This window comes from Pantoea sp. MBD-2R (assembly GCF_039134845.1).
In the GTDB taxonomy this organism is placed as follows: domain Bacteria; phylum Pseudomonadota; class Gammaproteobacteria; order Enterobacterales; family Enterobacteriaceae; genus Erwinia.
Map to the genome: position 1 here is coordinate 3215268 of NZ_CP152417.1, position 115343 is coordinate 3330610.

Consider the following 115343-nt stretch of genomic DNA (forward strand, 5'->3'; position numbering starts at 1 on the left):
AGTTCATTGGGCTGGACGTTGTGACAACCAGATCCACTTCACCCTGATTCAGCATTTCCATCATAAATGGATTGCGTTTCACCCTGACATCAATCGCTAACTTTGGATAAACCGAGGTCACGCGGTTGAGCAGGAAAGGGAGAATGGTATCTGACGTATCGTCAGAAGCGCCGATAGTGAGTACGCCCTGAATGTTGCTGTACATCAGAGAAGTACAGGCTTCATCATTGAAACGCAGGATTTTTCTGGCGTAGCCCAGCAGTTGAATGCCGTGCTCTGTCAGCAGTTTGTTACGACCGTGTCTGGCAAACAACTCTTTACCTACCAGTTGTTCCAGGCGCTGCATTTGCTGACTGACCGCAGATTGTGTTCTGCATACTGCTGCGGCAGCCGCAGCAAAGGTATTCAGATCGGCGACAGCTACAAAAGTTCTCAGCAGATCGAGATCGAGATTGAGAATTGGACGATTTGCACTAGTCATGTTTTCTTCACTTTATAAGATTTTTAAGAACTACTACCCTGGTGTTATTACCTGCTATATCAAAAGGATACAGCGATAATAAGAATGTGATGAAGCGCTTCGCTCCCTCACCTTACTACGCAGACGCCTATCCCAGCAGCTCAAATATACCCTGCTCACGCTAAGGGCTAAGCCGCTGACGGATTCATACGTCTGATACATCATTAATGCGCGCCACGCTGAACAACAGGTAAGCGGCAGTACAGAACTGATAACAGCGCATGCAGGCCTTAAAGGTGCCGTGCTGTTGTTAGTGTATGACACTGAAAAAATCGGGACGGCCAGAACGCTGTAGTTACAGCGGAATAATAATTAACACAACTTAACATTAACAGCAGTAAAACAGGGTGGATACTGCCTGAAAAACCCGCACTGGCAGTGCGAAATTTCATGAATATTATCCTGACACACTGTCGATTACTTTTTAAGCCCTAATCTGATTATTCTTATCAGTAAAATAAGATTTTATTGGCTGAGACCGTTTCAACGCCTGTCATAGTACAAAAATTTATCAATCAGATACAATCTGACAAGCTCTGACAAAAGCATGGTGGCTTTTGCCGCGCCAGCGTTTCAAGTTGAGCACCTTATCATCATGCCTGGTTTTCAGGCAACCAATTAAGCTTATCTTGACAGTTTCGCTGCGCATCAATCCACCAGATTTTACCTAATTATTACAAAAATCTTCCCCAGAACCCTTTTTCAGGTTCCACAAACGGTCTCCGCACACCAAATCATCCAGTGTTAAATTTTGCTAAACCAATTTAGGTCGACATATTAAACCAGATGTATCCTGTCTCTCCTGTAGCCCTGACGGTAACAGAAACAAAAACTCCACTATCCCACCAAAGCCAGCGGACGGACTTCAAAAGCGCGGGAGAGAGGAGTACATTGTGCGGGTTTACTATTCCACGGCAGGAATACAGCTCAGCCAAAGGCGAATGAAATGACCCCGATTGATAAATCCAGCAAGCTCGATAACGTCTGTTACGACATCCGCGGCCCGGTTTTAAAAGAAGCCCGCCGCCTCGAAGAAGAAGGCAATAAAGTCCTCAAGCTCAACATCGGCAATCCCGCGCCTTTCGGTTTTGAAGCGCCTGACGAAATCCTGGTTGATGTGATCCGCAACCTGCCCAGCGCACAGGGCTACTGTGATTCCAAAGGACTGTATTCCGCCCGTAAAGCTATCGTTCAACATTATCAGGCTCGCGGCTTACGTGAAATGACCGTTGAAGATGTCTATATCGGTAATGGCGTTTCCGAACTGATCGTCCAGTCAATGCAGGCTTTACTCAACAGCGGTGATGAGATGCTGGTTCCGGCCCCGGATTATCCTTTATGGACGGCGGCGGTCTCTCTTTCTGGCGGTAACGCGGTGCACTATCTGTGTGACGAATCGGCTGGCTGGTTCCCGGACCTGGACGACATCCGTAGCAAAATTACGCCACGCACCCGGGGCATCGTCATCATTAACCCAAATAACCCAACGGGCGCAGTCTACAGTAAGGAACTGCTGTTGGAAGTGGTTGAGCTGGCCAGACAGCATAATTTGATCATCTTTGCAGATGAGATCTACGACAAGATCCTCTACGATGCGGCACAGCATCACTCCATCGCCGCTCTGGCTCCCGACCTGCTGACGATTACCTTTAACGGCCTGTCTAAAACCTATCGTGTGGCCGGTTTCCGCCAGGGCTGGATGGTGTTAAACGGTCCGAAGAAACATGCGAAAGGCTACATCGAAGGGCTGGAAATGCTGGCCTCAATGCGCCTGTGTGCCAACGTTCCTGCACAGCATGCCATCCAGACGGCATTGGGCGGCTATCAAAGCATCAGTGAATTCATTGTGCCAGGCGGCAGACTGTATGAACAGCGCCAGCGTGCGTGGGAACTGATCAATGACATTCCAGGCGTTAGCTGCGTGAAGCCGCAGGGCGCGCTTTATATGTTCCCTCGTATTGACGCGAAAAAATTCAATCTGCACGATGACCAGAAAATGGTGCTGGATTTCCTGCTACAGGAAAAAGTTTTGCTGGTACAAGGCAGTGCCTTTAACTGGCCCTGGCCTGACCATGTGCGCATCGTTACGCTGCCTCACGTCAACGATCTGGAAATGGCGATTGGCAAATTTGGTCGTTTCCTGGAAGGATATCGCCAGTAATTTTGTTCGAAAACGCCTGCCGACAGAGCACGGCGTTATCTGATATCGCTGCATTCAGCAGGTTGAAGCGTATATAATAATCCCGAAGTCGCCCGGCTTCGGGATTATTACAGGAAACCGCATCGATGAATCAGAGCCATTTCTTCGCCCACCTCTCCCGTCTTAAGCTGATCAACCGCTGGCCGCTGATGCGTAACGTGCGTACGGAAAACGTTTCTGAGCACAGTTTGCAGGTGGCGATGGTGGCGCATGCGCTGGCGGTCATTAAAAATCAGAAATTCAACGGGAATCTTAACGTTGAGCGTATCGCCCTGATGGCAATGTACCATGATGCCAGTGAAGTTCTGACCGGCGATCTGCCTACCCCTGTAAAGTATTACAACGCGCAAATTGCCTTTGAATACAAGAAGATTGAGAAAATTGCCCAGCTGAAGCTTATTGAGATGCTGCCTGAAGAGCTCAGAGACGCTTACCGGCCACTGCTTGATGAGCACCAACGAAGCGAAGAAGAGACGGCCATTGTGAAACAGGCGGATGCGCTTTGTGCTTATCTGAAATGCCTGGAAGAACTTTCAGCGGGAAATCACGAATTTCAACTGGCCAAAGCCCGACTGGAAAAAACCCTGAGCCAGCGCCACAGCCCGGAAATGGACTATTTCGTCGAGGTTTTTGTCCCCAGTTTCAACCTGTCGCTGGATGAAATCAGCCAGGAGCTTTAGCGCTTGACCCGCCTTATTCAGAACGGGAACAGCAGCGGCACCATCACCACGCTTACCGCCATTATCAGCACGGTAAAAGGGACGCCAATTTTGACAAAGTCGCTGAAGCGATAACCGCCGGGCCCAAGGATCAGCGTGTTCACCGGGCTTGATACCGGCGTCATAAACGCGCTTGACGCGGCCAGCGCCACAATCATGGTAAAAGGATACGGTGAAAGCCCCATTTGGTGAGCGGCTGCCACCCCTACCGGTGCCATCAACACCGCCGTGGCGGTATTCGAAATAAACAGCCCGATGACGGCGCACAAGATAAATAAACAGAGCAGCATAACGTGCGGACTCTGTCCGCCAGCCAAATCCATTAATCCTTCGACAATTAGCGTGATCCCCCCTGTTTTTTGCAAAGCCAGTGCAAAAGGCATCATGCCGACGATCAGAATAATGCCTGGCCAGTGAATGGCACGCCAGGCGCTTTCCATATCAATGCAGCGAAACTGCCCCATCAACAGGCAGGCAATGATAGCCGCTATCGGATTAGGGATTTCATTGGTCAGCATCATGGCAACCATCAGAGCCAGACAGAAAATCGCATGGGGAGCCTGGCTGCTGGCAGGTGCGACGTCGTTGACCTCGGCAGGCAGATTTAACAGGATGACATCACGTTTTTGCTGCTGTAACTGCGTGATTTTTTTCCAGTCGCCGATCACCAGCAGACTGTCACCCAGCTCTAACGGCAGATTGTGTAGCGCGCCTTCAAGCACCTCTCCGCGGCGACGGATACCAATAACACTGAGGCCATAGCGGGAGCGAAAGGCGGACTCGCGCAGCGTTTTATTTTGCAGTTCGGAATCGGGCACGATCAGAATTTCTGCCATCCCCACATCCTGGGCGCGATCGGAAAAATATTCGCCCCGCAGGATCATTGGCTCCAGCCTATGCTCAGCGCAGAATTCACGCAGATCGATACCCGCAGCACTCATGTCTATTAGCAGCACATCGTGGGCGCGGAATTCAGTTGTGCCGGTTACCGGCACCATAACCCGGCGGAATTTACGCCAGCGCTCGAGGCCAACAACATTGACGCCGAAACGTTCGCGCAGCTGCAAATCGTCCAATGTCTGACCGATCAGCGTTGACCCCGGACGCACCGCCAGCCGTCGCGCTCGCCCGCTTAGTTTGTAATCCCGGATAAGATCGCGAAAGGTTCTCTGCTGCTTGTGGCTAACATCCTGAGGCGTGTTGCCCAGCCAGAAGCGGACAAGCAGCATATAACCTATTCCCAGTACCAGTGCTACCAAACCAATCGGCGTCACGGCAAAAAAACCAAAGCCGGTCAACCCTTCCCGCACCAGCTCGCTGTTAACCACCAGGTTAGGTGGCGTGGCGACCAGCGTCATCATGCCGCTAATCAGCCCCGCAAAGCTAAGCGGCATCATTAGCCGCCCCGGGGAGCTGTTAATTTTAGCCGCCACGCTTATCACGATGGGAATAAAAATAGCTACCACCCCTGTGGAGCTCATAAAAGCGCCCAGTCCGGCAACCGTAAGCATGAGCAGCACCAGCATGCGTGTCTCGCTGCTGCCCGCCATTCTGACCAGCCATTCCCCCATTCTTAACGCCACGCCGGTGCGCACGAGGCCTTCACCGATAACAAACAGCGCGGCAATAAGAATAACATTGGGATCGCTGAAGCCCTGGGTGGCTTCTTGCAGGGAGAGTGTGCCGCTAAGGACAAAGGCGGTGATGACCAGTAATGCCACCACGTCCATCCGCAGTTTTCCGCTGACAAACAGCACGATGGCGATGGCTAACAGACTGAGAACCCAAAAAAGCTCTTTATTCACAATTGATCTCTGCAACGGGGGAAGCTGCAAAGAGAATGCCATAAAATAAACCCCGCTAATGCGGGGTCAAATCATAACTTAATGCTTTCGATGCACATCAATAGTGCCATCAGGATTCTTGTTAACAATCAGCTCTTCCAGTGAGAAAAGCTGCATATCAACATCTTCCAGCCTTGGCGAGCCCGCAGGCGCGTTTACGGCGATAACGTGACAGCCAGCGGCCAGTCCGGAGAGAATACCTGCGGCGGCATCTTCCACCACCACACACTCTTCCGGCTCCAGCTCCAGCAGTTGAGCGCCCAGCAGATAAGCGTCAGGCTCTGGCTTGCCATTTTGTACCCGTTCAGCCGTAACAAACTCTTCGGGTTCAGGTAAACCGGCCGCCTGACGACGGGCCGTGGCGACGGGTACCGAACCCGAGGTTACAATCGCCCAGGGGATCGCCAGCTCGTCCAGCGTCGCCAGCAGCTGTAAGGCACCAGGCAAGGCGACGATGCCATCGGTATCCTCCGCTTCCGCCTGTTCCAGCGCGAAGAACTCCTGCTGAATAGCCTCTTCAGAAGCCCCTTTCATAAAGTGGCGCAGTGAGGTGATAGCCTGCTTACCGTGGATGAAGTTCAGTACTTCATCGGCAGCGATGCCGTGTCGTGTTGCCCAGTTTACCCAGGCGCGTTCGACCGCCGGTAAAGAGTCCACCAGCGTGCCGTCCAGATCAAACAGAAAACCTTTACACTTCACTACTTATTCCTTATCAGGCGTTGATAATTTGCGCGATCTCATTCGCACTCAAATGGTACTGCCTCGGACAAGTGTGCCACACAGCCAGCATTCGTTGATACTTTTCCCACATCGGCGTCTGTGCGTTAAAACCGTGCGTTCCCGAGTCGAAATGCGTATAGCGTCCCTCGACGTTGACCATAAACCGCACATAGCCAAGGAAGCGCGCTTCCGTAGCCGCATCGAAACCCAGAAACATTAGCCGCCGCTCTTCGATTGCGCCAGGCTCTTTCAGATTTGTCCAGGACACGTGCAGCGCATGATGCAGCTCCATAATATCAATTATCGTGCGGCAGACTGCCTCACTCAGCTCGCCGAATTCCCGGTCAAGCTCGCGCATTTGCAGGCTGTAGCCTCGCTCGATAATGGTTTGCAGACGGCGATAGCGCTCGAGGTTATCCGGATCGAGCATGCTCATCATTTTATATTGATTAGAGAGGATCAAACGCTGGGCGTGGGTCATTTCCATCATTAACTCCTGTGTCACTGGGACAAATTGAAATTTGAAGGGATGACTAAGGATTGCACAACGCGTACGACTCCGGCACAGCAAACAGCGTGTTTTTTGATATCACACGGGTTTTCGCCGCCAGAGCCGCTAAACCCGGTTTTTTTACAGATCGTCGAGGAAGGTTTTATCCAGCTGCCGGAAAGCTCGCTTCAGCACATCGGCCAGCGACTGATAGGTCGGTTTGCCTTCAACCGGCGCAATGGCCTGACCCGCCGCCTGGAGTTTTTCGCGGACCTCATGGAACCAGCCCAGCAGCGTCGGCGGCAGCGGCGTCACAGAGCGTTTGCCCAGCCACCATAATCCCTGCATCGGCAGGCTACAGGCGAATAGCGCTGTCGCCACGGCCGGACCGAGCTGACCACCCAACGCAAGCTGCCATGTCATCGCAAAGACGGCCAGCGGCGGCATAAAGCGGATACCGAAACGCGTTGCGGTGGTGATCCGGTTTTCTGGAAACATGGGGGCAAGGCGTTTATCGACAGGCCATGTCTTCATATAATGCTGTCCATGCCGGAACAGTTTAAACCAACCGACAGTGCCGGATTCATTAGCCATGGCTGACCTCAACTTTGGAGCTAAAAATTAAACAAATAAGCGTAATACAACAACTTTACATGACATCTTTCAAAATATTTTGTCTTTAAACGGCGCTCTGGTTATCCTGTGCGCGATTGTTGACTGGCTGTTACAGCCATGCTGCATGTCTGATGTAGTTAACGACACCAGCAGGGCAAAATTCAAAAAAATTTGTGATCTTTATGAATTTTTTTTGCTTTCGGACAAAATAATCCGACAGCATGATGTTCATCATTAATGTACCAGCTTTCATGCGCTACGCTGATAGTCTGATTGAGTTTTTTTTCGCCACCTTTAATCAATAGGACCTACCATGTCGAGTAAGTTAGTACTGGTTCTGAATTGCGGTAGCTCATCCCTCAAATTTGCCATTATTGACCCGGCAAACGGTGAAGAATACCTTTCTGGTTTAGCCGAATGTTTTCACCTGCCTGAAGCGCGCATCAAATGGAAAATGGCAGGCGCTAAACAGGAAGCAGACTTAGGCGCAGGCGCTGCCCACAGTGAAGCGCTTAACTTTATCGTTAAAACTATCCTGGCACAAAAACCTGAACTGTCAGCACAAATTACTGCAATAGGCCATCGTATTGTTCATGGCGGCGAAGCGCTGACCCAATCAGTGGTCATTGATGCAAGCGTTATTCAGGGTATTAAAGACGCCTCCTCTTTTGCCCCGCTGCATAACCCTGCACACCTGATCGGCATCGACGAAGCGATGAAAAACTTCCCGCATCTGTCTGATAAGAATGTCGCCGTATTCGACACCGCTTTCCATCAGACAATGCCGGAAGAGTCTTATCTCTACGCCCTGCCTTACAATTTATATAAAGAACACGGCGTTCGTCGCTACGGCGCACACGGCACCAGCCATTACTATGTGACTCACGAAGCGGCAAAAGTTTTGAACAAGCCGCTGGCGGAACTGAATATCATTACCTGTCACCTGGGCAATGGCGGCTCGGTTGCCGCTATTCGTAACGGTGAATGCGTCGACACCTCAATGGGGCTGACGCCGCTGGAAGGTCTGGTGATGGGCACCCGTTCCGGTGATATCGATCCGGCCATTGTTTTCTTCCTGCATGACACGCTCGGCATGAGCGTCGACGCTATCAATAAACTGCTGACCAAAGAGTCCGGCCTGCTGGGTCTGACCGGCGTCACCAGCGATTGTCGCTACGTGGAAGATAACTATACCTCAAAAGAAGATGCTAAGCGGGCAATGAACGTATACTGCCATCGCCTTGCGAAATACATTGGCTCCTATACCGCGATGATGGATGGTCGCCTGGATGCCGTCATCTTTACGGGCGGTATTGGCGAAAACGCCGCGATGGTGCGTGAGCTGACGCTTGGAAGACTGGCTTTGCTGGGCTTCGAGGTCGATCATGAACGCAACCTGGCTGCTCGTTTCGGCCATGCAGGCTATATAAATAAAGAAGGCTCGCGGCCAGCCCTGGTCATTCCAACTAACGAAGAGTTAGTGATTGCCCAGGACGCCAGCCGCCTGACCGCATAAGACATGAACACCGTCAGCCAAGGCTGACGGTGTTGTTTTCAGACACCAGATCGAGAGGTTTACCGTGTCCCGTACCATTATGTTAATTCCTACCGGCACCAGCGTCGGCCTGACCAGCGTCAGTCTTGGCGTGATCCGTGCTATGGAACGCAAAGGCGTGCGCCTGAGCGTATTTAAGCCGATTGCCCAGCCCCGTTCCGGCAGAGATTCCCTTGATCAAACCACGCTGATTATTCGTAAAAACTCCGCCATTCCCGCCGCTGAACCGCTGCAAATGAGCCGGGTAGAATCGCTGCTGGGGTCGAATCAGCAGGACGTGCTGATGGAAGAGATCATTGCGCGTTACCACGCCAATACCAAAGATGCCGAAGTGGTGCTGGTAGAAGGCCTGGTGCCGACCCGCAAACATCAGTTTGCCTCTGCACTGAACTTTGAGATTGCTAAAACGCTGAATGCTGAAATTGTGTTTGTCATGTCATTAGGCAATGACTCACCTGCCCAGCTGAAAGAGCGTATTGAGCTAACGCAGAGCAGCTTCGGCGGCAGTAAAAACAAGAACATTACTGGCGTTATCATCAACAAACTGAACGCGCCGGTTGATGAACAGGGCCGCACGCGTCCCGATCTTTCCGAAATTTTCGATGATTCCACCAAAGCCAGCGTGGCGAATATCGATCCAAAACAGCTGTTTGCTAACAGCCCACTGCCGGTTTTAGGCTGCGTGCCGTGGAGTTTCGATCTGATCGCCACTCGCGCTATCGATATGTGTCATCATCTGAGTGCCGAGGTGATCAACGAAGGCGATATTCAGTCCCGCCGTATAAAATCGGTGACTTTCTGCGCTCGCAGCCTGCCGCATATGCTGGAACATTTCCGTCCGGGTTCGCTGCTGGTCACCTCTGCTGACCGCCCTGACGTGCTGGTTGCGGCCTGCCTGGCGGCAATGAACGGCGTAGAAATTGGTGCCATTTTGCTGACCGGCGGTTATCAGATTGACGAACCAATACGCAAGCTTTGCGAACGCGCCTTTGCAACAGGCCTGCCGGTATTTATGGTGAAAACCAATACCTGGCAGACCTCGCTCAGCCTGCAAAGCTTTAACCTGGAAGTGCCAGCCGATGATACCGAACGTGTTGAACGCGTTCAGGAATACGTTGCCAGCCACATTGATTCTGAATGGGTTGAGTCGCTGACCGCCGCTTCAGAACGTAGCCGCCGCCTCTCTCCGCCAGCCTTCCGCTATCAGCTGACCGAACTGGCTCGCGAGGCCGGTAAACGTATTGTGCTGCCTGAAGGCGATGAGCCACGCACCGTGAAAGCCGCCGCGATTTGTGCTGCCCGCGGCATTGCTACCTGTATTCTGCTGGGTAATCCGGAAGAGATTCAGCGCGTCGCTGCCGTACAGGGCGTTGAGCTGGGTAAAGGCATTGAGATTGTCGATCCGGAGGTGGTCCGTGAAAATTACGTCGCTCGCCTGGTTGAGCTGCGTAAGAGTAAAGGCATGACCGAAGTGGTCGCGCAGGAACAGCTGGAAGACAACGTGATGCTTGGCACCATGATGCTGGAACGTGGTGAAGTAGACGGCCTGGTTTCTGGTGCGGTGCATACCACGGCGAATACCATCCGTCCTCCGCTACAGCTGATTAAAACCGCGCCAGGCAGTTCGCTGGTTTCCTCGGTCTTCTTTATGCTGCTGCCAGAGCAGGTGCTGGTTTATGGCGACTGCGCCATTAACCCGGATCCTAACCCAGAGCAGCTGGCCGAAATCGCCATTCAGTCGGCAGATTCTGCTACCGCCTTTGGGATTGAGCCTCGCGTAGCGATGATCTCCTACTCAACCGGTGATTCAGGTGCGGGCAGTGACGTGGAAAAAGTGCGTGAAGCGACCCGTATCGCCCAGGAAAAACGTCCTGATTTGGTGATTGACGGGCCGTTGCAGTACGACGCGGCTATCATGGCGGATGTGGCAAAATCCAAAGCACCAAACTCTCCGGTTGCCGGACGTGCCACGGTGTTTATCTTCCCTGATTTGAACACCGGCAACACCACGTATAAGGCCGTGCAGCGTTCAGCGGATCTGATTTCAATCGGGCCGATGCTGCAAGGCATGCGTAAACCGGTCAACGATCTGTCCCGCGGTGCACTGGTGGATGATATTGTCTACACTATCGCTCTGACGGCTATTCAGTCAAAGCAGGCTGACAGCTAACAGCCACTTTAAAAAAAGGCGGATCGAAAGCTCCGCCTTTTTTATCCTTAATGCAATAAAAGTATTTATTTCTTACTGCTAAAAATTTAAAACCATAAAATAATGGCGCCCTGCCATAAGCCTGACGCAATATATTGAAAATAACCTAAAGCACCCTTTTCAACTCCCTGATAAACATGCAAAACATACTGTGGTAAATATTTCCTGGTCGAAAGCCGGTTCCGGGACTAACCTTATGATGGCAACGCGTTAAGCCGTAATCCGATAATAAGGTCCAGACAGGAAACTCACTAATATCAGGCAAGGGAGACTCACCATGAGTGACACTCAAATCCATCCGGTCCACAGTGAAATAAATAGCGGCATTCCGCTAAAGCGCATTTCATGGAGCGCTGTATTTGCAGGCGTAATATTATCCGTGGTTATTTATTTGCTATTAACCATATTGGGTACGGCGATCGGTGCTACCACTATCGATCCGCTAAAAGAAAGAAACCCGCTTGAGGGTCTTGGGACAGGCGCCACCATCTGGACCGGACTGAGCATGCTGATTTCGATTGCAGCAGGAGCGTTTATTACTGGTCGACTGGCACAGCGAGAAGGCGCTTTGCACGGGCTGCTGATGTGGGCCGTCAATACTCTGGTTTGCGTCTGGCTGGTTGTGGCAGTATTAAGCAGTGCAGTCAGCGGTACGGCCAGCGTAATTGGTTCAGGTTTCAGTATGTTGGGTAACGGTATTTCCGCTATTGCCCCTTCTGTTACGCAAAGTGCCAAAGAGACGCTACAGGAAAATAATATTGATTTAAACAATCTGCAAAATGAACTGGAAACAACGCTGCGCCAGACCGGGAAACCGGAATTGCAGCCTGAGAAACTTCAGCAAGATGCTAATAAAGAAGCAGATAATGCGAAGGGCCAGGCAGAAAGTACCGCTAATAATCAACAAAATGCAGACACTGATTTAGCTAACTGGTTTAAAGGCGTACTGGGCCGTAACCAGGCCACGCTACAGGCTGCTGATGTTGATGCACTGAAAAATATTATTAAGGCGCGTACCGGTAAAAGCGATCAGGAAGTCGATCAGATTGTTGCCCAGACTCAGCAGAGTTATGAGCAGGCTTACAAAAAATATCAGGAGTTAAAAGCGCAGGCCGAACAGAAAGCGCGTGAAGCAGGTGAAAAAGCGGCATCAGCGACGGCGAAAGCCAGCTGGGTAACGCTGATTGTCCTGCTGGTCGAAGCTGCGCTGGCTGGCTGGTTAGGTAGCGTTGGTCGTAAAACGCAGCCGCGTCTGGCGGTTCGCGAAACGCATCGCTAAGGGAATAAGGCCGCAGCCGCGGCCTTGATTTCAGACAACACAGAAGTTTAAAGCACGAGAGGCATGGGCCGGTAATAAAGCGTCACGGGCCATGGACGGCCCGTGTCGAGCTGGCATGGATGCCGCTTTTTGCGTCTTTATGGACGGCCCATGCCCCTTGTGCAGACACGACATTATCAGCCAACAAGGCCGCAGCCGCGGCCTTTTTATCGTCTTTATCGTCTGTCAATCACTGAATCATCACATCCAGCGCGCGCAGGTGCTCCGACTGCCAGGAAAGCGTGACTTCGCTGCCTGCCTTCCAGCGGCTGTCCACCTTCGCCGGACTTAGCTTGATCATAAAATTGCCCTGCCCACCCACTTCCGTCAGCATACGGACATGATCGCCAAGATAGATAAACTGCTGAATTTTCGCACGAACCTGCTGATCGCCTGCTTCAGGCGCATTCACGTTAACGCGTTCCGGACGAATACTGAGCTGGATTTTTTTACCGGGCGAGCTTGGACGTACTTTTAATGCCTTTAGCTGCGTGCCGTCATCCAGCTGCACATGATAATAATCCCCTTCAGAGGCGAGCTGCGTGGCCAGCAAGCTATTGTTTTCACCGATAAACTGCGCGACAAATGCGTTAGAAGGTTGTTCATAGAGTCGGTCAGGACTGTCCATCTGCTGGATCATGCCGTCGTTGAAAACCGCGACGCGATCGGACATCGTCATCGCCTCGCTTTGGTCGTGCGTCACATAAACGATGGTCAGGCCAAGCATTTCGTGCAGCTGCTTGATCTCCATCTGCATATGCTCACGCAACTGCTTGTCCAGCGCGCCCAGCGGCTCATCCATCAGCACCAGTTTAGGTTCAAAAACCAGCGCGCGTGCTAACGCAACCCGCTGCTGCTGCCCCCCGGACATTTGGGCAGGATAACGATCTGCCAGCGACGTCAGTTTGATCATATCCAGCACGCGATGGACGCGCTCTTTCACATCCGCTTTGCTGAGACGACGGATCGACAGAGGAAACGCCAGGTTTTCCGCTACCGTCATGTGAGGAAACAACGCATAGTTCTGAAAAACCATGCCGATATCCCGCTGATGCGGCGGCAGCGTGTGCAGCGGTTTATCACGCAAGAAAATTTCGCCATCGGTGGGCGTTTCAAACCCGGCCAGCATCATCAGACTGGTGGTTTTACCGGAACCTGATGGGCCAAGCAGGGTTAAAAACTCCCCTTCCTGCACGTCAAGATTGAGATTACGCACCACCAGCTTGTCGCCGTCGTAACTTTTTTTAATGTTTTTAAAACTGACCAGTGATTTCATCGCGTTCTCTCGTCCAGGCAGGATAATTGACCCACGGCCAGGCGTACCGGGTTGTGGGTGGCTTCTTTTAGCTCTATCACAACCCATTTCCTGCCGACAAGCAGAATTTGAATAGCCCATCAAAAATCACAATCAAAAACACAAGTTAAATTATTGATATTAAATCATATTTATTATGGTTATTTTTTACACCCATTATTAAAAGCAGAATCAGGCAAGGTTTTGCACCATAAATATGCACTTGCCCTTATTTGGCGCCCCGTTATCAGGCAGGAGAAAGACGCCGTTGCAGACAGTGAAGTACCGGCGCGAAGGTCTCGGCCATATTCTGTTCCTCCACGCAGGCATAGCCCAGCAGCAGACCACGGCGTTGCGTGCCCTGAATGTAATAGGCCGAAAGCGGCCGGGTCAGCACGCCCTTTTGTTCCAGCTCGGCGGCCAGCGCCACATCGTCGATACGCTCCGGCAGGGAAAGGATCAGGTGCAGCCCGGCATTTCCCTGCTGTGACAGAAACGCCGGCCCGAGGCTGTCGCTGATTACCTTCACCAGCGCGGCGCGGCGGCGGCTGTAGAGTTGCCGCATGCGTCTTACGTGAGCAGCGTAATGCCCCTCCCGGATAAATTCAGCCAGCGTCAGCTGCGCCAAACCATTTCCGCCACGATACAGCTCCGAATGCGCCATTTTCATCCTGGCGGCCAGCGGTTTTGGCATCACCATATAGCTCAGCCGCAGACCCGGATACAGCGTTTTGCTAAAGGTACCGAGATAGATCACCGGCGCGTCTGCCGACAATCCCTGTAGCGCGGGAACCGGGCTTTCGCCAAAGCGAAACTCACCGTCGTAATCATCTTCAATCACCCAGCTACCTGCCGATTTCGCCAGCGCCAGGAGCTGCTGTCGGCGCTGCAAACTCATTACCGAACCCAACGGATACTGGTGTGAAGGCGTTACGCAAATCAAGACTGGCGGACGTTGCAGCTGGCTAAAGGAGGCCAAATCGGGCAGCAGCATCCCTTCGTCATCGACCGGCGTTGGCAAGAGCTCGACGCCGTTCACCGCCAGCACGTTACGAAATCCCCAATAGCCCGGCTCTTCAATCCAGGCCCCCTCGCCCGGGTCACAAAGCATTTTCGCAACCAAATCTAACGCCTGATGGGTCCCCGCCGTAATTAAAATTTGCTCGGGAGCACAGTTCAGCGAACGACTAACCCGCAAATATTCCGCCAGCGCCTGCTGAAGCTGTAGGCAACCGCCGTGATTGGAATAGCTCAATGCCTCAACCGGCATCCGTCGGCTAAGCCGCAGCTGGATCTTCCGCCAGATATCATGCGGCATATGGCTGACGTCCGGTACGCCAGGCATAAACGCACCCCATTGATAAGCTCCGGCACCGCTGCGTGCCAACACCCTTGTTCCCCGGCGAGAAAGGCGAATGTGGTTGAACGGCGCGCTGGAGGTCGATGGCGACAGGCTGGCCTGCGGAGCCGTTTCCGGTAGCTGTTCGCAAACGTAGGTTCCGCTGCCGGTTCGGGTTTGCAAATACCCTTCCGACTGGAGCTGCTCGTAGGCCGCCAGCACGGTATTGCGTGAAACGCAGAGCTCCTGAGCCAGATCGCGTGAGGCGGGCAATCGACTCCCCGTTGCAATAGCTCCCTGCTGGATCGCAGTCTGCAAAACATCGTACAAGCGCTTGCTGAGAGCGCCTGCCGGAGCCTGACTTAAACGATGTGCGATCAGGTCGCCAGATAACGTTCGCAAAATTGGTACCTCAAATAAAAAAAAACTGGCTCTGGATTATAAATCTCATAAAAAGTTACAAATCAGATAGCCCAATTCTGCGTGGAACAAGCCGCGCAATGACATCTGATGAGGTAGAGCATGAACAGTGAAGTGCAACAGCGTCGTTTAGCTGCCACGCCGCGTGGCGTTGGCGTCATGTGTGATTTCTACGCCGTCCGCGCGGAAAATGCCACGCTGTGGGATCATCAGGGACGAGAGTATACCGATTTTACCGCCGGGATCGCCGTTCTCAACACGGGCCACCGCCATCCCAAAGTGGTCGAGGCGGTGAAAAATCAGCTGGACTGCTTCACCCACACCGCTTTTCAGGTTATCCCTTATGAAAATTATTTGCAGCTGGCAGAGCGCCTGAATCAGTGTGTCCCGGTAGAAGGCCCGGCAAAAACGACCTTTTTCTCCACCGGCGCTGAAGCCGTTGAAAACGCCGTTAAAATTGCTCGTGCCGCAACCGGCCGCGCTGGCGTCATCGCTTTTACCGGCGCGTTCCATGGTCGCACCATGATGACGATGGCGCTGACCGGCAAAGTGGTACCTTATAAAACCGGCTTCGGCCCGTTTCCGGGTTCAGTATTCCATGCCCGTTATCCTAACGCACTACAGGGTTACAGCGTTGACGATGCGATGGAGAGCCTGGCCACAATTTTCCGCTGTGATATCAGCCCGCAGGACGTTGCCGCGATTATTTATGAACCGATTCAGGGCGAAGGCGGCTTCAATATCGCGCCGGCTGAATTTGTCAGCAAGCTGCGTGAACTGTGTGATGAGCACGGCATTCTGCTGATTGCCGACGAAATCCAGACCGGCTTTGCCCGCACCGGCAAAATGTTCGCCAGCGACTACTACGATGCAAAACCGGATCTGATGACCATGGCGAAAAGCCTGGGCGGCGGTTTACCGATTTCCGCCGTGGCGGGACGCGCTGAGATCATGGATGCACCCTTGCCTGGCGGTCTGGGCGGTACCTATGCCGGCAATCCTCTGGCAATTGCCTCTTCACTGGCGGTGCTTGAAATCATTGATGAGGAACAGCTGTGCGAGCGCGCGCTCAGGCTGGGCGCTGAACTGGTGGAAACGCTGAACGCCAGCGGTCATCCGGCGCTGGCAGAAGTTCGTGCCAGAGGCTCAATGGTAGCGGCGGAGTTTAACGATCCTGCTACCGGCAAGCCTTCCGCTGAGATTGCACGAGACATTCAGCAAAAAGCGCTGGCGCAGGGTTTGATTTTGTTGACCTGCGGCGTACACGGCAACGTTATCCGCTTCCTCTATCCGCTGACGATCCCCGACGCGCAGTTTAAAGCCGCGCTCAGCCTGCTTTCTACCCTTTTAGCGCACTAAGCCTGCGGGCCTCTGGCAACACGCTGTATGACATCCGGCAGGTTCGCCTGCCGATAATAACAATGACGGGAGTTCAGGCATGGTAAAGAAGTTAGCAGCACTGATATTGGCCACCTTCGCGCTACATGCGCAGGCTGAAACGCTGACCGTGGTCTCTTTTGGCGGCACCAATAAAGACGCGCAGGACAAAGCGTTTTACAAACCTTTTACCGCCGCCGGGAAAGGTACGATTGAGGCCGGGGAATATAACGGCGAGATGGCTCGCATTCGCGCAATGGTGGAAACCGGCCAGATTGGTTGGGATGTGGTTGAACTGGAAACGCCAGAACTACAGCGCGGCTGTGAAGAAGGCCTGTTGGAGACCATGGACTGGAGCAAGCTGGGTAAAAAAACCGACTTCATTCCTGCTGCCGTAACCGAATGCGGTGCCGGGATTTTCGTCTGGTCGACGGTGCTGACTTATGATGCCAATAAATTGAAAAAAGGCCCCACCAGCTGGGCTGATTTTTGGGACATCAAAGATTTCCCGGGCAAACGGGCCCTGCGTAAAAGCGCTAAATATACGCTGGAAATTGCCCTGATGGCCGACGGCGTGAAGCGTGAAGATGTCTATAAAGTGCTGGCAACCCCAGCAGGCGTCGATCGCGCCTTTAAAAAACTGGATGAGATCAAACCCAATATTCAGTGGTGGGAATCGGGCGCGCAGCCGCTGCAATGGCTGGTATCCGGCGACGTGGTGATGAGTTCTGCCTATAACGGCCGTATCGGTGCTGCCCAGGACGAGGGCCATAACTTCAGGATCGTTTGGGATAACGGACTGTACGATCTGGATAACTGGGCCATTGTAAAAGGCTCAAAGCATAAAGCGCTGGCGGAACAGTTTATCGCCTTTGCCAATCAGCCTGAAAACCAGAAAGTGTTTGCGGAAAACATTCCTTACGGGCCGACCAATATCAATACCGCTAAGCTTCTCGATCCCGCGCGTCTGAGCAAGCTGCCGACCGCGCCAGAAAACCTGGCGAAATCGTTGCAGGTCAGCAGTGATTTCTGGCTGGAACACGGCGAAGAACTCGAACAGCGTTTTAACGCCTGGGCCTCCAGGTAAGCCAAACCGGTCGGGCTGCTCTCAGGTCCGGCCGCCGCTCAATCAAGGAACCAGCGATGAGTCAAAACCCGGTTTTAGAGTCCACTGTTGCCGCGAAGCCCCGCGAACTGACGCTCAGTCAACGTCTGCGCCAGGTGGATCGGGTCAAAACCCGCCGCTCGCTGCTGCTGATCGCGCCATTGCTGATTTTTGTCGTGGTCTGCTTCCTCTTCCCCATTTTTTCGATTCTTACTAAGAGCGTCGATAACCCGGAATTCAGCACGACGCTGCCGGAAACCACGACGGCTTTACAACACTGGTCAGGCAAAACGCTGCCAGATGAAGCGCTGTATGCAACCCTGGGCAAAGAGTTAATCAACGCCCGCGATCGCGGACAGATTGCCCTTGTCGCTAAACGGATGAGTTATGAAGATGCCAGCTTTCGCCGCCTGATCACCGCCGCCCCTCGCATGGTCCCGGCTTCAGGTGAAAACGTTAAAGAAGCGATGATAGCCAAACAGCCGTTATGGGGCGAACTCAGCACCTGGCAAACGCTCCAGCGCGCGGCGAAACCGATGACCAGTTACTATCTGCTTTCGGTTTTTGATCGCAAGGTGGATGTCAAAACGGGCGAAATCAAGGCGCTGTCGTCCGATCAGGCGCTCTATGTCAACGTCCTGCTGCGCACGTTGTGGATGGCGCTGGTCGTCACCTTACTGTGTGTTGGCATTGGTTATCCTCTGGCGTACTGGCTGGCGAAACAGCCTTCCAATCGCGCAAATCTGCTGATGATTTTGGTGCTGTTGCCGTTCTGGACGTCACTGATTGTCAGAACCGCCAGCTGGATTGTGCTGCTACAGTCCGGTGGACTGATTAACCGCGCATTAATGGCGGTTGGTTTAATCGATCATCCGCTGACGCTGGTATTTAACCGTGTCGGGGTCTTTATTTCGATGACCCACATTTTGCTGCCTTTTATCGTGCTGCCGCTCTACGCGGTGATGAAAGGGATCTCGCCGAGCTATGTTCGGGCTGCGGTCTCTCTTGGTGCGCATCCGTTCCTCGCCTTCTGGCGGGTGTATGTCCCGCAGACTTACGCGGGCGTGGCGGCGGGCGCGCTGCTGGTGTTTATGATGGCCATTGGCTATTACGTTACGCCTGCTCTGCTGGGCGGACCGGACGATCAGATGGTCAGCTACTTCGTTGCCTTCTTTACCAACAGCACCATGAACTGGGGAATGGCCGCAGCGCTGGGCAGTCAGCTGCTGATTATCGTACTGCTGCTGTATATCGTTTATGTTCGAGTAACCCGCACTTCTGCCGAAGCGGCAGCCCATTAAGGAGACGATGATGAGACAAAATGGCAGCCAGCTTCTTCGTTTGTGGAACGCCTTTTTTAACTTTTACGGGGCGGCGGTTCTGCTGTTCTTAATCGTGCCGATTTTGGTGATCGTGCCGCTCTCCTTTAATTCCAGCTCGTTTCTGAGCTATCCGCTCAGCGGCTTCTCGCTGCGCTGGTATCAAACCTTTTTTCATTCGCAGGAGTGGCTAAATGCGCTGGGCAATAGCCTGACGATCGCGCCTCTGGCCACGCTGCTGGCGACGGTTCTGGGCGTGCTTGCCTCGATGGGGCTAACGCGTGGAGAATTTCGCGGCAAGGGCGTCGTGATGGCCATTCTGATCTCGCCAATGGTTGCGCCTGTCGTCATCATTGCGGTTGGGATGTTTTTCTTCTTCGCCAAACTGTCGCTGCTGAACAGCTATCTGGGATTGGTACTGGCACATGCGCTGCTCGGCGTGCCGTTTGTGGTGATTACCGTTATTGCAGTGCTGAAAAATTACGACACCAACTTGTCACGCGCGGCGGCAAGCCTCGGTGCCTCCCCTTTTCTCACCTTCCGCAAAGTCACGCTGCCGCTGATTGCACCTGGTGTATTTTCCGGCGCGCTGTTTGCCTTTGCCGCCTCGTTTGACGAAGTGGTGGTCACGCTGTTTTTAGCCAGCCCCCGCCAGCGGACGTTGCCGATCCAGATGTTTGCCGGGATCAGAGAAAACCTCGATCCCACTATCGCGGCGGCGGCATCGCTAATGATCGGCGCATCGCTGATTCTGCTGATTGTGATGGAGCTGCTGCGACGCCGTGGAGAGAGGATGCGGGTGGCATAGCGTCACCCACCATGTTGAGTGATGATGAAAAACGTTGGCTTGCAAATGGCGCTATTGCCAGCGGAAGGCGATGTGCCTGATTTACTTAATGTAAATAACGTTAAAAGCGCCCGGTTTGGGCGCTTTTTTATTGATTCCGCTACGCCTGAGCGCCTGCTACCGCCCGGCCCTGCTCGTTGTTACGGCTCAGCCACAGCGAGAGCGCCTTCAGCGAATCGTCAGTGAACTCATCGCAACGCGCAGTGATCTCTTCCGGCGTCAGCCAGAAAATTTCATCCACTTCCTCTTCCTGCATGGCAAAAGGCCCGTGCGAAACGCAGCTGAACAGTCCACCCCAGACGCGGCAGTGTTGATCTTCATAATAGAACAGGCCATGTTCAGCAAAGGGGACAGCGGCAATACCCAGCTCTTCTTCAGCTTCACGACGCGCCGATTCCAGCATCTCTTCACCGCTTTGGACGACGCCGCCCGCCGTGGCATCCAGCATCCCCGGCATGAAGTCTTTCGTTTCAGTGCGACGCTGCACCAGGATTTTACCCATACCATCGTGTACCACGATATAGGTTGCGCGATGACGCAAACATTGTGCCCGCATTTGCGCACGGCTGGACTGCGCAATGACTTCGTTATCTTCACTAACGATATCGACCCATTCCGTGCCGCGATCTTGCTCCACCATCCCTAACCCTTATTTGTTTTTGCGCCGCAGCGCTGATTTGACCTGTGCCCGCACAGTGTGCCACGGGCTGCCAAAAAATTATAATCCCGCTGTGTCATTCACGGCGGATTTGGAAGATTCCGACAGCCACAGCTGCACCGAGGCACGCTGCCACTGGAAATGGGCGTAATCGGCGACCGCGTCAGGAACCGCATCACCATGCAAGACCAGCCGGTTAAGCATAACGGCCAAATCGGTATCCGCGATTGACCACTCGCCAAACAGGTTGTGCTGACCAGGCTTAAGCAGGCGTTCAACGGCTGAAATCAGCTTTTCCGCTGACTGCTGCGCGCTGATGCTGAGCGGCGCGAAGGTTTCACCAGCAAACAACACTTCCGTCGGACGCTCCTGACGCAGCGCCACAAAATCGCTGCGCAGCCAGGCCTGAATTTCCCGCGCTTTTGCGCGCTTTTCACCGTCTCGCGGGTAAAGGCGCTCATATTCCGGCGCGGGAAAACGCTCATCGAGATATTCGGCAATCGCCGAGGATTCTCCCAGCCGAAAATCGCCGATTTGCAGCGTGGGCACACGTCGGGTCAGCGAAATTTGGCGATAGGGTTCAGCAAGCTGTTCATCACTGTCGAGATCGACACGCCGCAGCGAAAACGGCACGCCTTTTTCGCTCAGCGCCACAAAAACAGACATTGCGTAAGGACTGAAAAAGCAGGCATCGGACCACAGTGTAACAAGGGGATAATTCATCCTGATTTCCTCACAAGGTGGGGTCTGCAACCTGTTTACCCATTTTTTAACCAGAAGGCAATCACTCTGCATAGCCAAACGTATAATCCAGACTGGTGCCGGGTTCAGGATGCCAACTGCGGCGTTTTTTGACTGAGTCTTAGCGGACAAAGCTCACAACCCTTCCGCGAAACATCACCTAAGCTTGTGGCAAGCTTTTCACTTTTATGAGGGCAGACAGCATGCATATTTTACTTACAGGCGGCACTGGCCTGATTGGCAGCCATCTTATTCCTCGCCTCCTCGCGCGAGGCGATAGCATAAGCGTCGTCACGCGTGATGTGGTTAGCGCACGCAGGAAGCTGGGCGACCAGGTGAACCTGTGGTCCGGTCTGGAACAACAGCATGACCTGAATCAGGTAGATGCGGTTATTAACCTGGCAGGCGAGCCGATTGCCGATAAACGCTGGACCGATCATCAAAAGCAGCGGCTCTGTGAAAGCCGCTGGCTGATTACCGAACGGTTGGCCTCATTGATCAATGCCAGCAGCACCCCGCCCGCTGTGTTTATCTCAGGGTCGGCCACCGGCTATTACGGCGACACCGGCGAACTGGTGCTAAACGAAGACGATCCTGGCCATGATGAGTTTACCCACACGCTGTGTGCGCACTGGGAAGCACTGGCGCAAAGCGCCGACAGTGAAAAAACCCGTGTCTGTCTGCTACGTACCGGTGTGGTGCTGGCGAAGGAAGGCGGTGCCCTGAGCAAAATGAAGCTGCCCTTTAAGCTGGGCATTGGCGGCCCGATTGGAAGCGGGCGACAGTATATGCCGTGGATCCATCTGGACGACATGCTGAATGCCATCCTCTGGCTGCTGGATCATCAGGAGCTGCGCGGCCCTTTTAATATGGTGGCGCCTTATGCCGTACGAAATGAGCAGTTTGCGGCCACGCTGGGGCATGTGATGCATCGTCCGGCTTTTATGCGTACGCCCGCCAGCGCTATCAAGTTAATGATGGGCGAATCGTCAGTATTGATATTGGGTGGCCAACACGTGTTACCAAAGCGCCTGGAAGAGTCCGGCTTCGGCTTCCGCTGGTATCAGCTGGATGAAGCGCTGGCCGATGTAGTGTGAAATTACGGCGCGCATGACTCCCCGGCAGCTTATTCACCCAGCGGCCGGGGTTAATGCATGCAGCCAACACCGCTTTACCAACAGGCGGCGACCATCGCCTGGATAAAGGCTATTTTAACGCGCCAGACAGAAACTGCTGCAAGCGCGGGCTTTTCGGCTGATTGAACAGCTCATGCGGCGGGCCTTCTTCCTCAATTTTGCCCTGATGCAGGAAAATTACATGGCTGGAGACATGGCGGGCAAACTCCATTTCATGCGTTACCACCACCATGGTTTTCCCCTCTTCCGCCAGCTTCTGCATGATCCTCAGTACTTCTCCAACCAGCTCCGGATCGAGCGCCGAAGTGGGCTCGTCAAACAGCAATACCTCCGGCTCCATTGCCAGCGCCCGGGCAATGGAAACACGCTGCTGCTGTCCACCAGAGAGATTTACCGGATATTTGGCACGGGCGCGTTCATCGATACCGACCTTGTCCAGATAGCGAATAGCCCGCTCCCGCGCTTCCGCTTTGCTCAGACCCAGCACCTGTATTGGCGCTTCCATGACGTTTTGCAGCACCGTCATATGGCTCCACAAATTGAAGTGCTGAAACACCATCGTCAGGCTGGTACGCAGCGCGCGCAGCTGTTCTTTATTGGCTACTTTCAGCTGGCCATCGGTATCGCGTACCAGATTGATCAGCTGATTATTGACCGAGATCGATCCTTCACTGGGTTTTTCCAGAAAGTTGATGCAGCGTAAAAACGTACTTTTCCCGGAGCCGGAAGAGCCGATAATGCTGATCACATCTCCGGCTTTCGCCTGCAGCGATACGCCTTTCAGCACCTCGTGCTCGCCATAACGTTTATGCAGTTCGGTCACGTGTAATTTATTGTCGGCCATAGTTCTACTCAATGAGTCGATGAGGGTTTCACGTGCGCCAGCCAGCGTTTTTCCGCCTTGCGGAACAGACTAATCAACACATACGAGATAATCAGGTACAGCACGGCGGCAATGCCAAAGGCCACAAATGGCTGATAGGTCGCTGCGTTAATATCGCGCGCTACCTTTAACAGATCGGGAACGGTTGCCGTAAATGCCAGCGCTGTCGAATGCAGCATCAGAATGACTTCGTTGCTGTAGGCCGGCAACGCCGTTCGCAGCGCCGACGGCAGAATAATGCAGCGGTAGAGCTTAAAAGTGGAAAATCCATAAGCCCTTGCCGCTTCGATTTCACCATGCGGCACGGCGCGAATGGCCCCGGCAAAAATTTCAGTGGTATAAGCGCAGGTGTTTAGCGTCAGTGCCAACAGCGTACAGTTCAGGCCGCTACGGAAGAAAGCGTTCAGCAGCTCGTTGCCTTTTACCACCTCCAACGTATACATGCCGGAATAAAATACCAGCAGCTGCACATAGAGCGGCGTTCCGCGAAAAATATAGGTGAACAGCCAGACCGGGAAACGCACTGCCCTGACGGGTGAGACGCGGGCAATTGACAGCAATACCGCCATGCAGCCGCCCAGTACAACGGAGATAATCAGCAGCCAAAGCGTAATGGCCACGCCGGAAAAACGATATCCGTCAGTCCACAGCAGGGCTTTCCAGTATTCCTGCACGATATCGATCATAATTCAGCCCTTCTTACGCCCACCGAGTAGCGACGCGTCAGCCACCACAGCACCCCATTGGAAAGCGTGGTAAAAATCAGGTAAATCACGCCAGCAACGATGGCGAAATAAAACGGCTGCCAGGTGCTTTTTCCGGCCAACTGGGTGGCCTTAACCACATCTTCCAGCCCCAGCAACGAGACCAGCGCGGTCGCTTTCAGGATCACCTGCCAGTTGTTACCGATGCCCGGCAACGCGTAGCGCATCATGCCGGGAAAGAGGATACGGCGGAACGTTTGAGAAGCGGTGAAACCAAAAGCCGTGGCGGCTTCAATCTGCCCTTTCGGCACCGCCATCCAGGCACCACGAAACGTTTCCGTGAAGTAAGCGCCATAGATAAATCCCAGCGTAATGATCCCGGCAACCATCGGATCGATATCAAACTGTTCGAAACCGAGCAGATCTGTCACCTGATTCAGCGCAATTTGCAGCCCGTAAAAAATCAGCAGCATCAATACCAGATCGGGTACGCCGCGGATCAAAGTGGTGTAGCCTTCAAAAATCATCCGCAGCGGACGGTTGCTGGAAAGTTTGGCCCCGGCGCCAATTAAACCCAAAATGACGGAGAGCAACACGGAACTGAGCGCCAGCTCCAGCGTTACCATCGCGCCTTTAAAAATAACGTCAGAATAGCCATACAGCATCAGGAGTTCCTGTCTTTGGTTGAGCGAGACAAAATGGGGGCCAGCACTTACCAGCTGGCCCCCATGACAGGTTTTTATTAACCGCCGTAGATATCAAAATCGAAATATTTCTTCGCCAGCTTGTCGTAAGTGCCGTCTTTGCGAATCTCATCGAAGGCTTTATCAATCGCCGCTTTCAGTCCGGCATCATCTTTACGCATGCCGATGCCCGTTCCCACGCCAAAGATTTTTTCATCTTTTACCGCCGGACCCGCAAAAGCATAGTCTTTACCCGCAGGCTGTTTGAGGAAACCTTCGCTGGCGGCGACTTCGTCCTGGAAAGCCGCATCGATACGGCCCGCTGTCAGATCCTGATAAACCAGGTCCTGATTAGCATAAGGCGTAATGGTAATGCCTTTTGGCCGCCAGTTTTGATTGGCATAGATTTCCTGCGTCGTCCCTTGCAGCAAACCAATGTTTTTCCCTTTCAGCGATGCTTCGGTCGGCTGGAGCGGGGAGCCTTTCGGCGCAATCAGGCGGGCATTAGCCGCATACAGCTTTTCGGAGAAAGCAATTTCCTGCTGGCGTTTTTCAGTAATGGAAAGAGAAGAGATAATTGCATCGATTTTTTTCGCTTTCAGCGAAGGGATCAGTGCATCAAAGTCACTTTCAACATAGGTGCACTGCGTTTCCATACGCTTGCAAATTTCATTGGCCAGATCGATATCAAATCCAACCAGCTGTCCCTGCGCGTTTTTAGCTTCAAACGGCGCATAGGTAGGATCGGTGCCGATGCGCAGCGTTTTCGGTGCGGCAGCAAAAGCGCTCCCGGCCGAGGCGAGAGCCAGCAGCAAAGAAAGAGCCAGAACCTGCTTTTTCATAGATTACCCTCAATTTTCTTATATTAGTGGTGTGTCAGCGCAGAGCACGTGCAGGTTCCGTGCCAGTTTGACTGTCTGAGGCAGATCGCCGCCTGAAGAGGCCAGACTGAGGGGCAGACCCGTCTGTATGCCAGCTGACTAAATATCTATAGCAGGTCAGGAGAAAAGGAGAGGTAAAGATGATCTGTTTTGGTGCACTTGCTGCACGAAAAGCGATTCAGCAGCGGTAAATGCACCAAAAAAATGCGTCAAAAAAGGGGTTATGCACCTTGCCAGCGCGTAAAGAGATCTTTATCGAGCGTGACGTCAAACTGATCGAGAACGCGATTAACCGTCTGGTCCACGATGTCCATCACCTTGTCCGGTCGGTGGTAGAAAGCAGGAACCGGTGGCATGATAATCGCCCCCAATTCTGCCGCCGTCGTCATCATCCGCAAATGCCCCAGATGCAACGGCGTTTCTCGTACGCACAGCACCAGACGTCGCCGCTCTTTCAGCACCACGTCTGCGGCCCGGGTTAGCAAACCGTCGCTGTAACTATTCACAATGCCGGAAAGGGTTTTCATCGAACAGGGTAAAATCATCATGCCGTCGGTTTTAAACGATCCGGAGGAGATGCTGGCAGCAATATCACGCGCATCATGCACCACGTCCGCCAGCGCCTGCACATCACGCAGGGAGTAGTCGGTTTCCAGCGCCAGCGTCTGGCGTGCGGCCTGACTCATTACCAGGTGCGTTTCCACATCGCTGACCTGCTGTAAGATTTGTAGCGTGCGAACGCCATAAATCGCGCCGCTGGCGCCTGAGATACCGATAATGAGTCGTTTCATATTCGTCCTTACCTGAAAAATAAAAAATGGGCCGGAATCGCTTCCGGCCCATCATACCTGCTGACGCACGCAAGGGCATTAGCCTTCGTTGTGCATTTCCAGGTTTTCAACTTCGTTCTGGCGAGCCATGGCTTTCGCATCGTCGTTACGCAGCGACTGCAGATACTCCAGATACTGCTGATCGACATCTTTCGTCACGTAGATGCCGTTAAATACCGAGCACTCAAACTGCGCGATATCCGGGTTCTCTTCACGCACCGCTTCGATCAGGTCGTTGAGATCCTGGAAAATCAGCGCGTCAGCACCAATCAGCTGGCGAATCTCTTCCACTTCACGGCCATGGGCAATCAGCTCCGTCGCGCTTGGCATATCGATGCCGTAGACGTTCGGGAAGCGGATTTCCGGGGCGGCAGAAGCCAGATAGACTTTCTTCGCGCCAGCATCACGCGCCATCTCAATGATCTGTTCGGACGTGGTGCCACGCACGATAGAGTCATCCACCAGCAGCACGTTTTTACCCCGGAACTCAGCACGGTTAGCGTTCAGCTTACGGCGAACCGCGCTGCGGCGCAGGTGCTGGCCTGGCATAATAAAGGTGCGGCCAACGTAGCGATTCTTCACAAATCCCTGACGGTATGGCTTATCAAGGATGCGGGCCATTTCCAGCGCGATATCGCAGGAGGTTTCCGGAATTGGAATAACAACGTCAATGTCCAGATCTTCCCATTCGCGCGCGATTTTCTCGCCCAGCTTGGTGCCCATACGGACGCGTGCGCTGTAAACGGAGATTTTGTCCAGGAATGAATCCGGGCGGGCAAAGTAGACGTACTCAAACAGGCACGGATTGAATTTCGGGTTTTCCGCACACTGACGGGTAAAGAGCTGCCCTTTTTCGCTCACGAACACCGCTTCGCCCGGCGCCACATCGCGCAGGAACTCAAAGCCCAGCGTATCCAGCGCCACGCTTTCAGAAGCCACCATGTATTCCGTACGACCATCCGCCATCGCACGCTTGCCAATCACTAAAGGACGGATGCCGTTAGGATCGCGAAACGCCACCAGACCGTGTCCGATGATCATCGCCACGCAGGCATAAGCGCCGCGAACCTGCTGATGGACAGCGGCCACAGCGGCAAAAATGTTTTCAGCTTCCAGCGGATAATGCTGGAAACGATCCAGCTCAACCGCAAAAATATTGAGCAGAATTTCAGAATCTGATGTGGTGTTAATGTGACGACGACCGCTCTCGAACAGCTGTTTACGCAGTTCATGAGCGTTGGTCAGATTACCGTTGTGCGCAAGCGTAATGCCGTAAGGCGAGTTGACGTAGAAGGGCTGCGCTTCGGAAGCACTGGAGCTTCCCGCCGTCGGGTAGCGAACGTGGCCGATCCCCATATTGCCCTGCAAACGCTGCATATGGCGGGCTTCAAATACATCGCTCACCAGGCCGTTTGCTTTACGCAGGCGGAAGCAGTTTAATGCATCAATGGTGACGATGCCTGCGGCATCCTGCCCACGGTGCTGAAGCACCGTTAACGCGTCATAAATCGACTGGTTGACCGGCATGAAACCGGCGATCCCGACAATACCGCACATATGGTCATTTCCTCATAAGCCGCACCCCCGGTTTGATTACCGGGGTAAAAAACTCGACGTGCTTTTCAGGTAGTCAAAAAACCACCTGATAATGTAACTAAACTGGGGAACCAGCTGGGACTGTTGCCAGTCCGGGCTTTTGGCAAAGCCGGTGAAGGTATCGAGGAAAAACAGAATGGCCGACACAATCAGTACGCCACGTAATGCCCCGAAACAAACCCCAAGCACTCTGTCGGTACCCGACAGGCCGGTTTTATCAACCAGCGAACCAATCACGTAATTGACAATCGCCCCGACTAACAGCGTGGCGATGAACAACACCGCAATGGCTATGCCATTTCGAACCAGTTCGTCTTCAAATCCTGTAAACCAGACGGCAAGGAAGGAGTAGTAATGACTGGCGACAAAAAATGCGCAACCCCAGGTGACGAGTGATAATGCCTCCCGAACGAACCCGCGGATCAGGCTGACAAGAGCCGAAAAACCAATAACCGCAATAATGACGTAATCTATCCAGACCATGAACTCTTCCAGCGACTGTGCCCCTAAGGTCGCCTCCCGCTGTTGCACGTGGTGATATTGCAACAGCGGGAGGCGACCTGTAGTTCGGGGCGAATTCTAACAGAAAAAGAAAACGTTTGCGTAGGTTTTCCGTAACCTGCTTACGCAAAACGTTTTGCGCAAAAAAACAGCCGTCACCCCAGGGCTGGAACGGGAAAAACCCCATCCAATGCAACTGGTTTAATTAGCTGATAATTATATAAAAAAAAGGCCGCCCTGCGCTTTTATTTCGCAGCGGAGACCTTCACTAACACGGCTTGAAAGGCGCAGGCTTTCGCAATAATAGCGAGAGCCTGACAGGGCTAGCGGGCGCTGTAAGGTTTCACTACCCCACCCAGCCCGGAGATGCCTTTCAGTTCACCGACCGCAGCCTGCATCTTCGCCTTCGACGCATCCGGGCCAACGTAAATCCGCGTGATCGCGCCCTGTACCGGCGTTGATGGCACGGTAAAGGCACGATAACCCGACAGGCGTAGCTGTGCGACGATCTCGTTTACCTTAGCGGCATTCTTCAATGCCCCCAGCTGCACCACGTAAGCCTGCCCTGCTGGCGCACTTTCCTGCGTGGCAGGCGCCTGCTGCGGTTCAGGACGACTTTCCGGCTTTGTCTCAGGTTTTGGCTGCGGCTTCGGTTTTTCAACCGGCTTTGGCTGCGTTTTGGGTTTTTCTACCGGCTTCGGCGCTTCGGCCGGTTTCTGTTGCTCAACCGGTTTCTGCGGCTCGGTTTTCATCGGCGGCGGCGAAACAACAGTAGGCTGATTGGCCGACTGAGGTGCAGTAGAGCCACTTTCCGCCTGAGAGGTGTTTTCGCTGCTGTGGCCACCCAGCGCAGTGCCTGCGCCTTCCGGCGGCTGTGCCGGAAGAGACTGTGTCACCGGTGGCACACTGTCCGTTTCCTGCTGATCGCCCGGTTTGGGCACCAGCGGGATCGCGGCAAACTCTTCTTTGTAGTGCTTTTTCTTGCCGTCCAGCAGTCCCGGCAGAACAATTACGCCCAGGGCTACAATGATGACGGTGCCGACTAAACGGTTTTGAAACTTACTTGCCACTGCCGCTCTCCGTTTCCAGCATTTCCATTACCTGCGCCACCGTGTGAAACGAACCACACACCAGCACAATATCTTGTTCCTGAGCTATTAAGCGCGCCTGCTGATACGCCTCTGCCACGCTGGTAAAAACGCCTGCGCCAGGCAGGTGAGCGCTAAGCTGCTCTGCCGTCGCCCCGCGTGGCCCTTCCAGCGGGGCGCAATACCAGGAATCCACCTGCGAGGTCAGACACGCCAACGTGCCAGCAATGTCTTTATCATGCAGCATACCGACCACCGCATGCACCTTGCCGGTTTTTGGCAGTTCGCTCAACCGACCCGCGAGATAGCCTGCCGCATGCGGATTATGCGCAACATCCAGAATCACGCGTGGCGCCTCGGCGACCGTCTGGAAACGGCCAGGCAAAATTGCCTTATCCAGCCAGCCGGTAACGATAGCATCATCCACCTTCAGCTCAGACGCGCGCAGCGCAGCGATGGCCGTAGCCGCATTGGGTAAGGGAACCTGCGGTAAAGGCAATCCGCTGAGCGTGCCTTTTGCGTCGCTAAATGACCAGCTCCCCTCGCCCACGCTGAAAGTCCAGTCACGACCGCGTTTTGACAGGCGTGCACCGAGGCTGTCAGCCACCTCAGCAATAGTGTGGGGCATATCCGGTTCACCGACGACAGCGGGCTTACCGCTGCGGAATACCCCGGCTTTTTCACGTCCGATGCTTTCACGATCCGGCCCCAGCCAGTCGGTATGGTCGAGCGCAATGCTGGTGATGACAGCAACATCCGCATCAACAATATTGGTGGCATCAAGACGACCGCCCAGCCCGACTTCCAGAATCACCACATCAAGCGCAGCGCGTTTAAACAGCCAGAGCGCAGAAAGCGTGCCGTATTCAAAATAGGTCAGGGAGGTGTCGCCGCGCCCTTTTTCAATATCGGCAAACGAGGCGGTGTGATCGGATTCGGCCAGCTCTTCACCCTGAATACGCACGCGTTCGGTGTAACGCAGCAGATGCGGTGAGCTGTAGACGCCAACGCGATAACCTGCAGCCATCAGCAGCGTTTCCAGCGTACGGCAGGTAGTCCCTTTGCCATTCGTTCCGGCAACGGTGAAAACAACAGGCGCAGGCGTTAACAGGTCGAGCTGCTTTGCCACGCGTTGAACGCGCGTTAGCCCGAGTTCGATAGCTTGAGTATGAAGATTCTCAAGATAATGAAGCCACGTGACCAGAGGCGACGTGGCTTGAGGAAGATTATCCATGTGTCCCGTTCACAACGTTACGGTTCATTGGTGAAAGGGCATTTACGCCCTTTCGTAAATCAGTCAGGCTTCGTGGCTCTGCCCGGCCTCTTCAGCGGGTTCTTGCCGTTTTTCTTCCTGCGGCTCCGGCAGATTCATCATCTTCGCCAGAATGCTCGCCAGCTTGAAGCGCATCACCGGGCGACGCACGATCATATCGATGGCGCCCTTCTCGATCAGGAACTCACTACGCTGGAAGCCAGGTGGCAGCTTCTCGCGAACGGTCTGTTCGATAACGCGGGGACCTGCAAAGCCGATCAGCGCTTTCGGTTCCGCAATGTTCAGATCGCCTAACATCGCGAAGCTGGCGGAAACGCCGCCCATGGTCGGGTCGGTCAGCACGGAGATATAAGGCAGGCCGCGAGCCTGCATCTTCGCCAGCGCCGCGCTGGTTTTGGCCATCTGCATCAGCGACATCAGCGCTTCCTGCATACGAGCACCACCGGATGCAGAGAAGCAGATCATTGGACAGTTATCTTCCAGCGCCTGTTCAACCGCACGCACGAAACGTGCACCAACGACCGAACCCATTGAGCCGCCCATAAAGGAGAACTCAAAGGCCGCAGCCACCACCGGCATGCCGTGCAGCGTGCCTTTCATTACGATCAGCGCGTCTTTCTCGTCGGTCTCTTTCTGAGCCGCAGCCAGACGATCTTTATATTTTTTTGAATCCCGGAACTTGAGCAGATCTTTCGGCTCCAGCTCGCTGCCCAGCTCAATCATTGAGCCTTCGTCCAGCACGCTGTGCAGACGTTCACGACCATGCATACGCATGTGATGATCGCATTTCGGGCAAACTTCCAGATTGCGCTCCAGCTCGGCGCGGTACAGAACCTGACCGCAGCTGTCACACTTGGTCCAGACCCCTTCAGGGATACTGGCTTTGCGCGAGGGGGTGATAGTGCTCTTATTGAGAATTCGTTCAATCCAGCTCATTGATGACCTTTCTGTTTGAACCTGGTGAAACCAGTTTTCTTTTTCCACGCCGCAACGGCGCAGACCATAATGTCGCTCATTAAACCATAACCGCCCGATGCTGTGGATAAAAATCTGGCCTTCGGGCGGCAGTTTGGCGATTTGTTACTGTGATTTCGTCTGGCGAGCCGTACGACGATGGCGCAAAATTTCTATTACGCCCGGCAGGACCGAAACCAGAATTATCGCAATAATCAGGTAGTGAATATTCTTCTGTACCGCTGGCAGGTTGCCAAAGAAAAATCCGGCATACGAGAACAGCAGCACCCAAAGCAGCCCCCCCGTCACGTTAAACAGTGCAAAATGGCGATAAGACATTTTACCCATGCCCGCGACAAAAGGTGCGAAGGTGCGAACGATCGGCACGAAGCGCGCCAGAATAATCGTTTTCCCACCGTGACGCTCGTAAAATTGATGCGTTTTATCAAGGTAGCTGCGACGGAATACCTTTGAGTTCGGATTGCTGAACAGTTTATCGCCAAACAACCGGCCAATAGTATAGTTCACCGCATCACCCGCAATCGCTGCCACGCACAGCAGCAACGCCATGACGTGGACATTTAACGCGCTGTCAGGAATTGCCGCCAGCGCGCCCGCCACGAACAGCAGCGAATCGCCAGGCAAAAACGGCGTTACAACCAGCCCCGTTTCGCAGAACAAGATAAGGAACAAAATGGCATAAATCCAGACGCCGTACTGCGCAACCATCGCTTGCAAATGGACATCAATGTGCAGAATAAAATCGATCACGGTGTGAATCATTTCCATAGATGTATCCTTAATACTCCAGGCCAGGGTTAATCCTCGAGGAACAGTGGTCCCATCGGTGGACGGGGTAAATCAAATTTTTCCGGGTAATCGACCGCGACCAGATAGAGCCCTTCCGCTCTGGCGGTCGCCGCAGCCAGCGTGCGATCTTTCGCCGCCAGCAGCTCGGCCATCCAGCTTTCCTGCTGATTCCCACACCCTATTTCCATCAGGCTGCCTACTATGTTACGCACCATATGATGCACGAACGCGTTGGCTTTAATGTCCACTATCACGTAAGCGCCAAAACGGCTGACGTTCAGATGCATGACGTTACGCCAGGGCGTACGTGACTGACACTGCACCGCGCGAAACGAGGTAAAATCGTTCTCGCCGAGCAGAGCCTGGCCTGCACGCTGCATTTTTTCCGCATCCAGCGGATGGTAAAAATGCGTGACGCCGCCGTGTAAAATCGCTGGGCGTAACCGACGGTTATAAATCACATAGCGATAACGGCGCGCCGTGGCGCTGAAACGAGCGTGAAAATCGTCCGTGACCGGCTTGACCCAACGCACCGCAATATCGTCCGGCAAATTCGCGTTTACCCCCAGCGTCCAGGCAGCATCTTTACGCTTTGAGGTCGTTTCAAAATGCACAACCTGACCCGTTCCGTGAACGCCTGCGTCGGTACGCCCGGCACAGAACACCACGACCGGATGATCGGCGACTTTCGACAGCGCCTTCTCCAGCTTTTCCTGTACGCTTCGGACTTCCTGCTGGCGCTGCCAGCCGTAATAACGGCTGCCATCGTATTCAATGCCGAGCGCCAGTTTTACCGTTTGCTGCGGCAAATCTGCTGCTGACATCAGTAAAAATACTCCTGCACCAGTTTCTCAGCGGTTTTGACCGCCATCAGCGCGCCGCCAAAGCGTACGTTGTCCGCCACTGACCAGAACTGCAGCATCTCCGGCACGCCGTAGTCGTTACGCACGCAGCCCAGGCTCAGCTGTACGTTGCCGGAAGCATCACCAACCTGAGTGGGATAATCGTCCTCATCAGACAGCGCAATATCTTCTGCCTGCAACAGCGCGTCACGAGCCTCTTCTGCCGACATTGGGCGCAGATTTTCGATATGCACAATCTGCGCGTTGCCGTAGAACACCGGCGCCTGTACGGTCGTAACGGTGATCGGCAAGCCTTCGTCCTGCATCACTTTACGTACCTGATCGATCAGGCGGCGCTCCTGCAATACGCTACCTTCCGCATCGGCCAGCAGCGGCAGCATGTTAAAGGCCAGCTGACGGCCGAAATAGGTCTCTTCAGCGGGCAGACCGTTCAACAGACGAGCGGCTTCACCCGCCAGCGAGTCCACGGCGGCTTTGCCGTGAGCAGAGGCGGCAATCAGGCTGGTCACCTGCAAACGACTCAGGCCAGCCTGATCCACCAGCGGCTTGATCGCACACAGCAGCTGGCTGGTTACGCTGTCCGCTACGCTAATAATATTGCGGTTGCGGTAGTCGGCCAGCACCTGAGGGTTCACATCCGGTACAACCAATGGCACGTCCGGTTCCAGCGCGAACAGATCGCTGGTATCAATGACCAGACAGCCCGCGCTTGCCGCTTCGTCTGCATAACGCGCTGAGGCTTCGCGACCGGCAGCGAAAAAGGCCAGCTGCACCTGTGACCAGTCGAAATCACTGGCATCGGTTACCAGCAGAGTTTTTCCTTCAAAACGCAGGTTTTCGCCCGCGCTGCGTTCGCTCGCCAGCAAATGCAGCTCACCAACCGGGAACTGGCGTTCAGCCAGTAATTCCAGTACAGCTCCCCCTACTGCGCCTGTCGCGCCAAGTAGCGCAATGTTCCAGCCGTCAGACATGTTGGTTTACTCCAGACAATGACATAAAAAACAAAAGGCGGTGAGTCCACCGCCCGGCAATTCAGATTTTTACGAGGCCGATTTGAAAACGGCATTGAAGCCAATTTGCTTCAGCAACACCGCGGCCTGCTCAGAATCACAGATTACCCGCAGTGAAGACCACTCGCGGCGCTCCAGATAATTTTTGCGCAGGCGATCGAATTCGCCTGGGATGGCGGCTACTTTTCGCAGCGGTGCATCATCGCGGCGCACATCATACACCAGATGGGCCAGTCTTTTCAGCGTTGGCTGATCCAGCTCGCCGTGCAGCGTGATTTCACCAAACTCTGGCGCAGGAAGCAGCGTGGCGAGTTCGACCTGTTGCGGTTGTCCAAGGAACTGTGTCCAGGCCTCGAAAACCTGCGTTGTGCCACGCGCTTTACCTTCCAGCGTGTAGCCGGCGATATGCGCGGTCGCGATGTCCACCTTATCCAGCAGCGGCAGAGAAAGTTCCGGCTCCGGCTCCCAGACGTCTAACACCACGCTCAGATCGCGGCGCTGCTGCAACACGTTCAGCAAGGCGGTATTGTCCACGACCGGACCACGGCAGGCATTGATCAGGATGGTGCCCGGCTTCAGCGCCCGCAGCAGCGCTTCGTCGGCCAGATGCAGCGTTTTGTATTCACCCTGCTTAAACAGCGGCGTATGGAAAGTGAGGATATCAGCTTCGGCCACCAGCTCTGAAAGCGGCAGAAACTCGCCCTCGTCACCGCGATCGGCGCGAGGCGGATCGCAAAGCAGAGTCCGAATACCGAGCGCCGCCAGACGAGCCTGTAAACGGCCACCAACGTTGCCGACGCCGACAATCCCCACGGTGCGATCTTTCAGCAAAAAGCCATCGCGTTCCGCCAGCAGCAATAAAGCGGAGAAAACATATTCCACCACGGCAATAGCATTACAGCCCGGCGCGGCAGAAAAACCAATCCCCTGCTCTTGCAGGAATGTCTCATCAATATGGTCGGTACCCGCCGTCGCCGTACCGACAAATTTTACCGGTTTGCCGCCGAGCAGCTCAGCGTTCACTTTTGTTACCGAGCGCACCATCAGCCCATCGGCATCATCCAGCTCGGCCTGCGGCACCGGCCTGCCCGGCACGGCAACCACGGTGCCCGTGCGGCTGAACAGCTCGCGGGCATAGGGCATATTTTCATCAACGAGAATCTTCACAATTGGGTTCCTGCTCTGAAACAGTGAGGGGCGGTATTCTGCCATAATCCCACCGAGGGGATAACCCTGAAGTGCGGCGTTCGGCAATCTGTCGCTAGGGATGTAGCGAAAGTCCTTTAATGACCTTATCTACCTGCTTTTTTGGCCCACGCAACGCCAGCCCAGCCAGACACAGATTACTGGCGTCCTCCGCCATAAAAACTTCCCGGTTGGCCTCATCGTTTCCGGTTGAAAACATCGCCTGCACATAAGGAATCAGCGTCAGTTCGCGTTCCAGTCCTTTCCGGTGAGCATGTTGCAAATCCGCCAGATCGGCGGAAAAAATCAGCATCGGTTGCCCATACAGATTACCGTACTGCCGTCCAAGCGCGTCGACGTAGGGCTTGCCCATCATTTCAGGCGAGGCGGAGGCAATTCCCGTGGCGAGAAACGCGACGACGTTTAATTTCTGCCAGACCGCCAGATCGTCGCGCACCACAATCGCTACTTTCGTATCAAACATCACTTTCTCTCCTGTTACTGGTTGAAACAAGAGAGTGACAGATTTGCTGTTGTTCAGTCTGGAACGTTTGTGCACTGACGCTGATACAAAGCCGGAGACATGCGATAAGCGCGCTGAAACCAGCGTCCCAAATGGCTCTGATCGGCAAAACCAACCGTCGCGGCGACGTGCGCCGGTTCCAGACCCTGGGCAAGCAGCACGCGGGCAGTTCGTAACCGTAGCCGAACCAGGTAAGCATGCGGCGAGAGTCCAAACGCCTTTTTAAATTGTCGGTTCAGGCGAAAGCGATCTAATCCGCTATAGTGCGCAAGCTCATCCAGTCCGATGTCGCATGCCATCCGATCGTGCAGATAAGATCTCAGCAAATTCATCTGTCCGACAGAGCCATTAAGCAGGGAAAGCGGCCGTGCCTGAATATGCCGCCCAAGCAGCGAAAGCAGATGATCCAGGCTCTGATCGCGCGCCAGCCGACCTTCATTATGATGGATGGCAAAAAAGGCCTGCTGGATGGCGGCGATCAGCAACGGATCCCCGGTCAGCGTATGCCGAAAGGCGGCTTCCAGCGTCGATACATCCCCCAGGCCACGCTGCTGCATCATGCCCGTTACCCAAGGCTGGGGCAGGTAAAGCATAAGATAGGTAAAGCCATCCTGCTCGGGCGCATGCCCGTCATGAACCGCACCGGGTTCAATAAGTATGGCCTGGCCGGGCGTGCTGGTATGAAGAAAACGGTGACAGTTAAAGCGCTGCAAGCCCTGTTGCGTAACGCCCAGCAGGATTTCATCATGATCGTGAGGGTCGTAGGCGTGCCCCCTGAAGTGCGCATGGACGCTTTCGATGCGGGTCTCTTCATCACGACGAAGTTCGACCCAGTCGTTGCAGCCTTTCTTATTACGCCCTGCATCCATAAAATCGCTCCACAAATCAACGGCTGGATCAAATTATCATTTTTCGTTTGAAACAGGGCAAGCGTACACTGGCTGTCGTTCACTTAACTCCAGGTAAATTGATGAATTTTATGTTTCCGCTGCTGGCCGTGTTGATCTGGTCGGTGAATGCTATCGTCAGTAAAATTTCGGCTGGCGCTATCGATCCGGCCGCGATCTCTTTTTATCGCTGGCTGGTGGCGTTAATAACCCTGACGCCGTTTGTATTGCCTGCCGTCTGGCGCAACCGCCAGCAAATTAAAAAGCTGTGGTGGAAGCTGCTGGTCCTTGGCCTGCTGGGAATGGTGCTCTATCAGAGCCTGGCTTACTATGCTGCTTATAGCGTTAGCGCACTGTTTATGGGAATTCTGGCTTCGCTGATCCCGCTGCTAACGGTCTTAATCAGCATGGTGGTATTACGACTGGCGCCAACGCTGGGGATTGTTCTCGGTGCGGTTTTATCGCTTAGCGGACTGATCTGGCTGGTCAGTCAGGGTCATCCTCAACAGCTGCTGACGCACGGATTAGGAAAAGGTGAGCTAATGATGTTTGCCGCGTCGACATCCTACGCCCTGTATGGCGTTCTCACCAAACGTTGGGCAATCCCGCTGCCCAACTGGCAGAGCCTCTATGTGCAAATTGTTTTCGGGGTAATCCTGCTGACGCCGGGCTTTTTCCTGGCGCAGGATATTTCTCTTAATGCCCATAATATTCCGCTGGTGCTGTTTGCCGGCATCCCCGCTTCCATTATCGCTCCCTTCCTGTGGATTCAGGGCGTGATACGGATGGGCGCGAATACCGCTACCATTTTTATGAACCTGACGCCGATTTTTACTGCCGTCATTGCGGTTGCGTTTTTACATGAAGCGTTGCACAGCTATCACTTTATTGGCGGCGGCATCGCGCTGTTTGGCGTTATTCTTGCTCAGCGTTTGCGCACGCCGCTGCGATTCAGGAAACGACCACAGTCGGAACAGCCCACTCCTTAACCGGCCTGTAAAATAATTCCCCCTGCGCGGCGTCCCGCTACTACCTATCGCAGGGCGGGATTGTTATCATAGCGAATCCCCCTTTTCCGGCGCGCCCCGGATATTGACCTGTGAGTTAAGGATTTTGCCATGCAACCTTTAAGTGGCCCAGGTGCGCCGCTCCCCGGCAATCGTACGCAAGTCGATGCCGGATCGGCCTCGCCTCGTACCGGCCCCGGCGATCAGCCGCTGACCCCGGCTCAGCGCACCACGCTGGAAAGGCTGATTGTCAAAATCATGTCGCTCAGCTCGTTAAAGTCTCCTGAACTGTGGGCTGGAATGCGGCACGAGGTCGGCGTAAAAAATGATGCTGGCTTATTATCCCGTCACTATCCCGCTGCCGAGCAGTTTCTGAATACGCGCCTCTCTCAGGTGCAGAATACGCACGCCACGCGCCAGCTGTTTCAGCAGTTAAGCGACCTGTTGCCCCAGGGCAATAACCGTCAGGCTGTGAGCGATTTTATTCGCCAGCAGTTTGGCCATACCGTTCTCAGTTCGCTTAACCCAGACCAGTTACGTCAGGTGTTAACCATGCTGCAAAACGGGCAGATGGCGATCCCGCAGCCGCAGCAGAATCGCATTACTGACCGAACGCTGCTGCCTGCCGAGCATCACGCATTAAATCAGCAGATTTCTAAGCTGGCGGCCGCCACAGGCGAACAGCCGGTTAAGCTGTGGGCTGCCGCATTAAAAGTGGTGAACCTGCACAGCGGCGATCCTATCCCGTCCCGCTTGTTCCCGCTGCTCACGCAATATTTGCAGGTGAGTCAGACGCTGAGTCACCACGCTGCGCCAACGCTTCCAACGCTGCTTTCTTCTCTGAAAGTGCCGCCGGATCATGCTGAACAACGCATGCTGGAAGACGCCAGCCAACAGCGCTTCCAGCTGCCACCTCAAGCGATACTCACCCCGGCACAGGCGCAGGATTTAATGAATCTGCTGTTTGCCCGTCGTGCTGAACGCCTTAAGGAACAGCCGGTCGCCGACAGTGAAATCAATCCGCAGCCGCTGTTTGGCTACGTGCCGCCGGTGCTGCTGCCTTTGGTGAACCGTCCGGCATTTACCGCCTTTGCCGTGCTGATTTTGATCGGCTTTTTGCTGTGGATTTTTCTCTGATATCAGCAGCCGCAGTCCGCTAAAACCGTCTGCGGTGGCCACTCGCCCACCGCATCGCCTGGCGTGACAGGATGCTGGTCACGCCGCCAGAAATCCAGCCCGCCAATCAGCTCTTTTACCCGAAACCCTGCGGTTGCCAGCTTCCATGCGCCTTTGGTCGAGCCGTTACAGCCGATCCCGTCGCAGTGGTGATATAGACTTTTTCTTTGTCCAGATCCGCCAGGGTTTCCGCGTTCATGGTGCGATGAGGGAAGCTGATTGCACCGCAGATATGCCCCATTTGATACTGCTCTGGCGATCGGGTATCAATGACCACAATATCGGCGATCCCCCTGGCTAAATCCTGCGCCACATCCCAGGCATCGGCATAATGAGCCAGCTTTTCGCTAAGCCAACGTTCGCTCTGCTGAGCAGACGGCGGAGGAAACTGTAAAACGGCAGAAACGGTCATCATCACAACTCCTTTGATTAGTGTCTGGCTCAATGATACGGTGAAATGGCCTTAACAACAGGACCCATTTCACCAGGCCAATAAGACCACTATGTCACTAAACAAGGTTCCGCTAATCCAGATTTTTGCTTCTCAGCAGGCGCAAACATTGCGGGACAAGCTGTGCGCAACGCTGCGCCAGTTAATCGTTAGCGGAACATTGCCACAGGGCGAGCGGCTCCCTTCCTCACGCCTGATGGCTGCCGATTTGTCACTGTCCCGGGTGACGGTAGAAGCCGCCTACACGCAGCTGGAAAGCGAAGGTTATTTAGTGCGTAACATCGGTAAAGGCACTTTCGTCGCCATTGCGCTGGAACCACCGCGGCGAGTCCGAAAAATGGCGCAGCCCGCGCCGCTGGCGCTTTCCTCTCGCGGTAAAAAGATCGTTGCTACCGGAGGCTGCCGGGATCCGCTTTATCCACAGGCGTTTGCCGCAGGCTCGCCTGATTTGCGCGTCTTTCCTCATGACATCTGGCGACGTCTGACCGCGCAACGCTTACGGTCACCGGAAACCGTGATGGGCTATGGCGATCCGCAGGGATTACCAGAACTGCGCCAGGCGGTTGCCCGCTATCTCGCGCAGTCACGCGGCGTGCGCTGCGCGGCTGAGCAGGTGATAATCCTCACCAGCTCCCAGCAGGCGCTGCAAATGTTGGCGATGCTGCTGTGCGATGTGGGTGAAAAAATCTGTCTGGAAGAGCCAGGCTACAGCGGCGCTTTTAACGCGTTTGTCAGTGCCGGAGCAGAAATTAGCGGCCTGGAACTCGACGATCGGGGCGCAAAAATCCCCGACACGGGGCGAGCGAAGCTGATTTATCTGACGCCTTCTCATCAATATCCCACCGGCGTCACCATGAGTTTGTCACGACGTCTGCAATGGCTGGCTTATGCTAACAAGCACGACAGCTGGCTAATTGAAGACGATTACGACAGCGAATTTTACTACGATGAGCAGCCAATGCCTGCGCTTCAGGGCCTTGATGATAACGGTCGGGTGCTTTATCTCGGGACATTTTCAAAGGCGCTGTTCCCTTCCCTGCGGCTGGCTTATCTGGTGGTTCCGCCCGCGCTGGTCGAGCCTTTTTGTCGGATGCGCAGCGTCATGGACGGACACAGCGCCCAACTGATGCAGGCCGTCACGGCGGACTTTATCATTCATGGTCATTTTCAGGCGCATCTGCGGCTGATGCGTAAGCTGTACGCCAGCCGTCGCAATCTGTTGCTAACGCAGCTGGCTGAAAAACTCGGTGACAGGCTCAGGCCGCAAAGCCACAGCGGCGGATTACAGCTAACGGTGACGCTGCCGGGCGGCGGAGAAGAACGGCTTACGCGGGCAGCGCTTAACGCAGGGCTGATTTTGCCACGGCTGTCGCCGCTGTATCAGGGGGCGGTAAGAGAGGAAGGCTGGCTGTTAGGGTTCTCCGCTCTACAACGAGCGGAGATTATTAACGCGGTCGATAAGCTTGCGCGGCTGTTTTAGCGCGTGCACGCCACCATCACCACCAGATTTCCATCTGCGCGCCGAAGGTCACTTCATCATTATTACCCCGACTAAATGTGTTGAGGCTGGTATCGCTGTAGGCCGTCCCTGATACAAAACCGCTGTCGTCCGCCGTGGCATATCCCCATTTCTCATTCCATTTTGCATAGGTGGCAAACAGACGAAGTGCCGGACGCGCCCAAACGCTGGTACCCGCCTGCCACTGCTGTGCCAGGGTCACTTTATACTGGCTGTTGCGCTGGCCGGTAAGCTGCGATTTAACATTATCGTAGCCAAACTCCAGCAGGGTACTCATGATCGGCGTCCAGTTGTACATGGGACGCATGCCCAGCGTATACCATTCTGAACCGTTCTGATTGTCGCGGTCGATATGCTGATACATTGCGACGTAAGACAGGCCCCATCGATCGTTAAAATCGACAGCCCCGTGATCCAATACCCGCAGCATACGGCCATTATTATCCACTGAGGCGCCCTCGCTGCGACCGTTATTCAGCGACGTCATGGAATCCGTAGCATACTGCACGGCGAGGATATTATTGCCCTTCAGGATGTGCTGATTGTGCAGCGCGGTGAACATCCAGCCCGCTTTGCTTGCGCCCTCCTGAAGCCGATAGCCATCCTGCACGTTGGCACGACCGTAATCTATTCCCAGCTCGAGCGAACCGCCCGGATTGGTCTCAAGCCCAGCGAAACGGATATCAAAAACGTCATTGATGGTTGGCCGCTCATCGCGCTGCGTGTCCAGATAGCCCTGTGAACCGCCAGACTCGCTATTACGAGTGACCGCCAGTGAAAGCTTACCGAAACCCGTATCAATATTTTCCAGACCCGCGCCCGGTCCGGAAATATCCCAGTAGTAGAAATCGATCATATGCACGTCATGACGCTGGTAAAAACGCTTACCTGCCCAAAGCGTGGTGCCGGGCAACCAGTCAATCAGATTAACGCCCGTAATGTTCACTTCGCGAAAGCCCGGTTCTACCGCCTCAAAATCAGAGCGCTGGGAAACCGCATAGGCAAGCGTCGTATCGAAGTAAAAACTTTTGTCGCCCTCTTTCCAGGCTTCCTGTCCCAGTTTCAGTTCGGCATAGGTTTCGCATTCATTTCCCAGGCGATACTTGCTTTGTGCGCCGCTGGCCTGAAAGCATTGTTGTTCTCCCCCGCTTCCGCTCCAGCCGATGCCGGAACGGGCATAGCCGTGAAAATCTACGGCCAGGGCGGGTGCAGCGGCCATACCGCTGACCAGAACAGAAAGACACAGTTGTTGCAGAGATTTTGTGGCAGTCATTTTAATTTCCTTATTATAAAAATCCTGATTAGGTCAGTTTTTCAGCCACCAGATAGCTTCAAACGGACGCAGTGTTGTCGCTTGCGGCTGTCGTGGCGCATCGGCATAGTTGCTGATAAGGCGATGCCAGCCGGGTGCAGTCATGTTTTCTCCAGGCTGCCATGTCAGCGGCTCGCGGCTTAAATTCGCCACGACAATCAGCTGCCGATCCTGCCAGCGACGTCGATAGCACCAAAGCATCGGGTGGAGTGGCGCCAGATCCTCATAATCGCCTTGCGTCAGTAGTGCATACTGCTTGCGCAGCGCGATCAGCTGGCGATAGGTGTGAAAAATGGAATCGGGATCGGCTACTGCCGCTTCTGCATTGATGAGCGAAGCGTTTGGCGCGCAGCGCAGCCAGGGGGTGCCTGTGGTGAAACCAGCCTGCGCTGAGCTGTCCCACTGCATTGGCGTACGGCTGTTGTCGCGGGATTTACGGGCAAGAATAGCCAACAGCTCAGACTCGTTGCGACCCGCGGCGCGTAATTCAGCATACATATTCAGGCTTTCCACATCGCGATACTGGTCAATGTGGGTAAAGCCAGGGTTAGTCATGCCAATTTCTTCACCCTGATAGATATAGGGCGTTCCCTGCATGCCATGCAGCACCATTGCCAGCATTTTAGCGGCAGGCTCGCGCAATGCGCCTTCATCACCAAAACGTGAAACAATGCGCGGCTGATCGTGATTACACCAAAACAGCGCGTTCCAGGCGCGATTATGCATACCGCGCTGCCAGTAGTGAAAAATCCTTTTCAGCGCAACAAAGTCTGGGCTGGCCTGGGTCCATTTTTCCCCGTTGAGATAGTCCACCTTTAAATGGTGAAAGTTAAAGGTCATGGAGAGTTCGCTGCCATCGCATGCAGCATACTGCTGGCAGTTTTCCAGCGTGGTGGAGGACATTTCACCCACCGTCATCAGGCCGAGAGGCTGAAATACCTCACGGCTCATTTCCTGCATGTATTGATGAATTCGCGGGCCATCGGTATAAAAACGGCGGCCGTCGCCTTTGTCGTCATTTGGCAGGCCCGGCTCGCGGGAAACCAGGTTAATGACGTCCAGCCTCAGACCATCGACGCCTTTATTCGCCCAGAACCGGCAAATTTTTTTTAACTCCTCACGCACCGGCGGATGTTCCCAGTTCAGATCGGCCTGCTCTGGGGCATACAGGTGCAAATAATAGTGCCTGCTGGGTTCATGCCACTGCCAGGCCGAGCCGCCAAACTTAGAACGCCAGTTATTAGGCGGCCCCGCTTTATCGCCTTCACGCCAGAGATAAAACTGTCGGTAAGCGCTTTGCGGATCCTGTGAGGCCAGAAACCAGGGATGTTGGGTCGAAGTATGGTTAAACACCATATCCATGACGATACGGATACCCCGTTGATGCGCCGCAGCCACCAGCCGTTCAAAATCAGCGAGGGTGCCATAGGCAGGATCGATATCGTAGTAATCCGCCACGTCGTAGCCGTTATCTACCTGAGGCGAAACGTAGACCGGCGTCAGCCAGATAGCATCAACGCCCAGCGTCTGCAAATAGTTCAGCCGCGACGTTACGCCGTTGAGATCGCCATAACCGTTGCCGGTACTGTCCTGAAAGCTTTTTGGATAGATTTGGTAAATGACCCCGTTCTGCCACCAGGGAAGTACATCACTCATCGTGATAATCCTTTATTGTCATAAGCGGCCCATTCCTGGGCCAGAGAGTGCGTTAAACCGGTAGCGATCCGCGACGGGCTTTATGTCGGTACACCATAACGGTCAGCAGGATGGGTACGATTATCGCGATCAGCATTGCCGCCATAAAAATCAGCCAGAACTGCGGTCGAATCGATAAAATCCCCGGCAACCCGCCAACGCCAATACCGTTGGCCAATACGCCATACAGGCCGCAAAGTAAGCCAGCGATAGCCGACCCGATCATCGCGCACAGCATGGGAAAACGATATTTAAGATTGATACCGTACATGGCCGGTTCGGTTACGCCGAGATAGGCGGAAAGGGCTGCCGGGATAGAAATCTCCCGTTCGTTTGCCTTGCGGCTGATGATAATAATGCCGAGAACGGCAGAGGCCTGAGCGATATTCGACAGGGCGATCAGCGGCCAGAGCGGCGTACTTCCCATGCTGTTGATCATCTGCAAATCAATCGCCAGGGTAGTTTGATGAATGCCGGTGATCACCAGGGGCGCATACAAAAAACCAAACAGCGCAGCGCCAATCGGGGCAAAACTGCCGGTCATCAGTGCCTTCACGCACCAGGCAATACCGTCACCCACCAGGCGGCCAAAAGGCCCGATTGCCGCGTGCGCAAGGAAGACGGCCAGTAAAAGCGAAACAACCGGCACAATAACCAGATAGAGGTAATCCGGGGTCAGTTTCTTTAGTCTGATTTCAATCCACGCCAGCGCCATACCTGCCAGCACGGAAGGAATGACCTGCGCCTGATAGCCGACTTTTTCAATGACAAACCAGCCGAAGTTCCAGACTTCCGGCTGCTGCTGCCCGAGCAGGTAGGAATTCATGAGCTGCGGCGAAACCAGGGTAATACCCAGAACAATGCCCAGTACCGGCGTTCCCCCCATTTTCTTAACCGTTGACCAGCAGACGGCCACCGGCAGAAACATAAAGATCGCCTCCCCCAGCAACCACAAGAAATCATAAAGGTTTTGCCAGGCCGGATGCATTTGTGCCAGCGTCTGGCCTTCTGAGAAGGGAATATCACCGATAATATTACGAAAGCCGAGGATCAAGCCGCCGCTGATCAGCGCGGGTAGCAGCGGAAAAAAGATTTCAGCAAAGTGAGAGATCGCCCGTTCAGACCACTTCATATTTTGTCTTGCGGCAATTTTAGTTTGTTCTTTATTGGCCGTGCTGTGTCCTGTGGCCGCAATTAATGCCTGATAGTACTTCCCTACGTCCGCCCCGATAACGACCTGGAACTGCCCCGCATTTGTGAAGCAGCCTTTTACCATGGGTAGCGCCTCAATGTCTTGTGGTCGGGCCTGACTGGCATCATTAAGCACAAAGCGTAACCGGGTAATACAGTGGCTTACAGCGGCAATATTGCCGTCGCCGCCGACCAGCTCAATCAGACGATCAACGTCATAAAATTTTTCCATAGGAAGTCCCTTCCATTTTTATTTTATTAAAATGAATTCAAACGTTTTTAGATCGGACGGAGTGTAACCATTCTCTTTCTAACCGAAAAAGGGAACGTTCCCATTTTGGCGCAGCGATCACAAAATAACCGTTATTGACACGCGTTTAAGCGTTTACAGGAAAGCGGGAGGAGAGTTGAGATGGCAGGGAACGACGATATCACGCAGAACTGACTCACCGTTTAGCTGGGCCAGAAGCTGTTGTGCTGCCTGAACACCCGCTTTGTCGTAGCCAAATTCTACCGATAAGGTTTCAGGAAACAGGAAACTCAACAGTGGGCTGTTGCCAATAGCACCAACCTGGATACCCGTGATTTTCTGCTGTTGTAGATATTTGATAGCGCCGAGAGCAATGCTGTCGGAGGCACAAATCAGTGCGGTTGTTTCCGCAGCCAGCACGCTGGAAGCATGGTCATAACCGTGTTGAAAACTCAATTCTCCTGACGAACTGAGCGGCGTAATGTTCAGACGCTGACATCCTGCAATATAAGCCTGATAGCGACAAGCGCCTGTGGTGGCATCGCTTTGGTTCACGCCAAGGTAGCTGATATGCCGATGGCCCTGCTGACTCAGGCTGTCCATCAGCAGATTGACTGCACCGGCGTCGTCATAGCGTACCGAGGAAAACCCAACGTACTGACGTACCATCACCACCATTTTCTCCTGCCAGCGGCTGAGCAGCGCTTCCGTCAGGCCATTAAAGCCAAACAGGATCACGCCATCCACATGGCGTTGCGCCAACATATGCAGATGCCCGGAGACCAGCTCGGGATCAAACTGGCTTTCCATGATTATCGGGTCGAACCCGTGCTGATAAAACAGCGGCAGCATGGTTCTCACCGCCTGGTTTTCCGCGGGAGAATCAAGACGCGAGACAATAATGCCGACCACCCTGTCGCTTTGTCCACGCATGGCGCGTGCCGACTTGGAAGGGGTGAATCCCTGCTGATGAATGACCGCCTCTACTCTGTCGCGCGTTTTCTGGCTTACGCTATGTTCACCGTTCAGCACGCGTGAAACCGTCGATTTCCCTACCCCACTCAGACGAGCGATATCCTTGATTGTCAGACGGTTGTTCATAGCGTATCTGTTGTAATGAGGTTAATGCGGATTAGCCACAGAGTAGCCTATTCCGCAAAAACAATCTGCGATTCATGGCATTCGACTAACAAAAATCAAGCGGTCATTGATTTCTGGCAAAGTTAAGCGTGACGGCAATACCCAGCACCGCGCAGATTGCACCCGCCAGATAAACGGCGCCATAACCCAGTGAAGTCGCAAGAAAACCGGTCAGCGGGCCGCTGGCACCGTAGGCGACATCCTGAAAAGCGGAAAATCCGCCCAGTGCGGTGCCGCGAATCTGAGGCGCTACGCGTTTTACCACTTCCACGCCGAGCGCCGGGAAGACCAGCGAGCAGCCGCAACCCGTCAACGCCGCGCCTGCCAGCGCCATCCAGCCGTTTACAGCCAGCCCCAGCACCAGCAATCCCACTGCTTCGATCGCCAGCGAAATCAGCGCAACCTTAACGCCGCCAAGCCTGTCGGGCATCCAGCCAAACAGAATACGCATCAGCACAAACGCCATGCCAAACGCAGTCAGTGCAAATCCCGCATTGCCCCACTGCTCGCTGGCAAAATAGAGCGTGGTAAAGGTGCCAATAACAGCAAAGCCGGTTCCCTGTAACGCCAGCGCAAAACCGGGAGAAAGGATCTGGCCGACCACTTTCCACAACGAAGGCCGCTCACCGCCATGCGTTGGCACCGGTTTAACCCAAAAGTTAAACAGCAGCGCGATACCTGGCAAAATAATGGTCGCGATACCCATTGCCATAAAACCCCAGTGGTTATGCAACAGCAGCCCCAGAGGTGCACCGGCGGCCAACGCGCCATAAATCGCCATGCCGTTCCACGACATCACCTGACCGGAACGTTTAGGCCCGACGAGGCCCATCCCCCAGGTAAGATTGCCGGTGAGTAATTGACTTTCGCCAAAGCCGAGCAGCAACCGCCCCACGACCAGTAGCGCAAATTTGCCCATGACGGGCAAAGGCAAAATGGCGGCCAGAACATAGGCTATACCAACTAGCATACAGGCCAGCATGCCCTGTAAAACCGAGCGTTTGGCACCACGCTGATCTGCCAGTCTTCCGGCATAGCCGCGCGTCAGCAACGTTGCAAAAAACTGTACGCCGACCGCAATGCCCACCATCACATTGTTCAGCCCCAGTTCCTGATGAACAAACAGGGGGATGACCGGCAAAGCCAGCCCGGCGGTGAGGTAGGTCAAAAAGACGGCGAAAGAAATAGCGCCCAGCGAAACGGTTGCCCGGGTCGGGCGTTCATCGGTGATTGACGACATGAGACACGCATCTCCTTATGTTTACGTAACGGGCCGCATTATACGCACCCGGCTATTCCGCTACAGAGAGCGGTTCAGGTGCGTTGATTAACGTAAACGCTTACGCAACATCGATGAAGACGTTGAGGGGAATGTTTAGCGGGTGAGTGTGACGAATTAAATTAGTAACGTCAATTTAACATTGAGGTATTTATAATAACAAACCCAAGGCAGCTGTGTTCTCCAGGCGAAAAAAAAGATGCCTTGTGAGCATCTTTATTTCGCAGACGTAAGCCGCAATGCAGCTTACGTCTTAACCCGATGACGAATTACAGCTTACGCATAACCAGCGTAGCGTTCGTTCCGCCGAAACCGAAGCTGTTAGACATCACGGTCGTCAGTTTCTGCTCGGTTGGTTTAGTCACGATGTTCAGACCTTCAGCAGCCGGATCCAGCTCGTCGATATTGATGCTTGGCGCGATAAAACCGTGCTCCAGCATCAGCAGTGAGTAGATGGCTTCCTGCACGCCAGCGGCACCCAGAGAGTGACCGGTCATGGCTTTAGTCGCAGACATTGCCGGGGTGTTATCCGGGAAGACTTCGCGGATTGCACCCAGCTCTTTCACATCACCAACCGGCGTGGAAGTACCGTGGGTGTTCAGGTAGTCGATTGGCGTATCCACGCCCTGCATCGCCAGACGCATACAGCGCATTGCGCCTTCGCCTGATGGTGCAACCATATCTGCGCCATCGGAAGTTGCGCCGTAGCCAACAACTTCAGCATAGATGTGCGCGCCGCGAGCCAGTGCATGCTCCAGCTCTTCCACCACGACCATGCCGCCGCCGCCAGCGATAACGAAGCCGTCACGGCTGGTATCGTAAGTACGGGACGCTTTTTCTGGCGTGTCGTTGTATTTGGTGGAGAGTGCGCCCATTGCATCGAACTCGCAGGACATTTCCCACACCAGCTCTTCGCCGCCACCGGCAAAGACCACGTCCTGTTTGCCCAGCTGGATCTGCTCAACGGCGTTACCGATGCAGTGTGCTGAGGTTGCGCAGGCAGAGCTGATGGAGTAGTTCACGCCGTGGATTTTGAACGGCGTTGCCAGACAGGCAGACACGCCGGAAGCCATCGCTTTAGTCACCATATACGGGCCAACGCCACGCAGGCCTTTAGCACGCATGCCGTCGACGCTGGCTGCCTGGTAGAACGGTGAACCGCCGCCAGAACCCGCAACCAGACCCACGCGTGGGTTGTTCTGGTACTGCTCAGCAGTCAGGCCGGAATCTTTTACCGCTTCCAACATAGAGATATAAGCATAAATGGACGCATCGCTCATAAAACGCAGAACTTTACGATCGATGAGGCTGGAGATCTCGTCTTTAGACAGCTTGACGTTACCCCAGACGTGACTACGCATACCGGAATCTTTCAGCTCCTGAGAGAAGGTAATGCCGGAACGCCCTTCACGCAGAGATGCAAGGACTTCCTGTTGGTTATTACCAATGCTGGAAACGATACCCAGGCCAGTAATCACTGCACGTTTCATTCAATACCTCGTTAACTACTTATATTAGGATTCGACACGCACTTTAGCGTACAGTTGTAAGCCGAACAAGTCCGATCAGCGCTTAACTTTTGTAAATTTGCGTGGGCACCCCCGGGTGGTTACAATCGCAACACCGCAGGATAACTGAGTTTTTGCCGTGAAAAGCGCCCCAATTGAGCATGCTGAACTGAACTGGAATGAACAGGGTACACCTGTATCCCGAACCTTTGGCGACGTCTATTTTTCCAATGAAAACGGACTGGAGGAGACGCGACATGTCTTCCTGGCGGGCAATGACCTGCCCGCTCGTTTTATCACGCATTCACGGGCGCTGTTTGTCACCGCCGAAACCGGTTTTGGTACCGGATTAAACTTTTTGACGTTGTGGAAGGCGTTTGACCAGTTTCGTGCAACCACGCCAGACGCAAAGCTACAGCGTTTACACTTCATCAGCTGTGAGAAATATCCGTTAAGCGTTAGCGACCTTGCCAGTGCGCATGCCTGCTGGCCTGAACTGGCCGATTACGCCGCCGCGCTGCGGGACCAGTGGCCGGTCGCGCTGCCGGGCTGCCACCGCCTGTTGTTGGATGGCGGACGCGTAACGCTGGATTTATGGTTTGGCGATATTAATCAGCTTATTCACACTTTTGATGACAGTCTGCAAAATCAGATAGATGCCTGGTTTCTTGATGGCTTTGCGCCGTCGAAAAACCCCGATATGTGGACGCCAGCGCTGTTCGCCTGCATGGCAAAAATGGCCCGTACAGGCGGCACGCTGGCCACCTTTACCTGTGCCGGATTTGTTCGCCGTGGCTTACAGGAAGCCGGTTTTACCGTTGCTAAACGTCCCGGGTTTGGCCCTAAACGGCATATGCTTTCCGGGGTGATGGAAGAAGCGCTCTCCCCCCGATCTCAAACCCCCTGGTATGCACGCCCAGCGGCTAAAGAGACCGATTTTACTGCCGGGCCTGGCAATTCGGAAGATGCTGCCGAGCCGAATAACGCTGAAAGTACTGCGCCTGGCGAACACGCAGGCAGTGCGGGTGGAAGCGATATCTCAATAATCGGCGGCGGCATTGCCAGCGCGCTGCTGGCGCTGGCGCTGCTGCGGCGCGGCAAATCCGTTACGCTTTACAGCGCCGATGCACATTCTGCTCAGGGCGCTTCCGGCAACCGTCAGGGCGCGCTTTATCCGCTGCTTAATCATCATGACCCGGCGCTGGCACGTTTTTTCCCTGCCGCCTTTACCTTTGCCCGTCGCCTGTACGATCGCCTGCCGGTCGATTTTGATCATCAATGGTGCGGCGTCACCCAGCTGGGCTGGGACGAAAAAAGCGCCGATAAAATTGCCAAAATGTTGACTATGCAGCTGCCGGAAGAGATTGCCCGCGCGGTTAACCAGCAGCAGGCCGAAGCGCTATGCGGCGTGGAAACCGGTTGCGGCGGCATCACTTATCCGCTGGGCGGTTGGCTTTCCCCTGCGCAGCTAACGCCTGCGCTGTTTGCTCTTGCCCAACAGCAGGGATTACAGATTCACTGGCAGCATAAACTGACCACGCTCGTGCCTGACGAGTCCGGCTGGCTGCTGGAATTTGTTGATCAACCTGCCCGCCATCATACCAATGTGGTGCTGGCAACCGGGCATGCACTGACCGATTTTGCGCAGAGTGAAGCGCTCCCTGCCTATGCGGTTGGTGGACAGGTCAGCCATATTCCCACCACGCCGGCACTGGGCGAGCTGAAACAGGTGCTGTGCTACGACGGCTATCTGACGCCGGTCAATCCGGCTAATCAGCACCACTGTATTGGTGCCAGCTATCATCGCGCCGACCGTTCAACCGCTTATCGTGAAGAAGATCAGCAGGAGAATCGTGACCGGTTGCTGCGCTGCCTGCCTGAAGCCGACTGGCCCAAAGAGGTGGATGTGAGTGAAGGCAGCGCTCGCTGCGGCGTACGCTGCGCCACGCGCGATCATCTGCCGATGATTGGCCCGCTGCCGGACTATGCGCGCACGCTGGCGCAGTACGCCACGCTGGCACAGCATAAGGATGAGGCGGAAGATGCGCCCGTTCATCAGGGGCTGTTTGTTCTGGGCGCGCTGGGTTCAAGAGGATTATGCAGCGGCCCGCTGGCGGCCGAAGTTCTGGCAGCGGAGCTTTGCGGCGAGCCGATCCCGCTGGATCGCGATACGCTGGCGGCCATGCATCCTAACCGTTACTGGGTTCGAAAACTGCTGAAGGGAAAAGCGGTGAAGACGGCGAGCTGAGGTAAAAACCGGGTTCAGGCGGCACGACTGCCGCCTGATTATTCAGGAAGGCTGGCGTGCCTGAAGGAAAAGGTTGTCCCACATGCCGATGACCAACGCCTGATCGCGCGGGGAGAGCTCTCCGGCATCAATGGCGTTATGCAGGCTTTTCTGTACCTGAATCTGCAACGCTTCCGGCGTGTGTTCGCCAGACTGTTCGATCTCAGCCACGGCCAGCGTCAGGTGGCCACGCAGATAGCCACTGGCGAACAGCTCATCATCACTGGCACTCTCCACCATGTCGTCAATCAGGGCCAGAATACGCGCTTCAAATTCATCGATCATACAATTCCTTATTCCTTTACGTCGGGCCGTGGAAGCTGTGCCGCTATCGGCAGGCTCAGAGATCTTCCGGCCACGGAAACTGCGCTGCATTCAGCGGGGGTGTGGCGTAATAGTGACAAAGCGCCGCAATAAAACGCGCGGGCCGTGGCGGAATACCCTTTTCCAGGTGCGCCATGACCTGGGCATGCACTTTACGCTGGAACGCGATGCGATCCGGCTCACAATCGCCATTGAGATTGTCACAACTTACATTGAAGGGAAACCCTGCCGCAACACAAAACATCCATTCCAGTGACTGTGGCTTAACTTCCACCGCTTCAAACTGGCTTTGTGTCATCGCATCACGGCCGTCAGGACAGTACCAGTAGCCAAAATCCACCTGCTTGCGGCGCCCGGCGCCGGCAATGCACCAGTGTGAAATCTCGTGCAGCGCGCTGGCGTAGTAGCCATGCGCGAAAACGACACGGTTGTAATCCAGCGCTTCATCAGCAGGCAGATAAATCGGTTCGTCGTCGCCCTTTACCAGGCGCGTATTAAATTCTTCAAAAAAGCAGCCTTCAAAGATGTCAATCAGCTGCTGATAATGGTGAGCAATCATAGTTATCTTCTGCAAATACTCGCGCCATAAGAGCGGCGCGCCGGTGAGGCCTTGCGGCAAATTCAGTTAAACAGGTGATGGCACCAGGCCGCTATGGCCGCGCCGTGGCTGTCATAAAGCAGTTTCGCACTCATCACTACCGAAACCGTGACGACCATCGGGCGGATCAGTTTCTGTCCCCGACTGAGTACCAGCCGGGCGCCCATCCGTGCGCCGCAAATAGCGCCGATCAGCATCACCAGCCCGGTTCCCCAGATCACCTTGCCGCCAAACATAAAGAACAGCAGGCCGCCAAGATTTGAGGTGAAGTTAAGCACCTTGGCATGCGCGGTAGATTTCGCAAGGTTAAAGCCGCAGAGTGTGATAAACGCCAGCGCATAAAATGAACCGGCGCCCGGGCCAAAGAAGCCATCATAAAAACCGACACAGCCGCCAGCGACCAGCGCAAAAGGCAGGCCATGTAAACGACGATGGCGATCGTCTTCCCCTACTTTCGGCATCAGTAAAAAGTAGAGTCCGATACCAATCAGCAGCAGCGGCAGTACCTGACGTAGCAGGCCCGGCTGGATGTGTTGGATAGCAATCGCTCCACTTACCGCCCCGATAAAGGTCATGGCGATATTGAGCTTTTGTTGGCGAAGATCCACCGCTTTGCGTCTGACAAAATAGAGGCTGGCGGAAAAAGAGCCGCCGACCGACTGTAGCTTATTGGTCGCCAGCGCCTGTGCCGGTGAAAGCCCGGCAGAAAGCAGCGCAGGCACCGTCAGTAACCCGCCACCGCCCGCAATGGAATCAATAAATCCGGCCAGCATGGCGATGAAAAACAGCAACCCAACCAGCAGCGGGCTTACCACAAACCAATCCATCTTTATTTCCTAAAGCAGATGTTTATCCAGCAGCGCCTGACAGGAAGGCGGTAACGGCGGTGGTTCACGTTTTACCGGTTTACCGGCCGGTTTCGGCGGTGCAAACCAGCTTTGCAGTTCAGCGCCACAGCCATCGCCAGGTGGCGGTGCGGGCTGATCCTGACATTCCAGACTGCCTGAAGGGCAACGCAGGCGAACATGCATGTGCGCACGATGCCCAAACCACGGGCGCACCTTACGCAACCAGTCACGATCGGTGCCCGCATCGGCACAAAGCTGCTTTTTAATCGCTGGATTGACGAAAATGCGTGTAACGTCATCATCTTTCGCCGCCAGTTTGACCAGACTGTCGATTTCCGGCTGCCAGTGACGTGACACGACGCTTTTACCGTCCGCAGTGACTAAATCAAGCGGCTGTGGTTTCAGCAGCATCTGCGGCGTCCAGCGTGTTTTGGGCAGCTGTAGCCAGATATCCACATCCAGCCCGGTCTGATGGCTGGCGTGACCGCTACTAAAGCGTCCGCCTGCCGCCATCCCCATATCGCCAATCAGCACTTCCCCCAGCTGCAAATTATGCACCTGCGTACTGAGCCGTTGAATAAAGAGGATGAGGTCAGGATGGCCATAGAAACGACGCTGATCCTGGCGCATCACCTGGTAAGCCGGCGAATTGAGCGGCAGTTCCTGCGCACCCACGATGCAACCGTTGGCGAATGCGCCTATCGACTGCGGCGCTCCGCTTACCGGCTGACGGATGGATTGCCAGGGCGTAGCCGCCAGCGTGAAAGCACTTACCAGCAGCGCACAAAGGGCGATCGGCGTCTTTTTCATGTTTTTACCAGCGAGGAATGTCCGTGTGCACGTCAGCGTTTTGAGCGCGCTGGCGCAGTAAGTGATCCATCAGCACGATCGCCATCATCGCTTCCGCGATCGGCACCGCACGGATCCCTACGCAAGGATCGTGGCGGCCTTTGGTGATCATTTCCACTTCTTCACCTGAACGATTGATCGTTTTGCCCGGCACGGTGATGCTGGAGGTCGGCTTCAGCGCCAGGGTGGCCAGAATCGGCTGCCCGCTGCTGATACCACCCAGAATGCCGCCCGCATGGTTGCTCTGAAAGCCGTCAGCACGAATTTCATCGCGATGCTCGCTGCCGCGCTTGTTCACCACGGCAAAACCGTCGCCAATTTCAACGCCTTTTACCGCGTTAATGCTCATCAGCGCATGCGCCAGATCGGCATCAAGACGGTCGAAAACAGGTTCACCCAGGCCAACCGGAACATTCTCTGCCATCACCGCCACTTTCGCGCCAATGGAGTCACCCTCTTTTTTCAGCGCGCGCATCAGCTCATCCAGCGCTTCCAGTTTGGTCAGATCCGGGCAGAAGAACGGGTTCTGTTCAACCTGTTCCCAATCGGCCAGTTCACAAACCACGTCGCCCATCTGCGCCAGGTAGCCACGGATTTTGATGCCGTGCTTCATTTCCAGGTATTTTTTTGCAATCGCGCCAGCGGCAACCCGCATCGCGGTTTCACGCGCGGAAGAACGCCCGCCTCCGCGATAGTCGCGCAGGCCATATTTCTGCTCGTAGGTATAATCGGCATGGCCAGGACGGAAAACGTCTTTGATGGTGCCGTAATCCTGTGAACGCTGATCGGTGTTTTCAATCAGCAGGCCAATGCTGGTGCCGGTGGTTACGCCGTTAAAAACGCCGGAGAGGATTTTAACCTGATCGGGTTCGCGGCGCTGCGTGGTATAGCGCGATGTGCCAGGACGACGACGATCGAGATCGTGCTGCAAATCAGCTTCCGTCAGGGGAATGCCCGGCGGAACGCCATCAACAATACAGCCGAGCGCCAGTCCATGAGATTCTCCAAACGTGGTCACGCGGAAAACCTGCCCAAGAGTATTACCAGCCATGACTACCTCTCCTTAGTCCTTATAGATGCTGAAGTGATGCTGGGCATCGACAATTTGCTGACGGGTCAGCATAAAGACGCCATCGCCGCCGTTGGTGAACTCCAGCCAGGTGAAAGGCACATCCGGGTACTGGTCGATCATGTGCACCATACTGTTGCCCACTTCACAAATCAGCACGCCCTCTTCGCTCAGGTAATCCGGCGCACAGGCCAGAATGCGGCGAGCCAGTTTCAGGCCATCACGGCCTGCGGCCAGACCCAGCTCGGGTTCGTGCTGGTATTCACCCGGCAGATCGCCCATGTCTTCTTCATCAACATACGGCGGATTGGTAACAATCAGGTCGTAAGGGGTTTTTGGCAGCTCGCGGAACAGATCGGCGCGGATTGGCGTCACGTTATGTTCCATACCGTGCGCTTCAATATTTTGCTCGGCAACCGCCAGCGCATCGGTGGAGATATCCACCGCATCTACTTCAGCGTCCGGGAAGGCGTAGGCGCAGGCGATGGCAATACAGCCGCTGCCGGTACACATATCCAGGATATGCTGCGGTTCATGAGGGATCAGCGCGGCAAAGCGCTCATTAATCAACTCGCCGATTGGCGAACGCGGCACCAGCACGCGTTCATCAACGTAAAATTCATGACCGCAGAACCAGGCTTTGTTGGTCATATAGGCAACAGGAATGCGTTCGTTGATTCGACGGATCACGCGTTCAACGATGCGGTGACGTTCGCTGGACGTGAGGCGTGCAGCGCGCATATCTTCCGGAATATCCAGCGGCAGATAGAGCGTGGGCAGCACCAGCTGGACAGCTTCATCCCAGGGATTATCAGTACCGTGACCGTACCAGATATCGGCAGCGGCGAAGCGACTGACCGACCAGCGAAGCATATCCTGGATGGTGTGCAGTTCACTGACTGCCTCATCAACGAAAATTTTGTCCAATGTGCCCTCCAACAGGCCAAACTCAACTCGGCAGCTAGTTTGCCATGAAGCTGACGATAATCCAGCGCGCAGGCATGAAAAAGCTGACATTTGTTTAAAAGCCGGTAAAAGACAAGGTAGACTGTGGTGAATATTGCTGAATATTCTGGCCGTTTTGCGCCGCCATGAGAACGAAATGAGTAAAAAACAGAATCTGAGCACTGAAGATCAAGCGCTGTTTCGCGGCTTAATGACCGGCACCCGAAAGCTGGCTCAGGACACTATTGTCCATAAGCCGCCGCGTAAAAAGATCTCGGAAGTTCCACAAAAGCGTCTGCTTTCAGAACAAATGGATGCCAGCCACTATTTTTCTGACGAATTCCAGCCGCTGCTGGCGGATGAAGGTCCGGTGCGCTATGTCAGAAGCGACGTCAGTCATTACGAGTTGAAAAAACTCAGGCGGGGAGACTACACGCCAGAAATTTTTCTCGATTTGCATGGATTGACTCAAAAACAGGCCAAAGCGGAGTTGGGAGCGTTAATTGCCGCCTGCCGACGCGAGCATATTTTCTGCGCCAGCGTGATGCATGGCCACGGTAAACACGTGCTGAAGCAGCAAACGCCGCTCTGGCTGGCGCAGCATCCGATGGTGATGGCTTTTCATCAGGCGCCGAAACTGTTTGGGGGCGATGCCGCCCTGCTGGTGCTGATTGAAGTGGAAGAGTGGCTGCCGCCGGAACTGCCGTAGGACGGGCCGGGATACCGGCCCACAGAAGGGTCTTACATCGCTTTTGCCAGCTTCGCGGGGCTCACCTGCCAGGCAAGCCGCCCACAGGCGCTTTCCACATCAAAATCGACGCAGGCAATCGCAGAGGTCGCAAACATTGGCGGCGCTTCCTGCGGACAAAGTTCGGAAACCAGATAGCCCACCAGAGGCAGATGTGAAATGACCAGCGCGGACTTCACGCCTTCTTTTCCCAGCGCCTGCAAATAACAAGCCACCAGTCCGGGATCGCCGCCAGGCGTCAGTTCCGGCAAAACGTCCTGTTCCGCAGGCAAGATTAGCGCTTCACGTACCGTTGCCAGCGTCTGTTCCGCACGCAGATAGGGGCTGACCAGTACTCGTTCGATATCTATTGTCTGGCCGTTTAGCCAGGTCGCCATCTGGCGTGATTCATCACAACCGCAATGAGTCAGAGGTCTTACAGAATCACTGGCTGCATCAAGTGCCGCATCGCCGTGACGCATAATGAAAACTTGCATAATGCACCGCTGTTGTTAAACATAAAACGCCGGAAAACACCGCCTTCCGACTCTTCACTCAGAGAATGAACGCTGTGTTGTACCCCAATGCTTAAAGCCAAGTCAACCGATTGTTTACTTAATGAGCGCCATCCGGATGAAGGCCAGTAAGTCCTTTTGTCGAAACGAATTCTAACCCGCTGAATCGGCGTGGGTATTGATTTCCTGCGCCGATTTGTAAAAGGTTTGTCGGGAAACGGCCCGCTGGCGTAAAGCCTCACAGGGGGTAAATCGCTCGCCGTGAGCCTGTGCCAGCCGTTCTAATATGCTCACCACCTGCCCAGCCCCCAGCCGATCGATATAGCGAAAAGGGCCGCCGAGAAAAGGAGGGAAACCTATGCCAAATACCGCGCCAATGTCGCCATCACGTTCACTGCGAATCACGCCTTCATCCAGCGTTCGCACCGCCTCATTCAGCATCATCATCACGCAGCGCTGAGCAATATTTTCGCCGCTCAGCCGTTTGCGTGGGCTGAGGTTGAGCAGCTGATAAATTGTGGGGTCAACGCGCTTCCTGCTTTTCCGCCCCGGGTATAAATAGAATCCCCGGCCGTTCTTACGCCCCTTGCGATTATCGTTCAGGACAGCATCCAGCGCTGACGGCGCTTTAAAACGCTCGCCCAGAGCCTGCTCAAGCACCGGCATGATATGGGTGCCGACATCAATACCGACTTCATCAAGCAGCTGCACCGGCCCAACCGGGAAACCAAAATCCATCAGGGCTTCGTCAATCGCCTCAATCGGCTCGCCTTCCAGCAGACAGCGCATCGCCTCAATGATATAGGGCGCCAGAATGCGGTTAACGTAAAATCCGGCGCGATCGGCAACCACAATCGGTGTTTTACCCTGCCTTTTTGCCAGCGCAACCGTGGTGGCAATCGTTGCCGCGCTGGTTGAAGCATGAGGGATCACTTCCACCAGCGGCATTTTATCAACCGGACTGAAGTAATGGAGACCGATCACGTTTTCCGGCCGCCTGGCGTGCGCCGCTATCTCGCCAATCGGTAGCGAAGAGGTGTTGGAAGCAAAAACAGTCTGTGCTGACGCGTTGGCTTCCACTTCCGCGACCATTTTCTGCTTCAGCATCAAATCTTCGAATACGGCTTCGATAATCACGTCACGTCGACCAAATCCCTGGTAATCCATTCCGCCGCTGATGCGTGCCATTTGCCGCTGTCTTTCGGCTGGCGTCATATGACGGCGCGCGACCTTTTTGCTGAGCAGATCCCAGCTATATTTCAGCGCGGGGTTAATACCCTGCGCGTTGATATCTTTGATCCTGACCGGCAGTTTGCCACGGCTCGCGGTGACAAAAGCGATGCCGCCGCCCATTAACCCACCGCCGAGCACGCCGATAGCGTTCAGCTCTCGCGGTTTTGCCTCGGCACCCAGCTCTTTCTTCATCTGCGTGGAGGCAAAAAAAAGGCTGCGCAGCGCCGCGGATTCTGGCGTCATCGCCAGCTCGCCAAAAGCTTTCGCTTCTGCGGCATAGCCTGCACTGCGACCATGATGCAGGCCGGTACGCACCACGGAGAGGATTTTTTTGATCGCCGGATAATGACCCCGGCTTTTTGCCTGCGCCCGTTTTGCCACCAGTGAAAATAGCAGCGCCCTGCCCGCAGGCCCATTTAACAAACGTTCACGCAGCGGTAACGATTTGCGCGGCCTGCGCCCTTTGAGCACCATGCCGATTGCCGTTTCCAGCAGAATAGTTTGCGGCACAACGTCGTCAACCAGCCCCAGTTTTAAGGCTTGCTTAGCCCGCAAGGTTTTTCCGGTGAGTAATAAATCCAGCGCATGAGACGCGCCGATCAGCAGCGGCAGCCGCTGTGTGCCACCGGAACCCGGCAGCAGGCCGAGCTGCACTTCGGGCAGCCCGAGCCGGGTTTTCTCATCCAGCGTGCAAACACGTTGATTACAGGCCAGTGCCAGTTCAAGACCGCCGCCTAAACAGGCGCCATGAATTGCCGCCACCACCGGCACCGACAGCGAAGCGATCTCCGCCATCACGCGCTGCCCCTGTTTCGCCAGATCTTCCGCTTCCCTTGCCGTCTGACAGGCTGCAATCATGGTGATATCCGCACCCGCAATGAAAGAATCAGGCTTGCCGGAAATAATTACCAGCCCGGCCAGTTCAGGATTGCGACGCGCCTCGTTAATTATTGCTTTGATCTGACTGATAAACTCAGCTTTCAGCGTATTCAGCTTTTCGCCAGCAACGTCTACCGTTATCACACCAATGTTGTCCAGCCGCATGCTGAGAGTAAATGCAGATTGCGTCGCCATTATTCCGCCTCCAGAACCATGGCCGCGCCGAGGCCCCCTGCGGCACATGCCGTCACCAGCCCAAGCCCGCCACCACGGCGTCGCAGCTCATTAAGTGTCTGGGTAATCATTCTTGCTCCCGTTGCGGCAAAGGGATGTCCGTAGGCGATTGAGCCGCCCAAAACATTAAATTTTTCTTCATCGACCTCGCCTAACGCATGAGGACGATTGAGCACTTCGCGGGCGAAACGTTCGTCGGCAAACAGGTTGAGATTGGTCAGCGTTTGCGCAGCGAAGGCTTCGTGCATATCGATCAACGTCAGATCGGCAAGCGTAAGGCCTGCCCTGTCCAGCGCCAGCGGCGAGGCGTAGGCAGGTCCCAGCAGCATATCCTGCCAGACATCCGTCGCCGTGAAAGCATAGCTGCGCAGATAGCCTAACGGCGTGATGCCCAGCGCTTTCGCGCGCGATTCAGTCATCATCACTACTGCCGCTGCACCGTCAGTCAATGGCGTGCTGTTAGCGGCGGTAACCGTGCCATATCGCCGATCAAAAGCCGGCCGCAGTCTGGCATATTCTTTCAGATCGGAATGGGTGCGGATGCTGTTATCTCTTTCCAGCGCCTTGCGCCAGGGCGGCACAAACGCGGTCATGACTTCTCCGGCCAGTTTGCCTTCGTCCCAGGCACGCGCTGCGCGGACATGAGAACGATGCGCCAGGGCATCCTGTTGTTCGCGGGTAATACCGTAGGTTTTTGCCATTTGTTCCGCGGTATCGCCCATGCGTAGTCCGGTAGAGTACTCCGCTACGGCAGGCGGCACAGGCAGCAAGTCGCGTGGTCGTAGCTGGCTGAACAGCGTTAACTTTTGTGAGAGCGTTTTAGCTTTATTGAGGTCGACCAGCGTCCGGGCTAATTTTTTACTGACGCCAATGGGTAACACAGAAGCAGAGTCGACACCGCCAGCCATGCCCGCCTGAATAGTGCCGGCCAGCAGGCTCTCCGCGACGTTCGCCACGGCCTGGAAGCTGGTCGCGCAGGCCCGGCTGACGCTGTACGCATCGGTCCGCACGCTTAACCCGCTACCGAGCACGATCTCACGAGCGATATTGGGGGCTTCAGGCATTTGTACTACCTGGCCAAAAACCAGTTGCTCAATAATTTCCGGCGCAATTTCGCTGCGGATGAGCAATTCACTAATTACCATTCGGCCCAGCTCTACCGCAGGAATGCCGTGTAGTGCCGTAGCCTGACGGGCGAAAGGCGTTCTTAAACCGTGCGTAATCGCGATGCGTTCGCCCTGACGGGTCAGTAACGGTTGCGCTTTGATCATTCCTGCCACCTGTATCAATCCGGGCATCATTGCCAAAAGAGGTCTGACCTGACTAATGTTAACCAGATTTTTACATTTTGCGCGTTAAGAAAGGAAAATTGCGAAGGAAGACACGCTTAAGGCGACAGTGAGCGAGAGAGACTCGCTCACTGCAAAGAGAAGAACTTAGCGCAGACCGAGCTGGAAAATCATCGTCTCAGCCTGGCAGCTAAAGGTGAAATCGACATCCAGCTGTACGCCGCTGGGCTGGTCGCTAAACCGTGCGTCAATCTGGCAGGGTTCAGACTCTATCTGACGCGCTTTCCCGGTCAGCTGTTGCAGAACGGCTTCTGCCTGCTGCCGAGTTTCATACAGCTGACTCCACGATGCGGTGCAGTCGGTATTGTCCATAATGGTTCCAACGTCCACACAGCAGCAGGCAGCGGTTTCGTTAGCGCTGCATTTTTTTATGGCATGAGTCATAGGATTCTCCGGGAGGCCAGTAACGGCATGAAGTTAAAACATTGCCAGCAGTTTACGCCGCGGTTTTTTTCTTGTCTGGCAATCCGCTAAAGAAAGCACGCTAAGTCGTGAATATCAGGGTTAAATTTGATCTTAAACAAGTTAAACTCCGCTGCGCTAAAACATAGCAAGACGTTTTTTGTTAAGCAGATCCCTTTTTGTGGATCATTATGGAAAAAACTATAAAACAATATTGCAACATCAGTGCGAGTGAGACCTATACTGGGGCACTGGTCTGATAAGTTAGCGGTTATTCAGATCCAATGAGTACCGACAGGGGTTATAAAATTAACCTGTTGAATAATAATCAAATAATGAGGTTGTGGTCATGAACCATAAAAACCTGTTTGCGAAGTCTGCGCTCGCAGCCGCAGTGGCCATTGTTTCTTCAAACGCTTTTGCAGCCGGCTTTCAACTTAATGAATTTTCCGCAATCGGTCTGGGCCGCGCCTATTCAGGCGAAGGCGCGATGGGCGATACCGCTGCCTCCGCCAGCCGCAACCCGGCAACAATGGCATTAATGGATCGCCCGATGTTTTCCATCGGTGCCGTATTTATCGACCCGGATGTGGCGGTTGACGGTTCAAGTTCAACCGGCCAGAGCCTGCATGCAAATAATATTGCGCCTACGGAATGGGTGCCGAATATTCATTATGTCCAGCCGCTTAACGATCGCTGGTGGCTGGGTGCTTCCGCCAATTCTAATTATGGCCTGGCGACCGAGTTTAATAATGACTACACCGCCGGCCCTTATGGCGGAAAAACCGATCTTCAAACGGTAAACTTTAATTTAAGCACCGCTTATCGACTTAATGAGAATTTTAGTTTTGGCGTGGGCTTTGATGCCGTTTACGCCCGCGCTAAAATTGAGCGCTACGCGGGTGAAGCTGGCGCTGCTTTAGGTTTCCCGGCCGATACTCAGATTGCGCATCTGAAAGGCAATGAATGGGGCTACGGCTGGAATGCCGGTATTTTGTATGAGGTGGATCAGAATAACCGCTTCGGCTTTACCTATCGTTCAGAAGTCAAAGTCGATTTCGATGGCGCATATAAAAGTTCGGTTCCTGGCTATATCAATTCGCTGCCGCAAGCCCAGGCTTTTGGTCTGCCATACGGTACCAGCGGTTCAACCATTCCAGGCTCGTTGACGCTGAATCTGCCTGAAATGTGGGAACTGTCCGGCTATCACAAAGTCGCGCCACAGTGGGCGGTGCATTACAGCCTGACCTACACCAGCTGGAGCCAGTTCCAGGAGCTGAAAGCGACCGGCAGCAGCGGCCAGACGCTGTTCTATAAAGACGAAAGCTATAAAGATGCGTACCGCATCGCGCTGGGAACATCCTATTTCTATGATGATAACTGGACTTTCCGTGGCGGTATCGCCTTTGATGACAGCCCGGTCCCGGCCGACCAGCGTTCAATTTCCATTCCCGATCAGGATCGTCTGTGGCTGAGCACAGGTGCCTCCTACGCGTTTAACCAGGATACCTCCGTCGACGTGGGCGTTTCATATATGCACGGTCAGCACGTTGAGGTGAACGAAGGCCCCTATACGTTCCGCTCTACCGGCAAAGCCTGGCTATATGGCGCGAGCTTTAACTACAAGTTCTGATTGCCTGGCTCATCGTCAAAAGGCCTGTCGCAAGACGGGCCTTAAGGTTGTTGACAAAGTGCAGGCTCAGGGAGCATACCCCCTCCGCAAAGACGCAAAAAACGCCATCCGTGGCAGCTCAATACGGGCGTAAGCTCCCCTCGCTTCAGGTTTGTCAGCAGTCAAAAGGCCTGTCGCAAGACAGGCCTTTTTTGTGCTGAATGCTTTAGTTCGCGTCGATGTCGTTGAGATCGCCCTGAATCGCCGCGGCGTTTGGATTTTCCTGCGGGATTAGCTTGCCATCGCTGGCAAGGAAATCGTGACGCTGGAAATAAGCTGCCCGCACAAAGGCGTAAGGGTCGCCAGAGTTGCGCAAAATCGCGTCGGAGTCGAGCAGCTGCGCACGGGTTTCAACACCTTCCAGCGCCCATTTACCCGCAGTCATCCACCAGGTCAGCCAGCCCAGTGGCGCGTAGAGATCGTCCACCATGCCGCCAACATCTTCACGCGGCGTAAAGCTGCCGTAACCCGGTAGCTCGACATACGTGCCGTATCCCACGCCGTAATTGCCCAGCGTGCTGCCGAAGCGGCGCGGTTCTTCCTTCGCCAGTTTCGGATTCGCCATGCCGGCTACGTCGATAAATCCACCCATTCCCAAAACGGTATTCAGGAAGAAGCGGTTGAAGTGAATCATCGCTTTATAAGGTTTGCCCTCAACAAAGTAGTTCACCATGGTTGAAGGTTCGCTCAGGTTGCCGAGAAAATTGCTCAGGCCGCTACGGGCAGGCATTGGCACATAATCACGCCAGGCAACAGCTACAGGGCGGACGACGTAAGGGTCCAGCACGTTGTAGTTGAAGTTGAACATCGATCGGTTGAAGCCTTCCAGCGGATCGGACCGCTCCTGAGGTTCATCCGTCGGCGAACTGGCACACCCGATCAGCAATACGCTTGCCAGCGCAACGCCCATCACGCGGTAGCTCATATCTGTCTCCCTGTAGTGAAATGTATAACTGCCGCTACGGCTGCCGTTGATTAATCTCAACGGCCAGCTGTTGATGACCATCGAAAGGCGTAAGCGCACTCGTACCAAACCAGTCACCCGCCTGCGGATTAGCGCTGCCATCACGCGAGATGCGTACGCGAACCTGAACCTGACGCTGTGCAGAGAGTAAACGCTCCGGCATCATGGCATTGCTGTCATCAAGCGTCAGCGATAGTGGAAAATGGCTTAACGGCAGTTTTTTTACCGCCACCGGAACCGGTGAAGCGCCATCGGCAACGGAAATATACAACACTCCGCTCTCGGGTAACATTTTTTCTGCGCCCGGTGCCAGCGTAACGGTTAAAGCCAGATGGCTGTTTTGCTTGCCGGAATCGGTTTTGGCCTGCTCAATACTGCGTTGAATCATCAAGACCCGGCGATCGTCAGCAGGTAACAATTGTAACATCTTTTGCCAGCTCGCTATCGCTTCAGCGTAGTGCTGCTGGCTAAAAGCATTAAATGCCAACAGGCTGAGAACCCGAAGATTGTTGCCGTCGGTTTTTATCATCTCGTTCAGCATGGTCGCAGCCTGACGATTGTTTTCAGGATTCGGTGAACGCGTCAGAACATCGGCATAGCTTAATTTTACTTCGGGATTGTCAGGCGCCAGCTGCATCGCGCGCTGAAAAGCCTGCGTCGCAGTGGTGGCGTTATTTAACACCATGCCAATTCGTCCCAGCATTAGCCAGTCATCAACGTTGCGCGGATCGTTTTGCAGCGAAGTACGGATCCCCAGCCCCAAACGAGCCAGCTGCTCCGTGCTTAGCGGTTTGGCATTAGCATCCATCAGCTGCGCACGCAGCGCAGGAAGCTCATTATTGACCTGCTGCCATGCCATTACCTGAGCAAAACCACCGGTTTTGAAATAAAAGCCCAGGCTGACCAGGACAATAACCAGTACGCCCGGCACTAATACCCAGCGGCTAACCGTGCGCTCGCGGAGCTGTTCATCCTGTGGAATATCCCACAGCAGCGTCTGTTGCAGTTCAAGCACCATTTCCGGGCGTTCGGCTACCACGCCCTGCTGCTCATCCAGTTCAAGCTCTTTCAGACGCTGATGATAAAAAGTTTTGTTCAGCGTATCGCGATCGGCGGTAACGGATTGCTGCCTGCGTCCACCCGCAATCAGCAGCAGCGCGCTCGCGGCGACCAGCAATGCCAGAAGGGTGAACCAAAATCCACTCATGGTTGCTTCCTGTTATTTTTTAAAAGCTCGTCCAGCCGCGCCTGCTGTTCAGCATCCAGCTCACTGCCGGTCTGCCGTTTTTTCCGACTGCGTAATACAATCACCAGCCCACCGATAAGAACAAACAGTACCGGGCCAGCCCAAAGGATCAGGGTTGAAGCCATCACGGGCGGCGCATAGCTGACAAAATTACCGTAGCGGGCCACCATATAGGCTTTCACCTGTTCCGGCGTCTGGCCGCTTTGCAGCAGCTCATACACTTTCAGGCGCATATCGCCCGCGATCATGGCATTCGAATCGGCGATGCTGTTGTTCTGGCATTTTGGACAACGTAAAGACTCGGTCAGATGCCGGTACTGCTGCTCCTGATCGACAGAAGAAAATTTATAGGTATCAATATTGTCTGCCAGCGTGCTGAAAGAGATCATCAGCGCCACCGCCAGTATCATGCAGTGTTTCATGTTCCTGCCTCCTTGCTGTATTTATCCCATAATGGCTTCACTTCGGTATTCCATACCCGGTCATTCATGTCCCCGGCATGGCGATAGCGGATAATCCCTTTACCATCGATTAAAAACGTTTCTGGTGCGCCATACACGCCCAAATCAAGCCCCAGCATACCGTCGCCGTCATAGAGACTCAATGCATAAGGATTGCCCAGCGAATTCAGCCAGCCGATCGCCTTGCTGCGGTCATCTTTATAATTCAGGCCGACAACCCGAATTCCCTGCACCGCCAGGGAATTGAGATACTGGTGTTCAGCCCGACAGGTGGGACACCAGGTCGCCCAAACGTTCAGCAAAATCGGCTTACCGTCCGTCAGCACCGACTGGTCATACGTTTTCCCAGGCTGGTCGAGCGATTCCAATTTGAACAGCGGAACCGGCTTGCCCACCAGCGCGGACTCCAGCCGAGTGGGGTCGTCGCCGTTTGCATTTCGGCTCAGCTGCCACATCAACGCGGCCGCCAGCAGCAAAAACAGAACCAGCGGGATATACAGTATTTTCTTATTCATGCCAGCTCCTTTTGCGCTTTCTTACGCGAGCGATAGCGCGGATCGAGCAGACAGAATATGCCGCCTGCCGCCATAAACACGCCGCCAAACCAAATCCAGCGCACAAAAGGCTTGTAGTAAATCCGCACCGCCCAGGAATGATCATCCAGCTCTTCCCCAAGCGCAGCGTAAAGGTCGCGAGTGAAACCACCGTTAATGGCGGCTTCCGTCATCATGGTGTGCGCCACGCTGTAGTAGCGTTTCTCCGCATGCAATGTTGCTTCCTGCTTGCCGTTACGTGTGACGTCGATAATGGCGACGCCCCCCGTATAGTTCGCTCCCTGCAAGTTGTGCACGTCGCGGAAGGTGAAGTGATAGTTGTGAATGTCTACCGTGTCTCCCGCGCGCATACGCACGTCGCGCTCGACGCTGTAATTCTGGCTGAAAGCAATACCAATTACGGTGACGGCAACCCCCAGATGGCCGAGCACCATGCCCCAGTGACTACGTGACAGATGGCGCAAGCCGGTGAAAAAACGGTGACGATGCGTTGCGCGCTCATGCAGTTCCATCAACGTCAGGAAGATGACCCAAATCGCCATCAGCAAGCCAACGACGGTCATTGCCTCAATACGATCCTGCATCAGCCAGGGCACCGCAACGGAAAGCACCAGCGTACCCACCAGCGCCAGCGCCAGCCGCTTCCACAGCTTTTGCGGCTCGTCGCGACGCCAGCGAACCAGCGGCCCCACGCCCAGCAGCAGCGCCAGCGGTGCCATCAGCCAGGTGAACAGCGTATTAAAGAAAGGTTCGCCAATTGAAATGCTGCCAAGCCCAAGCTGTTTATGCACCAGTGGCAGCAGCGTACCCAGCAGCACGACCAGCATGGCGGCGATCAGCAAAATATTATTGCCGAGCAGGAAAGATTCTCGTGACCAAATCTCGTTTTGCACCCGCCCGCGCACCTTGCTGCCTTTAATGGCATAGAGCAACAGCGAGCTGCCGATCACGATCACCAGGAAAGCAAGGATAAACATGCCGCGAGCCGGATCGGAGGCAAAAGAGTGCACTGAAACCAACACGCCGGATCGCACCAGGAAGGTACCCAGCAGGCTAAGAGAAAAAGCGGTAATCGCCAGCAGCACCGTCCAGGCTTTGAACGTCCCACGTTTTTCGGTGACCGCCAGAGAGTGGATCAGCGCGGTACCTGCCAGCCACGGCATAAAAGAGGCGTTCTCAACCGGATCCCAGAACCACCAGCCGCCCCAGCCAAGTTCGTAATAGGCCCAGGCGGAGCCGAGCACAATGCCGATAGTCAGAAAGACCCATGCGGCCGTGGTCCAGGGGCGTGACCAGCGCGCCCAGGCGGTATCCAGCCTGCCTGCCATTAACGACGCAATAGCAAAAGCAAACGCCACCGAGAAGCCCACATAACCCATATATAACAGCGGTGGGTGGAAGATCAGCCCGATATCCTGCAGCATCGGGTTCAGATCGTTGCCGTCAATGGGGAAGTCGGGCAGCGTTCGGGTAAAAGGATTGGAAGTCAGCGTAATAAACAGCAGGAAGCCAAGATTTATCATCCCCATCACGGCCAGCACGCGGGCAATTGCATCCAGCGGCATGCCGCGGCTGAACAGCGCTACCGCCAGCGTCCAGGTGCTGAGCAACAGCAGCCACAGCAGCAGCGAGCCTTCATGCGCGCCCCAGGTAGCCGCAATACGGTAGTAAACCGGCAGCAGCGTGTTGGAGTTTGTCGCCACGTAAGCAACGCTGAAATCGTTCACAATAAAGGCGTGAACCAGGAGGGCGAACGCTCCCAGAATACAGGCAAACAGGGCATAGCTGAGCGGTCGGGCCAGGCCCATCAGCCGTGGATCCTGGCGAGATGCCCCCCATAAAGGATAAATGCTAAGCAACAGCGCCAGCGCAAGGCCGAGACAAAGCAGGAAACTGCCGATTTCAGGCATCATGACGAGCCTCCTGGCTGCGCGTTCTGATAGTTTGATGCCGGTCCACGGTGATTTTTCTTCATTGCATCCTCGATTTCCGGCGGGGTATATTTTTCGTCATGCTTCGCCAGCACCTCTTTCGCCTTGATCAGGTTCCCCTCTTCCAGCACGCCCTGCGCGACAACGCCCTGCCCTTCCCGGAACAGATCGGGGAGAATGCCAAGATAGCTCACGCTGATCGTGCCGTTACCGTCATACAGCTTAAAAAAGACCTGCAAGGTTTGCGGATCTCGCCTGACGCTGCCAGGCAACACCATACCGCCTACGCGCAGGCGTTGGCCCGCCACCGGTTTTTCATGATCTTCCCCTTTGCCATTGAGAATTTCACTTGGGGTATAAAACAGATCGATATTTGAACGTAACGCGTACATCACTAATGAGGTAGCCAGACCCAGACCGACCAGCACAGCGATAATCAGGATCAGACGATTTTTACGACGGGTGTTCACGGTTGCTCTCCTGCCGCGTTTTTTATTTTTGCCGCGTGCATACGACGTTCGCGTGACTGCCGCTGGCGTATATCAGTCAGCAAACGCTGGCGCTGAATAACGGTGTGCAGTACCAGCACACCGAGTGCAATGAGCGTACAGGCGACAGCCAGCCAGACATAAAAGGCATAGCCGCCCATCGCGAAAAAGGCCTGCCAGGAAGAGAATGCGGGCGTCATTTGCGCGCTCCTTTTGCTGCAACGGATGCTACCCAGGGGCGATGACGTTCGGTAAACAGGATCAGGTTACGCAGGCGCATCAGCGTAAGCGTGATGAACAGCAGCCAGTAACCCAGAATTGACCAGCGCAGCGGTGTACGCATTTCCGGTGCGATAGCCTGTTGCAGCATACCGGAGGAGCCCTGATGCAACGTGTTCCACCACTGTACCGAGTAGTGAATGATCGGCAGGTTTACCACGCCAACCAGTATCAGGATCCCGGCAGCGCGGCCCGCCATCCGGCGATCGTCGAAGGCGTTATAAAGCGCAATAACGCCCATGTAGAGGAATAAAAGCACCAGCTCGGAGGTCAGCCGGGCATCCCAGATCCACCAGGTTCCCCACATCGGTTTGCCCCAGGCAGATCCGGTGATCAGCGCAATAAACGTGAAGACTGCGCCAACGGGAGCCATTGCGGCTGCTGCCAGATCGGCGGTTTTCCATTGCCAGACCAGACCGGTAAACGCCGCGATTGCCATCATCGAATAGATACCCATCGACCACATGGCAGCAGGCACGTGAATATACATGATGCGATAGCTGTTACCTTGCTGATAGTCGGCAGGCGCGAAGCCGAACCCCCAAATCCACCCCAGTAACAGCGTTGCGGTGGCGGCGATTGCAAACCAGGGCACGAGCCGACCGCATAATGAGTAGAGCCGCTCCGGCTTACCCAGCTGGTGTATCCATTTCCACATTATTATTTTGCTCACATAAAAAGAAAATGCGTTCTGGTGTTCAAAATTTAAAGACGTTAATGCACGCTAACCCGCAACGCGGCGGCGGTAGCGAAAGGCGCCAGCGTTATGCTGCCTGCAAGTAACGCGCCTAAAATAGCCAGATAACCCTCAATCGGTAATCCCATGCTCGCGGCGTCTATGGCCGCTGTAGCAAAAATCAGTACCGGCACGGCAAGCGGCAGCACCAGTAAACTCAGCAAAACACCACCACGGCGCAGGCCGACCGTCAGCCCCACGCCAATGGCACCCAATAAACTCAACGTTGGCGTCCCCAGCAGCAGCGAAAGCGCCATCGCACGCCAGCTGGCAAAATCCAACGACAGCAGCAGCGCCGCCAGCGGAGAAAGCAGCAGCAACGGCAATCCGGTGATCACCCAGTGAGCGGTCACTTTTCCCAGCACCGTTACCGGCAGTGGCGTCGGCAACAGCAGAAGCTGTTCGAGTGAACCATCCAAAAAATCGTCGCGGAACAGTCGCTCCAGCGCCAGCAAGGAGGAAAGCAGCGCGGCAACCCACACAATGCCCGGCGCAATCCGCGCCAGCAGCTGAGGCTCAGGTCCAATCCCCAGGGGGAAAAGCGTGATAACTATAAGGAAAAACCACAGCGGATTAATGATTTCTGCTCCGCTTTGCGAGGCAATACGCAATTCACGCTTCACTACACGCCAGAACATCAGCTTAGCTCCGACGAGGTCAGACGAATTTTGCGAATCGGGTTCTCTGCTACAGGTAATTCCTGATGAGTGGTCAGAATGACCGCTCCCCCGCTGTCTGCATGACGGGTAAATAAGGTCATTAACTTCGCAACGCCTGATTTATCAATGGCGGTCAGCGGCTCATCCAGAATCCATAATGGCGCCTGCGTTAACCACAGTCTGGCAAGCGCAACGCGGCGCTGCTGTCCGGCAGAGAGCTGAGCCGTAGCCACTTCTTCAAATCCCATCAAATCAACTTCTTCCAACGCGTTCCACACAGCATCCTGCGAGCAGGAAGCATGAAAGAACTGCAAATTTTCCTGAGGCGTTAACCGCGCTTTTACTCCTGGCTGATGGCCAAGGTAGAGCAGCCCGGCGTGATAATTTTCCCGCTGCTGACGAATGGGCTGCTGATGCCACATCACTTCACCCTGTTCGGACTGGCTCAGGCCCGCAAGAATACGCAACAACGACGTTTTTCCCGTCCCGTTTGCGCCCTCAATCTGAACAATGTCGCCCGCAGAAACAGCAAAACTGAGATCGCTAAATAGCGTGCGCTCATCACGTACGCAGGTAAGATTGCAGGCCTGGAGCATTAATTTATATCGCGCTTGTTAAAAAGGAGTGAAATAGTACCACAGGAACTCCGGTCATCGCAGCCTGTAGCCTTCCTCCCGGCGCGTGGATCGATGTCATTATGTGCTTTTTCGCTGCAAATTCGCTGAAAAAAACCGCTTCGTTAAAAGCTTGTTACCCTTCTCTTCAACCTTCGTTACATTTCAGCATTGGCAAAATCCCGCTACGCTTAACACAGGATCTCTCCTCTGGGGCATCAGGAGCCGCAAACATGAAAAACAAAAATGAAGATGAAGTAGAAGTCGAAAGTGATGAAAGTGAAACAGGACAAGAGATTGAAGTCGATGAGGAGGCTTTGCCTTCACGCGCAGCGGCGATTCATGAGCATATTCGTCAGGATGGCGAAAAAGAGCTTGAACGTGACAGCATGGCGCTGCTGTTTTCCGCCATCGCTGCCGGACTGTCAATGGGTGCATCATTGATGGCGAAAGGTATCTTTCAAACCCATCTGGAGGGAGTCCCGGGCGCTTTTTTGCTGGAAAATCTGGGGTATACCTTCGGTTTTATTATTGTGATTATGGCCCGACAGCAGTTATTCACAGAAAACACCGTTACGGCCGTGTTGCCCATCATGCATAAACCGACCGGGAGCAATATGCTGCTGTTGCTGCGTTTATGGGGCATTGTGCTGGCGGGCAATCTGGTTGGTACAGCAATGGCTTCGCTGGCCTTTACGCATATGCCCATTTTTGATGACGCCACGCGGGAAGCCTTCGTCGCTATCAGCCAAAAAGTGATGGTCAATACGCCCGCAGAGATGTTCGCTAACGCTGTCGTTTCGGGTTGGATTATTGCCACTATGGTTTGGATGTTCCCTTCTGCCGGTGCGGCAAAAATCTGGGTGATTGTTTTAATGACCTGGCTGGTGGCGCTGGGCGATCTGGCCCATATCGTGGTGGGCTCGGTTGAAGTGCTTTATCTGGTGTTTAACGGTGTGGTTAGCTGGCAGGAATTTATCTGGCCGTTTGCACTGCCAACGCTGGCGGGCAATATCATCGGCGGAACCTTTATTTTTGCCTTAATCAGCCACGCGCAGATTCGTAACGATATGAGTAACAAGGCGAAGGCTGAAGCGGCTAAAAAACAGCAGAAAAAGCGCCGACAGGGCGAAAAAGACTCTTCAGAAAGCTAAACAAAAACGGCAGCTGCCTTAACAAAGACGCTGCCGTTATTGCCTCAGCTGAACAGCGAGAAGGTGTGCATATAGAACGTGCTGGCAAACGCGACGTAACCCAACCAGACCAGCATGATAATGGCAAGTGACAGTTTCAGGGACATGGGCATACCTCTTTCAGGTAATAAATGAGAAGTTGATTCACTTCGCATTACACTATTCCTCTGTCAGATCGCCGATATTGATCCAGCGCAATAATGCCCGATCAGATTGCAAATATGTCACGGCCACTGACGCCAGCGCAGGACAAAACACAGTCTAAATCTTAAAAGCACCAGCCGATTGTGGATAAAACCAGCAGTCAATCGGGTAAGTGGTTAATCTGAAGATAAAAACGCGCTATACTCCCCGCCGCTGTCTCCTTAGTTAAATGGATATAACGAGCCCCTCCTAAGGGCTAGTTGCAGGTTCGATTCCTGCAGGGGACACCATTCAACCTTTCGCAACCCTCCATACCCGTTCGCAAAACTCCACTAAAACCAATGCGCCACGCGATCCAACGTTCGCCATGGTTCGTTGATAACCGCATGCTTCGGCGGGTAAAAAAAGCAAATAGTTTACCTACCGGAATTTACCCCTACTGACTATCAAGCAGATCGATGCGGCAAAGCCTGGCTGGCAAGGAAGAATGTTTCTTTTGCTGTGGCTCCAGTGAAAGCGAAAAAGCTGTCGGTAAAAATGCCTCATTGAGTGCTATTCGCCATGAGTGATATGTGCAAAAAAAACAGATTTGGTCGCCAGGCGCCAGCTTTTAATCCATGAAATCCTAAGACTCATCCTGGTCTGGTCTCTTACTTTCTGAGTGTGACGGCGATCATAAAATAATATCAGCAACACTGTACTGTGGACGATATTCAACAAAATGGTTCGATCATTTGCATGGAATATCTCAATGAAAAGTAATCTGACCTTTAAACTTAAAAAAGACCGTGCAATCGCTATCATGGCTAAAAAAGGGATGTGGCAAAGCCTCTATGCCCCTCCCTGTCATCTATTTTTATGGAAGATGGGTATTAGTGTAGCGCCGCCGCCATTTTCTTCCTTTTGGAGCAATTTTCTTTGTTTTACAAGCGTGAATACTACGTACTGGGGGATAGTGATGTGGATCGTGTTTTGGGAGGGCCGCCGAGAGGAACTTTTTTCTGCATTAATGACAATTATCGTTGTGGGAATAGTGGCCGGTCTTGTTATGTCAGCTCTGGAGTTCTGGCGGGGAAAAGCGAATCATCTTCCGGAATGGGATAGGGTTTAGCCTGTTTTTTATTGTTGCCGCCAACCGCGATATATGAGCCCACAGCCCGTGGGCTTTTTGGCCAATAGTAATTGTATTGCCCTGTGTCAAAGCAGCACGAGTGAATGATTGTTCAATGTTTTAATCATTCACGCTGTTTTTCCTGCGCCAACGTATAGATTTGAGCCTGGAGGTGCTGCTCAGCCTGGCGGATCTGCTGCTGGTGCAGCGGGGAACCTTCAGGCAGCAGCTTCAACAGACGAAGCTGCTCTTCCACCGGGACGGTCTGCCGGAAGCTTGTCATCATGCCAAAGACCTGCGATTTAAGCTCACTGACCGTGATGTATTTTCCCCTCTGACCGTCCAGCGTATTTAGTTTATCGGCAAGCGCCTGAAGCTGCATTATACCCTTGTGCCAGCCGTTCATTGCATCAGTTGACAACGCTGAGACGTTAATCTGTTGCTGCCACTGCTGTATCAGAGGTTTGGCCTGCTCCGGCCAGAGCGCCTGAGCCTGTTCTACCAGCTGTCGACTATGGTCGACATTCCAGTCAGGAGGCAATTTATTCAGTCGGACAAGCTGCTGCCGTGTCTGTGCGATTAAGTCCTGCGGTAAGGGGAGTTGCTGGCGTATCACATCCAGCTGTTCAGGCGTAAGAGGTGCAGGTAATGGTGCCAGTGAGGCGGCAAGCTGCGTCTGTAGCCTGTCTGGCCGGTGAAGATACTGCCAGCTCCACACTACGACGGTGCTGATCACCAGCATGGTGCACATCCCGGCGGCGAAGGATTTCCACTTTTTTACCGGAGTGGGCATTGCCGCCAGTACTTCCACGTTCGGCTGCTGTTCCGGTTGCGCAACGTACACCCACTTCACTGCGCTGTCTGGCGTATCTTCCGGCGGACTACTCGCAAGGCCCCTCGTGGATGCTGCCGCATCATTCATCACCCCGGCAGGCAACGCGACACCCGTCTGAATGGCTGTATCTGAGTCAGCAGTATCGCCATTGTTTTCCAGCCTGACGGCATTGTTATACATCAGGATACGCAACGTATCGAGCTGGCTCAGATGCTTAAGCTCAAGACGCTGTAATACTTCTCCGAGAGCGGTAAGCTGCTGCTCTGCATGATAAAGCTGGCTGAGATCGCGGTAGTTAAGAGAAAGAGTCCGCATCCGTTGCTGCAAACGCTGACTGAGTCCACTGAGGATTTCCATGCGGGCATGTACTGGCTGCGGCCACAGCGTCCCCCACTGATGGCTTATCAGCGCCTCGAGGATCGCCAGACCTTCATTGAGACCCGATAAACCGGCCAGTTGCGTACGGGCCAGCGTGTACCAGGCCGTTGTCTGGAGTTCCACCCCGTTTTGCTCAAACAGTGAGAGGCAGAGTTTTTCGACATAATGCCAGTCCACATCCGGACGTGCCGGATGCATCAGCTTACTCAGTTCAGCACGCAGGGCGGCATAATCCGGTAGCGTGCGCGGGTCACCGCCGGTTTTGATTTTACGTGGGGTAATGTCATTCATGACAGATATCCATTTTGACGCGTCCGGAAATAGGGAGGATTAACGCTTATGCAGCTTCGCTTTCTGCATATTCAAAGGAACGGGTACTGCAATACCAGCAGTTATGGCAGAAGCGCCAGAATCAGACTAAAAAACGTGCTTTCTTTAAAACGCTGTCCGGGACGGGATGATGCATCAGGCGGAGTAAAGGACCAGTCACTGAAATGACCTGCCCGCATGAAAAGACGCCCCACAGAGGTTACACTGCCTTCTGCATGAAGGGTCACTTCCGCGCATCCTGTCACGCCCTAACCGTACAAAAATACCGGTATAAATTTTACAGACCGGTCGTCGTAACGCAGGGTGATAGCTGCAATCTCAAAAGTCCCGCCCTCCACCAGCAGGTCCGTAACGGATACCGTGAACGTCTCCACGTTCAGTCCGGTATCCCTCAGCCATTCGTCCATCTGCTCCTGAAGCTGCCCCATTCGCAGGCGAAACTCTGCAATATCAGCCTGAGTTTTGCTGGTAAACGAGACCGGAACGGGCTGTCTGGCCTGCAGTTTTTTGAGAAACTGTGATTTTACTGACATGGTGTTAACTGGCCTTACATACGGGTTGCGGTGTCGAGATACTGCTGTTGCTTAAGATGTCGCAGGAGAACCCGCCCTTCTGGCATAAACTCGGTGCCGTAACGCACCAGACCAATGCCCCTGAGTTCCGCATCAATGGCGTAACGCAGCTCACCGGGAATTTCCTGATCAAGCAGTAGCACCTCAATAGACTTCAGGCGCGGCTCATACTTCATCAAAACCGCTGACAGCGTGGCCATCAGTTTATGTGCAGTGCCGGGAAGTCCCTGTAGAATGGTGGTCATATCCGGCAGACCGTAGTCCGGCAGATGCGCCAGCGTGCCGGCTCGACAGTTAAGGATCCGCTGCATATTATCCAGCACCGACAGGATGACCTGATTTTCTTCACTGACCTGGTGAAGATCGAGGCCGCCGGTAAAGTTGCCGTATAGCATTTCATAAAGCGAAGGTGTGTTGTATTCCAGGGGCATCAGTCGTCCTTGAACGGTTGCAGCGTCAGATGATTGTTTCCGGCTTGCAGAACGCGCGGCTTATCCGGATCGAGGTCTTCTCGCTGAATCACCAGCTTCCAACTATTGTTTATCATATCCGGGTGACGGAACAGCCCCGCCACAGCCACAAACTGTGCATCGGCTTCCATCGGCATATTCAGGTTCACGTCACCCCCCGGCTTCACCACCACATCCCGGCTGGATAACAGATCGGCTTTCAGTACCGTATCGCCATCTTTCAGCAACTGTTGATAGACGGTCTTGTCGAACGTTTTCCGGTCCTTCAACTGATAAACGCGAACGACGACCGACTCAGACAAAGAATTGTTCTCACGAACATCAATGTTCAGGGCTTCACGCGCGGAAAAATCCAGGTGCAGCACTTTAATTTTCTTATAAAAAACGGAGTTGAACGCGGATTTAGTCCCATCAGTGACGCTTTGCGTCAGGCCACATCCGGTCAGGCTGAACGCCAACAGTGCAGGTAGCCAGCACGCGGGTTTAATCAAACTTGTACGTAACACGTCGGTTTCCTTGTTGTGATGCTGCGGGCTCCAGCCCGGTGTAATAACCCAGTTCGATTGTAAAGGTCCGAGGGATATCGTCCGCAAGCTTCCCCTCCTCTACTCCCAGCACGCCGTTCATGCCGAGCCAGAAAGGGCCTTCGCCGAGCGGCGGAGCAGCCAGCAGATAGGTCTGAGTGGTCAGGGTGATTTTTGCCTTAAAACGCCAGCCGAGATAAACATGCAGCATCACCAGAAAGTCCTGATACAGCAAACCGTCCGGTTTCCAGCCCTGCGATTCCTGAGCGTTTACGGTGGACAGTGCAATCAGCAACTGGCTGTTGGCATCCATCGCCTCGTCGCCAAGCGGCGTGTTGCCGTCCAGTAGGAAATCATCATCACCATAAAAGCCCAGCGGCTGACTGACCTCTACGGGCCGCAGGCAGTAGGGGCTGACCTTCACGGTGGTATCGGGTGCCAGCAGGCGCACTAGCGCCTGCATCCCCTCCTGGGTTTTACCGGGCTGCTGCAGCACCCCCAGCAGCGCCAGAAAGCGGGATATCGGTGTGGCAATGTGGTTTGCCGTACCGGGAATGCCCAGCCCCACCAGGCCCAGCAACGACTGCGAGATGCTGTCAGTTCCGCCGGGCTCGAATGTGGCCGGGTAGGAGTATTTTCGCCAGATACGGTAAAACTGCGTCAGGATGCGATGGCTGAAGATATCCAGAAAACCCTGCAGCGCCTCATGCCCTTCCCGGCGCTGGGTGATGTCGTCGAGATAGGCGGTCGGCAGAGGCGAATCCACGCCGTACATCCCCATAAACGTGGCGCGGATGACCGGCGGTTTACGGTCATCCTCTTCGTCATACTCAACGGTTTTCAGTTCGCTTGCCGGAAAGCCCATCCCGGGGTGCGGCGCAAAGCGCACCGGGTCGTCACCGGGATGGCTGGTTGAGCCCATCAGCGGCCGGTCCGGATTTAGTTTCTCCAGCAGCTGGCAGAAACGGTAAAAGTTTATCCGGTTAAGATCAGCCTCCAGCCGGGAGGTCAGCCGGGAATACGGCGGTTGTGCTTCTCTTCCCATTCCAGACGCTCTCCGGTCGGTTGCAGGATGATAATCAGGCGGTTAAACAGATAGATATCGGTGTAGAGCGCGAAAAAGCGACTCAGCATCTCGCCAAACAGGCAGATGTCGCCACGCCCGGCAAAGCCATGACTGTCCAGCGTCACCTCAATCTGCACACCGCGTACCAGGTAGCCCTGTTCGAAACGCTCGGTTTCGCTGTGCTTAACGTCAATGATGGCTTCCAGACGACGGCGGTTCATCTCGCTGTCAGTCCACTCGTACAGCGCCAGGGTGCCACGCAGCACGACGGCATTATCCATCATCGACAGGAAGCCGCTGCCAAGATGGCTCAGCACACGCCAGTGAAAACGATCCTGTGCCGGGGGATAACAGGGTAACGTCGGCGCACACAGGTTACGGACGGCAATACTGATCGAGGTGGTTTTCATTACCGTATCGAGTACGGTACTTTGCAGCGCCCGGCGAGGTAGCAGCCCGTTGGTACCCGTGAGCGTCAGCGACAGGCTCTCGTCTTCCGGCACCGTGTGGTTATCAAAGGCTTCGCCGCCGAGGATAAGCCAGGTGTTATGCAGCCCGGACGGGCCGCGGCGCACACGGGTGTGGTAGTAATATTCCGGGGCTTCATGGCGCATCATCCCACCCTTGTGGCGGAAGCTGGAGAACGGCACGTAGGTATGCTGGCTCGATGACATCACCGAATCCACGGCGTAAATCTCGGTATGACCATCCTGCACGCGCATCGGGCGAAGCATGTATTCCGTCTGCAGGGAATTGAGCGTCAGCGGATCGGATTCCAGCGGGAACAGGTTAATCACCGGCACACAGTTCAGGCGCAGATGCTTTTCGGTAAAGCTGAAGTCATGCTCCCAGCGTTCCGCCAGCACAACGTCGATTTCAAACCAGGGGAGGTCAGCCGGAAAGGTCACGGTCTCCAGCCCACGCAGCCCCGTGAACATGAATTTCTCACGGAAGGTGAAGTACTCCAGCAGCAGCTGATAGCCGCTAAAGCTGCTGCTTCCCTTCGGCCACAGGTCGTCGTCGTCGCCAAAACCCAGCGCGGTGAAATACCCGTCGAGCGATCTTCTGTCCATGTCACCCGGCATCCGCAACCAGAGGCGTGCCGTGTTCATGGTAAAGGCTTCATGCATGGCGCAGGCTAGCGGTGCGTCTGCGTTGAAGTAGAACGGGAGCTGGCTGAGATCGACACGGCTCCAGTCGGCCAGGTGGCTGCAGTTAAAGCGCAGGCTGATGACCGAACGTCCGTCAGGGTCAGTCGACAGGCGGGCATGCTCCAGCGACAACGGCTGAAGGGTGATTTCTTTGGTGGTGGTGTACCGGCAACGCGTGCCCTTCTCCCCGATCGGCCTTGAGTTCACCTCGAAACCTTTGACAATACGCATCTGCTCTTTCATTTCGCGCCAGTCAGGGGTGAACTCCACCACCGACATCGACGGAATGGTGCGCAGGTAATGCGGCCACAGCAGACTGACCAGCCCTTCGGTCAGTTCCGGCAGGTCATCATCGAGCTTCTCACGCAGTCGGCCCATCAGGAAGGCAAAGCCTTCAAAAAGACGTTCCACGTACGGGTCGCGCGCGCCCGCTTTATCGAGATTGAGCATTGCTGCCTGCTCGGGATGAGCACGGGCAAACTCTTCACCGGCTTCCAGCAGGTAGCGCATTTCAGCGTCATAGTAACGCAGGGTTAAATCATCCATAAAAACCTGAATATGTGAGTTTCAAAGGTATGCAAGGTGTTATTACCCGCAAAGCACTGCACTGCTGGCCGGATCGAGCGCAATCATGCCCGCCAGAAGCTGGTCCATCTCTGGCTGTAACCGGGATTTATCGGTTTCACTGCGTGTGGCTTTCATGCGCAGCAATCTGAGGCGACGTGATTTCACTTCAAACAACAGCACCGGTGTCCACTGCGTGAGGGTGATGGACTGTGCAGCACTATCGAGCTCCCCCAGCAAATGCAGCGCCAGCTCATTTTTACCTTTCTGCTCGGCCACGCGTGCCATCAGCAGACGCAGCAGCCATTTGTCTTTTGCGGAGTCTGTGCCCGGGCGTGTCTGTAGCCAGCGAAGTGTGGCATCCAGACCGTCAGTATCCGCTTTCTCCAGCGCTTCCGGTTCAAGTGCCAGGATATCGTTATCCGTCTCACTGACGGCACTGACCGGTTCATCCCGCCAGCCGGACATATCGTCCAGTACGCTCTGGTTTATCCAGTTTAGAGTCACTTCATCAGCAAACGGCGTACCGTCATTAAAGACCAGGGTTTCAAGCCCGGTAAGGCGGCGCAGCAATCCTTTCAGGTCTGCAACGATGATGTCGGCCAGCACATTCTGCCCCGACTTCACCAGGGCCTGATGGATATACCACTGCAAATCCAGCCAGAGGTGGTTGGCACCGCGCGAGAAGGTGTTGTCCGCTTGTTCCAGTATCTCCAGCCAGCTCTGTTGCAGGTACAGGCGTTTGAGCATGGCCTTCTGGTCAGCCCGCGGCGGTTCGATGCGGGTTTTCCCTTCGGAATCCGGTGCCGGAATAGCACTCAGTGTGTCATGACGCAGGCTTTTCATCAGCCGGTGTGCGGCAAGCCAGCCATCGGGTTGTTCACGCAGATATTCCGTCAGTGTACGGGCCTGGGCAAGTAAATCCTGACCGGAGGTAATGCGGCTCAGAACTGGCGCATCCTGTTCTGTCGTGTGAGATGACTGCTGCACACGTATCTGATTGCTGGCGTTCTGCGGTACCACTGCATCCACGCCCCCGCCTTTCATCAGGCGGGACTCCAGAGCAGTGTATAATGCATTGAACTCCGGCCGTGACGCTTCCAGCTCTGTCTCCAGACTGTCAGTGATGAGCAGCAGCGCCCCGGCGGTACGCTGTGCATCCTCGCGTACGACCTCCGGGTAAAGTGACAGGCTGTCCAGGACACGGGTACCGGCGAGCCATTCCAACGCGGCCTTGCGGCTGCGGTCCCGCTGCGGGTGAAGCTGCATGCCATAGCACTGCAGTAATCCCGCCAGCAGTTCAAGCCCTTCGGCAAAGCCAGCTTCGCCTTCCTGGCGCAGGCGCGCCCAGCAGTAATAAGTCGCAACCCGGATATCTTTGGCCCTGGTGGTCAGTAACTTTTCGGCAAGCGTGCAAATCAGCCCGGTATCGATACCGGAAAGTTTATTGACCTCTTCACGGATACGCTGAAAATCATCGTCATAGCCGGGGTCTTCTCCGGTCGGACTGGCGTCACTTACCGGAGCAAGCCAGGGCTGCCAGTTTTCCGTGCGTGTCTGCGCCTGTTGCCGCAGCTGCGTGTCGTCAGACTGACAAGCGGCGACCAGATTCTGCAGTGTGCTCATTATTCGACTCCATCCATGTCACTGTTTCCGGTACTGGCCATCAGCGCCTGCGCGGTGGCTGCGCTGTCGACACTGAATATCTGATCCGGCAGCGTAAAACTGCGCAGATCCAGCAGCGCTAGCGGACCTTTTCCGAGTTGTGAGCGCAGCACCCACTGCAGAGTTCGACCGTCCGGGGCAGTGAAGCTCATCATCCACTGGCTGCGGTCAAGCTGCTGGCGCTTGCCCTGGTCCAGCCAGCGAATAAAGCCCCAGGTCCCGCTGTAATCTCCGAACAGGCGCGCACCAGCGTTGACCGTGGTCCAGGTCAGCATCGTCCCCGGCTTATAAGTCTCTCCCGGCCAGCGGAAGCTCTGCCAGTCGGCCATCTGATTGAAGTAGTGCAGCGGCTGGCCATCAATGGTCAGTTGGGTTTCTACCACCTGCGGTACAGGGCGCGCCTGCAGCTCAAAGCTGATGCCCTGACTGCCATCGGTAAACAGAATGTCTGACAGTTGGCTCAGCTGATTAATCGCCCGCAGGAAGGCCGGGTTAAAGCTCAGCCCCTGACTGTTGACCTTATCCGGCACCCACTGGCTGCCCTCTTTGTGCAGCACACCGCTAAGCTCTGTCGTCAGGAAGCGCTCAATACGTCCGCTGTCCTTGCGCACGAACTCGGCCAGCATTGCCAGAGAAGCATCGCTTTTACTGGTCGTAAACGGGAAGCGCCCGTCAAAGGCGCTGTGCCAGTTCGCCACCACGGAGCGGCTCCATTTGTCATTCAGACTCGCCGCCGATGGCTGAAGCACGGTCTCCCAGGCCTGGGTCAGTGGCTGCACAAACATCGTGCTGCCAAACCCGCTCCACTCTTCGCCAAGGCTTGCCGAAATCAGACTGCCGTACTGCTGGGTGTCGGTGAGATCCACGCTTTTTCCCTGGAACACGGTCTTCGCCAGGGTCTGCATCATCTCCTGCGGATCAGAGGCACTGGCCACCTGTTGCAGGCGCAGACGCACGCGGGTGATACGGGTCAGATACGTCTGCAGGCTCAGTGAAGTGTCAGCCGACATCACGTTACTGCTCTTATTTTTGCCTATCAGGGTCAGCAACGGACCAAAGGTTTCATCAAGCGGCCCCTGCGGGCCTGACGCAGACTGGTCAAACGCGGGTTTGTCTTTTCCTGCTACCAGATCTTTAGCCGATTTGATGATGGAATCCGAAAGGCCTGCGCTTTGCTGGCCGGTCTGCCCCTGCCAGGCGATGGTGTTTATCAGGGCAATCAGTGGCGACTGCCGGACGTCACTCATCAGCGTCAGCTGGTCGGTAACGTCAGCAATATTGTTTGCCGGGTTAAGTCGCAGGCTGTTGAGGAAGCTCAGCCAGCTGCCGGCAAAATCGGTGAAATAACGCTGGGTCAGACGCGCTTTCAGAGCTTCCGGCGACAGGTCGGCTGATACTGCTTTATGAGAGTCGCTCAGCACCCAGTCAATTTCATCCCGGCGCGACGTTGCCGCTTTCTCAATGGCCTGCTGGATACCGCCTTCCCAGGCCTGTCGGGTGAACATCCCGGGTACCACGTCATCGGTAGTGAACAGTCGCCGCGCATCGGTACCGCTGGTCATGTCTTCCAGAGACACATCGGCAAAGTTACGACGCACGGATTTGAGCATGTTCTCATACAGGGTGCTTTCGGCGTTACGCCGTCCAATTTGCTGCAACAGCACCTGACGGCTCTGGCTCACCAGCTGCGCATCCGGTGTGATTTTCCACTGTGGTTGCTCAGGCAGTTCGGTGATGTAGAAGGCCCACAAATCCGGCGACAGGCTTTGCCACAGGCCGGTTGAAATGCCCATCCGCGTCGGCTGCACGGCTTTCATGATCTGAGCGTAATACGCGCCATCGGCTTTATCCGGGCGGGCCATCATCAGCCAGGCTTTCAGCTGGTCATAGCCCGGCTTCGCCAGCTGTGCCCGCTGGTCGCTGCCGGGAGCGGAGCCTGCCAGCACACTGAGTTTCTGCGCCAGGGCGGCATTTGCCGGGTCGCGGATCAGGCGGTTGTTCGCCACGCCGTACCAGGGCAGCATCGCGTCTAGCAGCTGCTGGTTATGGTCCAGACCGAAGCGCTGATACCATGGCGCGCCTGCCTGAATACGGTGCTGCAGGCGGCCGGCGTCATTACGCAGCGTATGCAGGGCCGTCAGCTGGTAATCCGATACGAAAGGATGCTCCACCAGAGCATGCGCCTGCTGCGCCACAGAGACAATCTGCAGACGGTTGACCGCAAACGACAGCAGCGTGCCCGCCCCCCACACACCGATAATGGCCATCAGCGTCCAGGCAAGCGTCTGTTCCCACGCCATACCGACACGGCGGCCACGTATGCGAGTACAGTCATCAGCGATCCCCTGCCAGGTCACCGGCAGGGTCAGCGCATGGCGTTGTGATTCCGGGATATATTTCTCAGCGTCGGCAGGTGCAGCACCGGCTGTTTCTCCTGCGATAGCGGCGGGTTTATTCTCCGGCAGGCTGAACATCAGGCCACGCAGCGGAATCCGCCGCTGAGAAGAGTGCAGCCATGGCACCAGTTGCTGAGCCCAGCGGGCGATACCGCCGTCTTTGAAATGCTGGCCCAGACGCAGCAGGAAGTCGTGACCGTTGTTCTCAGCGACCTGACTCACCCCCTGCGTTCGCAGGGCCGGCAGCATCAGTTCAAGCTGGCGGGTGATATCGTCAGCTTTCGCACGCAGCGGGAAACTTGCCCCTACCGTCTGTTCAGTGCGTTTTACCTGCGACCACTGGCTGTCGCACAGTTGCCACAGCCAGACCGGAGCGGAATAACGGAGCAGTTCACTGATTTTTTCCAGTCCGCGTAAATCGTTATCGCTGGTTTGAGGGGTCAGATTAAGCGACTGCGGCATAGCGCGCACAATCCCGTCCAGCGGGCGTCCGCGACGCAGTTTACGCAGCGCAGTGTATTTTTCCTTATCGGGCTCAGCAGTCAGACTGCCACCGTAAATCAAAACGGTACGGTTACCTTCAAGCCACTGGCTTTCCTGCAGGCCGGGAACCAGCTGTTCGATTGCAGCTTCGTCGCCAGTGATTAATAACAGCCGCACCTTACGCCGCCAGAACGACGAGTAACGTCTTCTGAGATGTTTGCTCAGTGCAAAAAAATCATAATGATCCAGCAATTTTTCTTCAGTGTGATTGTTTTCGCCATCAGGCGTAACGGGAGAAGGATTTTGCTGCCTGAACAACGTAACAAAGACCAAGGTGCACAACGCGGCAGTGAGAGCGATAAAACCTGCCAGCACATACCAAAAATTATCGTCACCATTGTCGGAGGACAACTGCGTTGTCTGTGCAAGAGCAAAGAGCACCATCAGCAAAACTGCCACAATGAGTAATCCTGCTCCCAGGGGATTTGAAACCTTTTTCATGCCGGCTATTCCTTTCCGGACTGTCGTGCAGCCCTGATAAATACGGGGCGCTGAAGACGGGCGATAACGCGTCGCAGCAAAATGGCTAACCCGGGGAATGTCACAATCAGCGACAGTAGAAGCAGGGTGATCCCAGACCAGGAGAATGCGATTGAAGGGAAATAGTGGATCATCAGGCTATACAGACCGACGTTCAAAAGTAGTGCCATCAGAACCGATCCCCCGGGAAACGGAGACGGAACCACGAAACGATCTTGCCCGAGAACGGGTGCGGTGTTTCCGAGCGTCACAGCCCAGGCATCATCTTCACCTTCAAGAAGAAGCCACTGGCAGGAGGGGCCATAAGCAGCCATCTCAGCCGCAGTGCCAATCATTGCCCAGCCAGCAAGACCGCCATACCGGACACTAGCGGAGTCAAAGTCAATGACACCACCAGTGCCAATACTATCGTACAGAGGAACAGAAAGATCATTCAGCACCCTACTCACTGACTGCCGTGGCGCATCTGACAGTCCACTGTGCCAGATAAGGTGTTTCTTGCTATCAGTCGTGAGGGCCATATCCCGTAATTCACAAAGTTCAGATGCAAGCGTACGGGTGTTGAGCGGCATCGCCCGGAAAAGGCGTAACGCATTTTTTTGTTCGCCCGGATTTAACATCGACGGTGGCATCAAAAATAACGCGCTGGCAAATTCAGGCAGAACATCATCGGGCTGCCGATAGTGCATCGCCAGCACCAGTACAGGTCGGTGTATTGACTCCACAAACTGATTCCAGCTATCGAGGGATGAGTCTGCATCCTGAAAATGTATTTCGACTTTCCAGGGCGGTGAACCCGCTGCCCAGATACGATGAAATGACTGCGACTCACGGTCTTTGTCGCAGCCGTTGGTGTGAACAATAATCTGGAGTGAGCCGGAAGGATATCGCCACCGAATCGAGGGCATTATCTGAGCAATGAGATGACGAAGTAGCTGCTCAAAACGTGAAATACCGGGCGTAAGCGGTACATCAGGCAGCAACGTTAAAGGCGGTGAGTCTGAACTTTCCCCTTCCTGTGTATGTGCAAGACGAGACAGCAATCCCGTATCTGCAGCAATGAAAACATGGTTGAGAATAACAAGATGCTGGTGCGCGCGTAAGCGCCATTTCAGACGCGTGTTCCGGCACCAATCATTCCAGTTCCAGACACGGATTGCCAGCGTTTCCCAGCAGAAACTGTAGATCGCGATGGCTGCAGAAATGCCCGCAAATGCCCAGATCGTCAGTGGTAACCAGGCCCCACTGCTCAATGAAGGTAACCCTGTCGCCGATGACTTCAACACAGCCACAAGCAACCCAATGAAAAGACCCAGGATAATAATCAACAGACAAACCCACGGCGACCAGACCGGTGCCGGCTCTTTTTCAGGCACCTCCGGCAGAGACCATCCCATCAGCCAACCTCCATATCCTGCATGCTTGCGATAACGCTCGCCCCACACTGTGTTTTACAGTTATGCAATACAATTCCACGTCCGTTTTCTTCATATGCTGAAACATCGCATTCGATAATTTTATTCGTGCCGTGTTTCGGGCAACTGACGGTATCATTCAAAAGTGCGGCATTTTTACCGGATATATCGAAACTGGATGAGGCTGATGTGACTTTACCGCCATGCGTGGTGGCGTCCCCTAAAACAACGGCATATTTCCCCATATTTCATTCCTTAAAATTAAAGTGCAAGCATCGCCAACCGTTGATGTTATTTTTTGAGTTGAAGCCGTTCCATTTCATCGCTTCTCTTTTTTGCGAGATCGCTTGCCACGTCTCTTCTTATAATTGATGGCATAGAAGGGATCGCCAGTTTACCTGTCCAGTAATAGTCGTCACTTTCCAGCCAGTCAGCCTGATAACGTAATTCAGCAAGACTTTCTCTGTCCCAGGAGTGCCAGCAATAACCAACTGGCAAATCATAGGCAACGACCCTGCTCATAAAGCGTTCATCCATTGGTAACGTACTGTGATCTGTCGGTCGCTGAACATAAGTGCGAACATCTTCCAGCATTTCTGCTCTCGACTGTTTTTCATATTTTATACGGTCGGATTTCGTTCCCGGACCTGGAACATTAATATTCGATGGAGGTTTTGGAATCATTTTCTGATCAAAATAACCGTAAAGAGATATGTAATAGCGGTAGTCAAAATCCACAGGTTTACCAGAGTAAATATCCTCGTTCTGCACAGTATTCTTATCTATCTGGCCATACCCATATCCTACTTTACCGCTTTGCTTTTCTTTACTTCGGTAGTCTCTATCAAAATTTTTTAATTCATCGGCTGTGAGAGGTTCCGGAACCAATGGGGCATTAATAGTCAGTTTTTGACCATTAACAGGATCCGGCCACGTTAACTTCTCCATCATGGTGGTCGTGCTGTCCCAAAATGGCTTTCCATCGCCAAGATTACTGAAATGAGTTTGGGTATCAGGTGCATTACCGCAAGGGGTATTTCGCCCAAGCATGCGAACGTATAGTGTGTCACCAGCGGTATTAAATAGGGGGTGAGATTCGGTAAAATAACTTTTCTCAGTATTTGGTAATCCCTGCCAGCCAATACTTCGAAGGGGTGATGAACCCATTACGCGATCATGAGGATTACAGTAAATCCAAATTGTTCCATGATTATCGCGTTCTGGTACGCCACCGTGAGTTTTACCTGCTGGTGTCCAGCTTTCACCATCACTGCTGGCTCCGGCCAGTAATCTTTCACATCCTTGCTGTTTCAGGCGTGTTTTGTTTTCAGCCACTTTCTTCACAATATCAGCAAATGTCGCTTCTCTGGCTTCCTTGCTGATGATTTCATCCATGGGATATGAAATATAAGTTGTTATTTCATTATCCAGCGCATAGGGCGAATTCATCACAAACAGTGCGTCCGGGGCTTCAATTGCTGCAGCAGCCAAGGCAACCATGGTCCCCTGGCTGTGTGAAATCACTGTCACCGTATCTTCGGGATGTTTATCACGAATGGTTTTAATGAGTTTTGCCAGACGACCTGCCGCATGTGCATAATAATGTCTTGGCGGAGCAGCTGTAAGAAGCCTGTCACGTTCCCCATTCAGTAATTGCGTACTGAATGGAACGGGAACCCCCAGTGCGGAAGGCCAGTTGTCGAAACCTTTAGTGCTCCATAAACTGACCAGTTGATTGCAGCCATTCTGGAACGGCCCTCCCCCCCAGTAAAAGGGGCCTTTGCTTTTTCGTTGTTCAGGCGTCAGATCGTAATAATTATCACCCTGCTTATTTTTAAGCGGGATTGCATATTTATCGCTTTCATTATCGGCAGCACGATACCCCCAGTAGAAGCGAATAACTGGGGAACGCCCCTCTTCTTTTATTTTTCTTGGAGGAACCACCCACGTTTTTTTTGCCTCACTCCAATAAGGAGTATAATATTTATTGGGTTTTAATCCATAACCACTATCTTGAGACAAACTAAGACGGGTATTTAACCCATTACACAATGCATTTTCCGCATGATCATACCACTCACCTTCAGAATTAACTCCATGAACAAAAATAATCAGCCCTGGTAATTGTAATGGTGGTTGCATCTCTGCATGAATTTTAATGTTTTTATGTGATGTTGTAGAATAGGCAAAAGGGGTTCCATTATCCGTAGAGTGGATTTCAACTTTTCGAGTTGATGCTGGCAGTTCATTGCTCATTTTATAGCCCCCCTGTGTATTGAACAGGTTCAAGTTTTCTATCGCATTGCATTTTTTCCTGAATCACTTTAGAAACATCCATTTCAAAATCTTTCAAATACACAGGGCCTGTAACTCCAGGGTATGCAGGATTTGAATCCTTAGTGGCTGGATTAAAAGTCCATTTATCTACAGAACCATTAGTGGGTGTTCTTCTGCCATTCCAATAATTTATCAAATAAAAACCTTCATCAGTCACCAGCATGTCATAGTCTTTTGTATCACCGTTAGGATCCTGCGTATTTGACCCGTAAGTAACTGATCGCATTTTTTTTCCACCATCAGTTGTTACAAAAATTATATTTAAACATCCTTTATCAGACCCCATACAAGCAGCTTTGTTATTATTTGCTGTTAACGGGAAAGCCAGATAGTCATCGCGAGTTGACAACCAAAAAAGTCGTCCTTTAAATAAATAACCTGAAGAAGGCGATATCTGGGTATGAATCCCTTTCGCTTTATTGTTATAAAATGTTTTCCCATTTTCGCAGCGAGTGTACTCTTCAAGCGTAAAGTAACGATCTTTATCAATGCGATAAATTATCTGTGGCGGCCCATACACCTCGGGCTGTTGTTTTTCCTTACCTGAATTTTTTGTCTGCGTATCACTCATTGCAGGAAAGGGATTCACAAAGGCAACACCTCCACCATAAGGGCCTGCCACACATCCACTCAGAACAAACACACTATATATAAAGCACATCCGCATAATCAGATTCATCATAACTCTATTCCTTTCTATTTTTTCAGCACGATCTTCAGTCCATCAACCGCTTTTGACATTATTAATGATGAATTGCCTGAGCTATCTGTAACGCCAGACAAAATCTTTCCATCAGGCATATGAATATCATAGTTTTGATTTGCCAGCGGCTTACCTGAAACGGGATGGGTAATGACAAATTTTTCATCAAACGTGGCGGGTTCAAACGACTTCATCACCCCCTGCATACTGCCGGAGCCAGCCTTCTTGATACCAGTATTCTTAATGAGCAATTTGCCAGGCCCACCAATCTCAACATTTCCGCCTTTGATTTTGATATAACCTCCACCGCATATCAGCGTCAACTCATCCTGTGCCGTAACAACCAGTTTCTTGCCACTCGAAATATGCGTGTCCTGCGTGGACCAGGTGGTGATATTCCCGCCCTGAGCCTGAATATCAATATCGTTATGTGAGCTGAACAGTTTTGCACCCTCACGGCTGTACAGGCTGAGTTGTTTACCCGCAGCCAGCGTGAAATCTTTCTGCGCCCCGACATCCAGTTGTTTGCCTGCGGTCAGCGTCAGATTATCACTGGCTGATAACTGCATATCTTCACCACTCACCAGCGCCATCCCTTTCGGTGCACTGCCCAGGATGACCTCTTCATGTAACTGTTCGATTTTTTGCTTCAGGAGTTTTTGCTGACGACCGACATCGGCAGCCAGTGCCTGAGCCTGCTGCGCGCTGGCTGCAAGGGATTCCATTTCCACTAATGCTGCTGAAAGCCTTGCGAGCGCAGGCTCCATATCGAGTACCTGGCCCTGCGCCTTTGTCTGGCCATCAGCGCTGATGAACATCCCTTTCTGTGCCCGGATGGCTCCCCAGCTGTCGGTTCTGAGCTCAAAACCCTCACCGCGCTTCTGCTTTTCCGCATCCACTAAATGTCCGAGATTCAGCTGGCTCTTGCCGCCGTACTCGGTGGAGACCTTGATATGCTCCTGGCCGCGACTGTCATCGAGGCGGATTTTGTTGTTCGCCGGGGTGCGCAGGACGTTACGTTTGTAGTTTCGGATAGTGACGTGGTCGCCGTGCGCCGAGTCGTGAAGTACGCCAGAAATGTACGGTCTGTCCGGGTTACCGTCCTCAAAACCAATCGCCACTTCGGTGCCCGCCAGCAGCGGCAGGTGCAGGCCGTACGTGTCGCCGGCATACGGGCGGGACTGACGGACCCACAGGCTCTCGAACCCGGTCTCCCGGTTATCACGGTCAAACAGCATGTTGACGCGATAGCGACCGTCTTTATCGATGTGACCGTAGGTATCGTTCTCGGTGGTGCTCGTGACGCGGGCCGGCAATGTGCCGGCCATCACCGGACGTGAGCCAGGCTCAGGACGGAAACTGAAATCAGTGCTGTCCGGGATACCGTCGAAGTTGACGCCAAAATCTTCATCACGGCGCGCATGGCTGTGCATCGCCGTGATGACCACGCCCTGAGCAAACACCTCTGCCACTTCGTACCCGCCGGTGACTTTCAGTACCTGACCCGGAGAGAGGGTCGGACAGCTGGTGACGGCATGAGTCTGCGTCTGGCCATTCAGGTAGCGCTCATGACGAATCCGGGCATAAAACGCCCCGGACTCGGGAGCCGGATTGCGGTCATAAGCGCTGCCGGGAGTCAGATAGTTGTCGGCATAGTGATAGGCATCGCCGTAAGTGGTGCTGTCGCCCCGGGTCGCATCCACCAGGGTGTTCATGTCCTCCGTGGCCTGGCGGTAGTTGTAATCACGGGTGCTGACCTGCTTCTGCACCACGTTATGATGGCTTCCCATGCCCCACACCGAGTTCACTCCGTCCGAATGCTGTCCTGATGGCGGAACCGATGGCAGCGTCAGGCCTTTTTCATACCCCTGCTGACCGTCGTAAAACTCCACGACGTCGATGTTCAGGCGCCTATCGGTGGTAAAACGAAACCAGATGCCGACCTCACCCAAGAGGCGGGTAATAAAGTGCAGGTCGTCCTCGCCGTACTGCATCACCTGCTCACGGCGTGGGTACGCTTTTGAGAGTGAGAACAGAAAATCCTGACCGCGCATGTTGTGGCGCTCGCGCAGGATTTTTTCCACGATTTGCGGGACCGACATGTCCTGATAAATCGCGTTCTGGTGCGAACGGTCGAGCAGCGCCAGGCGTGGCCGGAGCGTCAGGGCATAGTGGGTTTCATCCTTTGAGGTGCTGAGGCGCTCAAAGCCGCTCACCACCCCCTGAAGGGTTCGCACGGCCTGCTGCACTTTGATGCCGGAACCCAGGTATTCCGGCGCCTGCAGCGTCAGGGAGGCCGCTTTCATCAGCATCATCTCTTTGCTGATGGCATGGTCAGAGCTTGTGAATTCAATACGGTAACTGAACGGCGTGCTCAGGGCTTCATCGCCTTCAAACGCCAGCACATCGAGCTCTGCTTCACATCCCTTCACCGACAGCTGGTGATGGTTGTGGCTGAATCTGATCGGGGGATTACTGCTCATGCGTGCACTCCTTGTATACGGTCAAACTCCAGCCCAATCCCCTCTTCCTCACTCCAGCTAAGGCATAGCGACTGTGGTTTCTGTTTCGCAGCCATGTGGGTTAACAGCTGCTGGCTCAGCACCGGCAGGATTTGTTGGTTGAGCAGGCTGTCGACGTTGCGTGCGCCGGTGTCCGGTAACAGGCAGGCGGCGGTCAGTGCGTCATACAGGCTTTCATCAATATGCGTGGTCAGGCCGTAGTGACGGTTAAGGCGCCTGCTCACCTGAGCAAACTTCATTTCCACGATGGTGCGCATGGCGGGCTCATTCAGCGGGCGGTAAATCACCGTCTGGAAGCGGGCCAGCAGCGCCGGCTGGAAGTGGTCGCGTAAAATCGGGCGCAGCAGTTCGTGCAGGTCCGCTTCGGTGGCGTCTGGCTGTTTATCGAGCAGCTGCATCAGGTGGTCGCTGCCGAGGTTGGAGGTCATCAGGATAACGGTGTTGCGGAAGTCGATTTCACGTCCTTCGCCGTCGCGCATAAAGCCACGGTCGAACACCTGGTAGAACAGGTTCATCACGTCGCGGTGCGCCTTTTCCACTTCATCAAGCAGCACCACGCTATAGGGGCGCCTGCGTACCGCTTCAGTGAGGATCCCGCCCTGTCCGTAGCCGACGTAGCCCGGCGGGGAGCCTTTCAGCTGCGAAACGGTATGCGGCTCCTGGTATTCTGACAGGTTGATGGTGATGAGCGACTTCTCGCCGCCGTACAGCACATCCGCCAGCGCCAGCGCGGTTTCGGTTTTACCCACCCCGCTCGGGCCGACCAGCAGGAACACGCCCTGCGGACCGTTCTCTGACGTAAGCCCGGTCTTCGCCGCACGCAGGCGTCGGGCGACCGCTTCAAGCGCCACATCCTGCCCGACCACGCGTTTGCCGATTTCGTTTTTCAGGGTCAGCAGTTCAGTCTGCTCGTCTTTCATTAATGATGAGAGCGGTACGCCAGTCCAGTCGGCAATCACGTTCGCGACCGTTCGACTGTCGACATCCACCTGCACCAGCACATCGCCCTGCTGCGCCTGTTCCAGCTGTTGTTGCAGGTCGGTAATTTCAGCCTGCGGGCTGATGTCCTGGCGGCTGGCCATCAGCTGCTGTGCCAGCGCCTTTTCGTTGCTGAAACGGCCTTCCTGCTCCTGAATTCGTACATCCAGTTCAGCCCGCTGCAGCGCAATGGCACTCAGGCGGTCACCATGACGGTTGCTGCCGGCGGCGATATCTTCCAGCAGTGCCTGCTCTTCCAGCTCCAGGGCGGTCAGCTGTGCTTTCAGGCGCACAATTTGTTCCGGCACGGTATCGAGACTCATGCGTACGCGTGCGGCCGCGGTGTCGAGCAGGTCAACGGCCTTGTCTGGCAGCTGGCGTCCGGTCAGGTAGCGACGAGACAGTGTAACGGCCGCACGGACGGCGTCATCGGTGATGTGAACGTTATGGTGTTCTGCGTAGCGGGATTTCAGGCCCCTGAGCATCAGGCAGGCGGTATCATCGTCGGGCTCGTCGACCAACACCCGCTGGAAGCGCCGCTCCAGCGCGGCATCGCGCTCGAAATACTGTTTGTATTCAGACCAGGTGGTCGCGGCAATGGTGCGCAGTTCACCGCGGGCAAGTGCGGGTTTCAGCAGGTTCGCTGCATCCGCACCACCGGCCTGGTTACCGGCACCGATAATAGTGTGGGCTTCGTCGATAAACAGCAGGATCGGCGTCGGTGACTGCTGCACTGCGTCGATGACGTTTTTCAGACGCTGTTCGAACTCGCCTTTCACGCCTGCGCCCGCCTGCAACAGGCCAAGATCAAGGGTGCGCAGGATGACCGGTTTGAGGGATTCAGGCACGTTGCCTTCGGCGATGCGTAAAGCCAGGCCTTCGACCAGCGCGGTTTTCCCCACGCCTGGCTCGCCGACCAGGATCGGGTTGTTTTTACGACGGCGGGAAAGAATGTCGACCATCTGGCGAATTTCGGTGTCACGGCCGAACACCGGGTCAATCTTGCCCTCTTTGGCCTTGGCGGTGACATCGAGGGTGAATTTATCAAGTGCGTTCTGTAGCGCCGGGTTCAGTTCGCCCTCTTTCAGCTCTGCACCGACCGGGCGCCCCACAAACGCCACCTCACCGCCGTGGCTCTGTGCCAGTTCCGCTTCCTGCTGCAACTCCGTGCGCTCGTCGGACTGCGCGTCCAGCAGAGGACGAAGGCGTTCCAGTTGACTCCGACCCAAAGTCAGCAGCGGCCACAGCCCGTCACAGTGCGCCAGTCGCTGATTTTCCGTCAGCGCCATCAGCAGGTGAACGCTGCGAATGTGCTCTTCGCCTGCCAGCGAGGCCAGCATCCAGGCCTCCTGCATCAGTTTCTGGATATCGGCGGATAACTGCGGGCGGTGACGTACCGAGCGCGGTTGATTATCCAGCCAGCCGAGCAGCTCCTGCCACAGCGCATCCATATCCCACTCGTAGCGGCGCGCCAGCACCGTCAGGTCACCTTCCCCCTGCTCCAGCAGTTTCAGCAGCCAGTGTTCTGGCAGGATTGAAGCATGGGCACGGGTCTGGCAGAGCGACGCCGCGCCTTCCATCGCACGGGCACAGTAAGGGTTCAGACGTCGCAACAGGATGGCTGGATTTTCCATGAATCTCTCTCTTTGTCGGTTCCTGGACACGCTACCGCCCATCGCTGTTTCCCGTGAAGGGGACCAAAGCGCATTCGGTCGGGCTGGCAGTTTGTGGGTTTCTTTGCTCAACGCCCGCGCGGGCAGAGGTTCAGCAAAAAACAGCGGAAAGGTCACCCCCTCCGCTTAAGAACGGGGATTACGCGATATATGGCGCACTAAGCGATTACGCTAAATAGTTCGTGTCACGGGAAGGCGGCAAGTTCGTAAGTCTCCGGGAACCTAGATAACTATGTGACCGGAGCGAGCGAACGCAGCCAACGCACCTGTGGCGCGAAATATGACGCGTAATCAGGCGGTGGCGCGTTCGTTCCACGAATCGGAATGAATAATGTTGCCGTCTTTATAGGTCCAGGTGATTTTTTCGTAACGCAGCTCGATCTGCTCGAGGTGGTTATGCTTCTCGAAAGCAGGATCCTTGACGTCGTGCATCACCGGATTCACTTTCACCACTTTCACGTTCTCGAGTTTGGTGTTGAAGTACTCAACTTCCTGACCCGCGTCGTTGATTTTGTACCACTTGAATTCCGCAGACTTGAGGGTCTGACCGGTGGTCACAGCCTTGTACAGGTACGGGCTGGACGAGTCGATTTCCTTGGTGAACAGGAACGGGGTATGGATACGGGTACCGGTCAGCTTGCCGGTGTTGTTGTCAGTCGGGATGTACAGGTTATGCTCCTGAGCGATAACCTCGATGCTGCCGTCACGATCCTGAACGTCCACAGATCCTTTGATGTCCGCGCCGCCGTCGTCTTTCAGCCAAAGATAAACAGGAATTGCCATGGAATTACTCTCCATTGTGTTGTGAAGCGTCATCATCCTGCGATAACGCCTGGGTGTGGCCCGGTATCTGGCAGGCATTGGCCTGCGGTACCAGACTGATTTCGACACGACGGTTAAGCGAACGCCCATCCGGAGTGTCATTGGTTGCGATTGGGCGGCTTTCGCCATAGCCCTGCACCGCAAAACAGCTTTCCGGTACATCACCGGTGTCACGCATCCAGTTGCGCACCGCTTCGGCACGTTTCAGGGACAGCGTCTGATTAAGTTTCGGGTTACCGGTGTTATCGGTATGACCTGACACGACAATCAGCCAGCCTGGCTTCGCCTTGATGCCGACCAGCGAGTTCACCAGCATTTTGGTGGAGCCGGTTTTCAGGTCCGATTTGCCGGAATCGAACAGCGACATACTGTCGAGGCGAATAATTGTCGGCGCTGGTTTCGGCTGCGGTTCAGGCGGCGGTGGTGGAGGCACATACGAACGGATCGCATCCAACACAGGCATTCGCAGCCGCTCCCCCTGATACAGACCAAGGCCCATCCGCACCGGTACGCCATTGCGCGCCTGGTCATCCAGCTCTGCCGCATCGTCACGCAGAACGGCAACGGCGTCGGCTTTTGGCCCGAAGTCATGCATCGGAATACGGTCATAGCGGGCAATATCGAAGCTCACACGCTGCAGCAGCTGGCAATTGTTCCAGCCACTGCTGAGCAGCGCAGCAATGGCCGCCAGCGTGAAAACCCCGAGCGCACAACGGAAGGCTCGCCCACGCGGCGTCAGGCCTCGCCCTTCGGGCAGCAGCGGCAGGATAAAATCCGGGAAGGGGGAGATAACCGTACTGTCCGTTCCCACCGGCTGCCAGCCTGCCACCTGCTGCATCGCAGTATGACGGGAAAGCCACGCCGTCCAGGCCGATGTGGCCAGACTTCCGGCAAGGATCGGTCCCATTCCCCACAGCACTGCGACAGGCGCAATGACAGAAACGTCGGGGTTCTCATCCATAAAGACAGCTTTGACGTGCTGATGGAACCAGCTCATCAGGCTGTTTATCAGCACCTGTTGCTGCATCGCAGGCGACCCACCGGTAGTGACCCATGCAGCGATTGAGCTCGGCACTGAAGACTCACGCCAGACCCTCACCCCTTCTCCCGGGATAGCCGCCTGCCACAGCATGTCATTCGTCATTGCGCTGCCAACCTGACCATTCAGAACCAGCGGCACAGAATGACCCGTCTCTTTACGTAACTGGCTGATTTTCCAGCGTAGAGCCAGCAGACGACTGGTAAGCGCTTCGCTGTCGGCGTGTTTCTGCGGACAGACGCTGACCATCACCGACAGCTGGCGGCCCCAGTCAGGTCGCAACCACAGTACCTGGCGGACTACCTGCTCCAGATCCTGATGATCCTCCACGCGGATCCAGCATCCCTGTGTGACCGTGAGCACCGGTGACTGCTGCATACATGCCAGCGGCAGATCGCCACAGACCAGCACCACGGGCTGACGGTAAGTGGCTTCCGGGAGGTCATCCAGACGCAGGGTGCCGTGATGCTCCGCACGACGACTGGCAACAGTCCAGAACGCCAGAATAAGCCCCAGAATGGTAAGCAGAACGAGCACAGAAACCAGTCGGGACAACGGCAGGAAGCCCAGGCAGACCACTGCACTCAGCAGGGCGGCCCACAGCGCAAGTCCGCGCTGTTGTGCAGGACTCATTTCACGGCTCCCGGCAGCAGGGTCAGCAGCATCTGATCCAGCCAGTGGCTCAGTCCCCACCACAGCGCGGCAACCACTATCACGCTCAGGCCAATACGCACGGGCCATGACGCCAGCCAGCCGCCCATTCCTCGCCCGATACGGCTTTCTGCCAGTATCGGATGGGTTTGTGGATAGCTGAACGGCGTGACATATTCACTGAGCGCGTTGACGAGTTTCTGGCGATCCGGGTCGTTCAGAGAGCGGAAACTGCCGAGGAACCCCAGCATCATGACCCGCTGGAAGCAGGTCACGACAGCGTGGTCAGGCGCCGGTTCACGCAGCACATCGCGCATGCGATCGCACAGCGTATCACCGGCATCCATGGTGCCGAGGAAGTGTCCCTGCAGGGGAATGTCATACCACTGCACGCAGGCATCATCCTCCACATCGCGACCTTTAACCGCCTCATCAAGCAGTGCACACTGTGCAGTGAGAATATGCTGACAGCTGGCTTCATCGAGTTCGCTCGCTTTCAGCTCACGCTGCACACGCTCGACATCAACAATGCAGCGCTCCCACAACGTGCGCCCTTCTCCATCCTGAAACGTTGGACCATGACGCAGGCTGATCACCTGCAGCCAGGTGTCCTGCAGCAGGGCATCAATATCAATGGACGCGGCCGCGCCGCGTTTACTCTCACTCATGTTCTCAGTACCGCAAAGAGTTCGAGTTCAGGCTCGCCGAGCATGCCCGGAACGTAAAACATACAGGTGCCCCCCTGAAGCATTTCGGTGGCCAGAGGATGAGAGACATCGAGGCTGAAATACTGGTTTTCCAGACGCAGTGGAATGGCGGCCGGCACATGACGCAGCGGCGTCAGAGGAACGCCCACTCGTGATGAATTGACGATACTCCTGACATGATCGGGACTGCCCACCTTGCACTGACGCGGGAACTGTTCCTGTAGCTGTGCCACCGGCATCGGTGAACGCACGGAGAGGTAGTAATCTGCCCCTTCGCGCAGGCGTGGGTCATGCAGACGGGCTTGCCAGAAGTGAAGCCGGGCATCATGCTCAAGCTCAATCGCTACTACCCGCGACGGCAGGCTGGCTTCCAGCAGTTCGCCCAGTAAGTCAAACAGTGGCGGGAAGACGTTATTCAGCTGCTCATGCTGCCAGACCGGAATAGCACTCACCTGGTGTTCCAGCGAAAAGGTTAGCAGGCTGCCCGCAAGCCGTGCCAGTTCCGGGTACAGACGCTCCGGTGGACTTTGCGGGTGCCGCTGAAACTGTCCAAGCACGGGTTCTGCGCTGTTCAGGGCATTGAGCAGCCAGAACAGAGACACATCCGCCACGGCAAAATCGGCCATGCGCTCGTTACTTTCACGGCGCATATCCATCAGGCGACTCAGACGGGCACGCAGTTGCGTCATCAGCTGTTCCAGCTGAGTCATCAGCCAGCGGCTGCCCTGCAGAGCCAGCAGTGGCGGAAGCCAGGTTTCATCGAGTGCCCAGTTCCCCTGCGAATCCTGCTGCAGACGGGCGACCGGACAGGTCAGATAATCGCTGTTGTTCTGATGGGCAAAACGCAGCGTCAGCTCTGGCTGCATCACCGCAATCTGTCGGATATCGTTCCCAAAGGTGTTGCGGACATCTCGCCAGCGCTGGCGATAGCGAACAGGGCGCTCGGCCACCTCATCGGGTTTGAGGCAGTTACCGCCATTTGCCCGCAGCAGCGGAAGCGCCAGGACCACCATCACTTCCTGTGATTCGCCCTCAAGCGCCAGCACCGGCGGCAGGTCATCGGCATTATCCGTGTCGATAAGCGTCCCGTCGGGGAAACGGATGTGCAGATGACGGGCCTGCAGACGGCCCAGTTTCAGTGCATCTGGTTCGAAAGTGGCATCAATCATCCCCCAGGGGTGCGAAAGGCCCAGTCGGGCGATGCACTCCACAGACCAGGCCGCATAAGCAGCCTGTTGCTGGAAGTGCTGGGGAGAGACCATAACGCCCCTGCCCCACAACGGTTGTTCCGTTTTCATCGGCTTCCTGCCTTACCTTACGATTTCGCCTTCGGCATCTGAGAAACGAGTGACAGGTTGACGTCCATCCCTTCCACCTGAAAGTGCGGGATAGCGAACAGCCGGACACGGAAGAAGCCCGGGTTGTCTTCGATATCTTCCACAATCACTTTCGCATCGCGCAGCGGGTGGGAAGCCTGCAGCTCGTCGCCCGGATCGGTCATTTCCGTTACCAGACTGCGCACCCAGGTATTGAGCTCCAGCTCCAGCAGGCGACGGTCTTTCGTCGTACCGATATTTTCGCGCTGGATAAGCTTCAGGTAATGGGCGATGCGTGACAGCAGGAAGATGTACGGCAGGCGGGCGTTGATACGGCTGTTGGCGGTCGCATCCGCGGTATCATACAGCGCCGGTTTCTGGGTTGAGTTAGCGGAGAAGAAGCACGAGTAGTCGCGGTTTTTGTAATACGACAGCGGGATAAAGCCGAGGTTAGCGAACTCAAACTCGCGGGTTTCCGGGATCATCACTTCTGACGGGATCTTGACCTGATTACCGGTGCCCAGATCGTACAGATGAATAGGCAGATCCTGCACGGCGCCACCGGCCTGCGGGCCACGAATTTGCACGCACCAGCCGTTGTTGATAAAGCTGCGCACCATGTTGGACGCAAAGGCAAACGAGGCGTTGGTCCACAGATATTTGTCATGATCCGGACCTTTCACTTCTTCGACGTAGTTGAAGCTGCGCACCGGTACGGTGTCCGGGCCATACGGCAGGCGGCCCAGCACGCGCGGCATCACCAGACCGATATAGCGGGAATCGTCCGTCTCGCGGAAGGATTTCCACTTGATGTACTCGGCGCGGTCAAAGTAGTTACCGATATCTTTAATGGCGGCCACATCCTCCATCGAATCCTTCAGGAAGAATGTCGGGCCGGCAGAGCCGATAAACGGCATATGCGCTGCGGCAGACACTTTCGAAATATTGCGCAGCAGGGTGACGTCCTGTGCAGACGCATCAAATTCGTAGGCAGAAATCAGCGCCGCTATGGGTTCGCCGCCCGGGGTGTCATACTCATCAATATATGTGTGTTTATACAACCCACTCTGGATGATTTCCGGGCTGTCTTCAAAGTCCTGACGCAGGTCTTCTTTAGACATATCCAGCAGTTCAACCTTCACGTTCTGACGGAAATCGGTTTTGTCGACCAGGGATTTCACGCCGCGCCACAGACTTTCTACTGCCTGAAAGGATTCATGGTGCATGACGGCATCAAGCTGACGACTAATCTGGTAGTCAAGCTCCGCGATATGATGGTCAATCAGGTTTTTGTCGAGTTTTTCAACTTTTGAGCCCGATTTTGTCAGGCATTCGAGAAATACCTGCATCCCGGCCGTTAAACGTTCATCCGCAGTCGCATCCGACATCGCCTGCGCGTCCTGCCAGATATCCAGTGCGCTCAGCTCGGACACCGGGTTCAGATTGATTTTTTCAAACAGGGACGCATAAACCCCACCTGCTACAGGACGTTCAAGCACCACACTCTCGCCACCCGCGGCATTCTCATTTTTTACAGACATCAACATCTTCCTTATTAATCCGTTAAAACATCGTGACCGTTATGGCTGCTTCGGGGCCAGGGCGGAGAGTTCGGCTCTGAGTTCTGCGCTTAACGCCGGGTCGAGCAGAATTTTTTCCAGTTCTTTTCGGAAAGCCTGGTTATCCAGCAGGTTCGCTTTTAAATCACGAAGCAAATTACGCATGGAAAGCATCGCCTTCAGCTGGGGTATTTGCCGGGAGACCTGCTCAGGGGTGAAATCTTTCATGCTCTGGAATGTCAGGCTGATATTGTCTTCGCTACCGTCACCGGCAAGCGTGTTTTTGACGGTAAGATTTACTTTTGGAGAATATTCGGAAAGCACTGAGTCAAAGTTATTTTTATTCAGATTAACTTTTTTGCGCTCAGATAAGGGTGCAGACTCCTGGCCATTACTGAAATCGCCCGCCACCAGTAATTTCAGGGGGAGCTCGGTTTTCTTGCTCGCCCCACCCGTATGCAGATCAAGTTTTAAATTAATACGTGCCTTGGGTATTTCGGACTGAAAGGAAGAGTTAGACATGGCTGTCCCTGTTCTATGGAATGATAGAAACGGTCAATGCCAGTGAGAAATTAATAAGAAAGGCAAACCCAGCCTGAACATCTTCCCGGTTCACGTCATCCGACGAGCATCTAAATCCCGGAATTAAAAGCGGGCGCATTCCATTCACCAGCATGTCGACACGGTATTTTTGGGTAATTGTCTGAAATATAAAAATTCGGATAAAACCCAATAGCCAGAGTGTAAAAACGTTCCACGCCCGATCGGAAACGAAAATGTGTAACAAAATGCTACAGGAATAGATTTTGAGAATGACAGATCATCATCCTGATATATAAGAATTTTCTTTTGTATTCCCTTCAGACCTTATGGAATAAGGGTGTACAGCAAACAATCAATTTGATTTAGGGGTGAAATAGTACAAAATTCCACCAATTGTGTGAGATTGGTGATTTTTTTATTTTTTTCAGAAATGAGATCCAGGACGTGACTGAGCAGCTGAAAAACGGACGACATATGCAGATCTTCGAAGCTGACGTTACTTTTTATGATCCCGACGATAAAGCGCCCATTGTTCAATCCGCTCGCCGGTGGGCAGCAGGCAAAAACTGACTTCTCCTTTTGAGGTTGCAGCGCTTTCCTGCTTACCGCCCTGCTCCACGCAGTAAACGGCTGCCGGATTTTTCATCCCCAGCGCAGCAGGTTTATCTGTTTTTGCGGCACAGCCCGCAACGACCAACATACAAACTAACATCGCGGTTCTTTTCATTTCGTCTCCTGGTCCAGCCGGCGGTTTTATGTTGTCGGCTTCACATTATGTCTGAAAAAAGCGTTCCGGCAGTTTAAGCCGTTGAACTTCAATGGGGATTAACTAAGATGGTATTTATTCACCTACGCCAGACTGGTACGGATGCCGCGCCTGCGCGTCGACAGCAGGTTACGTTGCTCTCCCATGACAAGGAATGCTTATGCCCATGCCAACCTTCACTTTGCGTTTAAGCCGCAGCGTGAGCCACTATCTTTTACCAGATATCCGCGCCCTGTTCCCAGCCGAAAGCGTACAGTTTTTCTCTAATGAACTGGATGAGGAATGGCATTACACCTTATTGTGCGGACAAAGCCCGGAAAACTGCTCGCTGGCGGTTTCCGCTATTCTGATCTGGTATCAGCTTAAGCATATTCACAAACTGATTTTTTTGACCCGCGCGCAGCAGGTGGACGCCTCTGGTTGCACCCCGGGTGAGCTTTTTGAGCTGCTGAAAAAACCTGACGCCGTACTCTACCTTTCCTGAACCTTCCCCTAGCCGTCGGCTGAAATAGTCAGGATGCCGATTTAACGCCAATCATGGGCTGTATTCCGCTGATTGATTTTCATTCGACTGGCTACACTGGCGGTAAGTAAACGTAGAGTACCGGAGTAGTTATGTCAGACAAAGATCCCATTGTTGAACGCCTTACCGTAGAGCTGCTGGCGCTCAGACAAATCGTGCAGATGCTGATCGCTTACGGCAATGTTCCTACGGGCGGCAAGCTGAACAAATATTTGCAGAAAGTTGCTGATGATACCGAGCATCGTGAAGATCACCGCGGGCCGAACAAAGCCATTGCCGACGCCATTCGCAGCTATATCAAGTAATCCTGAAACCTCGTTACGGCGAGGTTTTTTTCGGCAGGCATTGTTCCTCTCAGGCTGCCTTTTGGGTTTTGTTACATTTCCTCCGGCAAAGCCTTGTGCTTTCTACCAGACTTACTTCTTATAAATAAAAAGCCAACGCTTAGATTTTTAAGGAGTATTTATGACCACACCAGATACGACTCGTCTTTTAAACTCTGCCACGCTAAATAAAGGCACCGCTTTCAGCCAGCAGGAACGAGTCGAGGCTCATCTGGAAGGATTGCTGCCGCCAGTAGTGGATTCTCTGGAAACGCAGATTAAGCGCGTGCTGGAACATCTTGACGGCAAACCTAACGATATTGAGAAATATATCTATCTCCAGGAGCTGGCCGATCGCAACGAAACGCTGTTTTTCGCCACGCTAATGTCCGATCCGGTCACTTTTATTCCCCTGGTCTATGACCCAACTATCGCCGATGCCTGTTTAAAATATGGGCATATATACCGCCGCCCCAAAGGCATGTATCTCACCCATAAAATGAAAGGTCGCCTGAAAGAAGTATTGCGCAACTGGCCGCAAAAGGAGGTGCAGTTTATTTGCATCACGTCAGGCGGACGCATTTTGGGCCTGGGTGATATCGGCGCAAACGGCGCGCCTATTCCGGTTGGTAAACTCCAGCTTTACACCGCCTGCGCCGCCGTTCCGCCGCAGGGCTTGCTTCCCATTCATCTCGATATTGGCACCCGCAATAAGCCATTGCGTGACGATCCGCTTTATACCGGCCTGCGTGAGGAGAAGCTTCAGCAGCAGGATCTTGACGAATTGCTTGATGAGTTTGTCGAGGCGGTTAACGAGGTGTTCCCCGGCTGCTGCATCCATTTTGAGGACTGGGAAGGCAATGATGCGATCCGTTATCTGCAACGCTATCAGCAACAGGCGCTGGTTTATAACGATGATATCCAGGGAACCGCCAGCGTCGTTCTGGCCGGGCTGCTCACCGCGCTGAAAACGACCGGCGGCAAGCTGGCTGAACAGCGCATATTGTTTGCCGGTGCGGGATCGGCAGGCACGGGTATCGCAAATATGCTGGTCGAGGCGATGGTTCAGGAAGGGGCAGAACGGCAACAGGCCCGGCAGGCGATTACGCTGTTTGATAAAGAGGGGTTGATCGAATCCAGCCGCAACGATCTTAACGATTCGCAAAAGATCTATGCCCGCAGGATGGAGGCTGAACAGGATCTGCAAAAAGTGGTGGAGTGCGTTAAGCCGACCATGCTGATTGGCGTCAGTACGCAGGGCGGCCTGTTTACCGAAGGCGTGGTGAAAGCGCTAAGCGAGCTGAACGATCGGCCGATTATTTTTGCCTTATCCAATCCGACAAAAAATGCCGAATGCACGGCTAAACAGGCTTACGACTGGAGTAAGGGTAACGCGCTCTTTGCGGCAGGCGTGCAGTTTGGTGAGGAAAAAGTCAACGGCGAAACACGCTATCCCGGGCAGGCAAATAACTTCTATATTTTCCCGGCGGTAAGCCTGGCCGTTTATGCCGCAAAACCAAAACGCATTGATGATGCTTTGTTTATTGAAGCGGCGCGTCTTTGTGCTCAGCAGGTGAGCAAACAAGATCGCGAGCGTGGCAAACTCTACCCTTCACAAGCTGATATTCTGTCGACGGAAATTGCTATTGCCAGCGGGCTGGTGCGCTACCTGTTTAAAGAGAAACAGGCGGGCGTGAAAGAGCCAGAAGATATCGATCGCTGGATGCAGAAAATCGCCTGGCGGCCGCGCTATCAATAACAGCACGCGGCACGCCGACTCTTACCGGAGTGCCGCGCTTCGCTGACTGACCCGTCACAACGTATCTGAATTAAGATGCAGCGACCCTGAACGAAGAGATATCCTGCGCCAGCTGTGAAGCCTCACTGCGTAGCGCTTCGGTATTCTCCGCTGTCTGGTTAACCAACAGCAGATTTTGCTGAATGCTGCGTTCCATCTGTGAAACCGCCAGCGTCACCTCGCTGATACCTTTACTTTGCTCATCACCGGCGACGCGCATTTCGCCCACGATCTGCTTCACTTTCAGCACGTCGTTTACCAGGGTTTCCAGCTTCTCACCGGCACCTTCTACCAGCCTGCTACCGGTAAGCACGGTGGCATCAGACTGGCTAATCAGCGCTTTGATCTCCTGAGCAGCGGCGGCGCTGCGCTGCGCCAGCGCCCGGACTTCTGCGGCCACCACGGCAAATCCACGCCCCTGCTCGCCTGCTCTGGCGGCTTCAACCGCCGCGTTCAGCGCCAGGATATTGGTCTGGAACGCAATACCGTCGATTACGCTAAGAATTTCCCCTACCCGGCTGGAAGAGGATTTAATCGACGCCATCGTGGTAATGACCTGATTCATGACTTCGCTGCTGCTGCGGGCAATGTGTGCCGTCTGCTCGGTAAATTCGTCCGCCAGACGGGTATTGGCCGCGTTCTGCTGTACCGTCGCGTTGAGCTGTTCCATCGCTGCGGCGCTCTCTTCCAGCGCGGAAGCCTGATCGCCAATTTTGGCAGAAAATGCCTGGTTGCTTTCCGCCAGCGAACTGGCGTTAGCAGCAACGTTCACGCCGCTCGCCTGCACACTGGTAATCACCCTGGCGATTTTATCCACGAACTGATTAAAAGAGAGCGCGATGTCGGTGATTTCATCTTTACCCGTGGTTTCCAGACGGCGGGTTAAATCGCCGTCGCCCAGCGCGATTTCGTCCAGCGCGGTTCGGGTCGATTCCAGCCGGGCCGCCATGCGTCGGGCAAACAACCAGACACAAGCCAGCAGGATCAGCAGCGCCGGGATGAGTACGACAAAAATATCCTGCCGGATATTATCCGCCAGCGCGGTGACTTTCGCCTGCGGCGTGACCAGCCCAATAACCCAACCGGTAGTTTGCATCTTAAACAGCGTCACCTGAACGTCGGTTTTAAGAATGCCGTCTTCAATATTATTGAGGGTGGTCGGTGCCGCTGCCTGCACAGTACCCAGGGATTCTTGCACGCTGAGCAGCCATTTTTGCTGAGCAGCCAACGTACCGAATTTTTTCAGCGTCTTATCGCTATTGCCAGGAAAGTAGAGCACGTTACCAGCCTGATCTAACGCAAAAGCGTAGCCACCGGTAAGATTACCGTTACGCACCATAAAAGCGGAAAGATCATCCAACAGAACGTCAAACGTCGCCACGCCGGCAAACTTTTCGCCCTGCGTGTAGGGAACGCTACAGGTCACCATGTTCACCAGTGAAACAGGATCCTGATAAACTTCTGACCAGTTACATTTGCTGCGTGAAGCGTCCCGGGTCGAGGTATACCAGCTTTCATTATGATAGCCGGCACTGCTGGCCGCGTTATAGCCGTCGGAATAAGCCAGGGAGCCATCTGCACCTCGCGACCAAAAGAAGCTGCGGCGCGCCACGCCTTCGGTAAAGGCGCCAGGCTCGGGCCAAATCCCTCCGCCCGCCACGCTCTTATCACCTTTGCTGTCGATAATTTGTGGCAAAACGCTTTTAAACAGCTCGGGCTGATGTGGCAACACTTCTGCCAGCCGCGCAACACTCACCACTTCACCTTCAGTACGCGCCAGTTGCTGGTTCAGCTGGCCGACAATATTTTCTCCGGTCTGCTGGATCAAGCGGTTACTGGCTGCAATGACGCGCGGCTGCCCACGCAGGGAAATCGCAAAATAAACAATCAGCAGCGTTAACAGCAGCATTGTAACGCCGCCGAACATCAATTTTCCGGACAGGCGAGCGGGTATCCCAGGCATGGTCATTTCCTTAGCAAAAGCGTCACAGGGAAAACGGATAGAGTGCGGAGTGTGTGATTGTTGAGCATCACTTCTTTGGATTATCGGCAGCCGTGATGAAAACTGGATCAATTCCGGCGAAATTTTCTTCTGTAAAAAACAGCAAAGCCGGGAGAGTGCCGATTGATCTCTGGCTTACTGCCAGGCTACCCTGACGCCCCGCTGCAGGGGTCAAAGAAAACTGCGGTGTGGCTTACGTCTTTGCCAGAGAACGCTTTGGACAAGTTTTACTACAGGGAAAATATTATGTATCAGTACTTTATTGGCTGGCTTAACGACTTTGAGCTGCCTTATTCATCCTTGATAGCGCTGGTCGCTATTCTTGTCGTTATCTTAATTATCTCACTGATTGCGCACGCTATTCTTCACCGGGCGGTGCTGCCATTTTTACGCCGACTGTCGGAAAAGTCTTCACGTCAGTGGCCAAAATCGCTGATCGACAACAAGCTGTTTAGCCGTTTCGCGCTGGTGATGCAGGGCATTTTGCTGCAAATTCAGCTCGACCTTTTTCTGACCGGCATAGAACCTGTCTATACGGTTCTGCTGGTTGCCAGTCAGATCTGGCTGATGGTTTTCAGCCTTCTGATGTTCTTTTCGCTGCTTGATGTCGCGCTCGATCTGTCAGAACAAAGCATGCTGGCGCACCAGCTGCCGCTTCGCGGCATTTTTCAGAGCATGAAGTTGATTGCCGCGTTGCTGATCGCGCTGATGATTATTTCTGTCCTGATCGGCAAATCGCCGCTGGTGCTGCTGACCGGTTTAGGGGCGATGACCGCTGTGCTGATGCTGGTGTTTAAGGATCCCATCCTTGGTCTGGTCGCCGGTATCCAGCTTTCGGCCAATAACATGCTGAAGATGGGCGACTGGCTGGATATGCCTAAATATGGCGCGGATGGTTCGGTCGTGGATATCGCACTGACGACGGTAAAAGTGCGTAACTGGGACAATACCATTACCACTATCCCTACCTATGCGCTGATCTCCGATTCGTTCAAAAACTGGCGGGCGATGTCAGAATCAGGTGGGCGTCGGATCAAGCGCAGCATTAACATTGATACCACCAGCATCCGTTTTATGACTGATGAAGACGTTGCACGGCTGAAACGCGCTCAGCTGTTAACGCCTTATCTGGAGAGCAAAAGCGAAGAGGTGGCAAACCATAATGCGCAACTCGGCTGCGATGTGACCACCCCGCTAAACGGCCGTCATATGACCAACATCGGCACTTTCCGTGCGTGGCTGGAAGCCTGGCTACAGGCGCATCCGCAAACGCGCAAAGACATGACGCTAATGGTACGTCAGCTGGCCCCGGGCGCCGATGGCCTGCCGCTGGAAGTCTATGTCTTTACCAACACCACCGTCTGGCTGGAGTATGAAAAAATTCAGTCTGATATTTTCGATCATATCTTCGCCGTGCTGGCAGAGTTCGATCTGCGCGTGCATCAGACGCCAACCGGCAACGATCTGCGCAATCTGCGGATAGCGTCAGCGAGTTAATTCCAGACGGGCAGCTCCTGCGCGGATTGGCTTCAGACTACTGACAAACCTGAAGCGAAGGGGCATACGCCCAGAGCAAAGCTTCACGGGCCATGAACGGCCCGTGAAGTGCAGCCCCCGCAGCAGCCTGCCGTTCATTCCTTCTCAGCGGCATTTCATTCCGCTCTGACGGCAGTTCATGCCGTATTGTCCCCGCGCGCGAAAGTCCCGCCTTACTATGTGCTTAATTTCTTCAACTTCTCCCGGGAGCCTGCCATGAGCACAAGGCCTGTCAGTCACAGCGTTAACCGCACCCGTTGGTTAACGCTGATCGGTACCATCATCACGCAGTTTGCACTGGGTTCTGTTTATACCTGGAGCCTGTTCAATGGTCAGCTATCGCAAAAGCTGGACGCACCGGTTAGCCAGATCGCTTTTTCCTTCGGATTACTGAGCCTTGGACTGGCTATCGCCTCTTCACTCGCTGGAAAATTACAGGAGCGATTTGGCGTGCGTAATGTGGCTATCGGCGCGGGAGTGTTGATGGCGGTAGGCTTTTTTCTGACGGCACATGCCAGCAACCTGTTTATGCTTTATCTCAGTGCAGGCGTGCTGGTCGGTCTGGCCGATGGCGCGGGCTATCTGATGACCCTGTCAAACTGTGTGAAATGGTTCCCTGAACGCAAAGGCGTTATCTCTGCCTGCGCCATCGGCGCTTACGGGTTGGGCAGCCTGGGCTTTAAATTTATTTGCAGCTATCTGTTAAGCGTCAACAGCCTGGAAACGACGTTTATTATCTGGGGCGGTCTGGCGATGGTGATGATAATCGCCGGGGCGTTATTAATGAAAGATGCACCAAAACAACAGCCTGTGAGCAATGGTAAAGAGACAGGCGCCCGGGATTTCTCGCTGGCGGAAGCCGTGCGCATGCCGCAATACTGGATGCTGGCCGTGATGTTCCTGACTGCCTGTATGAGTGGTCTGTATGTGATTGGCGTGGCGAAAGATATTGGTGAAGGCCTGGTGCATCTCTCAACCTCAACGGCCGCGAATGCGGTAACAATCATCGCTATCGCCAATTTAAGCGGCAGGCTGGTACTGGGCGTGCTGTCAGATAAAATGGCGCGCATTCGCGTTATCACGCTTGCCCAGGTTGTTTCACTGACCGGCATGAGTATTCTGCTTTTCAGCCAGATGAATGAGACCACTTTCTTCCTCTCTCTGGCGTGTATTGCCTTTAGTTTTGGCGGCACCATTACCGTTTATCCTTCCCTGGTCAGCGATTTCTTCGGCCTGAATAACCTGACGAAAAACTACGGCCTGATCTATCTTGGCTTTGGGATTGGTAGCGTGATGGGGTCGTTGATTGCTTCATTGTTTGGCGGCTTTATGGTGACGTTCAGCCTGATTATCGCCCTGCTCGCCCTGTCGCTGATCATGTCGGTCACTATCCGCATGCCACATCGTCCGGCGAAAGAGAGCAAAACGCTACAGCATGCCTGAAATACCAGCGCGAGGCCGCCAGGAAATGGCAGCCTCGCGCTTTTGTATTATTTCTTTGCCCGGAATGTCGGCTCAGGTAGCCCGGCAACATTAACCCGAACTGCAAACAGATCGCCAGACTGCGGATACTGGGCCAGTTCTTCTTCGCTGCGCCCTTCGCGCGAGCTGGTGATATACAGCGTTTTCAGATCGGGGCCGCCGAACGCCACCATAGTCGGCCAGCGTACCGGCAGTGGAATTTCATCGACAATCTGACCATTGCGGGGATCAAGCCGAATGACCCGCGAGCCATCAAACATCGCTGCCCAGTAAAAGCCTTCACTGTCGATTGCCGCGCCGTCGGGCAATCCGCCCTCTTCCTGTTTAAAACGCTGTAATACCTCACGCGGGCCAATATCGCCCTGGTCATCGACCGGATAACGGTAAAGCACGCCGTTAGGCGTATCGGTATGATACATCCAGCGGTTATCCGGTGAGAAAGCCAGTCCGTTGGAAATCATCACGTCTTCCGCTTCCACGGTCAGCTTCAGGTTTTCGTCCAGTCGACATAGCTTGCCGCCATTGCGGTCCTGCGGTTCCCACAGGCTACCGCACCAGAAGCGGCCAAACCGATCAACCCGTCCGTCGTTAAAGCGGCTACGTTCCGCTTCACCCGGATTCGGCGCGATACGACGGGTAATCTTCCCCTGCTCGTCCAGCATGCATACGCCGCTGCGTAAGGCCGCCACAAAACCGCCGTCTTCGTTCAGGCCAAAACAACCAATATGCTCCGCCACCGGCACGGCACGATGCTCGCCACTTTGTGGATTAAAACGATGCAGAGCCGGTGCCAGAATATCAACAAACCAGAGTACCTGTTCGCTCACTGACCAGACCGGACATTCGCCCAGTTCCGCCTGAGCCGCCAGCACATTGTCTACCTGATAAGCCATAATTTTTCCTTGTAGTGACCTGGAGTGAATTGCAGAGCTAAGTTTACTGCATAACGCGGCTTCTGCTGAAATTAACGCAAATTCAATTACAGGAATATCTTGTACGCAGTCGGGGGATTTAAGAATATTCCAGGCCGATCTCTCTTTTTTTAAGCCTTATCTTATTTATCGCAACGTTTAAAAGACTAGTATTTGCCGTACAGAATTATTTGGTAATATTTACGGAAATAACTCTACATTTCCATCATTATTCTTCCACTTTTCTCTCGTAAATTGGCAGCTATAGAAAAGTGAAGGAGTATTCACCATGAAAAAAATAATTAAGGTTGCGACTGTTCTGGGTGTAATGATGATGCTGAATGGTTGTATTATACACGATGGCTACCGGGGCGGCGGCCATCACGGTGGCGGCTATCATGGCGGTAATCACCATGGACACGGGCCACATCGGGGCTGGTAAGAAAGGCATTATAAGAGGGTGAATCACCCTTAAGCGGGCAAAGCCTGCACACAGCAATATAAAAATAAAATAATGCAGTTTTCCAGGCGGGTTATTCCCGCCTTTTTTATTAACTTTTAATGCTGTAGTTACACTGATACCAGGCTTTCATTAATCCTGGCAATCGGCTTTCCTGCGGTTTGATCGCTTCAACTTTGTCGAACCCACGTTCAGAACAGTAATGTTCAACATCTTCCAGCATGGCGGCTTTATTTACCGTCTCTGGGTTAAAGCGATATTGCACGGTGTTTACAGCGGGATCTTCATCCACCTTTTCAAAAGCGCCCGGTTTGCCTGAAGTGCAGCCTGTTAATAACAGGACCGCCAGCGTCAGAGCGCCAGCAATACTCTTTTTCATCTTAACTCCTCTCTCCGGTGTCGCATAATACCCGGTCGGCCAGTTTGTTCTAATCGGAAAAGACTGCTTTTGCACATTCTTTACTGTGCTTATGCAATATTTTACCGATTGAATCGATTCAGAAGGCCGACTGGCGTGCCACGAAAATGAATGCCAATATGACGTCAGACACAGCGAAATGTCTGCTCAACACCAGGATTTTACTTATAATAACAAAGTGTTATGCCCGCGGCGAGCGGGCTTTTTTTTGCGCTTAATCCGCGCTGGCGTCGAGTATGATACGTAAAACGCCAGCGGATTGATTAACCGGAAGTGCCAGCACCGATTGATAAAGATCGATAGTCATATCGCACAGCTTACTTTTATCAACGCCCGCTTCCGCCGGTGAGTTAAGCGTTTGTAAGTCGCTGCCCCATTTGCCGTACAGCGTCCCGACCAGCGCCTGCAGGTCAGCACGGCTCCGCGCGATATCCATCGGTTGTTTGGCTCCGCGACTTTGCATCAGAAACGTATCCAGGGCCGCCATTTCCCGATCCCGCAACGCCTGGGGTAACACTTCACTGGTATTAATGCCGCCGTTGATCTGCGGAAAAAGAAAGCGATAGCAAAGCTGTGCGCTTTTCTGACGAATCAGCTTCATCTCTTCCAGTGAAATTTGCATAAAACTGTGCAGCTGAGCGTTGCTCACGTAGCTGATGCGCTGGTTGATCAGATCGGAAAGCGCAGGACGAAGCACCTCCAGCGCCTGCTGTTCATTCATGCCTTCCTGCAAAGCGGCGTTAAACTCTTGCTGTAGCTGCTGAAAAAGTTCGGGTTGCTGAACTTTGATCGTGCGGAACGCCGGCATATCGGCCAGTCGCTTTTCTGTCGCCGCCAGTTTTGCCTGTCGCTGGTGTTGAGGCGCGATGACGCCGAAGTAAGTCATGTTACCGGCAAACAAAAGGATGAAACCGCAAAGCGCAGCCAGCCGTCGACTGATTTTGCCTTTTTTATGTAGCCAGGAAAGAAAAACAATCAGAAGTGCGGCGCACAGAGCGGCAATAACAACCTGGAAAATCAAAATAACGTCCTGAGATAAACGGATGAAAATCAGAGCTCATGTCCGGCCAGGGTGCTGCCTGACATGAGCGATACGCGAGGCAGTTTAATCGGCCCTGACGTCGACCAGCACCGGGCAGCTGGCGCGCTCAATGACCGCCGCGCTCACCGACCCTTTCAGTAGCCGGTTAAAAGAGGAAAGGTGACGGCGCCCCATCACTATCATCGATGCACCAATCTCGTTGGCATGGGCGACGATGGTTTCAGCTGATTCGCCAGCCAGCACGCGTCCGGTCGCACGGATACCTTCGTTTTGAAGTTCAGCCAGCGCCTGCCGTACCGCTGCTTCCGCCGTGTTCTGCTCATCAAGCGCGCTGCCAAAATCACCCGGATCTTCTCCCGCTTCGATAACGTAGTCTCCGGTGGTACTGGCATAGCTTGCATCCACGCAGCACAACACCACAACGTCGGCATCCAGCGCACGTGCCTGCTCGCCAGCCAGAGAAATCACTTTGCGCGCAATAGCGGAATTATCAACAGCGACTAAAAGCTTTTTCATATTCCCTCTCAGTTAATCACGTAAGGCCGCTTTGCCTATCTCATGCACCAGCGCCTCCTTGCATTTCAGGATCTCTTCACGATAGAGCGCCTCATGCTTTTGGAAACGGGTGGACGGGACCAGTAAGCTGATGGAAAAACGTCCCAGTATGGTATCTATCGCTACCGCCATGGTGGAGATGCCTTCCAGCGTTTCCCCCCGATCGTACGACAAACCGGTGCGACGAATCTCTTGTAATCGCTCCATCAGGTCAGGGAAGGCTTTGACGGTCAGATCGGTGATGGCCTGATAGGCATCGCCGACCAGCAATCTCGCTTCTTCATCGCTGTCCAGCGCCAGTAACGCTTTTCCGCCAGAGGTGCTGTAGAGCGGCAGATTTAAGCCGATGCGTGGTACAACGCGCAGTTCACGATCGGCTACAACATAATGCACTATAGCTAACTGCAAGCCGCTGGCACGCGCAAGCGAAACCGTTTCGCCCGTGGCATCACTCAGCGCCTGTAGCCAGGGCTGCGCAATCGCTACCACGTCGGTATGCACGGTCGCAATCAGGCGTAACAGTGCCGGCCCTAGCCGCACGCCGCCCGACCCGTGGCTGCGTACCAGCTGTACCGAGTCCAGCGCGCCGACAATGCGCTGCACGGTAGAACGCGGGAGATCGACCATCTGCGCGATCTCGCCCAGACTCATGCCGTTTGGCCTGTCGCCAAGGGCATTCAATATCCTGGCAGCACGAGAGATCACCTGGATGCCGCCTGTACGTTCTTCTTCACGCAGAGCTGAGGGTTCAGACATGAGATTTCCTTCCTTGTTGATGGCGATACTTTAGCACTTTTTTCCCCCTGCTGGCAGGCCGTACCGCATTGCAATACACCCAATCACCATGTAATATCCGCGCAGAATGTATCACAATGCAATACAGTGCATCACTTTAATTCTTTCCTTTGCGGAGCACCTGCTATGAATGCTCAACCCGCAGCGGCCCCAGCTCCTCATCCTTTTACCCTGCGCCTGGCGCTGGGTTTGGTTGGCGTGTTGATTGCTGCGCTAACTTCCGGCCTGAACGACCGTGTGACCGATCTGGCGCTGGCCGATGTGCGGGCCGCCATCGGTTTCGATTACGATCGGGCCAGTTGGATTACCTCGGCTTATCAGGCAGCGGAAGTGGCGGCGATGATGGTCGCCCCCTGGTTCGCCGTGACCTTTTCACTACGCCGTTTTGCTCTGGTGGTGGCGTTTGGCTTCGCGCTTACCGGCGCGCTTCAGCCTTTTGCCGCTACGCCGACGCTTTTCATTACGTTCCGCGTGATTCAGGGTCTGTTTGGCGGCGCGCTGCCGCCCTTATTGATGACTGTTGCGCTGCGCTTTTTGCCGCCGCCCTTTAAATTGTACGGACTGGCTGCCTATGCCCTTACCGCTACTTTTGGGCCGAATGTTGCTGCCTCGCTGGCCGCTTTCTGGACGGATGCCGTCGGCTGGCAGTTTGTTTTCTGGCAGGTTATTCCGCCTGTCCTGATAGCCAGCCTGCTGATTGGCTGGGGGCTACCGCAGGATCCGACCCGGTTTGAGCGGTTTAAACAGATTGACCTGTTTGGCATGCTCACGGGCTGTAGCGGGATCGCGCTGATGATCCTGGCGCTGAGCCAGGGCGAGCGGCTGGACTGGCTGAACTCTCCACTGATTGTGGCGATGCTGCTTTCCTCTACCGCTTTGCTGATCGTGTTCTTTATTAATGAATGGTTTCATCCGCTGCCGTTGTTCAAATTGCAGCTGCTGGAACGGCGAAATCTGACGCACGGCCTGCTGGTGCTGGCTGGCGTGCTGCTGGTGGCGCTTTCCGGTTCCGCCCTGCCCTCCGCCTATTTCGGGCAGGTGGAAGGCTTTCGTACCGTGCAGTTTGCCCCGCTGGCGCTGACTATCGGCCTGCCGCAGCTGTTAATTGCGCCGCTGATGGCCACGCTATTAAACCTGCGCTGGATCGACTGCCGCTGGATGTTGACGTGTGGCGCTATCCTGCTCAGCATTTCCTGTCTGCTGGGCATGCAGCTTACCGATGACTGGGCGCGACAGAATTTCTGGCTGATCCAGCTGTTACAGGCATTTGGTCAGCCGATGCTGATCCTGCCGGTACTGATGAGCGCCACCAGCGTGATCCTGCCGCCGGAAGGACCTTATGCCTCGGCGATGTTTAACACCGTACGCGGTTTTTCCAGCGTCGCCGCCGGCAGCCTGGTGGAAAATTTCCTGACGCATCGGGAAAAGTTTCATTCGCATACCCTGGTCGATCAGCTGGGTAATCGCCCCTGGCTGATGACCGCCGACAGCAGCGCCAGCGCCAGCACGCTTCACCCTTTACTGCCTGATGGCTCGGTCAGTTCAACAGAAAACCTG

102 protein-coding genes, 1 tRNA gene and 2 pseudogenes (2 of these 105 cut by a window edge) are annotated in these 115343 nt (G+C 54.4%); 26 read left to right on the plus strand and 79 right to left on the minus strand.

All coding sequences use genetic code 11. The features are described 5' to 3' along the window. Positions 1-481 carry the 5' portion of a transcriptional regulator LrhA gene (gene lrhA / locus AAGQ96_RS14725; protein WP_147198963.1) on the minus strand. It extends 446 nt beyond the left edge of the window, so the window shows 481 of its 927 coding nt (coding positions 1-481); its start codon is at positions 479-481; the stop codon falls past the left edge of the window. Positions 482-1466: 985 nt separating this feature from the next. Between lrhA and AAGQ96_RS14730 the strand changes: the two genes are divergently transcribed. Together AAGQ96_RS14730 and yfbR are read left to right on the plus strand one after the other, a co-directional pair. After that, entirely contained in the window at positions 1467-2681 is a 1215-nt protein-coding gene (locus AAGQ96_RS14730; RefSeq protein WP_147198964.1) for a pyridoxal phosphate-dependent aminotransferase, read from the plus strand. 125 nt (positions 2682-2806) lie between these two features. Next, the gene (gene yfbR, locus AAGQ96_RS14735) at positions 2807-3400 is read left to right on the plus strand and encodes a 5'-deoxynucleotidase (RefSeq protein ID WP_147198965.1); all 594 of its coding nucleotides are present in this window, start codon (positions 2807-2809) and stop codon (positions 3398-3400) included. A 17-nt stretch (positions 3401-3417) separates the two neighbouring features. Here the strand turns inward: yfbR and AAGQ96_RS14740 are convergent, their stop codons facing one another. The 4 genes from AAGQ96_RS14740 to yfbV all read right to left on the minus strand — a co-directional run bounded on the left by AAGQ96_RS14740 (position 3418) and on the right by yfbV (position 7087). Beyond that, positions 3418-5244, minus strand: coding sequence for an SLC13 family permease (locus tag AAGQ96_RS14740; protein WP_342753915.1), 1827 nt, complete (start codon positions 5242-5244; stop codon positions 3418-3420). A gap of 78 nt (positions 5245-5322) precedes the next feature. Further along, the gene (locus AAGQ96_RS14745) at positions 5323-5982 is read right to left on the minus strand and encodes a sugar phosphatase (RefSeq protein WP_147198967.1); all 660 of its coding nucleotides are present in this window, start codon (positions 5980-5982) and stop codon (positions 5323-5325) included. 13 nt (positions 5983-5995) lie between these two features. Next, positions 5996-6490 carry a YfbU family protein gene (locus tag AAGQ96_RS14750; protein ID WP_147200647.1) on the minus strand — a complete coding sequence of 165 codons (495 nt, stop codon included), beginning with the start codon at positions 6488-6490 and terminating at the stop codon, positions 5996-5998. A gap of 144 nt (positions 6491-6634) precedes the next feature. Continuing rightward, complete coding sequence (gene yfbV / locus AAGQ96_RS14755; RefSeq protein ID WP_147198968.1) at positions 6635-7087, minus strand: terminus macrodomain insulation protein YfbV; 453 nt, start codon at positions 7085-7087, stop codon at positions 6635-6637. Between the two features lie 334 nt (positions 7088-7421). On the opposite strand from yfbV, the gene ackA reads away from it, so the two are divergent. From ackA to AAGQ96_RS14770, 3 genes are all read left to right on the plus strand, one after another. Further along, the gene (gene ackA / locus AAGQ96_RS14760; protein WP_147198969.1) at positions 7422-8624 is read left to right on the plus strand and encodes an acetate kinase; all 1203 of its coding nucleotides are present in this window, start codon (positions 7422-7424) and stop codon (positions 8622-8624) included. Between the two features lie 64 nt (positions 8625-8688). Next, complete coding sequence (pta, locus tag AAGQ96_RS14765) at positions 8689-10833, plus strand: phosphate acetyltransferase (RefSeq protein ID WP_342753916.1); 2145 nt, start codon at positions 8689-8691, stop codon at positions 10831-10833. A 316-nt stretch (positions 10834-11149) separates the two neighbouring features. Beyond that, positions 11150-12151, plus strand: coding sequence for a TIGR04086 family membrane protein (locus tag AAGQ96_RS14770; RefSeq protein ID WP_147198970.1), 1002 nt, complete (start codon positions 11150-11152; stop codon positions 12149-12151). A 229-nt stretch (positions 12152-12380) separates the two neighbouring features. On the opposite strand, the gene AAGQ96_RS14775 is transcribed toward AAGQ96_RS14770, so the two are convergent. Then, the gene (locus AAGQ96_RS14775; RefSeq protein WP_342753917.1) at positions 12381-13466 is read right to left on the minus strand and encodes an ABC transporter ATP-binding protein; all 1086 of its coding nucleotides are present in this window, start codon (positions 13464-13466) and stop codon (positions 12381-12383) included. A 265-nt stretch (positions 13467-13731) separates the two neighbouring features. Next, a complete protein-coding gene (locus AAGQ96_RS14780; protein WP_342753918.1) occupies positions 13732-15225 on the minus strand; it encodes a PLP-dependent aminotransferase family protein in 1494 nt (497 codons plus the stop codon). A gap of 120 nt (positions 15226-15345) precedes the next feature. On the opposite strand from AAGQ96_RS14780, the gene AAGQ96_RS14785 reads away from it, so the two are divergent. The 4 genes from AAGQ96_RS14785 (at position 15346) to AAGQ96_RS14800 (ending at position 19852) form a co-directional block, all read left to right on the plus strand. Next, on the plus strand, positions 15346-16602 hold the full coding sequence (locus tag AAGQ96_RS14785) for a 4-aminobutyrate--2-oxoglutarate transaminase (RefSeq protein WP_342753919.1): 1257 nt from the start codon (positions 15346-15348) through the stop codon (positions 16600-16602). Between the two features lie 79 nt (positions 16603-16681). Next, complete coding sequence (locus AAGQ96_RS14790) at positions 16682-17707, plus strand: extracellular solute-binding protein (RefSeq protein WP_342753920.1); 1026 nt, start codon at positions 16682-16684, stop codon at positions 17705-17707. A 56-nt stretch (positions 17708-17763) separates the two neighbouring features. Further along, positions 17764-19026, plus strand: coding sequence for an ABC transporter permease (locus AAGQ96_RS14795; protein ID WP_342753921.1), 1263 nt, complete (start codon positions 17764-17766; stop codon positions 19024-19026). 10 nt (positions 19027-19036) lie between these two features. Next, positions 19037-19852: an ABC transporter permease gene (locus tag AAGQ96_RS14800; RefSeq protein ID WP_342755573.1), complete on the plus strand. Its 816-nt coding sequence runs from the start codon at positions 19037-19039 to the stop codon at positions 19850-19852. A gap of 139 nt (positions 19853-19991) precedes the next feature. On the opposite strand, the gene yfcD is transcribed toward AAGQ96_RS14800, so the two are convergent. Next, a complete protein-coding gene (gene yfcD, locus AAGQ96_RS14805; protein ID WP_147198976.1) occupies positions 19992-20531 on the minus strand; it encodes an NUDIX hydrolase YfcD in 540 nt (179 codons plus the stop codon). A gap of 78 nt (positions 20532-20609) precedes the next feature. Further along, on the minus strand, positions 20610-21272 hold the full coding sequence (yfcF, locus tag AAGQ96_RS14810) for a glutathione transferase (RefSeq protein WP_342753922.1): 663 nt from the start codon (positions 21270-21272) through the stop codon (positions 20610-20612). A gap of 221 nt (positions 21273-21493) precedes the next feature. On the opposite strand from yfcF, the gene AAGQ96_RS14815 reads away from it, so the two are divergent. After that, the gene (locus AAGQ96_RS14815) at positions 21494-22387 is read left to right on the plus strand and encodes a TIGR01777 family oxidoreductase (protein ID WP_147198978.1); all 894 of its coding nucleotides are present in this window, start codon (positions 21494-21496) and stop codon (positions 22385-22387) included. 109 nt (positions 22388-22496) lie between these two features. Here AAGQ96_RS14815 and hisP read toward each other — a convergent pair whose 3' ends face one another. The 16 genes from hisP to AAGQ96_RS14895 all read right to left on the minus strand — a co-directional run bounded on the left by hisP (position 22497) and on the right by AAGQ96_RS14895 (position 37079). Further along, complete coding sequence (hisP, locus tag AAGQ96_RS14820; RefSeq protein ID WP_342753923.1) at positions 22497-23270, minus strand: histidine ABC transporter ATP-binding protein HisP; 774 nt, start codon at positions 23268-23270, stop codon at positions 22497-22499. 8 nt (positions 23271-23278) lie between these two features. Further along, complete coding sequence (locus AAGQ96_RS14825; protein ID WP_147198980.1) at positions 23279-23995, minus strand: ABC transporter permease; 717 nt, start codon at positions 23993-23995, stop codon at positions 23279-23281. Next, a complete protein-coding gene (locus AAGQ96_RS14830) occupies positions 23992-24678 on the minus strand; it encodes a histidine ABC transporter permease HisQ (RefSeq protein ID WP_147198981.1) in 687 nt (228 codons plus the stop codon). The genes AAGQ96_RS14825 and AAGQ96_RS14830 overlap by 4 nt, the downstream gene beginning before the upstream one ends. A gap of 77 nt (positions 24679-24755) precedes the next feature. Beyond that, complete coding sequence (argT, locus tag AAGQ96_RS14835; protein WP_342753924.1) at positions 24756-25538, minus strand: lysine/arginine/ornithine ABC transporter substrate-binding protein ArgT; 783 nt, start codon at positions 25536-25538, stop codon at positions 24756-24758. 260 nt (positions 25539-25798) lie between these two features. Then, positions 25799-26368 (minus strand): UbiX family flavin prenyltransferase, encoded by a 570-nt coding sequence (locus AAGQ96_RS14840; RefSeq protein WP_147198983.1) that lies wholly within the window; start codon positions 26366-26368, stop codon positions 25799-25801. A gap of 78 nt (positions 26369-26446) precedes the next feature. Then, positions 26447-27964 carry an amidophosphoribosyltransferase gene (gene purF, locus AAGQ96_RS14845; RefSeq protein ID WP_147198984.1) on the minus strand — a complete coding sequence of 506 codons (1518 nt, stop codon included), beginning with the start codon at positions 27962-27964 and terminating at the stop codon, positions 26447-26449. 36 nt (positions 27965-28000) lie between these two features. Further along, on the minus strand, positions 28001-28486 hold the full coding sequence (cvpA, locus tag AAGQ96_RS14850; protein WP_147198985.1) for a colicin V production protein: 486 nt from the start codon (positions 28484-28486) through the stop codon (positions 28001-28003). Positions 28487-28827: 341 nt separating this feature from the next. Further along, positions 28828-29574 (minus strand): cell division protein DedD, encoded by a 747-nt coding sequence (gene dedD / locus AAGQ96_RS14855; protein WP_342753925.1) that lies wholly within the window; start codon positions 29572-29574, stop codon positions 28828-28830. Then, positions 29564-30826 carry a bifunctional tetrahydrofolate synthase/dihydrofolate synthase gene (folC, locus tag AAGQ96_RS14860; RefSeq protein ID WP_342753926.1) on the minus strand — a complete coding sequence of 421 codons (1263 nt, stop codon included), beginning with the start codon at positions 30824-30826 and terminating at the stop codon, positions 29564-29566. The genes dedD and folC overlap by 11 nt, the downstream gene beginning before the upstream one ends. A 63-nt stretch (positions 30827-30889) precedes the next feature. Next, entirely contained in the window at positions 30890-31801 is a 912-nt protein-coding gene (accD, locus tag AAGQ96_RS14865) for an acetyl-CoA carboxylase, carboxyltransferase subunit beta (protein WP_147198988.1), read from the minus strand. A gap of 144 nt (positions 31802-31945) precedes the next feature. Continuing rightward, positions 31946-32608, minus strand: a complete 663-nt coding sequence (locus AAGQ96_RS14870) for a DedA family protein (protein ID WP_147198989.1) — start codon at positions 32606-32608, stop codon at positions 31946-31948. 29 nt (positions 32609-32637) lie between these two features. Then, positions 32638-33453: a tRNA pseudouridine(38-40) synthase TruA gene (gene truA / locus AAGQ96_RS14875; protein ID WP_342753927.1), complete on the minus strand. Its 816-nt coding sequence runs from the start codon at positions 33451-33453 to the stop codon at positions 32638-32640. After that, on the minus strand, positions 33453-34463 hold the full coding sequence (locus tag AAGQ96_RS14880; RefSeq protein ID WP_342753928.1) for an aspartate-semialdehyde dehydrogenase: 1011 nt from the start codon (positions 34461-34463) through the stop codon (positions 33453-33455). Before AAGQ96_RS14880 ends, truA begins: the two co-directional genes overlap by 1 nt. 69 nt (positions 34464-34532) lie before the next feature. Further along, complete coding sequence (pdxB, locus tag AAGQ96_RS14885; RefSeq protein ID WP_147198992.1) at positions 34533-35714, minus strand: 4-phosphoerythronate dehydrogenase PdxB; 1182 nt, start codon at positions 35712-35714, stop codon at positions 34533-34535. A 49-nt stretch (positions 35715-35763) separates the two neighbouring features. Further along, the gene (locus tag AAGQ96_RS14890; protein ID WP_147198993.1) at positions 35764-36171 is read right to left on the minus strand and encodes a DUF2000 family protein; all 408 of its coding nucleotides are present in this window, start codon (positions 36169-36171) and stop codon (positions 35764-35766) included. 53 nt (positions 36172-36224) lie between these two features. Then, on the minus strand, positions 36225-37079 hold the full coding sequence (locus AAGQ96_RS14895) for an AraC family transcriptional regulator (RefSeq protein WP_342753929.1): 855 nt from the start codon (positions 37077-37079) through the stop codon (positions 36225-36227). A gap of 101 nt (positions 37080-37180) precedes the next feature. On the opposite strand from AAGQ96_RS14895, the gene AAGQ96_RS14900 reads away from it, so the two are divergent. Next, entirely contained in the window at positions 37181-38086 is a 906-nt protein-coding gene (locus tag AAGQ96_RS14900) for a DMT family transporter (protein WP_342753930.1), read from the plus strand. A gap of 129 nt (positions 38087-38215) precedes the next feature. Then, on the plus strand, positions 38216-39241 hold the full coding sequence (flk, locus tag AAGQ96_RS14905; RefSeq protein WP_147198996.1) for a flagella biosynthesis regulator Flk: 1026 nt from the start codon (positions 38216-38218) through the stop codon (positions 39239-39241). A gap of 2 nt (positions 39242-39243) precedes the next feature. Here flk and AAGQ96_RS14910 read toward each other — a convergent pair. After that, positions 39244-39695 (minus strand): annotated as a pseudogene (locus AAGQ96_RS14910) (rhodanese-like domain-containing protein). An 88-nt stretch (positions 39696-39783) separates the two neighbouring features. Between AAGQ96_RS14910 and AAGQ96_RS14915 the strand changes: the two are divergent. Next, the gene (locus tag AAGQ96_RS14915) at positions 39784-41211 is read left to right on the plus strand and encodes a PLP-dependent aminotransferase family protein (protein WP_342753931.1); all 1428 of its coding nucleotides are present in this window, start codon (positions 39784-39786) and stop codon (positions 41209-41211) included. Positions 41212-41227: 16 nt separating this feature from the next. On the opposite strand, the gene AAGQ96_RS14920 is transcribed toward AAGQ96_RS14915, so the two are convergent. From AAGQ96_RS14920 to fabB, 6 genes are all read right to left on the minus strand, one after another. Beyond that, the gene (locus tag AAGQ96_RS14920) at positions 41228-42523 is read right to left on the minus strand and encodes a maltoporin (protein ID WP_342753932.1); all 1296 of its coding nucleotides are present in this window, start codon (positions 42521-42523) and stop codon (positions 41228-41230) included. 33 nt (positions 42524-42556) lie between these two features. Further along, a complete protein-coding gene (treC, locus tag AAGQ96_RS14925; protein WP_342753933.1) occupies positions 42557-44218 on the minus strand; it encodes an alpha,alpha-phosphotrehalase in 1662 nt (553 codons plus the stop codon). A 52-nt stretch (positions 44219-44270) separates the two neighbouring features. Continuing rightward, positions 44271-45680 (minus strand): PTS trehalose transporter subunit IIBC, encoded by a 1410-nt coding sequence (gene treB, locus AAGQ96_RS14930; RefSeq protein ID WP_342753934.1) that lies wholly within the window; start codon positions 45678-45680, stop codon positions 44271-44273. 153 nt (positions 45681-45833) lie between these two features. Next, positions 45834-46799: a trehalose operon repressor TreR gene (gene treR / locus AAGQ96_RS14935; RefSeq protein ID WP_147199002.1), complete on the minus strand. Its 966-nt coding sequence runs from the start codon at positions 46797-46799 to the stop codon at positions 45834-45836. Between the two features lie 103 nt (positions 46800-46902). After that, positions 46903-48078: an MFS transporter gene (locus AAGQ96_RS14940; protein WP_342753935.1), complete on the minus strand. Its 1176-nt coding sequence runs from the start codon at positions 48076-48078 to the stop codon at positions 46903-46905. A 308-nt stretch (positions 48079-48386) separates the two neighbouring features. Next, entirely contained in the window at positions 48387-49607 is a 1221-nt protein-coding gene (fabB, locus tag AAGQ96_RS14945) for a beta-ketoacyl-ACP synthase I (RefSeq protein ID WP_147199004.1), read from the minus strand. A gap of 157 nt (positions 49608-49764) precedes the next feature. Between fabB and mnmC the strand changes: the two genes are divergently transcribed. Further along, complete coding sequence (mnmC, locus tag AAGQ96_RS14950) at positions 49765-51873, plus strand: FAD-dependent 5-carboxymethylaminomethyl-2-thiouridine(34) oxidoreductase MnmC (RefSeq protein WP_342753936.1); 2109 nt, start codon at positions 49765-49767, stop codon at positions 51871-51873. A gap of 42 nt (positions 51874-51915) precedes the next feature. On the opposite strand, the gene AAGQ96_RS14955 is transcribed toward mnmC, so the two are convergent. The 6 genes from AAGQ96_RS14955 to prmB all read right to left on the minus strand — a co-directional run bounded on the left by AAGQ96_RS14955 (position 51916) and on the right by prmB (position 56527). Continuing rightward, complete coding sequence (locus AAGQ96_RS14955; RefSeq protein ID WP_147199006.1) at positions 51916-52197, minus strand: YfcL family protein; 282 nt, start codon at positions 52195-52197, stop codon at positions 51916-51918. Positions 52198-52252: 55 nt separating this feature from the next. Beyond that, positions 52253-52795, minus strand: a complete 543-nt coding sequence (locus AAGQ96_RS14960; protein WP_147199007.1) for an elongation factor P hydroxylase — start codon at positions 52793-52795, stop codon at positions 52253-52255. Between the two features lie 62 nt (positions 52796-52857). Next, positions 52858-53661: a sulfite exporter TauE/SafE family protein gene (locus tag AAGQ96_RS14965; protein WP_342753938.1), complete on the minus strand. Its 804-nt coding sequence runs from the start codon at positions 53659-53661 to the stop codon at positions 52858-52860. Positions 53662-53670: 9 nt separating this feature from the next. Beyond that, entirely contained in the window at positions 53671-54492 is an 822-nt protein-coding gene (gene mepA / locus AAGQ96_RS14970) for a penicillin-insensitive murein endopeptidase (protein WP_342753939.1), read from the minus strand. A gap of 4 nt (positions 54493-54496) precedes the next feature. After that, a complete protein-coding gene (aroC, locus tag AAGQ96_RS14975) occupies positions 54497-55582 on the minus strand; it encodes a chorismate synthase (RefSeq protein ID WP_342753940.1) in 1086 nt (361 codons plus the stop codon). A 12-nt stretch (positions 55583-55594) separates the two neighbouring features. Continuing rightward, entirely contained in the window at positions 55595-56527 is a 933-nt protein-coding gene (gene prmB, locus AAGQ96_RS14980; RefSeq protein ID WP_147199011.1) for a 50S ribosomal protein L3 N(5)-glutamine methyltransferase, read from the minus strand. Positions 56528-56702: 175 nt separating this feature from the next. Here prmB and smrB point away from each other — a divergent pair, with 175 nt between their 5' ends. Next, a complete protein-coding gene (gene smrB, locus AAGQ96_RS14985; RefSeq protein WP_147199012.1) occupies positions 56703-57254 on the plus strand; it encodes an endonuclease SmrB in 552 nt (183 codons plus the stop codon). Positions 57255-57286: 32 nt separating this feature from the next. On the opposite strand, the gene sixA is transcribed toward smrB, so the two are convergent. The 4 genes from sixA to AAGQ96_RS15005 all read right to left on the minus strand — a co-directional run bounded on the left by sixA (position 57287) and on the right by AAGQ96_RS15005 (position 61866). Then, entirely contained in the window at positions 57287-57769 is a 483-nt protein-coding gene (gene sixA / locus AAGQ96_RS14990) for a phosphohistidine phosphatase SixA (RefSeq protein WP_147199013.1), read from the minus strand. Positions 57770-57940: 171 nt separating this feature from the next. Next, positions 57941-60094 (minus strand): fatty acid oxidation complex subunit alpha FadJ, encoded by a 2154-nt coding sequence (fadJ, locus tag AAGQ96_RS14995; RefSeq protein ID WP_342753941.1) that lies wholly within the window; start codon positions 60092-60094, stop codon positions 57941-57943. After that, on the minus strand, positions 60094-61404 hold the full coding sequence (gene fadI / locus AAGQ96_RS15000; RefSeq protein WP_342753942.1) for an acetyl-CoA C-acyltransferase FadI: 1311 nt from the start codon (positions 61402-61404) through the stop codon (positions 60094-60096). The genes fadJ and fadI overlap by 1 nt, the downstream gene beginning before the upstream one ends. 165 nt (positions 61405-61569) lie before the next feature. After that, the gene (locus AAGQ96_RS15005; RefSeq protein WP_342753943.1) at positions 61570-61866 is read right to left on the minus strand and encodes a YfcZ/YiiS family protein; all 297 of its coding nucleotides are present in this window, start codon (positions 61864-61866) and stop codon (positions 61570-61572) included. A gap of 367 nt (positions 61867-62233) precedes the next feature. Here AAGQ96_RS15005 and fadL point away from each other — a divergent pair, with 367 nt between their 5' ends. Then, on the plus strand, positions 62234-63517 hold the full coding sequence (fadL, locus tag AAGQ96_RS15010) for a long-chain fatty acid transporter FadL (protein ID WP_342753944.1): 1284 nt from the start codon (positions 62234-62236) through the stop codon (positions 63515-63517). Positions 63518-63722: 205 nt separating this feature from the next. Here fadL and mlaA read toward each other — a convergent pair whose 3' ends face one another. Genes mlaA through ccmA form a run of 10 tightly spaced genes read right to left on the minus strand, consistent with a single transcriptional unit; the run spans position 63723 to position 71470 of the window. Continuing rightward, the gene (gene mlaA / locus AAGQ96_RS15015; protein WP_342753945.1) at positions 63723-64481 is read right to left on the minus strand and encodes a phospholipid-binding lipoprotein MlaA; all 759 of its coding nucleotides are present in this window, start codon (positions 64479-64481) and stop codon (positions 63723-63725) included. A 34-nt stretch (positions 64482-64515) separates the two neighbouring features. Beyond that, complete coding sequence (gene ccmI / locus AAGQ96_RS15020) at positions 64516-65727, minus strand: c-type cytochrome biogenesis protein CcmI (protein ID WP_342753946.1); 1212 nt, start codon at positions 65725-65727, stop codon at positions 64516-64518. Next, the gene (locus tag AAGQ96_RS15025; protein WP_147199020.1) at positions 65724-66188 is read right to left on the minus strand and encodes a cytochrome c-type biogenesis protein; all 465 of its coding nucleotides are present in this window, start codon (positions 66186-66188) and stop codon (positions 65724-65726) included. Before AAGQ96_RS15025 ends, ccmI begins: the two co-directional genes overlap by 4 nt. After that, complete coding sequence (locus AAGQ96_RS15030; protein ID WP_147199021.1) at positions 66185-66742, minus strand: DsbE family thiol:disulfide interchange protein; 558 nt, start codon at positions 66740-66742, stop codon at positions 66185-66187. Before AAGQ96_RS15030 ends, AAGQ96_RS15025 begins: the two co-directional genes overlap by 4 nt. Further along, positions 66739-68694: a heme lyase CcmF/NrfE family subunit gene (locus AAGQ96_RS15035; protein WP_342753947.1), complete on the minus strand. Its 1956-nt coding sequence runs from the start codon at positions 68692-68694 to the stop codon at positions 66739-66741. Before AAGQ96_RS15035 ends, AAGQ96_RS15030 begins: the two co-directional genes overlap by 4 nt. After that, the gene (gene ccmE / locus AAGQ96_RS15040; protein WP_147199023.1) at positions 68691-69182 is read right to left on the minus strand and encodes a cytochrome c maturation protein CcmE; all 492 of its coding nucleotides are present in this window, start codon (positions 69180-69182) and stop codon (positions 68691-68693) included. The genes AAGQ96_RS15035 and ccmE overlap by 4 nt, the downstream gene beginning before the upstream one ends. Then, entirely contained in the window at positions 69179-69400 is a 222-nt protein-coding gene (gene ccmD, locus AAGQ96_RS15045) for a heme exporter protein CcmD (RefSeq protein WP_147199024.1), read from the minus strand. The genes ccmE and ccmD overlap by 4 nt, the downstream gene beginning before the upstream one ends. Beyond that, positions 69397-70137 carry a heme ABC transporter permease gene (locus tag AAGQ96_RS15050; RefSeq protein WP_342753948.1) on the minus strand — a complete coding sequence of 247 codons (741 nt, stop codon included), beginning with the start codon at positions 70135-70137 and terminating at the stop codon, positions 69397-69399. The genes ccmD and AAGQ96_RS15050 overlap by 4 nt, the downstream gene beginning before the upstream one ends. A 56-nt stretch (positions 70138-70193) precedes the next feature. Then, positions 70194-70853 (minus strand): heme exporter protein CcmB, encoded by a 660-nt coding sequence (gene ccmB, locus AAGQ96_RS15055; protein WP_342753949.1) that lies wholly within the window; start codon positions 70851-70853, stop codon positions 70194-70196. Beyond that, on the minus strand, positions 70853-71470 hold the full coding sequence (gene ccmA, locus AAGQ96_RS15060) for a cytochrome c biogenesis heme-transporting ATPase CcmA (protein ID WP_342753950.1): 618 nt from the start codon (positions 71468-71470) through the stop codon (positions 70853-70855). Before ccmA ends, ccmB begins: the two co-directional genes overlap by 1 nt. Positions 71471-71721: 251 nt before the next feature. On the opposite strand from ccmA, the gene AAGQ96_RS15065 reads away from it, so the two are divergent. The 3 genes from AAGQ96_RS15065 to AAGQ96_RS15075 all read left to right on the plus strand — a co-directional run bounded on the left by AAGQ96_RS15065 (position 71722) and on the right by AAGQ96_RS15075 (position 73936). Further along, the gene (locus AAGQ96_RS15065; protein ID WP_147199028.1) at positions 71722-72642 is read left to right on the plus strand and encodes a formate/nitrite transporter family protein; all 921 of its coding nucleotides are present in this window, start codon (positions 71722-71724) and stop codon (positions 72640-72642) included. A 398-nt stretch (positions 72643-73040) separates the two neighbouring features. Further along, positions 73041-73115: transfer RNA gene (locus AAGQ96_RS15070), tRNA-Arg, on the plus strand. Between the two features lie 461 nt (positions 73116-73576). Continuing rightward, positions 73577-73936, plus strand: coding sequence for a DUF6404 family protein (locus tag AAGQ96_RS15075; protein ID WP_147199055.1), 360 nt, complete (start codon positions 73577-73579; stop codon positions 73934-73936). 124 nt (positions 73937-74060) lie between these two features. Here the strand turns inward: AAGQ96_RS15075 and AAGQ96_RS15080 are convergent, their stop codons facing one another. The 21 genes and pseudogenes from AAGQ96_RS15080 to AAGQ96_RS15180 all read right to left on the minus strand — a co-directional run bounded on the left by AAGQ96_RS15080 (position 74061) and on the right by AAGQ96_RS15180 (position 101902). Beyond that, entirely contained in the window at positions 74061-75440 is a 1380-nt protein-coding gene (locus tag AAGQ96_RS15080) for a VasL domain-containing protein (RefSeq protein ID WP_342753951.1), read from the minus strand. A gap of 101 nt (positions 75441-75541) precedes the next feature. Further along, positions 75542-76012: pseudogene (locus tag AAGQ96_RS15085) on the minus strand (hypothetical protein). Positions 76013-76026: 14 nt separating this feature from the next. Then, entirely contained in the window at positions 76027-76482 is a 456-nt protein-coding gene (gene tssE / locus AAGQ96_RS15090) for a type VI secretion system baseplate subunit TssE (protein ID WP_342753952.1), read from the minus strand. Beyond that, positions 76482-77027, minus strand: coding sequence for a type VI secretion system lipoprotein TssJ (gene tssJ, locus AAGQ96_RS15095; RefSeq protein WP_342753953.1), 546 nt, complete (start codon positions 77025-77027; stop codon positions 76482-76484). The genes tssE and tssJ overlap by 1 nt, the downstream gene beginning before the upstream one ends. Beyond that, positions 77005-78090, minus strand: a complete 1086-nt coding sequence (gene tssG / locus AAGQ96_RS15100; protein ID WP_342753954.1) for a type VI secretion system baseplate subunit TssG — start codon at positions 78088-78090, stop codon at positions 77005-77007. The genes tssJ and tssG overlap by 23 nt, the downstream gene beginning before the upstream one ends. Next, positions 78054-79808, minus strand: a complete 1755-nt coding sequence (gene tssF / locus AAGQ96_RS15105; RefSeq protein ID WP_342753955.1) for a type VI secretion system baseplate subunit TssF — start codon at positions 79806-79808, stop codon at positions 78054-78056. Before tssF ends, tssG begins: the two co-directional genes overlap by 37 nt. A 42-nt stretch (positions 79809-79850) precedes the next feature. Beyond that, on the minus strand, positions 79851-81452 hold the full coding sequence (gene tssA, locus AAGQ96_RS15110) for a type VI secretion system protein TssA (RefSeq protein WP_342753956.1): 1602 nt from the start codon (positions 81450-81452) through the stop codon (positions 79851-79853). Continuing rightward, complete coding sequence (locus tag AAGQ96_RS15115) at positions 81452-84871, minus strand: ImcF-related family protein (RefSeq protein WP_342753957.1); 3420 nt, start codon at positions 84869-84871, stop codon at positions 81452-81454. The genes tssA and AAGQ96_RS15115 overlap by 1 nt, the downstream gene beginning before the upstream one ends. Positions 84872-84876: 5 nt before the next feature. Further along, positions 84877-86307 (minus strand): hypothetical protein, encoded by a 1431-nt coding sequence (locus tag AAGQ96_RS15120; RefSeq protein WP_342753958.1) that lies wholly within the window; start codon positions 86305-86307, stop codon positions 84877-84879. Then, entirely contained in the window at positions 86307-86570 is a 264-nt protein-coding gene (locus tag AAGQ96_RS15125; protein WP_342753959.1) for a PAAR domain-containing protein, read from the minus strand. Before AAGQ96_RS15125 ends, AAGQ96_RS15120 begins: the two co-directional genes overlap by 1 nt. Positions 86571-86616: 46 nt before the next feature. Continuing rightward, positions 86617-88581, minus strand: a complete 1965-nt coding sequence (locus AAGQ96_RS15130) for a hypothetical protein (RefSeq protein ID WP_342753960.1) — start codon at positions 88579-88581, stop codon at positions 86617-86619. Position 88582: 1 nt separating this feature from the next. Then, positions 88583-89344, minus strand: a complete 762-nt coding sequence (locus AAGQ96_RS15135; protein WP_342753961.1) for a hypothetical protein — start codon at positions 89342-89344, stop codon at positions 88583-88585. 14 nt (positions 89345-89358) lie between these two features. Continuing rightward, positions 89359-91848: a type VI secretion system tip protein VgrG gene (gene vgrG / locus AAGQ96_RS15140; protein WP_342753962.1), complete on the minus strand. Its 2490-nt coding sequence runs from the start codon at positions 91846-91848 to the stop codon at positions 89359-89361. Next, complete coding sequence (gene tssH / locus AAGQ96_RS15145; RefSeq protein ID WP_342753963.1) at positions 91845-94499, minus strand: type VI secretion system ATPase TssH; 2655 nt, start codon at positions 94497-94499, stop codon at positions 91845-91847. The genes vgrG and tssH overlap by 4 nt, the downstream gene beginning before the upstream one ends. A 330-nt stretch (positions 94500-94829) precedes the next feature. Continuing rightward, the gene (gene hcp, locus AAGQ96_RS15150; RefSeq protein ID WP_342753964.1) at positions 94830-95321 is read right to left on the minus strand and encodes a type VI secretion system effector Hcp; all 492 of its coding nucleotides are present in this window, start codon (positions 95319-95321) and stop codon (positions 94830-94832) included. Positions 95322-95325: 4 nt separating this feature from the next. Then, positions 95326-97032 (minus strand): OmpA family protein, encoded by a 1707-nt coding sequence (locus AAGQ96_RS15155; RefSeq protein ID WP_342753965.1) that lies wholly within the window; start codon positions 97030-97032, stop codon positions 95326-95328. Continuing rightward, positions 97029-97718: a type VI secretion system protein TssL, short form gene (gene tssL / locus AAGQ96_RS15160; RefSeq protein WP_342753966.1), complete on the minus strand. Its 690-nt coding sequence runs from the start codon at positions 97716-97718 to the stop codon at positions 97029-97031. The genes AAGQ96_RS15155 and tssL overlap by 4 nt, the downstream gene beginning before the upstream one ends. Continuing rightward, positions 97715-99055, minus strand: a complete 1341-nt coding sequence (gene tssK / locus AAGQ96_RS15165) for a type VI secretion system baseplate subunit TssK (RefSeq protein WP_342753967.1) — start codon at positions 99053-99055, stop codon at positions 97715-97717. Before tssK ends, tssL begins: the two co-directional genes overlap by 4 nt. Positions 99056-99072: 17 nt before the next feature. Then, entirely contained in the window at positions 99073-100620 is a 1548-nt protein-coding gene (gene tssC, locus AAGQ96_RS15170; RefSeq protein ID WP_342753968.1) for a type VI secretion system contractile sheath large subunit, read from the minus strand. Positions 100621-100653: 33 nt separating this feature from the next. Continuing rightward, positions 100654-101154 (minus strand): type VI secretion system contractile sheath small subunit, encoded by a 501-nt coding sequence (gene tssB, locus AAGQ96_RS15175; protein WP_147199064.1) that lies wholly within the window; start codon positions 101152-101154, stop codon positions 100654-100656. Positions 101155-101671: 517 nt separating this feature from the next. Beyond that, positions 101672-101902: a DUF333 domain-containing protein gene (locus AAGQ96_RS15180; protein WP_342753969.1), complete on the minus strand. Its 231-nt coding sequence runs from the start codon at positions 101900-101902 to the stop codon at positions 101672-101674. A 199-nt stretch (positions 101903-102101) separates the two neighbouring features. Here AAGQ96_RS15180 and AAGQ96_RS15185 point away from each other — a divergent pair, with 199 nt between their 5' ends. The 3 genes from AAGQ96_RS15185 (at position 102102) to AAGQ96_RS15195 (ending at position 104546) form a co-directional block, all read left to right on the plus strand. Next, positions 102102-102425: a hypothetical protein gene (locus AAGQ96_RS15185; protein ID WP_342753970.1), complete on the plus strand. Its 324-nt coding sequence runs from the start codon at positions 102102-102104 to the stop codon at positions 102423-102425. Positions 102426-102556: 131 nt separating this feature from the next. Beyond that, entirely contained in the window at positions 102557-102769 is a 213-nt protein-coding gene (locus tag AAGQ96_RS15190) for a hypothetical protein (protein ID WP_147199067.1), read from the plus strand. Between the two features lie 160 nt (positions 102770-102929). Continuing rightward, positions 102930-104546 (plus strand): NAD-dependent malic enzyme, encoded by a 1617-nt coding sequence (locus AAGQ96_RS15195; RefSeq protein WP_342753971.1) that lies wholly within the window; start codon positions 102930-102932, stop codon positions 104544-104546. A gap of 70 nt (positions 104547-104616) precedes the next feature. On the opposite strand, the gene AAGQ96_RS15200 is transcribed toward AAGQ96_RS15195, so the two are convergent. Continuing rightward, entirely contained in the window at positions 104617-106548 is a 1932-nt protein-coding gene (locus AAGQ96_RS15200) for a methyl-accepting chemotaxis protein (protein ID WP_342753972.1), read from the minus strand. A gap of 285 nt (positions 106549-106833) precedes the next feature. Between AAGQ96_RS15200 and AAGQ96_RS15205 the strand changes: the two genes are divergently transcribed. Next, positions 106834-108084 (plus strand): mechanosensitive ion channel domain-containing protein, encoded by a 1251-nt coding sequence (locus tag AAGQ96_RS15205; RefSeq protein ID WP_147199070.1) that lies wholly within the window; start codon positions 106834-106836, stop codon positions 108082-108084. A gap of 255 nt (positions 108085-108339) precedes the next feature. After that, positions 108340-109566 carry an MFS transporter gene (locus AAGQ96_RS15210; RefSeq protein WP_147199071.1) on the plus strand — a complete coding sequence of 409 codons (1227 nt, stop codon included), beginning with the start codon at positions 108340-108342 and terminating at the stop codon, positions 109564-109566. Positions 109567-109613: 47 nt separating this feature from the next. On the opposite strand, the gene AAGQ96_RS15215 is transcribed toward AAGQ96_RS15210, so the two are convergent. Beyond that, positions 109614-110498 carry an SMP-30/gluconolactonase/LRE family protein gene (locus AAGQ96_RS15215; RefSeq protein ID WP_147199072.1) on the minus strand — a complete coding sequence of 295 codons (885 nt, stop codon included), beginning with the start codon at positions 110496-110498 and terminating at the stop codon, positions 109614-109616. 307 nt (positions 110499-110805) lie between these two features. On the opposite strand from AAGQ96_RS15215, the gene AAGQ96_RS15220 reads away from it, so the two are divergent. Continuing rightward, entirely contained in the window at positions 110806-110958 is a 153-nt protein-coding gene (locus AAGQ96_RS15220) for a hypothetical protein (RefSeq protein WP_168199643.1), read from the plus strand. 109 nt (positions 110959-111067) lie between these two features. On the opposite strand, the gene AAGQ96_RS15225 is transcribed toward AAGQ96_RS15220, so the two are convergent. From AAGQ96_RS15225 to AAGQ96_RS15240, 4 genes are all read right to left on the minus strand, one after another. Beyond that, entirely contained in the window at positions 111068-111355 is a 288-nt protein-coding gene (locus AAGQ96_RS15225) for a hypothetical protein (RefSeq protein WP_147199073.1), read from the minus strand. Between the two features lie 253 nt (positions 111356-111608). Further along, entirely contained in the window at positions 111609-112415 is an 807-nt protein-coding gene (locus AAGQ96_RS15230; protein WP_147199074.1) for a hypothetical protein, read from the minus strand. Positions 112416-112499: 84 nt separating this feature from the next. Beyond that, a complete protein-coding gene (locus tag AAGQ96_RS15235; protein ID WP_147199075.1) occupies positions 112500-112952 on the minus strand; it encodes a universal stress protein in 453 nt (150 codons plus the stop codon). Positions 112953-112964: 12 nt separating this feature from the next. Continuing rightward, complete coding sequence (locus AAGQ96_RS15240; protein WP_147199076.1) at positions 112965-113747, minus strand: IclR family transcriptional regulator; 783 nt, start codon at positions 113745-113747, stop codon at positions 112965-112967. Positions 113748-113912: 165 nt separating this feature from the next. Between AAGQ96_RS15240 and AAGQ96_RS15245 the strand changes: the two genes are divergently transcribed. Continuing rightward, positions 113913-115343: the 5' portion of an MFS transporter gene (locus AAGQ96_RS15245; protein ID WP_147199077.1), read on the plus strand. The gene runs 171 nt beyond the window's last position; the window shows 1431 of its 1602 coding nt (coding positions 1-1431); its start codon is at positions 113913-113915; its stop codon lies off the right edge, out of view.

Bases quoted from the DNA above. Each gene is read 5' to 3' on its own strand.
- AAGQ96_RS14920 (WP_342753932.1), bottom strand. From the start codon at position 42,523: ATGACTGCCACAAAATCTCTGCAACAACTGTGTCTTTCTGTTCTGGTC.
- vgrG (WP_342753962.1), bottom strand. From the start codon at position 91,848: ATGAGCAGTAATCCCCCGATCAGATTCAGCCACAACCATCACCAGCTG.
- tssF (WP_342753955.1), bottom strand. From the start codon at position 79,808: ATGGATGATTTAACCCTGCGTTACTATGACGCTGAAATGCGCTACCTG.
- tssA (WP_342753956.1), bottom strand. From the start codon at position 81,452: ATGAGCACACTGCAGAATCTGGTCGCCGCTTGTCAGTCTGACGACACG.
- treC (WP_342753933.1), bottom strand. From the start codon at position 44,218: ATGAGTGATGTACTTCCCTGGTGGCAGAACGGGGTCATTTACCAAATC.
- AAGQ96_RS14815 (WP_147198978.1), top strand. From the start codon at position 21,494: ATGCATATTTTACTTACAGGCGGCACTGGCCTGATTGGCAGCCATCTT.
- AAGQ96_RS15005 (WP_342753943.1), bottom strand. From the start codon at position 61,866: ATGACTCATGCCATAAAAAAATGCAGCGCTAACGAAACCGCTGCCTGC.
- ackA (WP_147198969.1), top strand. From the start codon at position 7,422: ATGTCGAGTAAGTTAGTACTGGTTCTGAATTGCGGTAGCTCATCCCTC.
- ccmI (WP_342753946.1), bottom strand. From the start codon at position 65,727: ATGAGTGGATTTTGGTTCACCCTTCTGGCATTGCTGGTCGCCGCGAGC.
- ccmD (WP_147199024.1), bottom strand. From the start codon at position 69,400: ATGACGCCCGCATTCTCTTCCTGGCAGGCCTTTTTCGCGATGGGCGGC.
- accD (WP_147198988.1), bottom strand. From the start codon at position 31,801: ATGAGCTGGATTGAACGAATTCTCAATAAGAGCACTATCACCCCCTCG.
- mlaA (WP_342753945.1), bottom strand. From the start codon at position 64,481: ATGAGCTACCGCGTGATGGGCGTTGCGCTGGCAAGCGTATTGCTGATC.
- AAGQ96_RS15075 (WP_147199055.1), top strand. From the start codon at position 73,577: ATGAAAAGTAATCTGACCTTTAAACTTAAAAAAGACCGTGCAATCGCT.
- AAGQ96_RS14940 (WP_342753935.1), bottom strand. From the start codon at position 48,078: ATGTCGTCAATCACCGATGAACGCCCGACCCGGGCAACCGTTTCGCTG.
- AAGQ96_RS15025 (WP_147199020.1), bottom strand. From the start codon at position 66,188: ATGAAACACTGCATGATACTGGCGGTGGCGCTGATGATCTCTTTCAGC.
- treB (WP_342753934.1), bottom strand. From the start codon at position 45,680: ATGGAAAAATTTTATGACGTTGATCGTCTGATTGAGCTGGTCGGCGGC.
- yfbV (WP_147198968.1), bottom strand. From the start codon at position 7,087: ATGGCTAATGAATCCGGCACTGTCGGTTGGTTTAAACTGTTCCGGCAT.
- AAGQ96_RS14750 (WP_147200647.1), bottom strand. From the start codon at position 6,490: ATGGAAATGACCCACGCCCAGCGTTTGATCCTCTCTAATCAATATAAA.
- hisP (WP_342753923.1), bottom strand. From the start codon at position 23,270: ATGGCCGACAATAAATTACACGTGACCGAACTGCATAAACGTTATGGC.
- AAGQ96_RS14775 (WP_342753917.1), bottom strand. From the start codon at position 13,466: ATGAAATCACTGGTCAGTTTTAAAAACATTAAAAAAAGTTACGACGGC.
- flk (WP_147198996.1), top strand. From the start codon at position 38,216: ATGCAACCTTTAAGTGGCCCAGGTGCGCCGCTCCCCGGCAATCGTACG.
- AAGQ96_RS14785 (WP_342753919.1), top strand. From the start codon at position 15,346: ATGAACAGTGAAGTGCAACAGCGTCGTTTAGCTGCCACGCCGCGTGGC.
- AAGQ96_RS15035 (WP_342753947.1), bottom strand. From the start codon at position 68,694: ATGATGCCTGAAATCGGCAGTTTCCTGCTTTGTCTCGGCCTTGCGCTG.
- AAGQ96_RS15240 (WP_147199076.1), bottom strand. From the start codon at position 113,747: ATGTCTGAACCCTCAGCTCTGCGTGAAGAAGAACGTACAGGCGGCATC.
- AAGQ96_RS14790 (WP_342753920.1), top strand. From the start codon at position 16,682: ATGGTAAAGAAGTTAGCAGCACTGATATTGGCCACCTTCGCGCTACAT.
- AAGQ96_RS15155 (WP_342753965.1), bottom strand. From the start codon at position 97,032: ATGAGTCCTGCACAACAGCGCGGACTTGCGCTGTGGGCCGCCCTGCTG.
- argT (WP_342753924.1), bottom strand. From the start codon at position 25,538: ATGAAAAAGCAGGTTCTGGCTCTTTCTTTGCTGCTGGCTCTCGCCTCG.
- AAGQ96_RS15065 (WP_147199028.1), top strand. From the start codon at position 71,722: ATGAAAAACAAAAATGAAGATGAAGTAGAAGTCGAAAGTGATGAAAGT.
- AAGQ96_RS15200 (WP_342753972.1), bottom strand. From the start codon at position 106,548: ATGCCTGGGATACCCGCTCGCCTGTCCGGAAAATTGATGTTCGGCGGC.
- AAGQ96_RS15130 (WP_342753960.1), bottom strand. From the start codon at position 88,581: ATGAGCAATGAACTGCCAGCATCAACTCGAAAAGTTGAAATCCACTCT.
- ccmA (WP_342753950.1), bottom strand. From the start codon at position 71,470: ATGCTCCAGGCCTGCAATCTTACCTGCGTACGTGATGAGCGCACGCTA.
- fadJ (WP_342753941.1), bottom strand. From the start codon at position 60,094: ATGGCGACGCAATCTGCATTTACTCTCAGCATGCGGCTGGACAACATT.
- AAGQ96_RS14770 (WP_147198970.1), top strand. From the start codon at position 11,150: ATGAGTGACACTCAAATCCATCCGGTCCACAGTGAAATAAATAGCGGC.
- yfbR (WP_147198965.1), top strand. From the start codon at position 2,807: ATGAATCAGAGCCATTTCTTCGCCCACCTCTCCCGTCTTAAGCTGATC.
- AAGQ96_RS15120 (WP_342753958.1), bottom strand. From the start codon at position 86,307: ATGGGATGGTCTCTGCCGGAGGTGCCTGAAAAAGAGCCGGCACCGGTC.
- tssB (WP_147199064.1), bottom strand. From the start codon at position 101,154: ATGTCTAACTCTTCCTTTCAGTCCGAAATACCCAAGGCACGTATTAAT.
- hcp (WP_342753964.1), bottom strand. From the start codon at position 95,321: ATGGCAATTCCTGTTTATCTTTGGCTGAAAGACGACGGCGGCGCGGAC.
- AAGQ96_RS15210 (WP_147199071.1), top strand. From the start codon at position 108,340: ATGAGCACAAGGCCTGTCAGTCACAGCGTTAACCGCACCCGTTGGTTA.
- fadI (WP_342753942.1), bottom strand. From the start codon at position 61,404: ATGATCAAAGCGCAACCGTTACTGACCCGTCAGGGCGAACGCATCGCG.
- AAGQ96_RS15235 (WP_147199075.1), bottom strand. From the start codon at position 112,952: ATGAAAAAGCTTTTAGTCGCTGTTGATAATTCCGCTATTGCGCGCAAA.
- AAGQ96_RS15080 (WP_342753951.1), bottom strand. From the start codon at position 75,440: ATGAATGACATTACCCCACGTAAAATCAAAACCGGCGGTGACCCGCGC.
- fadL (WP_342753944.1), top strand. From the start codon at position 62,234: ATGAACCATAAAAACCTGTTTGCGAAGTCTGCGCTCGCAGCCGCAGTG.
- tssC (WP_342753968.1), bottom strand. From the start codon at position 100,620: ATGTTGATGTCTGTAAAAAATGAGAATGCCGCGGGTGGCGAGAGTGTG.
- AAGQ96_RS15190 (WP_147199067.1), top strand. From the start codon at position 102,557: ATGTCAGACAAAGATCCCATTGTTGAACGCCTTACCGTAGAGCTGCTG.
- purF (WP_147198984.1), bottom strand. From the start codon at position 27,964: ATGTGCGGTATTGTCGGGATCGCCGGTTTCATGCCGGTCAACCAGTCG.
- AAGQ96_RS15185 (WP_342753970.1), top strand. From the start codon at position 102,102: ATGCCCATGCCAACCTTCACTTTGCGTTTAAGCCGCAGCGTGAGCCAC.
- tssE (WP_342753952.1), bottom strand. From the start codon at position 76,482: ATGCCCCTGGAATACAACACACCTTCGCTTTATGAAATGCTATACGGC.
- AAGQ96_RS15135 (WP_342753961.1), bottom strand. From the start codon at position 89,344: ATGATGAATCTGATTATGCGGATGTGCTTTATATATAGTGTGTTTGTT.
- fabB (WP_147199004.1), bottom strand. From the start codon at position 49,607: ATGAAACGTGCAGTGATTACTGGCCTGGGTATCGTTTCCAGCATTGGT.
- AAGQ96_RS14840 (WP_147198983.1), bottom strand. From the start codon at position 26,368: ATGAAACGACTCATTATCGGTATCTCAGGCGCCAGCGGCGCGATTTAT.
- aroC (WP_342753940.1), bottom strand. From the start codon at position 55,582: ATGGCTGGTAATACTCTTGGGCAGGTTTTCCGCGTGACCACGTTTGGA.
- yfcF (WP_342753922.1), bottom strand. From the start codon at position 21,272: ATGAATTATCCCCTTGTTACACTGTGGTCCGATGCCTGCTTTTTCAGT.
- AAGQ96_RS15195 (WP_342753971.1), top strand. From the start codon at position 102,930: ATGACCACACCAGATACGACTCGTCTTTTAAACTCTGCCACGCTAAAT.
- treR (WP_147199002.1), bottom strand. From the start codon at position 46,799: ATGAACAACCGTCTGACAATCAAGGATATCGCTCGTCTGAGTGGGGTA.
- pdxB (WP_147198992.1), bottom strand. From the start codon at position 35,714: ATGGCAGAATACCGCCCCTCACTGTTTCAGAGCAGGAACCCAATTGTG.
- AAGQ96_RS14730 (WP_147198964.1), top strand. From the start codon at position 1,467: ATGACCCCGATTGATAAATCCAGCAAGCTCGATAACGTCTGTTACGAC.
- AAGQ96_RS14825 (WP_147198980.1), bottom strand. From the start codon at position 23,995: ATGATCGATATCGTGCAGGAATACTGGAAAGCCCTGCTGTGGACTGAC.
- AAGQ96_RS14890 (WP_147198993.1), bottom strand. From the start codon at position 36,171: ATGTTTGATACGAAAGTAGCGATTGTGGTGCGCGACGATCTGGCGGTC.
- AAGQ96_RS14800 (WP_342755573.1), top strand. From the start codon at position 19,037: ATGAGACAAAATGGCAGCCAGCTTCTTCGTTTGTGGAACGCCTTTTTT.
- AAGQ96_RS14915 (WP_342753931.1), top strand. From the start codon at position 39,784: ATGTCACTAAACAAGGTTCCGCTAATCCAGATTTTTGCTTCTCAGCAG.
- yfcD (WP_147198976.1), bottom strand. From the start codon at position 20,531: ATGGTGGAGCAAGATCGCGGCACGGAATGGGTCGATATCGTTAGTGAA.
- sixA (WP_147199013.1), bottom strand. From the start codon at position 57,769: ATGCAAGTTTTCATTATGCGTCACGGCGATGCGGCACTTGATGCAGCC.
- ccmB (WP_342753949.1), bottom strand. From the start codon at position 70,853: ATGTTCTGGCGTGTAGTGAAGCGTGAATTGCGTATTGCCTCGCAAAGC.
- AAGQ96_RS14795 (WP_342753921.1), top strand. From the start codon at position 17,764: ATGAGTCAAAACCCGGTTTTAGAGTCCACTGTTGCCGCGAAGCCCCGC.
- folC (WP_342753926.1), bottom strand. From the start codon at position 30,826: ATGGATAATCTTCCTCAAGCCACGTCGCCTCTGGTCACGTGGCTTCAT.
- AAGQ96_RS15220 (WP_168199643.1), top strand. From the start codon at position 110,806: ATGAAAAAAATAATTAAGGTTGCGACTGTTCTGGGTGTAATGATGATG.
- AAGQ96_RS14965 (WP_342753938.1), bottom strand. From the start codon at position 53,661: ATGGATTGGTTTGTGGTAAGCCCGCTGCTGGTTGGGTTGCTGTTTTTC.
- smrB (WP_147199012.1), top strand. From the start codon at position 56,703: ATGAGTAAAAAACAGAATCTGAGCACTGAAGATCAAGCGCTGTTTCGC.
- tssK (WP_342753967.1), bottom strand. From the start codon at position 99,055: ATGAAAACGGAACAACCGTTGTGGGGCAGGGGCGTTATGGTCTCTCCC.
- cvpA (WP_147198985.1), bottom strand. From the start codon at position 28,486: ATGGTCTGGATAGATTACGTCATTATTGCGGTTATTGGTTTTTCGGCT.
- truA (WP_342753927.1), bottom strand. From the start codon at position 33,453: ATGTCAGCAGCAGATTTGCCGCAGCAAACGGTAAAACTGGCGCTCGGC.
- AAGQ96_RS14870 (WP_147198989.1), bottom strand. From the start codon at position 32,608: ATGGAAATGATTCACACCGTGATCGATTTTATTCTGCACATTGATGTC.
- mepA (WP_342753939.1), bottom strand. From the start codon at position 54,492: ATGAAAAAGACGCCGATCGCCCTTTGTGCGCTGCTGGTAAGTGCTTTC.
- tssL (WP_342753966.1), bottom strand. From the start codon at position 97,718: ATGAGTGAGAGTAAACGCGGCGCGGCCGCGTCCATTGATATTGATGCC.
- AAGQ96_RS15050 (WP_342753948.1), bottom strand. From the start codon at position 70,137: ATGTGGAAATGGATACACCAGCTGGGTAAGCCGGAGCGGCTCTACTCA.
- AAGQ96_RS15115 (WP_342753957.1), bottom strand. From the start codon at position 84,871: ATGAAAAAGGTTTCAAATCCCCTGGGAGCAGGATTACTCATTGTGGCA.
- AAGQ96_RS15225 (WP_147199073.1), bottom strand. From the start codon at position 111,355: ATGAAAAAGAGTATTGCTGGCGCTCTGACGCTGGCGGTCCTGTTATTA.
- AAGQ96_RS14960 (WP_147199007.1), bottom strand. From the start codon at position 52,795: ATGATTGCTCACCATTATCAGCAGCTGATTGACATCTTTGAAGGCTGC.
- AAGQ96_RS15030 (WP_147199021.1), bottom strand. From the start codon at position 66,742: ATGAATAAGAAAATACTGTATATCCCGCTGGTTCTGTTTTTGCTGCTG.
- AAGQ96_RS14955 (WP_147199006.1), bottom strand. From the start codon at position 52,197: ATGATCGATGAATTTGAAGCGCGTATTCTGGCCCTGATTGACGACATG.
- AAGQ96_RS14900 (WP_342753930.1), top strand. From the start codon at position 37,181: ATGAATTTTATGTTTCCGCTGCTGGCCGTGTTGATCTGGTCGGTGAAT.
- AAGQ96_RS14880 (WP_342753928.1), bottom strand. From the start codon at position 34,463: ATGTCTGACGGCTGGAACATTGCGCTACTTGGCGCGACAGGCGCAGTA.
- AAGQ96_RS15205 (WP_147199070.1), top strand. From the start codon at position 106,834: ATGTATCAGTACTTTATTGGCTGGCTTAACGACTTTGAGCTGCCTTAT.
- AAGQ96_RS14830 (WP_147198981.1), bottom strand. From the start codon at position 24,678: ATGCTGTATGGCTATTCTGACGTTATTTTTAAAGGCGCGATGGTAACG.
- AAGQ96_RS14895 (WP_342753929.1), bottom strand. From the start codon at position 37,079: ATGGATGCAGGGCGTAATAAGAAAGGCTGCAACGACTGGGTCGAACTT.
- AAGQ96_RS15215 (WP_147199072.1), bottom strand. From the start codon at position 110,498: ATGGCTTATCAGGTAGACAATGTGCTGGCGGCTCAGGCGGAACTGGGC.
- AAGQ96_RS15125 (WP_342753959.1), bottom strand. From the start codon at position 86,570: ATGGGGAAATATGCCGTTGTTTTAGGGGACGCCACCACGCATGGCGGT.
- tssG (WP_342753954.1), bottom strand. From the start codon at position 78,090: ATGGGAAGAGAAGCACAACCGCCGTATTCCCGGCTGACCTCCCGGCTG.
- tssH (WP_342753963.1), bottom strand. From the start codon at position 94,499: ATGGAAAATCCAGCCATCCTGTTGCGACGTCTGAACCCTTACTGTGCC.
- AAGQ96_RS15180 (WP_342753969.1), bottom strand. From the start codon at position 101,902: ATGAAAAGAACCGCGATGTTAGTTTGTATGTTGGTCGTTGCGGGCTGT.